Source organism: Micromonospora sp. NPDC048842, from assembly GCF_040649935.1.
GTDB lineage: Bacteria > Actinomycetota > Actinomycetes > Mycobacteriales > Micromonosporaceae > Micromonospora > Micromonospora hortensis.
On record NZ_JBEZGK010000009.1, the window covers coordinates 57,672 to 170,519 of the forward strand.

At 70.7% G+C, this 112,848-nt stretch carries 105 protein-coding genes and 3 pseudogenes (2 of these 108 running past the window's edge); 61 read left to right on the top strand and 47 right to left on the bottom strand.

The window, feature by feature from the left end:
• Nucleotides 1-158, top strand: the 3' portion of a protein-coding gene (locus AB0C19_RS15100) for a phosphotyrosine protein phosphatase (protein WP_238687357.1). It extends 454 nt beyond the left edge of the window; only the last 158 of its 612 coding nucleotides appear in the window; the start codon falls outside the window, past its left edge; its stop codon occupies nucleotides 156-158.
• Between the two features lie 106 nt (nucleotides 159-264).
• Nucleotides 265-2,376: a transglycosylase domain-containing protein gene (locus AB0C19_RS15105; protein WP_357184855.1), complete on the top strand. Its 2,112-nt coding sequence runs from the start codon at nucleotides 265-267 to the stop codon at nucleotides 2,374-2,376.
• 193 nt (nucleotides 2,377-2,569) lie between these two features.
• On the opposite strand, the gene AB0C19_RS15110 is transcribed toward AB0C19_RS15105, so the two are convergent.
• Complete coding sequence (locus AB0C19_RS15110; RefSeq protein WP_357184858.1) at nucleotides 2,570-4,033, bottom strand: SDR family oxidoreductase; 1,464 nt, start codon at nucleotides 4,031-4,033, stop codon at nucleotides 2,570-2,572.
• A gap of 35 nt (nucleotides 4,034-4,068) precedes the next feature.
• On the opposite strand from AB0C19_RS15110, the gene glyA reads away from it, so the two are divergent.
• The 13 genes from glyA (at nucleotide 4,069) to AB0C19_RS15175 (ending at nucleotide 15,077) form a co-directional block, all read left to right on the top strand.
• Complete coding sequence (gene glyA / locus AB0C19_RS15115; RefSeq protein WP_196919496.1) at nucleotides 4,069-5,358, top strand: serine hydroxymethyltransferase; 1,290 nt, start codon at nucleotides 4,069-4,071, stop codon at nucleotides 5,356-5,358.
• Entirely contained in the window at nucleotides 5,351-5,776 is a 426-nt protein-coding gene (locus tag AB0C19_RS15120) for a hypothetical protein (RefSeq protein WP_238687354.1), read from the top strand. The genes glyA and AB0C19_RS15120 overlap by 8 nt, the downstream gene beginning before the upstream one ends.
• Before the next feature lie 181 nt (nucleotides 5,777-5,957).
• Entirely contained in the window at nucleotides 5,958-6,194 is a 237-nt protein-coding gene (locus tag AB0C19_RS15125; RefSeq protein WP_091405894.1) for an AtpZ/AtpI family protein, read from the top strand.
• A gap of 11 nt (nucleotides 6,195-6,205) precedes the next feature.
• On the top strand, nucleotides 6,206-7,003 hold the full coding sequence (gene atpB / locus AB0C19_RS15130; RefSeq protein WP_112584020.1) for a F0F1 ATP synthase subunit A: 798 nt from the start codon (nucleotides 6,206-6,208) through the stop codon (nucleotides 7,001-7,003).
• Between the two features lie 63 nt (nucleotides 7,004-7,066).
• Complete coding sequence (locus AB0C19_RS15135) at nucleotides 7,067-7,294, top strand: ATP synthase F0 subunit C (protein WP_074314047.1); 228 nt, start codon at nucleotides 7,067-7,069, stop codon at nucleotides 7,292-7,294.
• 32 nt (nucleotides 7,295-7,326) lie between these two features.
• The gene (locus AB0C19_RS15140) at nucleotides 7,327-7,866 is read left to right on the top strand and encodes a F0F1 ATP synthase subunit B (protein WP_112584053.1); all 540 of its coding nucleotides are present in this window, start codon (nucleotides 7,327-7,329) and stop codon (nucleotides 7,864-7,866) included.
• Nucleotides 7,866-8,687, top strand: a complete 822-nt coding sequence (locus AB0C19_RS15145) for a F0F1 ATP synthase subunit delta (RefSeq protein ID WP_238687353.1) — start codon at nucleotides 7,866-7,868, stop codon at nucleotides 8,685-8,687. The genes AB0C19_RS15140 and AB0C19_RS15145 overlap by 1 nt, the downstream gene beginning before the upstream one ends.
• A gap of 165 nt (nucleotides 8,688-8,852) precedes the next feature.
• Entirely contained in the window at nucleotides 8,853-10,505 is a 1,653-nt protein-coding gene (gene atpA, locus AB0C19_RS15150; protein WP_238677313.1) for a F0F1 ATP synthase subunit alpha, read from the top strand.
• A 4-nt stretch (nucleotides 10,506-10,509) separates the two neighbouring features.
• Complete coding sequence (locus tag AB0C19_RS15155) at nucleotides 10,510-11,439, top strand: F0F1 ATP synthase subunit gamma (protein WP_328652358.1); 930 nt, start codon at nucleotides 10,510-10,512, stop codon at nucleotides 11,437-11,439.
• Nucleotides 11,439-12,875, top strand: coding sequence for a F0F1 ATP synthase subunit beta (atpD, locus tag AB0C19_RS15160; protein WP_238677311.1), 1,437 nt, complete (start codon nucleotides 11,439-11,441; stop codon nucleotides 12,873-12,875). Before AB0C19_RS15155 ends, atpD begins: the two co-directional genes overlap by 1 nt.
• Before the next feature lie 221 nt (nucleotides 12,876-13,096).
• Nucleotides 13,097-14,239: an LCP family protein gene (locus AB0C19_RS15165; RefSeq protein ID WP_357184864.1), complete on the top strand. Its 1,143-nt coding sequence runs from the start codon at nucleotides 13,097-13,099 to the stop codon at nucleotides 14,237-14,239.
• An 88-nt stretch (nucleotides 14,240-14,327) separates the two neighbouring features.
• A complete protein-coding gene (locus AB0C19_RS15170) occupies nucleotides 14,328-14,609 on the top strand; it encodes a F0F1 ATP synthase subunit epsilon (RefSeq protein WP_030333186.1) in 282 nt (93 codons plus the stop codon).
• Nucleotides 14,610-14,621: 12 nt separating this feature from the next.
• Complete coding sequence (locus AB0C19_RS15175) at nucleotides 14,622-15,077, top strand: DUF2550 domain-containing protein (protein WP_357184867.1); 456 nt, start codon at nucleotides 14,622-14,624, stop codon at nucleotides 15,075-15,077.
• A gap of 317 nt (nucleotides 15,078-15,394) precedes the next feature.
• Here the strand turns inward: AB0C19_RS15175 and AB0C19_RS15180 are convergent, their stop codons facing one another.
• On the bottom strand, nucleotides 15,395-15,967 hold the full coding sequence (locus AB0C19_RS15180; RefSeq protein ID WP_091405871.1) for a cob(I)yrinic acid a,c-diamide adenosyltransferase: 573 nt from the start codon (nucleotides 15,965-15,967) through the stop codon (nucleotides 15,395-15,397).
• On the opposite strand from AB0C19_RS15180, the gene murA reads away from it, so the two are divergent.
• Nucleotides 15,966-17,408, top strand: coding sequence for a UDP-N-acetylglucosamine 1-carboxyvinyltransferase (gene murA, locus AB0C19_RS15185; protein ID WP_357184871.1), 1,443 nt, complete (start codon nucleotides 15,966-15,968; stop codon nucleotides 17,406-17,408). The two genes, AB0C19_RS15180 and murA, sit on opposite strands and share 2 nt — an antisense overlap.
• 95 nt (nucleotides 17,409-17,503) lie before the next feature.
• On the top strand, nucleotides 17,504-18,352 hold the full coding sequence (locus tag AB0C19_RS15190) for a 3-hydroxyacyl-CoA dehydrogenase family protein (protein WP_110561611.1): 849 nt from the start codon (nucleotides 17,504-17,506) through the stop codon (nucleotides 18,350-18,352).
• Nucleotides 18,353-18,396: 44 nt separating this feature from the next.
• On the opposite strand, the gene AB0C19_RS15195 is transcribed toward AB0C19_RS15190, so the two are convergent.
• Genes AB0C19_RS15195 through AB0C19_RS15205 form a run of 3 tightly spaced genes read right to left on the bottom strand, consistent with a single transcriptional unit; the run spans nucleotide 18,397 to nucleotide 20,951 of the window.
• Nucleotides 18,397-19,209, bottom strand: coding sequence for an alpha/beta hydrolase-fold protein (locus tag AB0C19_RS15195; RefSeq protein ID WP_266304556.1), 813 nt, complete (start codon nucleotides 19,207-19,209; stop codon nucleotides 18,397-18,399).
• Between the two features lie 48 nt (nucleotides 19,210-19,257).
• A complete protein-coding gene (locus AB0C19_RS15200; protein ID WP_091405863.1) occupies nucleotides 19,258-20,103 on the bottom strand; it encodes an ABC transporter permease in 846 nt (281 codons plus the stop codon).
• A complete protein-coding gene (locus tag AB0C19_RS15205) occupies nucleotides 20,100-20,951 on the bottom strand; it encodes an ABC transporter ATP-binding protein (RefSeq protein ID WP_357184877.1) in 852 nt (283 codons plus the stop codon). The genes AB0C19_RS15200 and AB0C19_RS15205 overlap by 4 nt, the downstream gene beginning before the upstream one ends.
• Nucleotides 20,952-21,102: 151 nt before the next feature.
• Between AB0C19_RS15205 and AB0C19_RS15210 the strand changes: the two genes are divergently transcribed.
• Nucleotides 21,103-23,109: a protein meaA gene (locus AB0C19_RS15210; protein WP_357184880.1), complete on the top strand. Its 2,007-nt coding sequence runs from the start codon at nucleotides 21,103-21,105 to the stop codon at nucleotides 23,107-23,109.
• 54 nt (nucleotides 23,110-23,163) lie between these two features.
• Here AB0C19_RS15210 and AB0C19_RS15215 read toward each other — a convergent pair whose 3' ends face one another.
• Together AB0C19_RS15215 and AB0C19_RS15220 are read right to left on the bottom strand one after the other, a co-directional pair.
• On the bottom strand, nucleotides 23,164-23,460 hold the full coding sequence (locus AB0C19_RS15215; protein WP_238677304.1) for a DUF1540 domain-containing protein: 297 nt from the start codon (nucleotides 23,458-23,460) through the stop codon (nucleotides 23,164-23,166).
• An 85-nt stretch (nucleotides 23,461-23,545) separates the two neighbouring features.
• Nucleotides 23,546-24,163 (bottom strand): DUF4126 domain-containing protein, encoded by a 618-nt coding sequence (locus AB0C19_RS15220; protein ID WP_124857624.1) that lies wholly within the window; start codon nucleotides 24,161-24,163, stop codon nucleotides 23,546-23,548.
• A 71-nt stretch (nucleotides 24,164-24,234) separates the two neighbouring features.
• On the opposite strand from AB0C19_RS15220, the gene nucS reads away from it, so the two are divergent.
• Nucleotides 24,235-24,894 carry an endonuclease NucS gene (nucS, locus tag AB0C19_RS15225; RefSeq protein ID WP_112584054.1) on the top strand — a complete coding sequence of 220 codons (660 nt, stop codon included), beginning with the start codon at nucleotides 24,235-24,237 and terminating at the stop codon, nucleotides 24,892-24,894.
• Between the two features lie 8 nt (nucleotides 24,895-24,902).
• Here the strand turns inward: nucS and AB0C19_RS15230 are convergent, their stop codons facing one another.
• Nucleotides 24,903-25,559 (bottom strand): methyltransferase domain-containing protein, encoded by a 657-nt coding sequence (locus AB0C19_RS15230; protein WP_357184885.1) that lies wholly within the window; start codon nucleotides 25,557-25,559, stop codon nucleotides 24,903-24,905.
• 80 nt (nucleotides 25,560-25,639) lie between these two features.
• Nucleotides 25,640-27,136: an aldehyde dehydrogenase family protein gene (locus tag AB0C19_RS15235; protein WP_357184888.1), complete on the bottom strand. Its 1,497-nt coding sequence runs from the start codon at nucleotides 27,134-27,136 to the stop codon at nucleotides 25,640-25,642.
• Nucleotides 27,137-27,444: 308 nt separating this feature from the next.
• Here AB0C19_RS15235 and AB0C19_RS15240 point away from each other — a divergent pair, with 308 nt between their 5' ends.
• From AB0C19_RS15240 to AB0C19_RS15270, 7 genes are all read left to right on the top strand, one after another.
• Nucleotides 27,445-27,810 carry an FHA domain-containing protein gene (locus AB0C19_RS15240; RefSeq protein ID WP_357185272.1) on the top strand — a complete coding sequence of 122 codons (366 nt, stop codon included), beginning with the start codon at nucleotides 27,445-27,447 and terminating at the stop codon, nucleotides 27,808-27,810.
• Between the two features lie 89 nt (nucleotides 27,811-27,899).
• A complete protein-coding gene (locus AB0C19_RS15245) occupies nucleotides 27,900-28,961 on the top strand; it encodes an alpha/beta hydrolase (protein WP_357184891.1) in 1,062 nt (353 codons plus the stop codon).
• Between the two features lie 127 nt (nucleotides 28,962-29,088).
• Nucleotides 29,089-30,879 carry a 3-hydroxybutyryl-CoA dehydrogenase gene (locus AB0C19_RS15250; protein WP_357184894.1) on the top strand — a complete coding sequence of 597 codons (1,791 nt, stop codon included), beginning with the start codon at nucleotides 29,089-29,091 and terminating at the stop codon, nucleotides 30,877-30,879.
• 41 nt (nucleotides 30,880-30,920) lie between these two features.
• On the top strand, nucleotides 30,921-31,415 hold the full coding sequence (locus AB0C19_RS15255; protein WP_357184897.1) for a SigE family RNA polymerase sigma factor: 495 nt from the start codon (nucleotides 30,921-30,923) through the stop codon (nucleotides 31,413-31,415).
• The gene (locus tag AB0C19_RS15260) at nucleotides 31,412-32,566 is read left to right on the top strand and encodes a hypothetical protein (protein WP_357184899.1); all 1,155 of its coding nucleotides are present in this window, start codon (nucleotides 31,412-31,414) and stop codon (nucleotides 32,564-32,566) included. Before AB0C19_RS15255 ends, AB0C19_RS15260 begins: the two co-directional genes overlap by 4 nt.
• Nucleotides 32,567-32,577: 11 nt before the next feature.
• A complete protein-coding gene (locus AB0C19_RS15265) occupies nucleotides 32,578-32,907 on the top strand; it encodes an ATP/GTP-binding protein (RefSeq protein ID WP_124821217.1) in 330 nt (109 codons plus the stop codon).
• Nucleotides 32,908-32,989: 82 nt separating this feature from the next.
• Entirely contained in the window at nucleotides 32,990-33,799 is an 810-nt protein-coding gene (locus AB0C19_RS15270; protein WP_330438868.1) for an alpha/beta hydrolase, read from the top strand.
• A gap of 43 nt (nucleotides 33,800-33,842) precedes the next feature.
• On the opposite strand, the gene AB0C19_RS15275 is transcribed toward AB0C19_RS15270, so the two are convergent.
• From AB0C19_RS15275 to AB0C19_RS15285, 3 genes are all read right to left on the bottom strand, one after another.
• A complete protein-coding gene (locus tag AB0C19_RS15275) occupies nucleotides 33,843-34,943 on the bottom strand; it encodes an AI-2E family transporter (protein WP_357184904.1) in 1,101 nt (366 codons plus the stop codon).
• Between the two features lie 144 nt (nucleotides 34,944-35,087).
• The gene (locus AB0C19_RS15280) at nucleotides 35,088-35,276 is read right to left on the bottom strand and encodes a DUF397 domain-containing protein (RefSeq protein ID WP_357184907.1); all 189 of its coding nucleotides are present in this window, start codon (nucleotides 35,274-35,276) and stop codon (nucleotides 35,088-35,090) included.
• Nucleotides 35,267-35,557, bottom strand: a complete 291-nt coding sequence (locus AB0C19_RS15285; RefSeq protein WP_357184910.1) for a Scr1 family TA system antitoxin-like transcriptional regulator — start codon at nucleotides 35,555-35,557, stop codon at nucleotides 35,267-35,269. The genes AB0C19_RS15280 and AB0C19_RS15285 overlap by 10 nt, the downstream gene beginning before the upstream one ends.
• Nucleotides 35,558-35,599: 42 nt before the next feature.
• Between AB0C19_RS15285 and AB0C19_RS15290 the strand changes: the two genes are divergently transcribed.
• Complete coding sequence (locus AB0C19_RS15290) at nucleotides 35,600-36,574, top strand: hypothetical protein (protein WP_357184913.1); 975 nt, start codon at nucleotides 35,600-35,602, stop codon at nucleotides 36,572-36,574.
• 73 nt (nucleotides 36,575-36,647) lie between these two features.
• Here the strand turns inward: AB0C19_RS15290 and AB0C19_RS15295 are convergent, their stop codons facing one another.
• The 4 genes from AB0C19_RS15295 to mce form a co-directional block, all read right to left on the bottom strand.
• The gene (locus AB0C19_RS15295; protein ID WP_357184916.1) at nucleotides 36,648-38,738 is read right to left on the bottom strand and encodes a hypothetical protein; all 2,091 of its coding nucleotides are present in this window, start codon (nucleotides 38,736-38,738) and stop codon (nucleotides 36,648-36,650) included.
• Nucleotides 38,739-38,915: 177 nt separating this feature from the next.
• Entirely contained in the window at nucleotides 38,916-40,181 is a 1,266-nt protein-coding gene (locus AB0C19_RS15300; RefSeq protein ID WP_091405818.1) for a DivIVA domain-containing protein, read from the bottom strand.
• A 358-nt stretch (nucleotides 40,182-40,539) separates the two neighbouring features.
• Nucleotides 40,540-41,895 (bottom strand): crotonyl-CoA carboxylase/reductase, encoded by a 1,356-nt coding sequence (gene ccrA / locus AB0C19_RS15305; RefSeq protein ID WP_238677326.1) that lies wholly within the window; start codon nucleotides 41,893-41,895, stop codon nucleotides 40,540-40,542.
• Between the two features lie 349 nt (nucleotides 41,896-42,244).
• On the bottom strand, nucleotides 42,245-42,721 hold the full coding sequence (gene mce, locus AB0C19_RS15310) for a methylmalonyl-CoA epimerase (RefSeq protein WP_112621592.1): 477 nt from the start codon (nucleotides 42,719-42,721) through the stop codon (nucleotides 42,245-42,247).
• Between the two features lie 62 nt (nucleotides 42,722-42,783).
• On the opposite strand from mce, the gene AB0C19_RS15315 reads away from it, so the two are divergent.
• From AB0C19_RS15315 to AB0C19_RS15345, 7 genes and pseudogenes are all read left to right on the top strand, one after another.
• Nucleotides 42,784-43,983, top strand: coding sequence for an acetyl-CoA C-acetyltransferase (locus AB0C19_RS15315; protein WP_328652378.1), 1,200 nt, complete (start codon nucleotides 42,784-42,786; stop codon nucleotides 43,981-43,983).
• Nucleotides 43,984-44,038: 55 nt separating this feature from the next.
• Nucleotides 44,039-45,040 carry a methylmalonyl Co-A mutase-associated GTPase MeaB gene (gene meaB, locus AB0C19_RS15320; protein ID WP_357184921.1) on the top strand — a complete coding sequence of 334 codons (1,002 nt, stop codon included), beginning with the start codon at nucleotides 44,039-44,041 and terminating at the stop codon, nucleotides 45,038-45,040.
• 215 nt (nucleotides 45,041-45,255) lie between these two features.
• Nucleotides 45,256-45,675, top strand: a complete 420-nt coding sequence (locus AB0C19_RS15325) for an Asp23/Gls24 family envelope stress response protein (protein WP_357184924.1) — start codon at nucleotides 45,256-45,258, stop codon at nucleotides 45,673-45,675.
• A gap of 58 nt (nucleotides 45,676-45,733) precedes the next feature.
• Complete coding sequence (locus AB0C19_RS15330; RefSeq protein WP_357184926.1) at nucleotides 45,734-46,147, top strand: Asp23/Gls24 family envelope stress response protein; 414 nt, start codon at nucleotides 45,734-45,736, stop codon at nucleotides 46,145-46,147.
• Nucleotides 46,148-46,359: 212 nt separating this feature from the next.
• Nucleotides 46,360-48,048, top strand: a complete 1,689-nt coding sequence (locus tag AB0C19_RS15335) for a methylmalonyl-CoA mutase family protein (protein ID WP_357184929.1) — start codon at nucleotides 46,360-46,362, stop codon at nucleotides 48,046-48,048.
• Nucleotides 48,049-48,230: 182 nt separating this feature from the next.
• Nucleotides 48,231-49,154 (top strand): tetratricopeptide repeat protein, encoded by a 924-nt coding sequence (locus AB0C19_RS15340; RefSeq protein ID WP_357184932.1) that lies wholly within the window; start codon nucleotides 48,231-48,233, stop codon nucleotides 49,152-49,154.
• A 69-nt stretch (nucleotides 49,155-49,223) separates the two neighbouring features.
• Nucleotides 49,224-50,189 (top strand): annotated as a pseudogene (locus tag AB0C19_RS15345) (arginase family protein); the annotation flags it as partial.
• Nucleotides 50,190-50,754: 565 nt separating this feature from the next.
• Here AB0C19_RS15345 and AB0C19_RS15350 read toward each other — a convergent pair.
• Complete coding sequence (locus AB0C19_RS15350) at nucleotides 50,755-52,719, bottom strand: penicillin-binding transpeptidase domain-containing protein (RefSeq protein ID WP_357184935.1); 1,965 nt, start codon at nucleotides 52,717-52,719, stop codon at nucleotides 50,755-50,757.
• Nucleotides 52,720-53,008: 289 nt separating this feature from the next.
• On the opposite strand from AB0C19_RS15350, the gene AB0C19_RS15355 reads away from it, so the two are divergent.
• Nucleotides 53,009-58,090 (top strand): NAD-glutamate dehydrogenase, encoded by a 5,082-nt coding sequence (locus AB0C19_RS15355; protein ID WP_357184938.1) that lies wholly within the window; start codon nucleotides 53,009-53,011, stop codon nucleotides 58,088-58,090.
• A gap of 74 nt (nucleotides 58,091-58,164) precedes the next feature.
• On the opposite strand, the gene AB0C19_RS15360 is transcribed toward AB0C19_RS15355, so the two are convergent.
• Both AB0C19_RS15360 and AB0C19_RS15365 read right to left on the bottom strand, forming a co-directional pair.
• Complete coding sequence (locus AB0C19_RS15360) at nucleotides 58,165-58,863, bottom strand: class F sortase (RefSeq protein WP_357184941.1); 699 nt, start codon at nucleotides 58,861-58,863, stop codon at nucleotides 58,165-58,167.
• 1 nt (nucleotide 58,864) lies between these two features.
• On the bottom strand, nucleotides 58,865-60,106 hold the full coding sequence (locus tag AB0C19_RS15365) for a hypothetical protein (RefSeq protein ID WP_357184944.1): 1,242 nt from the start codon (nucleotides 60,104-60,106) through the stop codon (nucleotides 58,865-58,867).
• A 602-nt stretch (nucleotides 60,107-60,708) separates the two neighbouring features.
• Here AB0C19_RS15365 and AB0C19_RS15370 point away from each other — a divergent pair.
• The gene (locus tag AB0C19_RS15370; protein WP_357184947.1) at nucleotides 60,709-62,493 is read left to right on the top strand and encodes a glycoside hydrolase family 6 protein; all 1,785 of its coding nucleotides are present in this window, start codon (nucleotides 60,709-60,711) and stop codon (nucleotides 62,491-62,493) included.
• A 111-nt stretch (nucleotides 62,494-62,604) separates the two neighbouring features.
• On the opposite strand, the gene AB0C19_RS15375 is transcribed toward AB0C19_RS15370, so the two are convergent.
• From AB0C19_RS15375 to AB0C19_RS15395, 5 genes and pseudogenes are all read right to left on the bottom strand, one after another.
• The gene (locus tag AB0C19_RS15375) at nucleotides 62,605-62,991 is read right to left on the bottom strand and encodes a hypothetical protein (RefSeq protein WP_091405768.1); all 387 of its coding nucleotides are present in this window, start codon (nucleotides 62,989-62,991) and stop codon (nucleotides 62,605-62,607) included.
• Between the two features lie 120 nt (nucleotides 62,992-63,111).
• Nucleotides 63,112-63,420, bottom strand: a complete 309-nt coding sequence (locus AB0C19_RS15380) for a hypothetical protein (protein WP_357184951.1) — start codon at nucleotides 63,418-63,420, stop codon at nucleotides 63,112-63,114.
• A 16-nt stretch (nucleotides 63,421-63,436) separates the two neighbouring features.
• On the bottom strand, nucleotides 63,437-65,095 hold the full coding sequence (locus AB0C19_RS15385; RefSeq protein WP_357184954.1) for a sodium:solute symporter family protein: 1,659 nt from the start codon (nucleotides 65,093-65,095) through the stop codon (nucleotides 63,437-63,439).
• A 775-nt stretch (nucleotides 65,096-65,870) separates the two neighbouring features.
• Nucleotides 65,871-66,059 (bottom strand): annotated as a pseudogene (locus tag AB0C19_RS15390) (hypothetical protein); the annotation flags it as partial.
• A 284-nt stretch (nucleotides 66,060-66,343) separates the two neighbouring features.
• The gene (locus AB0C19_RS15395) at nucleotides 66,344-66,937 is read right to left on the bottom strand and encodes a hypothetical protein (protein ID WP_357184957.1); all 594 of its coding nucleotides are present in this window, start codon (nucleotides 66,935-66,937) and stop codon (nucleotides 66,344-66,346) included.
• A gap of 287 nt (nucleotides 66,938-67,224) precedes the next feature.
• On the opposite strand from AB0C19_RS15395, the gene AB0C19_RS15400 reads away from it, so the two are divergent.
• The 7 genes from AB0C19_RS15400 (at nucleotide 67,225) to AB0C19_RS15430 (ending at nucleotide 75,731) form a co-directional block, all read left to right on the top strand.
• The gene (locus AB0C19_RS15400) at nucleotides 67,225-69,609 is read left to right on the top strand and encodes a nitrate- and nitrite sensing domain-containing protein (protein ID WP_357184959.1); all 2,385 of its coding nucleotides are present in this window, start codon (nucleotides 67,225-67,227) and stop codon (nucleotides 69,607-69,609) included.
• On the top strand, nucleotides 69,609-70,031 hold the full coding sequence (locus AB0C19_RS15405; RefSeq protein WP_112584065.1) for a roadblock/LC7 domain-containing protein: 423 nt from the start codon (nucleotides 69,609-69,611) through the stop codon (nucleotides 70,029-70,031). Before AB0C19_RS15400 ends, AB0C19_RS15405 begins: the two co-directional genes overlap by 1 nt.
• On the top strand, nucleotides 70,021-70,410 hold the full coding sequence (locus tag AB0C19_RS15410; protein WP_112584165.1) for a DUF742 domain-containing protein: 390 nt from the start codon (nucleotides 70,021-70,023) through the stop codon (nucleotides 70,408-70,410). Before AB0C19_RS15405 ends, AB0C19_RS15410 begins: the two co-directional genes overlap by 11 nt.
• Nucleotides 70,391-70,993, top strand: a complete 603-nt coding sequence (locus AB0C19_RS15415) for an ATP/GTP-binding protein (RefSeq protein ID WP_091405745.1) — start codon at nucleotides 70,391-70,393, stop codon at nucleotides 70,991-70,993. The genes AB0C19_RS15410 and AB0C19_RS15415 overlap by 20 nt, the downstream gene beginning before the upstream one ends.
• 87 nt (nucleotides 70,994-71,080) lie before the next feature.
• The gene (locus AB0C19_RS15420; RefSeq protein ID WP_357184964.1) at nucleotides 71,081-72,118 is read left to right on the top strand and encodes a lactonase family protein; all 1,038 of its coding nucleotides are present in this window, start codon (nucleotides 71,081-71,083) and stop codon (nucleotides 72,116-72,118) included.
• Nucleotides 72,119-72,275: 157 nt separating this feature from the next.
• Complete coding sequence (locus AB0C19_RS15425) at nucleotides 72,276-74,033, top strand: substrate-binding domain-containing protein (protein WP_357184968.1); 1,758 nt, start codon at nucleotides 72,276-72,278, stop codon at nucleotides 74,031-74,033.
• Between the two features lie 231 nt (nucleotides 74,034-74,264).
• The gene (locus AB0C19_RS15430) at nucleotides 74,265-75,731 is read left to right on the top strand and encodes a sugar transferase (protein WP_357185275.1); all 1,467 of its coding nucleotides are present in this window, start codon (nucleotides 74,265-74,267) and stop codon (nucleotides 75,729-75,731) included.
• A gap of 7 nt (nucleotides 75,732-75,738) precedes the next feature.
• Here AB0C19_RS15430 and AB0C19_RS15435 read toward each other — a convergent pair whose 3' ends face one another.
• Nucleotides 75,739-76,869, bottom strand: a complete 1,131-nt coding sequence (locus AB0C19_RS15435) for a PP2C family protein-serine/threonine phosphatase (RefSeq protein ID WP_357184971.1) — start codon at nucleotides 76,867-76,869, stop codon at nucleotides 75,739-75,741.
• Between the two features lie 97 nt (nucleotides 76,870-76,966).
• Here AB0C19_RS15435 and AB0C19_RS15440 point away from each other — a divergent pair, with 97 nt between their 5' ends.
• Nucleotides 76,967-77,593: a MarR family transcriptional regulator gene (locus AB0C19_RS15440; protein WP_357184974.1), complete on the top strand. Its 627-nt coding sequence runs from the start codon at nucleotides 76,967-76,969 to the stop codon at nucleotides 77,591-77,593.
• A gap of 28 nt (nucleotides 77,594-77,621) precedes the next feature.
• Here AB0C19_RS15440 and AB0C19_RS15445 read toward each other — a convergent pair whose 3' ends face one another.
• Together AB0C19_RS15445 and AB0C19_RS15450 are read right to left on the bottom strand one after the other, a co-directional pair.
• Nucleotides 77,622-79,226, bottom strand: coding sequence for a PP2C family protein-serine/threonine phosphatase (locus tag AB0C19_RS15445; protein ID WP_357184977.1), 1,605 nt, complete (start codon nucleotides 79,224-79,226; stop codon nucleotides 77,622-77,624).
• 127 nt (nucleotides 79,227-79,353) lie between these two features.
• On the bottom strand, nucleotides 79,354-80,592 hold the full coding sequence (locus AB0C19_RS15450; protein ID WP_357184980.1) for an ROK family transcriptional regulator: 1,239 nt from the start codon (nucleotides 80,590-80,592) through the stop codon (nucleotides 79,354-79,356).
• A 78-nt stretch (nucleotides 80,593-80,670) separates the two neighbouring features.
• Between AB0C19_RS15450 and xylA the strand changes: the two genes are divergently transcribed.
• The 3 genes from xylA to AB0C19_RS15465 all read left to right on the top strand — a co-directional run bounded on the left by xylA (nucleotide 80,671) and on the right by AB0C19_RS15465 (nucleotide 84,822).
• Nucleotides 80,671-81,858, top strand: a complete 1,188-nt coding sequence (gene xylA, locus AB0C19_RS15455) for a xylose isomerase (RefSeq protein WP_091405721.1) — start codon at nucleotides 80,671-80,673, stop codon at nucleotides 81,856-81,858.
• 9 nt (nucleotides 81,859-81,867) lie between these two features.
• Nucleotides 81,868-83,295, top strand: coding sequence for a xylulokinase (gene xylB / locus AB0C19_RS15460; RefSeq protein ID WP_357184984.1), 1,428 nt, complete (start codon nucleotides 81,868-81,870; stop codon nucleotides 83,293-83,295).
• Between the two features lie 93 nt (nucleotides 83,296-83,388).
• Complete coding sequence (locus AB0C19_RS15465; RefSeq protein WP_357184986.1) at nucleotides 83,389-84,822, top strand: MFS transporter; 1,434 nt, start codon at nucleotides 83,389-83,391, stop codon at nucleotides 84,820-84,822.
• 128 nt (nucleotides 84,823-84,950) lie between these two features.
• On the opposite strand, the gene AB0C19_RS15470 is transcribed toward AB0C19_RS15465, so the two are convergent.
• The 5 genes from AB0C19_RS15470 to AB0C19_RS15490 all read right to left on the bottom strand — a co-directional run bounded on the left by AB0C19_RS15470 (nucleotide 84,951) and on the right by AB0C19_RS15490 (nucleotide 91,204).
• A complete protein-coding gene (locus AB0C19_RS15470; protein ID WP_357185278.1) occupies nucleotides 84,951-86,624 on the bottom strand; it encodes a glycoside hydrolase family 13 protein in 1,674 nt (557 codons plus the stop codon).
• A gap of 30 nt (nucleotides 86,625-86,654) precedes the next feature.
• Entirely contained in the window at nucleotides 86,655-87,701 is a 1,047-nt protein-coding gene (locus AB0C19_RS15475) for a LacI family DNA-binding transcriptional regulator (RefSeq protein ID WP_357184989.1), read from the bottom strand.
• A gap of 68 nt (nucleotides 87,702-87,769) precedes the next feature.
• Nucleotides 87,770-88,738 (bottom strand): carbohydrate ABC transporter permease, encoded by a 969-nt coding sequence (locus AB0C19_RS15480; protein WP_357184993.1) that lies wholly within the window; start codon nucleotides 88,736-88,738, stop codon nucleotides 87,770-87,772.
• Between the two features lies 1 nt (nucleotide 88,739).
• Nucleotides 88,740-89,786: a sugar ABC transporter permease gene (locus AB0C19_RS15485; protein ID WP_357184996.1), complete on the bottom strand. Its 1,047-nt coding sequence runs from the start codon at nucleotides 89,784-89,786 to the stop codon at nucleotides 88,740-88,742.
• A 71-nt stretch (nucleotides 89,787-89,857) separates the two neighbouring features.
• Nucleotides 89,858-91,204 carry an ABC transporter substrate-binding protein gene (locus AB0C19_RS15490; protein WP_238684499.1) on the bottom strand — a complete coding sequence of 449 codons (1,347 nt, stop codon included), beginning with the start codon at nucleotides 91,202-91,204 and terminating at the stop codon, nucleotides 89,858-89,860.
• A 250-nt stretch (nucleotides 91,205-91,454) separates the two neighbouring features.
• On the opposite strand from AB0C19_RS15490, the gene AB0C19_RS15495 reads away from it, so the two are divergent.
• A complete protein-coding gene (locus tag AB0C19_RS15495) occupies nucleotides 91,455-92,228 on the top strand; it encodes a peptidoglycan DD-metalloendopeptidase family protein (RefSeq protein ID WP_357185000.1) in 774 nt (257 codons plus the stop codon).
• Nucleotides 92,229-92,273: 45 nt separating this feature from the next.
• On the opposite strand, the gene AB0C19_RS15500 is transcribed toward AB0C19_RS15495, so the two are convergent.
• From AB0C19_RS15500 to AB0C19_RS15520, 5 genes and pseudogenes are all read right to left on the bottom strand, one after another.
• Entirely contained in the window at nucleotides 92,274-92,768 is a 495-nt protein-coding gene (locus tag AB0C19_RS15500; RefSeq protein WP_357185003.1) for a TspO/MBR family protein, read from the bottom strand.
• Between the two features lie 172 nt (nucleotides 92,769-92,940).
• On the bottom strand, nucleotides 92,941-93,084 hold the full coding sequence (locus AB0C19_RS15505; RefSeq protein ID WP_007464364.1) for a GPGG-motif small membrane protein: 144 nt from the start codon (nucleotides 93,082-93,084) through the stop codon (nucleotides 92,941-92,943).
• Nucleotides 93,075-93,851 carry a metallophosphoesterase gene (locus tag AB0C19_RS15510; protein WP_357185006.1) on the bottom strand — a complete coding sequence of 259 codons (777 nt, stop codon included), beginning with the start codon at nucleotides 93,849-93,851 and terminating at the stop codon, nucleotides 93,075-93,077. The genes AB0C19_RS15505 and AB0C19_RS15510 overlap by 10 nt, the downstream gene beginning before the upstream one ends.
• A gap of 10 nt (nucleotides 93,852-93,861) precedes the next feature.
• Nucleotides 93,862-94,137: a hypothetical protein gene (locus AB0C19_RS15515; protein WP_357185009.1), complete on the bottom strand. Its 276-nt coding sequence runs from the start codon at nucleotides 94,135-94,137 to the stop codon at nucleotides 93,862-93,864.
• Nucleotides 94,134-94,721 (bottom strand): annotated as a pseudogene (locus AB0C19_RS15520) (nucleotidyltransferase); the annotation flags it as partial. The gene AB0C19_RS15515 and the pseudogene AB0C19_RS15520, both read right to left, overlap by 4 nt.
• A 179-nt stretch (nucleotides 94,722-94,900) precedes the next feature.
• On the opposite strand from AB0C19_RS15520, the gene AB0C19_RS15525 reads away from it, so the two are divergent.
• Nucleotides 94,901-95,572: a thymidylate kinase gene (locus AB0C19_RS15525; RefSeq protein ID WP_357185281.1), complete on the top strand. Its 672-nt coding sequence runs from the start codon at nucleotides 94,901-94,903 to the stop codon at nucleotides 95,570-95,572.
• Here the strand turns inward: AB0C19_RS15525 and AB0C19_RS15530 are convergent.
• Entirely contained in the window at nucleotides 95,557-96,249 is a 693-nt protein-coding gene (locus AB0C19_RS15530) for an SDR family NAD(P)-dependent oxidoreductase (RefSeq protein WP_357185012.1), read from the bottom strand. The two genes, AB0C19_RS15525 and AB0C19_RS15530, sit on opposite strands and share 16 nt — an antisense overlap.
• 160 nt (nucleotides 96,250-96,409) lie before the next feature.
• On the opposite strand from AB0C19_RS15530, the gene AB0C19_RS15535 reads away from it, so the two are divergent.
• The 4 genes from AB0C19_RS15535 (at nucleotide 96,410) to AB0C19_RS15550 (ending at nucleotide 100,722) form a co-directional block, all read left to right on the top strand.
• Nucleotides 96,410-97,426 carry an NAD-dependent epimerase/dehydratase family protein gene (locus tag AB0C19_RS15535; protein ID WP_357185015.1) on the top strand — a complete coding sequence of 339 codons (1,017 nt, stop codon included), beginning with the start codon at nucleotides 96,410-96,412 and terminating at the stop codon, nucleotides 97,424-97,426.
• 76 nt (nucleotides 97,427-97,502) lie between these two features.
• Nucleotides 97,503-98,417, top strand: coding sequence for a MurR/RpiR family transcriptional regulator (locus AB0C19_RS15540; protein WP_357185019.1), 915 nt, complete (start codon nucleotides 97,503-97,505; stop codon nucleotides 98,415-98,417).
• Nucleotides 98,414-99,355 carry an N-acetylmuramic acid 6-phosphate etherase gene (gene murQ, locus AB0C19_RS15545; protein WP_210784546.1) on the top strand — a complete coding sequence of 314 codons (942 nt, stop codon included), beginning with the start codon at nucleotides 98,414-98,416 and terminating at the stop codon, nucleotides 99,353-99,355. Before AB0C19_RS15540 ends, murQ begins: the two co-directional genes overlap by 4 nt.
• A 377-nt stretch (nucleotides 99,356-99,732) precedes the next feature.
• A complete protein-coding gene (locus tag AB0C19_RS15550) occupies nucleotides 99,733-100,722 on the top strand; it encodes a sigma-70 family RNA polymerase sigma factor (protein ID WP_091405669.1) in 990 nt (329 codons plus the stop codon).
• Nucleotides 100,723-100,794: 72 nt separating this feature from the next.
• Here the strand turns inward: AB0C19_RS15550 and AB0C19_RS15555 are convergent, their stop codons facing one another.
• Nucleotides 100,795-101,772, bottom strand: a complete 978-nt coding sequence (locus AB0C19_RS15555) for an NlpC/P60 family protein (protein ID WP_357185023.1) — start codon at nucleotides 101,770-101,772, stop codon at nucleotides 100,795-100,797.
• Between the two features lie 498 nt (nucleotides 101,773-102,270).
• Between AB0C19_RS15555 and AB0C19_RS15560 the strand changes: the two genes are divergently transcribed.
• Nucleotides 102,271-102,792: a DUF6232 family protein gene (locus tag AB0C19_RS15560; protein ID WP_357185025.1), complete on the top strand. Its 522-nt coding sequence runs from the start codon at nucleotides 102,271-102,273 to the stop codon at nucleotides 102,790-102,792.
• A gap of 51 nt (nucleotides 102,793-102,843) precedes the next feature.
• On the opposite strand, the gene AB0C19_RS15565 is transcribed toward AB0C19_RS15560, so the two are convergent.
• Together AB0C19_RS15565 and AB0C19_RS15570 are read right to left on the bottom strand one after the other, a co-directional pair.
• Complete coding sequence (locus tag AB0C19_RS15565) at nucleotides 102,844-103,173, bottom strand: DUF3817 domain-containing protein (RefSeq protein WP_357185028.1); 330 nt, start codon at nucleotides 103,171-103,173, stop codon at nucleotides 102,844-102,846.
• Between the two features lie 25 nt (nucleotides 103,174-103,198).
• Complete coding sequence (locus AB0C19_RS15570; RefSeq protein ID WP_357185030.1) at nucleotides 103,199-103,621, bottom strand: hypothetical protein; 423 nt, start codon at nucleotides 103,619-103,621, stop codon at nucleotides 103,199-103,201.
• A gap of 134 nt (nucleotides 103,622-103,755) precedes the next feature.
• Between AB0C19_RS15570 and AB0C19_RS15575 the strand changes: the two genes are divergently transcribed.
• Genes AB0C19_RS15575 through AB0C19_RS15585 form a run of 3 tightly spaced genes read left to right on the top strand, consistent with a single transcriptional unit; the run spans nucleotide 103,756 to nucleotide 105,028 of the window.
• Complete coding sequence (locus AB0C19_RS15575) at nucleotides 103,756-104,094, top strand: DUF6158 family protein (protein WP_357185035.1); 339 nt, start codon at nucleotides 103,756-103,758, stop codon at nucleotides 104,092-104,094.
• Nucleotides 104,094-104,432 carry an SRPBCC family protein gene (locus AB0C19_RS15580; RefSeq protein WP_357185038.1) on the top strand — a complete coding sequence of 113 codons (339 nt, stop codon included), beginning with the start codon at nucleotides 104,094-104,096 and terminating at the stop codon, nucleotides 104,430-104,432. Before AB0C19_RS15575 ends, AB0C19_RS15580 begins: the two co-directional genes overlap by 1 nt.
• 53 nt (nucleotides 104,433-104,485) lie before the next feature.
• Nucleotides 104,486-105,028 (top strand): DUF1360 domain-containing protein, encoded by a 543-nt coding sequence (locus AB0C19_RS15585; RefSeq protein ID WP_124858679.1) that lies wholly within the window; start codon nucleotides 104,486-104,488, stop codon nucleotides 105,026-105,028.
• 56 nt (nucleotides 105,029-105,084) lie between these two features.
• On the opposite strand, the gene AB0C19_RS15590 is transcribed toward AB0C19_RS15585, so the two are convergent.
• From AB0C19_RS15590 to AB0C19_RS15610, 5 genes are all read right to left on the bottom strand, one after another.
• Nucleotides 105,085-105,279 (bottom strand): hypothetical protein, encoded by a 195-nt coding sequence (locus AB0C19_RS15590; protein WP_091405645.1) that lies wholly within the window; start codon nucleotides 105,277-105,279, stop codon nucleotides 105,085-105,087.
• A 49-nt stretch (nucleotides 105,280-105,328) separates the two neighbouring features.
• Nucleotides 105,329-105,553, bottom strand: coding sequence for a hypothetical protein (locus AB0C19_RS15595; RefSeq protein WP_357185042.1), 225 nt, complete (start codon nucleotides 105,551-105,553; stop codon nucleotides 105,329-105,331).
• A 61-nt stretch (nucleotides 105,554-105,614) separates the two neighbouring features.
• Nucleotides 105,615-106,298, bottom strand: a complete 684-nt coding sequence (locus tag AB0C19_RS15600; RefSeq protein WP_357185045.1) for an SDR family NAD(P)-dependent oxidoreductase — start codon at nucleotides 106,296-106,298, stop codon at nucleotides 105,615-105,617.
• 101 nt (nucleotides 106,299-106,399) lie between these two features.
• A complete protein-coding gene (locus tag AB0C19_RS15605) occupies nucleotides 106,400-107,251 on the bottom strand; it encodes a helix-turn-helix transcriptional regulator (RefSeq protein WP_357185284.1) in 852 nt (283 codons plus the stop codon).
• Nucleotides 107,252-107,542: 291 nt separating this feature from the next.
• Entirely contained in the window at nucleotides 107,543-108,637 is a 1,095-nt protein-coding gene (locus AB0C19_RS15610) for a 3-deoxy-7-phosphoheptulonate synthase (RefSeq protein WP_357185048.1), read from the bottom strand.
• Between the two features lie 273 nt (nucleotides 108,638-108,910).
• Between AB0C19_RS15610 and AB0C19_RS15615 the strand changes: the two genes are divergently transcribed.
• The gene (locus tag AB0C19_RS15615; protein WP_357185051.1) at nucleotides 108,911-109,129 is read left to right on the top strand and encodes a hypothetical protein; all 219 of its coding nucleotides are present in this window, start codon (nucleotides 108,911-108,913) and stop codon (nucleotides 109,127-109,129) included.
• Here the strand turns inward: AB0C19_RS15615 and AB0C19_RS15620 are convergent.
• Nucleotides 109,096-109,845 carry a phosphodiesterase gene (locus AB0C19_RS15620; protein WP_357185054.1) on the bottom strand — a complete coding sequence of 250 codons (750 nt, stop codon included), beginning with the start codon at nucleotides 109,843-109,845 and terminating at the stop codon, nucleotides 109,096-109,098. The two genes, AB0C19_RS15615 and AB0C19_RS15620, sit on opposite strands and share 34 nt — an antisense overlap.
• Nucleotides 109,846-109,948: 103 nt before the next feature.
• Between AB0C19_RS15620 and AB0C19_RS15625 the strand changes: the two genes are divergently transcribed.
• The 3 genes from AB0C19_RS15625 to AB0C19_RS15635 form a co-directional block, all read left to right on the top strand.
• Nucleotides 109,949-111,238 carry a pitrilysin family protein gene (locus AB0C19_RS15625; protein ID WP_357185057.1) on the top strand — a complete coding sequence of 430 codons (1,290 nt, stop codon included), beginning with the start codon at nucleotides 109,949-109,951 and terminating at the stop codon, nucleotides 111,236-111,238.
• Nucleotides 111,235-112,572: a pitrilysin family protein gene (locus AB0C19_RS15630; protein ID WP_357185060.1), complete on the top strand. Its 1,338-nt coding sequence runs from the start codon at nucleotides 111,235-111,237 to the stop codon at nucleotides 112,570-112,572. The genes AB0C19_RS15625 and AB0C19_RS15630 overlap by 4 nt, the downstream gene beginning before the upstream one ends.
• Nucleotides 112,573-112,732: 160 nt before the next feature.
• On the top strand, nucleotides 112,733-112,848 hold the start of the coding sequence (locus AB0C19_RS15635; protein ID WP_196919411.1) for an aspartate-semialdehyde dehydrogenase. 910 nt of this gene lie beyond the right edge of the window; the window shows 116 of its 1,026 coding nt (coding positions 1-116); the start codon lies at nucleotides 112,733-112,735; its stop codon lies off the right edge, out of view.

Sequence of the window (112,848 nt, forward strand, 5' to 3'; positions counted from 1 at the left end):
CCCTGGTGGCGGCGGCTCACGACGCGCGGCTGGGCGCCTCGGCGCTGACCACCGATGATCTGGACGACCCGTGGGGTCGTGGCGACCAGTGCTTCAGCCGGGTCGCCGACGAGATCGAGGAGACGGTCCACCCGCTGGCCGGCGCGCTGCTGCCCTGAGCGTGGTGCGAGTTTCCTCCGGGTTTGGGGAAAACCCAGGGCTAAAGGGGCGTTCCGGGTCATTCTGAACGGGTCCTAGCGTGACCGGCTCCTGCGGGGAGAGCTGATGATCCGGGCCCAACTCGACAAACTGCTGACCGTGGTGATCGCTGGAGTGCTGGCCGGGTTGGTGCTGGCCGCCGCGGCCCTACCCGCGGCCCTGGTCTTCGGGATCGGCTTCAGCGCCCTGTCGACGCCGTACTCGGAGCTGCCGAACACACTCCGGACGCCACCCACCGCGCAGCGCTCCAACCTCTACGCCAACGACGGCACGACAGTGATCACCTCCTTCTACCAGGAGGACCGGGTGGACGTGCCGCTGCACGAGGTGGCTCCGGTCATGCGCCGGGCGATCGTGGCCGCCGAGGACGTCCGGTTCTACCAGCACAGCGGTGTCGACCTGCGGGGCGTGGTGCGCGCGTTCACAGTCAACAAGCGCGACGGCCGGACCCGGCAGGGCGCCTCCACGCTGACCATGCAGTACGTCCGCAACGTGCTCAGCAACGACCCCCGGCTGACCGAGGCGCAGCGGGACGCCGCCACCGAACTCACCACCGTCCGCAAGCTCCAGGAGATGCGGTACGCGCTCGCGTTGGAGCGGGAACTCGACAAGGAGGAGATCCTGACCCGTTACCTCAACATCGCCTACTTCGGCGCCGGGGCGTACGGCATCGCGGCGGCCAGCAAGCGGTACTTCTCCCGCTCCCCGGCCGAGCTGACCCTGGCCCAGGCGGCACTGCTCGCCGGTCTCGTGCGTTCGCCCGACAGCGACGATCCGATAAACGGCGACGCCGACAGCGCTGTGGCCCGGCGGTCGTACGTGTTGGAACGGCTGGTGGAGTCGGGGCAGGTGCCGGCGGACGCGGCGGCCGCCGCGCGGGCCGAGCCGCTGCAACTGCGCACCAGCGAGACCCCGAACGACTGCACGGGCGTGCCCGACGCGCACAACGACTGGGGCTTCTTCTGCGACTGGTTCACCCGCTGGTGGAGCAGCCAGTCCGCGTTCGGTGCGACAGCGGACGAGCGACAGCGCGCGCTGCGCCGGGGCGGCTTCTCCATCGTGTCGTCGCTGGACCCGGGGGTGCAGCGGGCCACCACCGAGCAGGTGCTGAGGATCTATCCGACGACCAGGGCCGAGGCGGTGCCCACCGCGGTGGTGCAACCGGGCACCGGGCGGGTGCTGGCGATGTCGGTGAACCGCGCCTACAGCGTGGCGGACAACCCGGTCGGGCAGAAGAACCGCCCGAACACCGTCAACCAGTTGATCGCCGGCGGCGGCGCGATCGAGGGATACCAGGGCGGCTCGACGTTCAAGCTCTTCACCCTGCTCGCCGCGTTGGAGTCCGGCCTGCCGCTGTCGACCGACTTCGTGGCGCCGACCCAGTTGCTCACCCGCTTCCCGGTGACCGGGGGAGCGAGCTGCGACGGACGGTGGTGCCCGGCGAACGCCAGCCCATCGTCGATGGACGGCCCCCGCACCATGTGGAGCGCGTTCGGTCGCTCGGTGAACACGTACTTCGCCTGGCTCACCGAGAAGGTCGGCGCCGACCGGGTGGTGGAAATGGCCGAGCGGCTCGGCATCGTGCTGCGGGCCGAGTCCGACGCCAAGCTGGCCCGCTACGGCGCGAAAGACTGGGGTCCGTTCACGCTGGGCGTGGCCGCGACCACCCCGTTGGACCTGGCCAGCGCCTACGCCACTGTGGCCGCCGAGGGGACCTGGTGCGCGCCGCTGCCGGTGGTCTCGATCACCGACTCGGGCGGCCGACCAGTCGACGCCGCCAAGCCGGACTGCCGACAGGTGCTCGACGCCGACGTGGCGCGGGCGGCCACCGACGCGGCCCGCTGCCCGGTCGGCGACCAGTCGATGTACGGGCGCTGCGACGGCGCCACAGCACCCGGGTTGCGGGCGAAGCTCGGCCGCCCCGTGGCGGGCAAGACCGGCAGTTCGGAACGGTACGAGACGGAGACGGTGGTGGCGTTCACGCCGCAGCTCGCTGTCGCCTCGATGGCCGCGAACCCGGACGATCCCCGGGACGCGGTCGGTCAGGCGGTGCAGGCCCAGATGGTGAACGCGGTCGGCGAGGTGCTCGCGTTCGCCCTGCGCGACCAACCGGTCCGCGACTTCGTCCCGCCGAGCGAACGAACCGCCTTCCAAACCCAACCCCAAGCCGGCAACTAACCCCACCCCACCCCGCCCCACCCCACCCCGCCCCACCCCACCCATCCCGCCGATCTTGCACTTTCTGTCGTGACAAAAGGTGCCGATACCCATAAATCGGCAACACAAAGTGCAAGATCGCGGGGTGCGGGGTGCGGGGTGCGGGGTGCGGGGTGCGGGGTGTGGGGTGTGGGGTGTGGGGTGTGGGGTGTGGTTAGGGGGTTTGTTCGGCGTTGCGGGCTATGTTGCGGGCCATTCCGCCGAAGACCACAGCGTGGAACGGGGCCACCGACTTCCAGTAGGCGTGCCCCGGCAGGCCGCGCGGCAGGAAGACGGCGCGTTGCTGGTAGCGGCTACGGCCGTCGTCGGCCGGCAGTACCCGCATCTCCAGCCAGGCCCGGCCGGGCAGCCGCATCTCGGCGCGCAGTCGCAGCAGCTCGCCCGGGACGATCTCCTCGACCCGCCAGAAGTCCAGCGCCTCGCCGACCTGGAGGCGGTGCGGGTCGCGTCGACCCCGGCGCAGTCCGACCCCGCCGACCAGCCGGTCCAGCCAGCCTCGGATCGACCAGGCGAGGGGGAACGAGTACCAGCCGTGTTCGCCACCGACGCCCTCGACGACCCGCCAGAGCGCCGCTGGTGGGGCGTCCACCGCCCGCTCCCGCACGTCGGTGTAGGCGGTGCCACCGGACCACACCGGGTCGGTGGGCAGTGGCTCGGCGGGCGCGTCCGGGCCGCTCGCTGTGGACCAGCGGGTCTCCACCTGGGCGTCGCGCACCTTGGCCAGCGCCAGCGCCACGGCCTCGTCGAAGCCGGTCAGCCCGCCGGGCGGGTCCGGGATGTAGCGGGCGATGTCGTGTTCGTGGGCTACCGCCTCGTGGATCAGGCTCTCCACCAGCGGGCGGGCGATCTTGTTCGGCACCGGGGTGATCAGCCCGACCCAGTGCGAGGAGAGCGACGGCGTGAGTGGGCGGACCGGCACGATGATCCGCTGGCGCAGCCCGGCCACCCGGGCGTAGCGCTGCATCATCTCGCGAAAGGTCAGCACGTCCGGCCCGCCGACGTCGAAGCCCCTGTTGACGTCGGCCGGCAGGTCGGCGCAGCCGGACAGGTAGTGCAGCACGTCGCGGACCGCGATCGGTTGGATCCGGTTGCGGACCCAGCGCGGCGTGATCATGGCGGGTAGCCGCTCGGTCAGGTAACGCAGCATCTCGAACGACGCCGAGCCGGACCCGATGATCACCGCGGCGCGGAGCACCGCCGTGGGCACCCCGCTGCCGAGCAGGATCCGGCCCACCTCGGCGCGGGACCGCAGGTGCGGAGATGGCACCTCCGCGTCGGAAGCCGGCTCCGGGCCGCCCAGGTAGACGATCCGCCGTACGCCGGCCGCCTGCGCCGCCGCCGCGAAGTTGGTCGCCGCCGTCCGGTCGGCCGCCTCGAAGTCGGACCGGCCCAAGGAGTGCACCAGGAAGTACGCGACGTCCACGTCGGCGAACGCGGCGGCCAGCGTCTCCGGTCGACTCAGGTCTCCTTCGACGATGTCGGCCGCCGAGGCCCAGGGCACGTCGCGCAGCCGCACCGCCTTGCGGGCGAGGCAGCGCACGGTGTGTCCGTCGGCGAGCAGCAGCGGTGTCAGCCGCCCGCCGATGTAGCCGGTAGCGCCGGTGACGAGGCATCTCACGGGTTCCAGTGTGCGGCCCCCTAGACTCGTTCGCTGTGGAGACCGAGACGAGCACCTTCTGGGGGCCGGATTTCGCGCAGCTCAGGGCCACCGACCCGGAGATCGCCGGGGTGGTCCTCGGCGAGTTGGACCGGTTGCGCGGCGGCCTGCAGCTCATCGCCAGCGAGAACCTGACCTCGCCGGCGGTGCTGGCCGCGCTCGGCTCGACGCTGACCAACAAGTACGCCGAGGGTTACCCGGGTCGGCGCTACTACGGCGGCTGCGCCGAGGTGGACCGGGCAGAGGAGATCGGCATCGCCCGGGCCAAGGAGCTCTTCGGGGCCGAGCACGCCAACCTCCAGCCGCACTCCGGGGCGAGCGCCAACCTCGCCGCGTACGCCGCGCTGGTGCAGCCGGGGGACACGGTGCTGGCGATGGACCTGCCGCACGGCGGGCACCTCACCCACGGCAGCCGGGTGAACTTCTCCGGCAAGTGGTTCCACCCGGTCGGCTACCCGGTGCGGCCGGACACCGAGCAGATCGACTACGACGAGGTACGGGACCTGGCGCGCGCGCACCGACCCAAGCTGATCATCTGTGGCGCCACCGCGTACCCGCGCCTGATCGACTTCGCGCGGTTCCGGGAGATCGCCGACGAGGTCGGCGCGTACCTGATGGTGGACGCGGCGCACTTCATCGGCCTGGTCGCCGGCCGGGCGATCCCGTCCCCGGTGCCGTACGCCGATGTCGTCTGCGCCACCACCCACAAGGTGCTGCGCGGGCCGCGCGGCGGCATGATCCTGTGCCGCGAGTCGCTGGCCCAGCGGATCGACAAGGCGGTCTTCCCGTTCACCCAGGGCGGCCCGCTGATGCACGCGGTAGCGGCGAAGGCGGTCGCGCTGCGCGAGGCCGCCCAGCCGGAGTTCCAGACGTACGCCCGGCAGGTGGTCAGCAACGCCCAGGCGCTCGCCGCCGGGCTGGCCGACGAGGGGATGCGCCCGGTGTCCGGTGGCACCGACACCCACCTCGCCCTGATCGACCTGCGGGAGCTGGGGGTGACCGGCGCCGAGGCCGAGCGCCGCTGCGACGCCGCGTCGATCACCCTGAACAAGAACGCCATCCCGTACGACCCGCAGCCGCCGATGGTGGCCTCCGGCATCCGGGTGGGCACACCGAGCGTCACCACGCAGGGGATGCGCGAGGGGGAGCTGCGCCAGGTGGCGACCCTGATCGCCCGCGCGGTGCGCACCGATCCCGGCGCTCCGGGCGGGGCCGACGAGTTGACCCGCCTCGGTGCCGAGGTGTCCGAGCTGGTCGCGGCGTTCCCGGCGTACCCCCGTGGCTGAGCCCGGGGTGGTCGAGCCGGACACCGACCGGCGGTGGCGGTTGCGGCACCTGCCGGTGCTGTTGGCCGCGTCGGCGGCGCTCGCCGCGGTCGCCGCGGTGGTCGGTGGGGTGACCGGCGGCGTCACGGGCGCGCTCGGCGCGGCGGCCGGCGTGGGCGTCACGGTGCTCAGCTACACCCTCACCACAGTGGTGCTGGCCCGGGCCGACCAGGTCAACCCGCAGTTGCTGCTGCCGCTCGGCCTGGGCCTGTACGTGTTGAAGTTCAGCCTGCTGGGCGTGGTGCTGGTGGCGGTGGCGTCGACCGGTTGGCCCGGATTGATCCCTCTTTGCCTTGGCATCGTCGCCGGGGTGGCAGTGTGGACAGCGGTGCACCTCTGGTGGCTGACCACGGTGCACGCTCGCCGACCGCGCGGCTGACCTGGCGGTCGTCCCAACCAGCGGACGCGCCGGAATGTGTCGGCCTCCGGTCATTTTCCGACGGGCGGAAGGGGAGTAGCGTGCCCACAGACGACGGCGCCCACGAGAAGCCCACACAACGACGGTTGTGCGGGGGGTGAGGCACAGCCTCGTCTTCCCGGCTGATATCGTTCGCCCCGTCATGGCTGGTGACCAAACCCCCCGTCCCGCCGGTGAACCGGACGATTATCCGTCCGGCGCCGGTCAGGGTTGGACCGCGCTCAGCTACCTCATCGGAGGAATGCTCGTGTGGGGTTTCATCGGCTGGCTGGTCGACCAGTGGCTCGATACCGGTGGCGTCGCCACCGGCATCGGCGTCGTGCTCGGCGTGACCGGGGGGATCATCCTCGTCGTCCGTCGGCTCGGCACGCCTACTTAGGAAGGGACACGGTGTTCGGACAGGCGAACGTTCTGGCAGCGGGCCAGGCGGCATTCCCACCCAGTGTGGACGACTTCTACCTGCCCGCGATCGTGCCCTGGGGTGTGGAGAACGCCCCGTGGTTCACCAAGTTCACGCTGATGATCTGGGTCGCGGTCGGCTTTCTGATCATCTTCTTCCTGGCGACCTATCGGAACCCGAAGTTGGTGCCGACCAAGAAGCAGTGGTTCGCCGAGTCGATCTACGGCTTCGTCCGGAACAACATCTCGGTCGACATGATCGGTCACCAGGGCGTGCGGTTCGCTCCCTACTTCACGACGCTGTTCTGCTTCGTGTTGGTGACGAACGCGTTCGCGATCATTCCGCTCTTCCAGATCTCGCCGAACTCGCACATCGCCTTCCCGGCGATCCTCGCGGTGATCAGCTACGTGCTGTTCAACTACATCGGCATCCGGCACCACGGCTTCGGCAAATACTTCAAGCACGCCCTGATCCCGCCGGCACCGTGGTACATCCTGCCGCTGCTGATCCCGATCGAGGCGTTCTCGACCTTCATCATCCGGCCGTTCTCGCTGGCCGTCCGTCTCTTCGCGAACATGTTCGCCGGCCACATGCTCCTGCTGGTCTTCACGCTCGGCGGCTTCGCGATGCTCAACGCCAACGCCTGGCTGGCGCCGATCTCGGTGGTCTCCTGGGTGATGACAGTGGCGCTGACCCTTCTCGAAGCGCTGGTCATCGTCCTGCAGGCCTACGTCTTCACCGTGCTGAGCGCCAGCTACATCCAGGGCGCGCTCGCCGAAGAGCACTGATCCACGCACCAACCGTTGTCGTCCCGCGTGAGAGTCACGCGTGATAACCAGGAGGAACCACTAATGGATTACGTCGCCGCGGTAGAGGGCAGCACCGCCGCCATCGGCTACGGCCTCGCGGCCATCGGCCCGGGCATCGGCGTTGGCCTGGTCTTCGCCGCCTACATCCAGTCGACCGCCCGGCAGCCCGAGTCGTCGCGCATGACCCTGCCGTACGTCTGGATCGGCTTCGCCGTCATCGAGGCGCTCGCGCTGTTCGGCATCGCCTTCGGCTTCATCTGGGCCGGCTGATTCCGCCCCTTCCGACCGGGAGGTCACCCATGTTGTTCCTCCTCGCCGCCGAGGGTGGTGAGTCAGACCACAACCCGATCATTCCGATCTGGCAAGAGATCGTGGTCGGCACGGTCGCCTTCGCCGTGCTCTGCTTCGTCCTGATGAAGTTCGTCTTCCCGCGCATGGAGCAGACGTTCCAGGCTCGGGTCGACGCCATCGAGGGCGGCATCAAGCGCGCCGAGGCCGCCCAGGCCGAGGCGAACCAGCTGCTCGAGCAGTACCGTGCCCAGCTCGCTGAGGCCCGGACCGACGCCGCCAAGATCCGTGACGACGCGCGGGCCGACGCCGAGGGCATCCGCCAGGACATCCTCGCCAAGGCGCGGGAAGAGTCCGACCGGGTCATCCAGGCGGGCAAGGACGCGCTCGCCGCCGAGCGGGCCACCATCGTGCGCGAGCTGCGCGCGGAGGTCGGCACGATCGCGGTGGACCTGGCCAGCAAGATCGTTGGCGAGTCGCTGGCCGACGAGGCGCGGCGTAAGGGCACCGTCGACCGGTTCCTGAGCGGTCTCGAGAGCACGGGGGCCCGCTGATGCAGGCCGCCAGCCGGGAGTCGTACAAGGTCGCGGCCGAGCGCCTCGACGCGTACGTCCGCGGCGCGGAGCCGTCAGCGGTGGCCTCCACCGCCGACGCCATCCTCTCCGTGGCGACCCTGCTGCGGCGTGAGCCGCGGCTGCGCCGGGCGCTCTCCGAGCCGTCCCGGTCCGGCGAGGATCGCGGCGCTCTGCTCGGCGACATGCTCGGCGGGCGGATCGGCGCGGACGCGCTCGACCTGCTCGTGTCGCTGGTCGCCGGCCGGTGGTCGGCACCCTCGGAGCTGCTCGACGGCACCGAGCGGCTGGGCGTGGAAGCGCTGCTGGCCAGCGCCGACAAGGCCGGCGAGCTGGGCGAGGTCGAGGACGAGCTGTTCCGCTTCGGTCAGGTAGTGGCCGGTCAGTCGGCGCTGAGCAACACGCTCGCCGACCCGGTCGCCCCGGTCGAGCAGCGGGCCACCCTGGCCCGCGAGCTGCTCGCCGACAAGGCCCGTCCGGTCACCGTCCGCCTCGTCGAGGTCGCACTCGGCGGGTACGGGGGGCGCTCCTTCACCGGCGCGCTCACCCGGCTGGTGGAACTCGCCGCCGAGCGACGCGACCGGCAGGTGGCGTACGTGACCGTCGCGGCCCCGTTGAGTGACGAGGACGAGCGCCGGCTGGGTGCGAGCCTCAGCGCGATATACGGTCGAGAGGTCTCCGTCAAGCAGACGGTGGACCCCCACGTCCTGGGTGGCGTGAGCGTGCGGGTCGGCTCCGACCTGTACGACGGCACCATCCTGCGCCGCCTCAACGAGACCCGCAACGCGCTCGCGAAGCGCTGAGCGGCTCCGCCGCCCAGCAATGTGGTGGCTTCGCCGCCCCGGCGCTGAGCGGCTCCGCCGCCCAGCATCGGGGTGACTGGATCGCTCAGTGCCCGGAATGACAGACGCCATTCGGACCGGTCGGTACTAGGTATCCCGGGCCCCTGAATTTTAAGGAAGCAGAGGATGGCCGAGCTGACCATCTCGACGGAGGAGATCCGCGGCGCCCTGGAGCGCTACGTCTCTTCCTACTCGTCCGACGTCTCCCGCGAGGAGGTCGGCACCGTCGCCGACACCGGCGACGGTATCGCCCACGTCGAGGGCCTGCCCTCGACCATGACCAACGAGCTCCTGGAGTTCGAGGACGGCACGCTCGGCGTGGCGTTGAACCTCGACGTCCGGGAGATCGGCGTCGTCGTTCTCGGTGACTCCGCCAAGCTGGAGGAAGGGCAGCGCGTCAAGCGCACCGAGCGGGTTCTCTCCGTTCCGGTCGGCGACGCCTTCCTCGGCCGCGTGGTCAACGCGCTCGGTGAGCCGATCGACGCGCTCGGCGACATCGCCAACGAAGGCTTCCGCGAGCTGGAGCTGCAGGCTCCGAACGTGATGTCCCGGCAGTCCGTCGACGAGCCGCTGCAGACCGGCATCAAGGCCATCGACGCGATGACCCCGATCGGTCGGGGCCAGCGGCAGCTCATCATCGGTGACCGGAAGACCGGTAAGACCACTGTCGCCCTGGACGCCATCCTCAACCAGCGGGACAACTGGCGCACCGGCGACCCGAAGAAGCAGGTTCGCTGCATCTACGTCGCCATCGGCCAGAAGGCCTCCACGATCGCCTCCATCAAGGGGCAGCTCGAGGAGGCGGGCGCGATGGAGTACACCACCATCGTCGCCTCGCCGGCGTCCGACCCGGCTGGCTTCAAGTACCTCGCCCCGTACACCGGCTCGTCCATCGGGCAGCACTGGATGTACGGCGGCAAGCACGTCCTGATCGTCTTCGACGACCTGAGCAAGCAGGCCGAGGCGTACCGCGCCGTGTCGCTGCTGCTGCGTCGCCCGCCGGGCCGTGAGGCGTACCCGGGTGACGTCTTCTACCTGCACTCCCGCCTGCTGGAGCGCTGCGCGAAGCTCTCCGACGAGCTGGGTGGCGGCTCGATGACCGGTCTGCCGATCATCGAGACGAAGGCCAACGACATCTCGGCCTTCATCCCGACCAACGTCATCTCGATCACCGACGGTCAGATCTTCCTGGAGACCGACCTGTTCAACCAGGGCGTCCGTCCGGCGATCAACGTCGGTACCTCGGTCTCCCGGGTCGGTGGCGCCGCGCAGGTGAAGCCGATGAAGAAGGTCGCCGGTTCACTGCGGCTCAACCTGGCCCAGTACCGCGAGCTGGAGGCGTTCGCCGCCTTCGCCTCCGACCTGGACCGGGCCTCCCGTGCCCAGCTGGACCGCGGTTCGCGCCTGGTCGAGCTGCTCAAGCAGCCGAACTACTCGCCGTTCCCGGTGCAGGAGCAGGTCGTCTCGGTCTGGGCCGGCACCGAGGGCAAGCTGGACGACATCCCGGTGGGTGAGGTCCGGCGCTTCGAGTCGGAGTTCCTGCAGTACCTGCGGCACAAGCATGAGGGTGTGCTGGCCGGCATCGCCGACAACCAGTGGAACGATGACATCATCGGCTCGCTGGACAGCGCGATCGCCGAGTTCAAGCAGGTCTTCCTCAACAAGGAGGACGAGCGCAAGGTCAACGACGCGCCGGCCGCTCCGCTCGAGGGTGACGAGAACCGCGAGACGGTGACCCGCTTCCGCGACGGCGCGACCGACCGCCCGGCCGAGAGCTGATCCCGTGGCGGCCCAGGTACGCGTTCTTCGTCAACGGATCCGCTCGGCGAAGTCGATGAAGAAGATCACCAAGGCGATGGAGCTCGTGGCGACGAGCCGGATCGCCAAGGCTCAGGCCCGGGTGCAGGCGTCCCTGCCGTACGCCCAGGCCATCACCGGTGTGCTCACGGCGCTGGCGTCCAACGCGCGGATCGACCACCCGCTGCTCACGCCGCGTGAGCGGGTGCGGCGGGCCGGCGTCCTGTTGGTCACCAGCGACCGTGGCCTGGCCGGCGGTTACAGCTCCAACGCGATCAGGATGGCAGAGTCGCTGATCGCGCGGCTCAAGGCAGACGGCAAGGAGCCGGTGCTCTACGTCATCGGGCGTAAGGGTGTCGGGTTCTACCGGTTCCGCGAGCGGCCGATCGAGGCGAACTGGACCGGCTTCAGCGAGCAGCCGTCGTTCGAGGACGCCCGTACCGTTGGTGAGACGCTGATCAAGGCGTTCACCGCCGGTGCGGACGACGTCGACGGCGGTGCCGGAGCGGACGGGGTGCTCGGCGTCGACGAGTTGCACATCGTCTACACCGAGTTCCACTCGCTCATGACGCAGAGCCCGGTCACCAAGGTCATCGGTCCGATGCAGGTGGAGGACCGGCCGCGCTCCGAGGGGTTGCTGCCGGCGTACGAGTTCGAGCCGGAGGCGGAGGCGCTGCTCGACGCGCTCCTGCCGAGGTACATCAACACGCGGATCTACGCGGCGTTGATCGAGTCGGCGGCGAGTGAGTCGGCGGCACGGCGGCGGGCGATGAAGAGCGCCACCGACAACGCCGAAGAGATGATCGAGAAGTACACGCGCGAGATGAACTCGGCTCGCCAGGCCGGGATCACCCAGGAGATCAGCGAGATCGTCGGCGGCGCCAACGCGCTGGCCGCGTCGGGAAGTGAAGTGTGATGACTGCACCAGTAGAGACCAAGACGGCCACGGGTCGCGTGGTCCGGGTCATCGGCCCGGTCGTCGACGCCGAGTTCCCGCGCGACGCCATGCCGGCCCTGTTCAACGCCTTGAACGTGAAGGTGAACCTGTCCGGCGGTGAGAAGACGCTGACCCTGGAGGTTGCCCAGCACCTGGGTGACAACCTGGTCCGTGCCATCTCGATGCAGCCGACCGACGGCCTGGTCCGTGGCGCCGAGGTGCGCGACCGCGGCGAGCCGATCACGGTGCCGGTGGGCGACGCGGTCAAGGGCAAGGTGTTCAACGCGATCGGCGAGGTGCTCAACCTCAAAGAGGGCGAGACGTTCGAGGCCGACGACCGGTGGGGCATCCACCGCAAGGCCCCGGCCTTCGCGGACCTCGAGCCGAAGACCGAGATGCTGGAGACCGGCATCAAGGTCATCGACCTGCTCGCCCCGTACGTCAAGGGCGGCAAGATCGGCCTGTTCGGCGGCGCGGGTGTGGGCAAGACGGTGCTCATCCAGGAGATGATCACCCGGGTCGCCCGCAACTTCGGTGGTACCTCGGTCTTCGCCGGCGTGGGTGAGCGCACCCGTGAGGGCAACGACCTCATCGCCGAGATGACCGAGTCCGGCGTCATCGACAAGACCGCGCTGGTCTACGGCCAGATGGACGAGCCGCCGGGCACCCGGCTGCGGGTGGCGCTCTCCGCGCTGACCATGGCCGAGTACTTCCGGGACGTGAAGAAGCAGGAGGTGCTGCTCTTCATCGACAACATCTTCCGCTTCACGCAGGCCGGTTCGGAGGTGTCCACCCTGCTCGGTCGTATGCCGAGCGCCGTGGGTTACCAGCCGACCCTGGCCGACGAGATGGGCGAGCTCCAGGAGCGGATCACCTCCGTCCGGGGCCAGGCCATCACCTCCATGCAGGCGATCTACGTGCCGGCGGACGACTACACCGACCCCGCCCCGGCCACCACGTTCGCCCACCTGGACGCGACCACCAACCTGGAGCGGTCGATCTCCGACAAGGGCATCTACCCGGCCGTGGACCCGCTGGCGTCCTCGTCCCGGATCCTCGCCCCGGAGTTCGTCGGCAACGAGCACTTCCAGGTTGCCACCGAGGTGAAGCGGATCCTGCAGCGCTACCGCGACCTGCAGGACATCATCGCCATCCTCGGTATCGAGGAGCTCTCCGAGGAAGACAAGATCACCGTGGCTCGCGCCCGGCGGATCGAGCGCTTCCTCTCGCAGAACACCTACGCGGCGGAGCAGTTCACCGGCGTGCCGGGTTCGACGGTCCCGATCAAGGAGACCATCGAGGCGTTCCGCAAGATCAGCGAGGGTGAGTACGACCACTTCCCCGAGCAGGCGTTCTTCATGTGCGGCGGTCTCGAGGACCTGGAGCGCAAGGCTGAGGAGCTGATGAAGGGCTGACCAGCCCCATCGATCCGTAGCAAAAAGACTGCCCCGGCAATGCCGGGGCAGTCTTTTGTTCATGTTCGCGTCTTACCATCGTCGCGGTCCGTTACTCGTGGTCGTCACTCCCGCGGCTCCCGAGCTACGGTTCGTTCCGCGCTCACCTGAACGAGCGTTGATCTTTGCAACCTTTCGACGACGTGCGCCCGTCTTCCTCGTCGTGGGCGTAACGAACGGAGATGCTCGTGGGTAAGGCCGGCAAGAGTGGCCGCAAGCCGTCCATCTGGCGAGGTGTGCCGCGGTGGGCCAGGATCTGCACTGTGTTCGGCACCGTGCTGACAGTGCTCAGCGGCGCCGTGCTGGTCGGCACCGAGGTTCTCATGGCCCGCTACGAGGGGTCCGTCGGCAAGGCCGACCTCTTCGGCGACCAAGCGGCGGGCGCCCAGGCGAAGAAGAGCGACATCAAGGGTCCGCTCAACATCCTGCTCGTCGGCATCGACCCGCGTACGCCGACGGCCGCGCCGCTGGCCGACTCGATCATGGTGCTGCACGTGCCGGCCTCGATGGACCGGGCTTACCTGTTCTCGCTGCCTCGTGACCTCTACGTGCGGATCCCGGCGTTCAAGAAGGCCGACTTCCCGGGCGAGACCACGAAGATCAACGCCGCGATGTCGTTCGGCAGCAAGGTGCCGGGGGCCAACCCCGACGCGGCACGGGGCTTCGAGTTGCTGGCCAGCACAGTGCAGAACGTCACCGGCATCAAGCGCTTCGACGCTGGCGCGATCATCAACTTCACCGGTTTCCAGAAGATCGTCGACGCCATGGGCGGTGTCGACATGTACATCGAGCGGGACGTGAAGTCCGAGCACAAGCAGCCGGACGGCAAGCCGCGGCCGGGCAACACCCGTGGTGAGGGCTACGTCGGCCCGCAGGCGATCTACAAGAAGGGCAACCGGCACCTGAGTGGGTGGCAGGCGCTGGACTACGTCCGGCAGCGCTACCCGAAGAACGGCGTTCCGGATTCCGACTACGGCCGGCAGCGCCACCAGCAGCAGTTCGTCAAGGCCATGGTCGGCCAGGCGTTCAGCGCCGACGTGGTGTCCAACCCGATCAAGCTGGACAAGGTGCTCCGCGCCGCCGGTCAGTCGTTGATCTTCAACGGCCGGGGCAACAGCGTCGTCGACTTCGGGCTCGCCCTGAAGGACATCCGCCCGAACACCATCGAGATGATCAAGCTGCCCGGTGGCGGGGTCTTCGAGGGCCAGAAGTACCTGGGCGAGCAGTTCCAGAACGGTGTTCCGGACTTCTTCACCGCCCTGCACAACGAGCAACTCGACCCGTTCCTGCTGGAGCACCCGGAATTCGTCAACAAGGCCAAGTAGTCAGGTCGGCGTTGTCCCCACCCGCGTTGGGCGCGCCGCGTCGTCAGGCTAGACTTTCGGCAATCCGTAGCCGCAGCAAGGAGACAGCGTGGCACAGCAGCTTCACGTCGAGCTCGTCGCCGTCGAGGAGAAGGTCTGGTCCGGTGACGCCGAGATGGTCGTCGCCCGGACGACCGAAGGCGAGCTCGGTGTCCTGCCGGGGCACGCGCCGCTACTCGGCCAACTCGCCGAGCCCGGCCAGGTACGCATCAAGCTCGCCGGCGGCGAGCAGGTCGCCTACGAGGTGGCCGGCGGCTTCCTCTCGGTGAGCGCCGACGGTGTCACCGTGCTGGCCGAGAGCGCAACCCCGGTCTCCGCGCAGAGCCGCTGAGCCACACCGGGGATGGAGATCGTCGAAGGATTCGGAATCGGCGTTGTCGTCATCCTCGGCGCGCTTCTGATCCTCTTCGTCCGGCGAGCTCTCGTCACCCGCAGCGGTGGCATCATCCGGCTCAGCGTCCGGGTCTCCACCATGCTCGACGGCCGCGGCTGGTCACCCGGCTTCGGCCGGTTCGCCGGTGACGAGCTGCGCTGGTACCGGATGTTCAGCTTCGCGATCCGGCCCAAGCGGGTGCTCTCCCGCAAGGGGCTGTCCGTGGAGCGCCGCCGGTTGCCCGAAGGTCAGGAACGGTTCTCCATGCCGGCCGACTGGGTGATCCTCCGCTGTACCAGTCACCACGCACCGGTGGAGATCGCCATGGCGCGATCGACAGTCACCGGTTTTCTCTCCTGGCTTGAGGCCGCCCCTCCGGGGGCGGTCTCGCCGCGTATGGCCTCCCAGGATTGGCCGGCTGCCTGAGGCTCGCTCTTGGTTGCTCTTCTGGGTTTCCGGGGGAGCCCGCCCGGCTCCGGGCGGTCAGGCTTGATCCCTGCGCCGGGCGGGCTCCCCCGGAAACCCTTCGTTGCCGCTGTGCGTCGATCCGGCGGGCTTTGATCACCTGCCGTTACCGGTGTAGCTGAGTCCCGCCTCCCTCGGTGTGCGCTGCGCGCCGGGCTGCGCGGCTTGCGCGTCGGTCGAGGTGTTGGTCGGCCTGGCTTGAGTAGTCGGCCTTGGCTACGCGTGGTGGCGGGCAGAGTGGGAACCCAGACCTCGACGTGGTGCGGAGCGCCCGACGTTCAGCGCTTGCCGCCCGGCACCCATAGCACATCTCCTGCCGGATTTGCCGTTCTTGACAGGATAAAGAGCAGATCGGAGAGCCGGTTGAGATACTTTGCCGGGAGCGTGCTGGTTCGTTCCGGATCGTGGCTGACCAGCGCCCACGCTGCCCGTTCGGCACGCCGGGCGACGGTCCGCGCCACGTGCAGCAGCGCCGCACCTGCGGTGCCGCCGGGGAGGATGAAGGAGTCGAGCTTGCTCAGGCGTGCGTTGTACTCGTCGCACCAGCCCTCCAGGCGCTCGACGTACTCCTCGGTGACCCGCAGCGGCGGGTACTTCGGCTCCGGCTCGACCGGGGTGGACAGGTCGGCGCCGACGTCGAACAGGTCGTTCTGCACCGACCCCAGCACGCCGCGAAGCTCCTCGTCGAGGTTTCCCAGTGCGAGCGCGACGCCGATCGCCGCGTTGCACTCGTCGACATCCGCGTACGCGGCGATCCGTGGATCGGTCTTCGGCACCTGCTCGTTGTTGCTCAGCCTGGTCATGCCGGCGTCGCCGGCCTTGGTGTAGATGCGCGTGAGGTGGACGGCCATGACGCACAGCCTACGGATTCCCGACCTGACGATCCCGGCCCGGCCGGACAGCACCGCCGGTTGGCCGGTGGTGGTGGGCCCCGGCGACGCCGGCGATGCGGCGGTCAACGATGTCGACGTCATCCGGGTCCGCGGTGACGCCCGACTGGCCGGCACCGTGCACGTGGTCGGTGCGAAGAACTCGGCGTTGAAACTGATGGCCGCCGCGCTGCTCGCGCCGGGCCGCAGTGTGATCACCAACGTCCCCCGGATCACCGACATCGCGATCATGGGGGAGGTGCTGCGCCGGCTGGGCTGCGACGTCCAGTTCGACGCGGACGACCCGGTCGACCCGATGGTCGTCCGTGGTGGAGTGGCCCGGTCCCGGTCGGTGACGATCGACGTACCCGAGCAGCCGGGCGCGGAGGCCGACTACGACCTGGTCCGACGGCTGCGCGCGTCGATCTGCGTGCTCGGCCCGTTGCTGGCCCGCCGGGGGTACGTGCGGGTGGCCCACCCCGGCGGCGACGCGATCGGGTCGCGGGGGTTGGACATGCACATCTCCGGGCTGACCCGGATGGGCGCGGAGATCTCCGGTGAGCACGGTTTCGTCATCGCCTCCGCCCCGCACGGGCTGCGTGGCGCGGACATCGTGCTGGATTTCCCCAGCGTCGGCGCGACCGAGAACCTGGTGATGGCGGCGGTGCTGGCCCAGGGCACCACGATGATCGACAACGCGGCCCGGGAGCCGGAGATCGTCGACATCTGCACGATGCTCAACCAGATGGGTGCGCGCATCGTCGGCGCGGGCACGTCGACGTTGCGCATCACCGGTGTGCCCGGTCTGCGTCCGGTGCGCCATGCCACGGTGGGGGACCGGATCGTCGCCGGCACCTGGGCGTTCGGCGCGGCGATGACCCGCGGCGACGTGACGGTGACCGGGCTGGACCCGGCCTTCCTGGAGGTCGCCCTGGACAAGGTCGTGGCGGCGGGCGGGCTGGTGGAGACCCGGGGAGACGGCTTCCGCGTACGGATGGACGAGCGGCCCCGGGCGGTGGACGTGGTGACGCTGCCGTACCCCGGCTTCGCCACCGACCTGCTGCCGATGGCGATCGGGCTGGCGGCCGTCAGCGACGGTGCCTCCCTGATCACCGAGAACATCTTCGACGGCCGGTTCATGTTCGCCAACGAGATGATGCGGCTCGGCGCGGACATCAAGACCGACGGGCATCACGCGGTGGTCCGGGGTCGGGAGCGGCTCTCCGGTGCCCCGGTGCGGGCCACCGACATCCGGGCCGGCGCAGGGTTGATCATCGCCGGACTCTGCGCGGAGGGGGTCACCGAGGTCTCCCACGTGCACCACGTCGACCGGGGCTACCCGGACTTCGTGGCCGACCTGCGTGCGCTCGGGGTGGCGGTCGAGCGGGGCACCACGCCGGAGGAGCCGGCACTGGAGATCTGAGGCCCCCACGACCCGGCCCGACCGCCACTTAGCCATCGTTCAGGCTCGCCGACTAGGGTGCAGGCAGGCACTCAATCGCAGCGAGGGAGAAGCAGATGGCGGGTCGACTCGCGGTCGTCGGAGCCGGGTTGATGGGTTCCGGCATCGCCCAGGTGGCGGCGCAGGCGGGCTGGCAGGTGACGCTGCGCGACCTGGACGACGCGGCCACCACCCGGGGTCTGGGCGGCATTCGGAAGTCACTGGAGAAGTTCGCCGAGAAGGGCAAGATCGAGGCGTCCGAGGTCGAGGCGACGCTGGCCCGGATCACCCCGACCACCGACCTGGAGGCGGCGGCGGACGCGGACATCGTGGTCGAGGCGGTCTTCGAGCGCCTGGAGATCAAGCACGAGGTGTTCCGCGCCCTGGACAAGATCTGCAAGTCGGACGCGGTGCTCGCCACCAACACCTCGGCCATCCCGGTCACCCAGATCGCCGCGGTGACCGAGCGGCCCGAGGCGGTGGTCGGCACCCACTTCTTCTCCCCGGTGCCGATGATGCAACTCTGCGAGCTGGTACGCGGTTACAAGACCAGCGACGCCACGCTGGACACCGCGCGGGCCTTCGCCGAGGAGATCGGTAAGACGGTCGTCGTGGTCAACCGGGACATCGCCGGCTTCGTCACCACCCGGTTGATCTCCGCCCTGGTGATGGAGGCGGTCAAGCTGGTGGAGTCCGGGGTGGTGTCCGCGGAGGACCTGGACACCGCCTGCCGGCTGGGCTTCGGGCACGCGATGGGCCCGCTGGCCACCACCGACCTGACCGGCGTGGACGTGCTGCTGCACGCCTCGAAGAACATCTACACCGACACCGCCGACGAGAAGTTCTTCCCGCCGGAGCTGCTCCAGCGGATGGTCACCGCCGGTGACCTGGGCCGCAAGACCGGCAAGGGCTTCTACACCTACTGAGACCGGCAGCCGCGGGGGCCCGTTCGCGGGCCCCCCGGTTCAGCTCAACTCGGGCCGGGCGGCGCGGCCAGCGCTCCCGCGACGAAGTCGAGGGCAGCGGGTATGACCGAGCCCCAGTAGCGGAAGTCGTGCCCGCCGTCGGCGTACTCGGCTCGGGCGGCCGGCTCGGGAAGGGCCCGCTCCAGCGCCTGCACGTCGGCGAGGAGGTCGTCCTGGCGACCGCACCAGAGGCCCAGCGGAGTGCCGCGTAGCCGGTCGACACCGGCGAAGACGGCATCACCTGGCGCGACGGCGGGGGAGAAGGCCGCCACCGCCCGGAGTGACCCCGGCCAGGTGGCGGCGAGCAACAGCGAGCCGAAGCCCCCCATGGACCATCCCCAGGCCGCCAGCCGGGTGGCGTCGAAGCCCCGCTCGGCGCACCAGGCCGGCACCTCCTCACGCACCATCCGCTGCGGGTCGTCCCGGCCGGCGGGGCGCCAGGAGAGGCGGTCGCCGGTCGCTCCGGCGAGCACGAACGGCGGCGCACCCCGACGTACCGCGTCGGTCAGGAAGCGCCCCAGGCCGAGCCCGGGGAAGTCCCGTGCGGTGGTGGACGCGCCGTGCAGCACCAGGCAGACCGGCAACCCCTGACCGTCGCCGTGCCCGTCCGGGACGGCGGTGTAGAAGTCGACCGAGCGGTCACGTGCGGCGGACTGGCGGCTGACCAGTCGCTCGTCGCCGGCCGGCGCGTCCGGGGGAACGGGTCGCGTCGGCGACGGCCGGATCAGGTCGCGGGCCGTCCAGCCGACCCCGACCGCCAGCGCCGTCGCCCCTGCCCCCGCGAGCAGGAGCCCGCGCCGGGTCGGTCGAGCGGCCATCGTCAGAGTCTGGCAGCCCCACGGCGGATCGGGGGCCCCGGAAGGGCGTCAGCCGTCGCGCTTGGTCGTCCAGCGGAAGGTGGTCAGGCAGAGCACCACACCGATCACGCACCACAGGGCCAGCACCACCGCCACCCGGCCCAGCTCGAACGAGCCGCCCGGCTCCTGGGCGCCGAAGCTCTCCGGCAGGAACACCGACCGCAGCCCCTGGCACATCCACTTGAGCGGGAACACCGCCGCCACCTGCTGCATCCAGGTGGGCAGGTCGGTGAAGACGAAGAACACCCCGGAGATGAACTGGAGCACCAGAGCCACCGGGGTGACCACCGCGGAGCCGCTGCGGGCGGTGCGGGCCAGCGACGAGATCGCGATGCCGCACAGGGTGCACGCGGTCACCCCGAGCACGGCGACCCAGCCGAAGGTGAACCACTTCGCGGCGGTGCCCGGCAGGTCGAGGTCGAACAGCGCCACCGCGACGGCCAGCAGCAGGACCGTCTCGGCGATCCCGATCGCCACCACCATGATCACTTTGCCGGCGAACCAGACCCACTTCGGCATCGGCGTGCCCCGGTAGCGCTTGAGCACGCCCCGGTCCCGCTCGATCGGGATCCAGATGCCGAGGTTCTGGAAGCTCACAGTCATCAGGCCGGTCGCGATCATGCCGGTGATGAAGTACTGGGTGAACTTGACCCCGCCGCCGATCGTGCCGTCGAAGATCGACGCGAAGATCAGGATCATGATGATGGGGAAGCCCATCGTGAAGACCACCGACTCCCGGCTGCGCAGGAACTGGGTGATCTCCAGTCGTCCCTGGCGCAGGGCGAGCGCGCCGGCACCCGGCCGTCGGCCGCGAGTCGCGGTGACCGGCGTCGCCGGCTTCGTCGTGGTCGTCATCGCGCGTGTCCGATCATGGTGAGGTAGACGTCCTCCAGGGTCGGCCGGGTCACCGTGAGCCCGGGGACCTCGCCGCCGTAGCGCGCGGCGAGGTCGGCCACGAAGGCCGTCGGCGTCGCGCTCTGCGCGCTGTCCACCGTGCCTTCCGGGGTACGCCAGGAGACCGTCGCGAGGGCCTCCTGCCGATTGCCCAGCCGGTTGGGGGCGGCGACCTCGACCAACCGGCCGCCGGCGATCACGCCGACCCGGTCGGCGAGGGCCTCGGCCTCGTCCAGGTAGTGGGTGGTGAGCACGATCGTGGTGCCGGCCGCGGCGAGGTCGCGGATCAGCTCCCAGAACTCGCGGCGGGCCTCCGGGTCGAAACCGGTGGTCGGCTCGTCGAGGAAGAGCAGCTCGGGACGGCCGATGATGCCCAGGGCCACGTCCAGGCGGCGCTTCTGCCCGCCGGAGAGGGTGTGCGTCCGGGCCTTCGCCTTGTCGGCCAGCCCGACCCGCTCGATCACCTTCTCCGGGTCGTCCGCGTCGGGGTAGAAGCCGGAGAAGTGCCGGATCACCTCGGCCACTGTCAGCTCGTCGAACTCGCCGGTGCCCTGAAGCACGATGCCGACCCGGGAGCGCCAGTCGGCATCCGGGTGGGCAGGGTCGACGCCGAGGACGGTGACCTCGCCCGCGTCCCGGCGGCGGTAACCCTCCAGGATCTCCACCGTTGTGGTCTTGCCGGCGCCGTTCGGGCCGAGCAACGCGAACACCTCGCCGCGGTGGACGTCCAGATCCACGCCCGCCACCGCCACGTTGTCGCCGTACGCCTTGCGCAGCCCTCGGACGGAGATGGCCAGCTCGTCATCCATGCCGTCCAGTGTGCGTCCTGGCCTGGGTCGGGTGGTGCCCGGGGTGTGGCGGTCCACGCCACTGCGGGCGCTTGCCACCCGGACGTCCCCGACATGGACCTGTGTGGTTTTCCACAGCTCCTTTTACTGAACGGTAACTTAGACTCCGGCCATGGATGAGACGGCATTCCCGGGGCGACTGCCCGAGCGGGACCGCCCGTGGGTGATGCGCACCTACGCCGGCCACTCGTCGGCCGCGGCCACCAACGCCCTCTTCCGCCGCAACCTGGCGAAGGGGCAGACCGGCCTGTCGGTCGCCTTCGACCTGCCCACCCAGACCGGGTACGACCCGGACCACGAACTCGCCGCCGGCGAGGTCGGGCGGGTCGGCGTGCCGGTGGCCCACCTCGGCGACATGCGGGCGCTCTTCGACGGTCTCCCGCTCGCCGACACGAACACCTCGATGACCATCAACGCCCCGGCGATGTGGCTGCTCGCCCTGTACGGAACCGTCGGGCTGGAGCAGGGCGCCGACCTCACCCGCTGCGCCGGCACCACCCAGAACGACATCATCAAGGAGTACCTGTCCCGGGGTACCTACATCTTTCCGCCGGCGGCGTCGCTGCGGCTCACCGCCGACATGGTGGCGTACACGCTGCGCGAGATGCCCCGGTGGAACCCTGTCAACATCTGCTCGTACCACCTCCAGGAAGCCGGCGCCACGCCCGTGCAGGAGGTCGGCTTCGCGCTGGCCACAGCGGTCGCCGTGCTCGACGCGGTCCGGGACTCCGGCCAGGTGCCGGCCGAGCGGATGGGCGACGTGGTCCAGCGGATCTCGTTCTTCGTCAACGCCGGGGTGCGCTTCGTCGAGGAGATCGCCAAGATGCGCGCGTTCGGCGTGCTCTGGGACGAGATCACCCGGGACCGGTACGGGGTCACCGACACCAGACAACGGCGGTTCCGCTACGGCGTGCAGGTCAACTCGCTCGGCCTCACCGAGGCGCAGCCGGAGAACAACATCCAGCGCATCGTGCTGGAGATGCTCGGCGTGACGATGTCCCGCGACGCCCGGGCCCGCGCTGTCCAACTGCCCGCCTGGAACGAGGCGCTCGGCCTACCCCGACCGTGGGACCAGCAGTGGTCGCTGCGGATGCAGCAGGTCCTGGCGTACGAATCGGATCTGCTCGAATATCCCGACCTCTTCGCCGGCTCGCACGTGATGACCGCGCTGGTCGACGAGGTCGTCACCGGGGCGCGGGTCGAGCTGGACAAGGTGCTGGAGCTGGGCGGCGTCGTCGCCGCCGTGGAGACCGGCTACCTCAAGAGCGCGCTTGTCGCGTCGCTGGCCGAGCGCCGTCGGCGGATGGAGTCCGGTGCCGACGTGGTGGTCGGGGTCAACCGGTACACCGAGACCGAACCCTCCCCGCTGACCGCCGCCGGCGCGGACGCCGTCGAACAGGTCGATCCGGCGGTCGAGGCGGCCGCCGTGGACGGCGTACGCCGGTGGCGGGCCGACCGGGACGCGGCCGTCGTCGACGCGGCGCTGGCCCGGCTGCGCGCGGACGCCGCGACCACCACCAACCTGATGCCGGCCACAGTGGAGTGCGTGCGGGCCGGGGTGACCACCGGCGAGTGGGCCGGCGCGCTGCGCCAGGTCTTCGGCGAGTACCGGGCGCCGACCGGCCTGGCCGGTGCCACCGGCGGCGGTGGGGAGCCGGGCCTGCTGGCGGTCCGCGAGCGGGTCACCGCCACAGCCCGGGAGCTGGGTAGCGGCCGGCTGCGGCTGCTGGTCGGCAAACCCGGCCTGGACGGGCACTCCAACGGCGCGGAGCAGATCGCGGTACGTGCCCGCGATGCCGGCTTCGAGGTCGTCTACCAGGGCATCCGGTTGACCGCGGGGCAGATCGTCGCCGCCGCCGTCGAGGAGGACGTCGACCTGGTCGGGCTCTCCGTGCTCTCCGGGTCGCACCTGGCCGCCGTGCCCGCTGTGCTCGACGGGCTGCGCGCCGCCGGCCGGGCGGACCTGCCGGTGGTGGTGGGCGGCATCATCCCGGCCAGTGACGCGGACACCCTGCGGGCGGCCGGTGTCGCCCGGGTCTTCACCCCGAAGGACTTCGCCCTCACCGGCATCATCGACGACCTGGTGACGGTCATCCGTCACGCCAACGACCTGCCCTGATCGAGAGCTGTCCCGGCAGGTCGTCGGCCGGCGTGGGTCGCCGACCGGCGTGGGTCAGCGGCCGGCGTAGGTCATGCAGTCGGCCATGTCGTTGTCCGGGCCGACCCTGATCGACGCCGCGTGGCACTCCAGCTGCTCGTTGTGCCGGCAGTCGGCGCGCTGGCAGGCGCCCACCTGCGCGATCATGCTCTCCACGCCGCCCCGGACGGGCGACTCGACGAACGTGTGGCAGTGGGCGTGATCCATGCTGCCGATGGTGATCGCGAAGGCGTGGCAGTCACCCGACTGGTTGTACGCGCACGCGGCGACCACACATTCCTGGACTCGGGGCATCTCCAACGCTGCGGTCATGCCGACCTCCTCTAGGCTCTTGCCCCGATCCTAGGCTTTTGTCGGACCGTGGAGCCCCGGTATCGCGGGCCGCCGATCCGCCGCGTCAGACGCGGAAGCCGGCGGCGCGGGCGGCCTCTCGTTCGCGGCGTCGTTCGGATCGCCGACGGAAAAACCAGAAGGTGAAGAACGCCAGGCCGACCAGTGCGACGAGCACCAGCACCGGCAGGATGATCGCCACCAGGGAGACCACCACGCTGGTGGCGTCCTCGGCGGTGCTGGCGACCGGGGCGCCGATCCCGGCGGTGGTCGCGTTGATGACCGGGCGGGCCGCGGACTTGAGTAGGTGCACGCCCAACGCCAGCAGTACGCCGGTGACGACAGGCACCCACTGGTGGGACGAGAAGAAGCTCCCCGGGTCGCTGACCGTCACCGTCTCCGACGAGGAGCCGGCGCCGAAGGCAAGGCCACCGGCGGTGGGTCGGACAACCGTCTGCACCACGTCGTTGATGTGGTCGACCACTGGCACCTTGTCCGCCACCATCTCCACGGCGAGCAGCACGGCCATGATGGCGATGACCCAGCCGTTGCCGAGCCAGGTCCAGCCGCTGGGCAGGTCGATCAGGTCGGTGTAACGGCCGAGTAGACCGAGGATGAGCAGGGGTATGTAGGCGTTCAGCCCCGCCGAGGCGGCGAGACCGGTGCCGGTGAGGACTTCGAACACGGTCTCAGCATCGCATCGACGCGCCAGTGCCGCTCGCTGGCGACCGGTGGGTGCTCGGCTACCCTCGTCGGGTGCGGTTGGTCATTGCGAAGTGCTCGGTGGACTATGTCGGACGGCTCTCGGCTCACCTGCCGCTGGCCACCCGGTTGTTGATGGTGAAGGCGGACGGGTCGGTGTCTATTCACGCCGACGACCGGGCGTACAAGCCGTTGAACTGGATGAGCCCGCCGTGTCGGTTGGAGGAGGCCCCCGGTGTGTGGCGGGTCGTCAACAAGGCTGGCGAGGAGTTGCGGATCACCCTGGAGGAGATCTTCCAGGACACCTCGTACGAGTTGGGTGTGGATCCGGGCCTGCGCAAGGACGGGGTGGAGGCGCACCTCCAGGAGTTGCTGGCCGCCAACCCGGGTGCCTTGGGTGAGGGGTTCACGCTGGTCCGCCGCGAGTACATGACGGCGATCGGCCCGGTCGACCTGCTGTGCCGAGATGCCAACTCGGGCTCCGTCGCCGTCGAGGTCAAGCGGCGTGGCGACATCGACGGCGTGGAGCAGTTGACCCGTTATCTCGAGCTGATGAACCGTGACCCGCTGCTCAGCCCGGTCGTCGGGGTCTTCGCCGCCCAGGAGATCAAGCCGCAGGCGCGGGTGCTCGCCACCGACCGGGGCATCCGGTGTGTGGTAGTGGACTACGACAAGCTGCGCGGCATCGTGAAGGACGAGCTGACTCTCTTCTGACCGGCGCACTACCCGGTGCGCACCGCGATCAGTGACTTCGGCAGACCGAACACCCGCTCCACCAGCATCGTCGAGTCGGGGAAGTAGTGACGCATCTGCGAGCGGTCCAACAGCTCGGTCCAGAGCACCTGGTGGATGGCGGCTTCGTGGCTGCGGGTCGGTTTGTGGCCCAACGGCCAACGTTGGGCGAACGCGGTGCGCAGTCGTACCGGCAGGAACTGCATGCCGGGCGCGATCCAGTGCGGCTCGATGGGGAAGTAGCGGTAGGGCGTCTGCACCCAGTGCCGGTCGGCCAGTGAGCGGGCGGCGGCGGCGAAGCGAATCCGGCGTTCGTGCCCGCCCACATGCTCCAGCACGGAGTTCGAGAAGACCAGGTCGAAGCTGCCCTTGGTGAGGTGCGCGGGCAGGTCGCAGGCGTCTGCCTGCTCGACGTGGGCCCATTCCGGGACGATGGCGGGCGGCTGCTCCAGGTTGACGACTGTCACCCGGGCCGGTCGGACGGTGGAGCGGTGCCAGGTGCCGAGCCGACCGCCGAGGTCGACCACGTGCATGTCGCCGATGTCGGGAAAGGTGCGCGCCAGCCAGTCCGAGCGGTGCCGACGCCGTCGGGCGCTCCACGACTGGTCACTGTCGACAAGGCGGTAGCGCAATCGATTGGGGCCCATTTAACGCAATGTACCGCCGTGACCACGGCGTATAAACATGTGGATACACCGATCCTTGTTGATGATCGGCTATCCGACACTTACCTCCCGTACATGACCTTGATGGCCTTGACGAGTCGGGCCACGTCGGCGGGGGTGCGCTCGAAGGTCATCGACGGCAGCAGTGAGCGGGCTCGACGTCGGGTGATCGCCTTGGATCGACCGAACTCACGCAGGCCGTCCTCCCCGTGGATCCGCCCGAAGCCGGAGTCGCCGACACCGCCGAACGGCAGTGTCGACATGCCGGCGAAGGTCAGCGTGGAGTTGATCGACGCCATCCCGGAGCGCAGCCGCCGGGCGATGGCCACCGCCCGCCGCCGGCCGAAGACCGAGCCCCCGAGGCCGTACGAGAGGGCGTTGGCGCGGGTGACGGCCTCGTCGGCGTCGCGGACCCGGCTGATGGTCAGCGTGGGGCCGAAGGTCTCCTCGCGGACGGCGGCCGACTCCTCCGGTACGTCCACCAGCACCGTGGGGTGGACGTACGGCGGTTGCACGGCGCTCGGGCCGCCGAGCACGGCGCGCCCGCCGGACGTGATCGCGGCGTCGATGTGCCGGCGGATCACGTCGATCTGCTTGGGCATGGTGATCGGGCCGATGTCGGTGCCCTCCGGCCCGACAGTCAGTCGACCGGCGCGGGTCACCACCTTGTCGACGAAGGCGTCGAAGACGGCGTCGACCGCGTAGACCCGCTCGATGCCGATGCAGGTCTGGCCGGCGTTGGTCATGCCACCCCAGACACACGCCTCGGCGGCCGCGTCCAGGTCGGCGTCGCTGTCCACGATCATGGCGTCCTTGCCGCCGCCCTCGATGAGCACCGGGGTCAGCGTCTCGGCGCAGGCGGCCATCACCTTCCGGGCGGTGGCGGTGGAGCCGGTGAAGGCCAGCTTGTTGACGCCGGAGCGGCACAGCGCCGCGCCCACGTCGCCCAGCCCGTGCACGGCGGTGAAGACCGGCTGCTCGGGCACCACCTCGGCGAAGCTGTCCACCAGCCACTGGCCGACGGCGGGCGTGTACTCGCTCGGCTTGAGCACCACGGCGTTGCCGGCGGCCAGGGCGTACGCGGCGGAGCCGATCGGCGTGAAGACCGGATAGTTCCACGGCCCGATCACGCCGACCACCCCGTACGGCTGGTATTCGAGGTGCCCGGAGAACTCGGCCAGGATGAGCCGGGACCGCACCCGGCGTGGACCGAGCACGCGGCCGGCGTTGCGGGCGGCCCAGTCGATGTGCTCGATCGCGGTGACGATCTCGACGATCGCGTCGGCGACCGGCTTCCCGCCCTCGACGTGCACCAACTCGGCCAACTGCTCGATGCGCTTGGCGAGCAGGGCGCGCCACCGCAGCATCCGCTGGCGGCGGCCGGTGAAGCCGAGACCCGCCCACCATTCGCCGGCGGCGCGAGCGCTGTCGACGGCCTGCCGCACGTCGGCGTCGGTGGCGACCGGGAGGCGACCGGCCTCGGCGCCGGTCGCCGGGCTGGTGGAGACCAACTGGCCCGCGTCGATGACCGGAACGCCCGGGATATGCACTGCCGTCATGGCGGAAGTCTAGACCCGAGGATTACTCACCGGTAGGGTCCCCGATTCGAGACCGGGGGAGCGGCGTCGCACCAACCTGGCCGATCGTTGATCAGTGCAGGTCAGGGCGTTGGTGACGGATGCGGCCCGCCCGAATCGTCGAACGGCAGATGGCCGGGAGGTGACGAGAGGCTGACCGGCCGGTCGGTATTGACGACTACCGTCTGATGGCAAGCTGACGCGCGGAGTGACGGTGCGGGGTGGAGGGCTGACTGTCCATGGAGGAACATCCGGAACTGATGCCGCTGTTGACGGTCGCGGGTGGACCGATGCGCGGCGCGAGCTTTCGTATGCGAGCCGAGATACAGGTGATCGGCCGAGCGCCGAGCGGTCAGGTGGTCATCAACGACCCACACCTGAGCCGTCGCCACGCCGAGGTGTGGTTGGCGCCGGAGGGCCCGTCCCTGCGGGACCTGGGCTCCACCAACGGCACCTGGCTCAACGACCGGCGGATCACCGAGGTGGAACGACTCTCCGACGGTGACGTGATCCGGCTGGGCCGTACCGAACTGCGCCTGTTCGACCCCGGGGTGGCGCTCACCGACCCGGTGGGGCTCAGCTTCGGCCCGTCCCGGCGCGACGTCCGACCGACGCTGCCGCTGCCGCTGGCCGCGCCACCGGGCTCGCGTCGCTGATCGCCTGGCGGCCTGCCACACCGGATGGCTCCGTTGGGTGGCGCTCCGACACCTGGACCGGCGGGGGCGCCCGTGGCACCATGCCGCGGATGGAGACCGAGCAGCGGACCGTGACGGCGAACGGCAACACTCAGGCGGTACGGGTGGCCGGCCCGCCGGACGGCACACCGGTGCTGCTGATCCACGGCAACTGCTCGTCCGCGCTGTTCTGGGAGCCGCTGGTCCGCCGCCTGCCATCGACGCTGCGGGTGGTCGCCCCCGACCTGCGGGGGTACGGCGACTCCGCGACCGCCCCGGTGGACGCCACCCGGGGTCTGCGGGACTTCGCCGACGACGTGGCCGCACTGCTGGACGACCCGACGCTCTTCGCCGCCGACGCGCGACCGGTGGTGGTCGGGCACTCCCTCGGCGGAGGGGTGGCGATGCGCCTGCTGGTCGACCATCCGCACCGGGTGGGGGCGTTGCTGCTCGCCGCGCCGGTCTCCCCGTACGGCTTCGGCGGCACCCGCGACCTGACCGGCACGCCGACCACAGCCGACTTCGCCGGCACCGGCGCCGGCACGGCGAACCCGGACTTCGTCGCCCGCCTCGCGGCCGGTGACCGGAGCACTGACGCGCCGGCCAGCCCGCGCGCCGTGCTGCGAGCCACCTACGTGGCCGATCCCGCCTCGCTGGGCACTGACGAGGAACTGCTACTGGACACAGTGCTCTCCACAGCCACCGGTGACGACAACTACCCGGGCACGGCGGTGCCGTCGGAGAACTGGCCGGGCACCGCGCCGGGGGAGCGCGGGGTGCTCAACGCGTTGGCGCCGACCTGGTTCCGGCTCGCCGACGAGCTGGTGGCCGTCGCCGAGAAACCGCCGGTCACCTGGGTACGCGGAGACGTCGACGTCATCGTCTCGGACACCTCGCTGTTCGACCTGGCGTACCTGGGTTCGCTGGATCTCGTGCCCGGCTGGCCCGGCGCGGACGCCTGCCCACCGCAGCCGATGGTCGGCCAGACCCGGGCGGTGCTCGACCGGTACGCGGCGGCCGGCGGCGCATACCACGAGGTGGTGCTGCCGGGTTGCGGGCACAGTCCGCACCTGGAGCGCCCGGCGGAGTTCGTCGCGGAGTTGTTGGCTCTGACCAGCGTGGCGGCCGGGTAGCGGGTGCCGCTGAGCCGTGGGTGAAATATGCCACGGCGTCTCGACAACTCACCGTCACGTGGCAGACTCGCGCGCATAACCTTAGCGGCCGTTCAGTGGCCGTGCGGAGTCTCTGGGGAGGCCGGTCGTGGCGCGCGAGTTCAGCACCGTTGGTGTGGTGGGGCTGGGCACCATGGGTGCCGGCATCGTCGAGGTCTTCGCCCGCAACGGCATCGACGTGGTGGCAGTGGAAATCTCCGCGCCGGCGCTGGAGCGCGGCCGGGCCACACTGAAGGGCTCCACCGACCGGGCGGTCGCCAAGGGCAAGCTCGCCGAGGCGGACCGCGACGCCCTGCACGAGCGGGTGCACTTCGCGGTCGGGCTGGACGCGCTGCACTCCGTCGACCTGGTGATCGAGGCGGTGCCCGAGCACCTGGACCTCAAGCAGCGGATCTTCGCGGAGCTGGACCGGGTCTGCCGACCGGAGACGATCCTCGCCACCAACACCTCGTCGTTGAGCGTCACCGAGATCTCGGTCGCCACCAGCCGACCCAACCAGGTGATCGGCATCCACTTCTTCAACCCGGCCCCGGTGATGAAGCTGGTCGAGGTGGTTCGCACTGTCGTCACCGCCCCCGAGGTGGTCGCCGACGTGGAGGCGCTCTGCGCCCGGCTCGGCAAGGTCGACGTCACCATCAACGACCGGGCCGGCTTCATCGCCAACGCGCTGCTCTTCGGCTACCTCAACCACGCGGTCGCCATGTTCGAGTCGCACTACGCGACCCGGGAGGACATCGACGCCGCCATGAAGCTCGGCTGCGGCCTGCCGATGGGCCCGCTGGCGTTGATGGACCTCATCGGCCTGGACACCGCGTACGAGATCCTGGACACCATGTACCGGCGCGGCGGGCGGGACCGCCGCCACGCCCCGGTGCCGCTGCTCAAGCAGATGGTGACGGCAGGGCTGCTCGGCCGGAAGTCGGGCCGGGGCTTCTACACCTACGAGCGGCCCGGCTCCCCGGTTGTCGTACCGGATGAGGCGACGCCGCTGGCCACTGACGCCGCGCTCGCCGACGGCGCACGCGCCATCGCGAAGGTCGGCGTGGTCGGCTCCGGAACGATGGCCACCGGGATCATCGAGGTCTTCGCGAAGGCCGGCTACGAGGTCGTCTCGGTGACCCGTGGCATGGAGAAGTCCGCGAAGGTCTGCGAGGCGGTGAAGACCTCGCTGAACAAGGGCGTGGTGCGCGGCAAGCTCGCCGAGGCCGACCGGGACGCCGCCCTGGGCCGGATCAGCTGGTCCGCCACACTCGACCATCTCGCCGACGTCGACCTGGTGGTCGAGGCGGTCGTCGAGGAGTTGAGCGTCAAGAAGGCCCTCTTCGCCAGCCTCGACGAAATCTGCAAGCCGGGTGTGGTGCTTGCCACCACCACCTCGTCGCTGCCGGTGATCGAGGTGGCGATGGCCACCCAGCGACCGGCCGACGTGGTGGGGCTGCACTTCTTCAACCCGGCGCCGGTCATGCCGCTGGTCGAGGTCGTCCGCACCATCCGCACCTCGCCGGAGGCCACCGCCACCGCCCGCGCCGTCTGCGCCGCTCTCGGCAAGACCGGCGTGGTCTGCGGCGACCGGTCCGGCTTCATCGTCAACGCGTTGCTCTTCCCGTACCTGAACGACGCGGTGAAGATGCTGGAGGCCAGCTACTCGACGGCCGACGACATCGACCACGCCATGAAGTTGGGCTGCGGCTACCCGATGGGCCCGTTCGAGCTGCTCGACGTGGTCGGGTTGGACGTCTCCCTGGCCATCCAGCGCGAGCTGTACCTGGAACTGCGTGAGCCGGGCTTCGCGCCCGCGCCGCTGCTGGAGCACCTGGTCACCGCCGGCTACCTGGGCCGCAAGACCCGCCGCGGCTTCCGCGACCACTCGCACCGCTGACCGGTGTCAACAGGGGGCGCCGGTGACGGCGTCTGAGTGGTGTGACCTTCGAGGAATACGTCAGCAGTCGCGGGCCGGCGCTCGTCCGGCTGGCCCGGCTGCTGACCGGTGACGAGCACCGGGCCGAGGACCTCACCCAGGACGTGTTGGCGCGCGCCTACGTGCACTGGCGGAAGATCGCCCGTGCCGACCACCCGGACGTCTACGTACGCCGGATGATGGTCAACGCCAACACCTCCTGGTGGCGCCGCCGATCCAGCAGGGAGTTGGCCACTGCCGAGTTCGCCGACCGGCCGGGGCGCGGCGACCTGGGCGGCGATGCGGCCGACCGGGACGAGGTGTGGCGGCTGATCCTCGGCCTGCCCGACCGGCAGCGCGCGGTGCTCGTGCTGCGCTACTACGAGGACCTCGACGACCTGACCATCGCCCAGATTCTCGGCTGTTCCCCGGTCACCGTCCGCACCCATGCGATGCGGGCGCTCAGCCAGCTGCGGGAGCGCCACGGCGTTCCCACGACGAACGGGAGCCGGCCGTGACCGACCTCGACGAGCGGATCGCACGGGCACTCCGGGAGCAGGCCGACGGGCCGGTGGACACCGACAGCCTGCTGACGGCGGCGGTGAACGGGGGACGGGCCCGTCGGCGGCGGCGACGTGCCGTCATCGGGGCAGCGCTCGGCGTCGCGGTGCTGCTCGGGGCGGGTGTGGCACTGCGTACGCCGTCAGCCGCGCCGCCGCAGCCAGCCGTCACGCCCAGCCCGGTAGTGGTCACGCCGCCCCGGGCACCGGGGGTTCCGGGGGCAGCGGAGCGCCCCGCCCTGATCGGCACGGACCCACGGTTGCTGCACTTCGGGGTCGATCCGGCAGCGGCGATGCCGGTCGCCTGGCGCTCCGCGGGCCAGGTCGAGAGCATGCGACTGGATCTGGGTGGCGGCGTTCAGGCGATGGTGATCGTTGCCGCTGACCCACTGTTGGCCGAGACCGGCGACCCGAGCCAGGTTCGTGACGTCGGCCCCGACAGAGCGGGCGCCGGCACCAGCGACAGGGATCCTGCCTCGCCCGGCCGGGGCGTCGACGCCGCGTCGAGGTACAACGGGGTGGTACGTCAGCTCGACAGGGTCACGAAGGGCTGGGTGCTGCGCTGGCAGCCCGTCCCGGGCCTGTACGTCCGGGTCGCGGCTCTCGGGGAGACCAGCGCCGAGGTCTCCCGGGCGGCGGCGGCGCTCCGGTTCGACGAAGCCCGCCGCTGTGTCGCGCCGGTTCGATTGACCGCCTTGCCCCCGGGTGCCCGGATCAGCGCGTGCGAGGTGGCGGTGCGGCAACTGTTCTGGCCCCGCATCGTGAATGTGGCGGGGACCACGACGCCGACGCAGATGCCCGTTGCGGCTTCGAACGACACCGAAGCGGCGTTGACAGTCGCTCTCCAGGGTGCTGCCACATTGCCGGTGCGGCTCACCTACTCACCCCGCCCATCCTCGCCCGACCGGGCCAAGGCCAACCGCAGGATCGCCGGCAGGCCAGTGTTCGACATGGGCGACTTCTGGCACGTGCTCGGCATCCCGAACACCCTGCTGTCCATGGGGCACGAGAACCGCTGGGAGCGGTCGCCCACGGACGCGGAGGTCAGCACGGTTATCGGCGGGCTCCGGGTCGCCGACGACCGTGGCGAGCCGGCCAGCTGGGAGTGACCGTAACCTTGGTGACTGTGAGCCCCCGTCGCAACCGCCCTCGCCGGGACGAGAACGCCAACCTGGACGCCGACCGGGTCCGGCAGGGCGTCGCCTCGGTGCAGCAGTGGACCGACGGTGCCTGGCAGGTACGCGGCATCGGCGCTGGCGCGTCGGTCAAGACGTACCGCTGCCCCGGTTGTAACCAGGAGATCCCACCTGGGGTGGCCCACCTGGTCGCCTGGCCGGCGGACGGCCTGGGCGACCTGACCGACCGGCGGCACTGGCACAGCGGCTGCTGGCGGGCCCGGGAGCGGCGCGGCCCGGCGGTGCAGCGTGGCCGGGGCTCCCCGCGCTACTGAGCGACCGGGCCCGGTAGCGACCTGGGTCACCCTGTTCGTGCCTGGGCGGGCGGCGGCGGCGACTTCGCGACAGACTTGGGCGGTGAGCACAGCGATCCGCGCGTCGTCGATCCTGCCCGGCCGCCGGGAGGACATCGAGCTGCACACCGCCGACGGTCTGCGGCTGGTCGGTGAGCTGGCCCTGCCGGCCGACCGGCCGCCGGTGGCCACCCTGGTCTGCCTGCACCCGCTGCCGACCCACGGCGGAATGATGGACAGCCACGTGTTCCGCAAGGCGGCCTGGCGGCTGCCCGCGCTGGCCGACCTGGCGGTGCTGCGGTTCAACACCCGGGGCACCAGCAGCGTGCGGGGCACCAGCGAGGGAGCCTTCGACGGCGCGGTGGGCGAGCGGTACGACGTGGCCGCCGCCATCGAGTACGCGGAGTTCGCCGAACTGCCCAACATCTGGCTCGTCGGCTGGTCGTTCGGCACCGACCTGGCCCTGAAGTACGGCTGCGACCCGACGATCGCCGGGGCGATCCTGCTCTCCCCGCCGCTGCGCTTCTCCGCCCCCGAGGACTTGGCCACCTGGGCCAACTCGGGCCGGCCGTTGGTGGCGCTGGTGCCGGAGTTCGACGACTACCTACGCCCCACCGAGGCGCGGGAGCGGTTCGCCGCGGTGCCCCAGGCCGAGGTGGTCGGGGTGCCGGGTGCCAAGCACCTGTGGGTGGGCGACGCGGAGACGGTGCTCGACGAGATCGTCCGACGGGTCAACCCGGCCGTCGAGGTCCCGCTGCCGACGACCTGGGACGGCCCGATGGAGGCCGGTGACGTCAGCGCGTACGCCGACCGGACGGTGGCCGCCTTCGCCGACACCCCCGTCCCCGGCCCGGCTGCCACCAAGGCGGACTGACCCGCCCGTCCGCGGCCCGGCCGCCGGTCGGGCGGGCCGACGCTCAGCGGCGCTCCTGGCGGGGCAGCACCACCTCGCGCAGGATCAGTTGCAACGCGGCCACAGTGGGGATGGCGATCAGCGCGCCCACCACACCCAGCAGCGCCACCCCGAGCAGCGCGGCCAGCAGGGCTGCCACCTCGTTGACCTCCACCGAACGCCGCATCACCTTCGGGTAGATGAGGTAGTTCTCCACCTGCTGGTAGATCAGGAAGAAGACCGCGCAGGCGATGCCGGTGGGCAGGTCGGCGGCGAAACCGACCAGGCTCACGATCACCGCGCCCAGGGTGGCGCCGATCTGCGGGATCAGGTCGGTCACCGCGACCACCACTGCCAGCGCGAACGGGTACGGCAGGTCGACGATCAACGCGAAGACGAAGGTGGTCGCGCCGGCCAGCACCGCGATGCTCAGCGCGCCGACCATGTACGAGCCCACCTTGGCCAGGATCTCGTCGCCGATCAGCTGCACCCGCTGCCGCCGCGACCGGGGCACCAACGAGTAGCCCAGCGAACGCAGCTTGTCGAAGTACGCCAGGAAGTAGATGGTCAGCACCAGCACGGTCAGCGTCCGGAACACCGTGCCGAAGATCAGTTGTGCGCCGCCCAGCACCCCGCCGAGCGCCCGTCCGACCGTCTCCGCGTTGGCCGCGCCCTGCACCCGCTCCACCACGTCGTACCGCTCGACCAGGTCATTGACCGTCGGGTTGCGGCGCAACTCGTCGAGCAGGCTCGGGATCTGGTCGATGAACTGCCCCGACTGGGTGACGATCGGCGGGACCAACGCCACCACGCCGCCGCAGAGCAGCAGCACCACAGTCAGGGCGACCCCTGCCACCGCCAAGCCGTGCGGTACACCCCAGCGGCCCAGTCGGACCACCGCCGGGTTGAGGCCGACCGCGAGGAAGAGCGCGATCACCACCAGCACGAGGATGCCGCCGGCATTGCGAATCCCCAGATAGAGGGTGTACGCCAGCAGCACGCCCAGCGCACCGGTGAAGCCGATCAGGAAGCTGCTGCGGCGCAGTGGCCGCCCCGGTGTGCCGAACTTCCCGGACGGGACCGCCGGCGGCTCGTCCGGGTCGACCCCCGGGACGGGGACCGGCACCGGGGGTGGCGTCTCCGCTGGCTGTGGGGTTACCGCTGGCTGTGGGGTTTCCCCTGGCTGTGGGGTTTCCCCTGGCGGGGGACTGGGGGTCACGTCCGGCTCGTCGCCGGACGGCTTGTGCTGTGGCACCAGGGACCTCCCGGCTCAGGCCGTCGGATGACGGGCGACGGCCACGAACGCCCGCCACGCGGCGGGCGCGAACACCAGCACCGGGCCAGCCGGGTCCTTGCTGTCCCGCACCCCCACGACCCCGGGCAGATCGTCCGCCACCTCGACACACTCTCCGTTGCCGCTACGGCTGGACGTGCGCCAGAGCGCGCCGGTCAGGTCCATGAGGTCACAACTTCCTTCATCAGCGCGATCGACTGGCGGCGAGACAACGCAGCGTTTCTGATCATCTCCCAGCGCGCCAGCAGCGTAGCCACCTCATGGTCGCCATCGACCACGAGACAGTCAATCTGATGCTCCATGTGCCCCACCCAACCACCGTCGGCGCCTCGGGCCAGATTGAACGGTCCGGAAAGGCCGACGTGCAGTCCGATGTCGGCCGGAACGCTGCCGCATCCGTGCAGATCTTGGACAGTTTCCGTTAGGCCGTGACGGAAACTGTCCAAGATCTGGTGGTGGGGCGACGCTCAAGGGCGAAAGCTGTCCGGATGCTGCCCGCCGACGACGCCGACGCACTCGACTGGCTCGCCTTCGAGCAGGCGGGCGTGCTGACGACCGCGCAGGTCGCCGGGTTGCTCAGCGAGGGGCGGGTGCGGGGCCGGATTCGCTCCGGTCGGTGGCGGTCGGTCTGCCGCGGGATCCTGCTGGCCGGCAACGGTCGGCTCACCCGCGACCAACAACTCTGGGTGGCGGTGCTGGCGGCCGGGCCGGGGGCGGTGCTCGCCGGGGTGTCCGCCGCTGCCGAAGCCGGGGTACGAGGACTGCGACGCGAGCCGCTGCACGTGCTGGTGCCGGCAGCCCGTCGTGCCGCGCGGGCCACCCTGCGTCGACTTCCGATCGACATGCCCGCGGTCCTGGTCCACCGCACGACGGTCCTCCCCGAGGCCCATCTCCAACGTGCCCGCCCACCGCGTACCACCACGGCGCGCGCCCTGGTGGACGCGGCGGGCTGGGCGGCCGGTGTGGACGAGGCGCAGTCGGTGCTGGCCGCCGGTTGCCAGCAACGCAGGGTGCTGCCCGAGGAGTTGCAGGCGGTGCTCGACGTTCTCCCTCGGGCTCCCCGTCGACGGCTGATCGGGCAGACCGTCGGCGACATCGCGGGCGGCGCGCAGGCGCTCTCGGAGATCGACTTCCTGCGGCTGTGCCGCAGGCACCGGCTGCCCGCCCCGGACCTGCAGGAACACCGGGTCGACGCGGCCGGCCGGAACCGCTGGCTGGACGCGTACTGGCGGGAGTGGCGGGTGCAGGTGGAGATCGATGGCGCGCACCACATGGACGCCAAGCAGTGGGCGGCCGACATGCGTCGGCAGAACGACGTCTGGACCAGCGGCGACCGGATTCTGCGCTTTCCGGCCTGGCTGGTCCGCGCCCGCCCGGACGAGGTCGCCGACACCGTCCGCCGCGCCCTCATCGCGGCCGGCTGGACCCCCACCGCGCCCGTACGCCACTCGACGCAGAAATGAATCTTGGACACTTTCCGTCAGCCGCTGACGGAAAGTGTCCAAGATTTCGAAGCTTCGACGGGCGGGGTGCCCGTCACTCCTTCTCGATGGTGACCTTGCTGGGCTTGGCGCTGCGCTCGTCGGTGGTCGGCTTGGTGGGTCGCTTGCCGTTCTCACCGGTGCTAGTGATCTTGGTGGGCTTGGCGCCCCGGCCGCCCTCGCCCGGAACGGCGGCCACTGTCGGCTCCCCGTCCACCCCGGCGCTCGCCAACCCACCGTCCACTGTGGTCATCGGCTCGGCCACCGGCCGCGTCGTGGACTGCCCGGACTCGTCCGCACCGGCGTTCACCGGCTGCCTGGTGTCGGCGGGCTCAGTCTTCAGCCCGGTGCCCGTACCCGACCCGGAGGCCGCGCCGGCGGCAACGCTCACGCCGTCGTCGCCACCACCGGGCACGCCCTCGCTCGCGCTGGCGTCGCCGGCCGGCGCGGTCGGGCCGTCGATCGGACCGGCGACACTCTGCAACCGCAGCTCGGACATCTGACGCTGGAACTCGTCGGACTCCTGCCGCGCCTTCCAGGTCTCCTGCCGCAGATCCGCCAACTGCTGCTGGGCCTGGGCGATCTCCAACATCACCTGGGCCAACTGCTGACGGCCCGCCGCCGACTCCTGCTGGGTCGCCGCCAGGTGCTGCTGGGTTGTGGCCAGGTGCTGCTGCGTGGTGGCCGCGTACTCCTCGAACTGCCGCCGGGACGCCGCGACATGCTCGTCGGCCTTGCGGCGCTTGTCGCTGGCCTCGGCCTCGGCCTGGCTCAGCAGCTCGGCGGCCTCCGCCTCGGAACGCTGGCGCAGCCCCGCCGCATCCTGCTCGGCCGCCTGACGGACGCCGGCCGCGCCCTGCTCGATCTCGTTCTTGCGAGCCGTGTACTCGGTCTCCAGCTCGTTCTTCCGAGTGGAGTATTCGGTTTCCAGCTCGTCCCGACGGGTGGTGAACCCGCTCTCCAGCTCCTGCTGACGGCTGGCGAGCCCGGCCTCCAACTCCTGCTGGCGCGCCGCGTGTTGCTTGTCCAACTCGTCGCGGCGCTTGGCGAACTCCTGCTCGGCCGCGGACCGCCGCTGCGCCAACTCCCGGTCGGCCGCCTCCCGACGGGAGTTGACCTCCTGCTCCACACCGGCCCGCCACGCGCCCAGCTCCTGCTGGGTCTGCGCCCGGGTGTGCTGCACGTACGCCTCGGTCTCGGTGCGCATGCGCTGCACGTACGCCTCGGTCTCGGCCCGGCTGCGCTTCGCCGACTCGGTGGCCTGCGTCGTCAGCCGCTCGGCCTCCTGCTGCGCCTTGGCGCGGGTGGCCCGACCGGCCATCGACGCGTCGTCGATGATCTGCTTGGCCTCCTGCTGCGCCTTGGCATGGGTGGCCCGCCCGGCTTCGGTCGCGGTGTCGGTGAGCCGCTTGGCCTCCTGGAGTGCCTTGGCATGCACCTCCTTGGCGGCATCGCGCAGATCGCTGGCCTCCTGCCGGGCGTTGGCCAGCGTCTCGCGGGCCGTCTCGCGCAGCTTGGTGGCCTCCTGCTGGGCCCGGGTGTGGATCTCCTTGGCGGAATCCCGCAGCTGGGTGGCCTCCTGCTGGGCCTTCGCCAGAGCGTCCTGTGCGGCCTTGCGCAACTGCGCCGACTCGTCCTTGGCCGACCGCAGGGCCGCGTCCGCCTCGGCCCGCTGTGCGGCGCTGTGCCGCTCCTCCTCCGCACGTCGGGCGGCGAGGGCGATCTCGAAGTCCTTCAGAGCCCGCGCGGCCTGCTCGCGGGCCTCCTCGATGATGTGCTCGGCCGCGGCACGACGGGCCTCGATCTCCCCGTTCGCGTCGCCGAGGATCTGCTCCGCCTGCTCCTCGGCGAGAGTGAGGATCGACTCGACCCGCGGGCCGAGGTGCCGGAAGGACGCCCGGTCGACCACGTTCATCTGCTTGCGCACCTGGGTCAGGTCGCGCTGGAGAACCTCGACCTGGCCGGCGAGCTTGTGGATCTGTGTATACGCCTGTTCCCGTTCGGAGGCGAGGGTCGCGATCTCGTGCTCAGCACGTGCGACATAACGGTCGACCTGTTTCTTCTCGTACCCCCGCAGAGCGGACTCGAAGCTGGGCTCCGTCGTCACGTCCCCGCCGAGAGCGAACAGTTCCTCGCCGTGCGACATGCCCCCATCCTCACACGCAACGGGCCCTGCTGGGGCGATACGGACGGGCCTTGTGGGAGCTACTTCACTCCGTTGCGGTCAACGAATACCAGGGGTTAGGAAACGCATACGGCGCGAGGTGGCACCGGTTACCCGGTGTCACCTCGCGCCGTCGATGCCCCTACCTGACGCCTCGCGTCAGCCGGCGGTCTCCGCGGGCACCCGCTCCTGACCACCATCGGTCTTCTTTGCTGCTTCCGGCTTGGCAGCCGGAGCGGCCTGCGCCGGCATTCCCGGGACGATGCCGGCGAGGCCGGAGAGCATCTGACCCAGCTGCGACGTGACAGCGTCCTTCTGTCGGGTGAGGTCCTCGACCTCGCGGCGGGCGGCCTGCGTGGTCAGCTCCGCCTCGGTGCGAGCCTCGGTGAGCAGGCGCTGCGACTCGGCCTTCGCCTCGTTGAGGGTCTTCTCCGAGTGGGCCTTGGCCTTGTCGACCGTCTCGGCGGCGTTGCGCTCCGACTCGACCCGCCGCGCCTCGGCGCGCTGCTCGATCTCCTTGGCCCGCTCCTGCGCGGCCCGCGCACGCTGCTCGGCCTCGCTGACCATCTTCTGCGTCTGCGCGACCTGGGCGGCGTGCCGCTCGGACTCCTCGCGCTCGGCCTTCTCCCGCCGCTCGGCCAGCTGGAGCTCCAGGGCCTGCAGGTCCTTGTCGCGCTTGTCCCGCGCGTCGGTGAGCAGCTTGGTCGCCTCGGCGCGCTTCTCCTCAGCCTCGCGGGCGGCCTTCGCCCGCTGCTGGGTGATCTCCCGCTCGGCGGTGGCCCGCAGGGTGGCGACCTCCCGCTCGACTGTCGACTTCAGCTCGGCCACCTCGTGCGCGGTGACCGTACGTAGCTGCTTGGTCTCCCGGTCGGCGTCGGCGCGCAGCGTGTCGGCCTCGCGGCGAGCCTGCACCCGGACCTCGGCGGCTTCGCGCTCGGCGGCCGTACGCAGGTTGCCCGCCTCGCGCTCGGCGCTCGCCTTCATGGCGGCGGCCTCGGCGCGGGCCTTGTCGGTGATCTCGCGAGCCTCGAGGCGGGCGGCGGAGAGGATGCCCTCCGACTCGCGCTTGGCCTCGTTGCGGTGGTCGTTGGCCTGCTCCTCGGCGAGCCGGAGGATCTGCTCGACGCGCGTGCCCAGCCCGGAGAGGGTGGGCCGGCTGTTCTCTTCGAGCTGCTTGTTCGTGTCGGTGAGCTTCTGCTCCAGCGCACTCATGCGCTGCTCGGCCTGGCGGAGCCGACGCTGGGCGTCGTTCATCCGCTGCTCGGCCTCGGCACGGGCCTGCTCGGACTGGGTCAGCGCGGCGGTCATCCGGCCGAGGAAGTCGTCGACCTGATGGGTGTTGTATCCGCGCAGGCCAACGGTGAAATCTGGCTGCGAGTTCGCGTTATCGAAGAACGCGAGAGGGGAGGACTGCTGCTGGGGCATTGGGACATACTGGCAGACGCCCCAGGGTGCTTCGCAAGAGCGGTGCGAAGCTTTCGTGCCCTCTTTACATGGTCAACTCCCGCGATCGGCGAGGTTGGACCAATCGGCGATCTTGGCAGGTCCTGGCGGGTCGGACGCCACGCAGCGTGACGCGGAAAAGGGCCCCGGGGTTACCCCGAGGCCCTTTGTTCGATCCGGGTGGCTTATCCGCTAATGGGGGCGGAAGAACAATGAGCGATCAGCGCAATGGTCATCCAGCGTTCCACCGTCCGGCCGGGACCCGCCTCGGCGCTCCGGATGCCGGTCGACGACCCCGGGCCGGCGGTGCCGGTCAGTCACCCCGGGCCGGCGGTGCCGGTCAGTGACCCCGGAACCGGTTGATCGCGTCCTCGTGCCGGGCCCGCAACTCCCCGTCACGTACGCCCAGTCCGTCGGTGGGCGCGAGGCAGCGCACGCCGACCTTGCCCTGGTGGGCGTTGCGGTGCACCTCGTACGCGGCCTGGCCGGTCTGCTCCAGCGGGTAGGTGCGGGACACCGTCGGGTGCACCTTGCCGAGCGCGACCAGGCGGTTGGCCTGCCACGCCTCGTGGTAGTTGGCGAAGTGGCTGCCCACGATCCGCTTGAGGTGCATCCACAGGTAGCGGTTGTCGTACTGGTGCAGGAAGCCGCTCGTGGAGGCGCAGGTGACGATGGTCCCACCGCGCCGGGCCACGTAGACGCTGGCGCCGAACGTCTCCCGGCCCGGGTGCTCGAACACGATGTCCGGGTCCTCGCCGCTGGTCAGCTCGCGAATCCGTTCGCCGAAGCGCCGCCACTCGTCCGGGTCCTGGGTCTCCTCGTCCTTCCAGAAGCGGAAGCCCTCCGCGGCCCGGTCGATGACCAGCTCCGCGCCCATCCGGCGGCACAGTTCGGCCTTCTCCGGCGAGGACACCACGCAGACCGGAATCGCGCCGCCGTTGAGTGCCATCTGGGTGGCGTACCCACCGAGGCCGCCGGAGGCGCCCCAGATCAGCACGACGTCGCCCTGCTTCATGTTGGCGCCGTGGTGCGAGACGAGCTGCCGGTACGCGGTGGAGTTGACCAGCCCGGGACTGGCCGCCTCCTCCCAGCTCAGGTGCCGTGGCTTGGGCATCAGCTGGTTGGCCTTGACCACCGCCAGCTCGGCCAGCCCGCCGAAGTTGGTCTCGAAGCCCCAGATCCGCTGTTGCGGGTCGAGCATCGTGTCGTCGTGCCCGGCCGCGTCCTCCAACTCGACGGAGAGGCAGTGCGCGACAACCTCGTCGCCGGGGGCCCAGCGGGTCACCCCGGGGCCGGTGCGCAGCACCACGCCGGCCGCGTCCGAGCCGACCACGTGGTACGGCAGGTCGTGCCGGCGGGTCAGCTCGGAGACCCGGCCGTAGCGCTCCAGGAACTTGAAGGTGGGCAGCGGCTCGAAGATGCTGGTCCACACCGTGTTGTAGTTGATCGCGCTGGCCATCACCGCGATCAGCGCCTCGCCCGGCGCCAGCTCCGGCGTCGGCACCTCCTGCACGTGCAGGGCCTTGCGTGGGTCCTTGTCCCGGGTGGCCATGCCGTCGAACATCCGGGCTTCCTCGGCGCGGACCACCACGCCCCGGTAGCTCTCCGGTACGGGCAGCCCGGCGAGGCCGGCGAGTTCGCGGTCCGGATCGTTCGATTCCTCCGCCGCCATGATCGCTTCGAGGATGTCCTGCACGGTGACCTCCGGTTCATCCGCACCCGCACGGGCCCGGGTGCTGCCATCGTCGGCGCCGGTGGGGCACGACCGCCATGTCGGCATTCGACACATCCGGCACCGGTCGCGCTCCTGTGGGGCCGGACGTTACTGAACGGTAGCTAGGCCGGGAAGTCCTCTGTGAAAAACTGCATCCGCCGATGCGTGAAGGTGTCCAACCAGCCCGCCAACCGCGCACTGACGTGCGCGCACCAGGGCCCCGACGGCCACCACCCCCTGGTTGATCAAGAGCTTTCGGTCACCTGCGGGGCGCGGGATGACGCAAACCTCGTGATCAACCAGGGGGTGGATGGGCGGGGCAGGGGTGGGGTCAGTGGGGGGTGGGGGCGGGTTGGACCAGTTCGACGAGGACGCCACCGGCGTCCTTGGGGTGGACGAAGTTGATCCGGCTGTCCGCGGTGCCACGCCTCGGAGCGTCGTAGAGAAGGCGCATGCCGCGCTCGCGTAGCGCCGCGCAGGCCGCGTCGATGTCCACCACCGTGTACGCGACCTGCTGCACGCCCGGCCCGTTGCGGTCCAGGAACTTCGCGATCGTCGACTCCGGGGTGAGCGGGGCGAGCAACTGCACGCAGCCACCCTCGGTGGTCGGCCCGACGGCCAGCATCGCTTCCCGGACGCCCTGCTCGGTGTTGGTCTCCACGTGAACGCAGCGCATCCCGAACGTCCGCTGGTAGAAGTCGATCGCGGCGTCCAGGTCGGCCACGGCGATCCCGACGTGGTCAATCTTGCGAAGTCCGATGTCTGTGACGTAGTCCGCACCGGGCTCGACGGGGGAGTTCTCTGCCATGGCGCTAGTCTGGCCGAACAATCGTTAAGGCGTACAGCTCGGCACCCCCTTCGGAGGCAGGCATGGCTTCGGTGATCGTCAGCGGCGCGCGGACCCCGATGGGCCGGCTGCTGGGCAACCTCAAGGACCTCCCGGCCACGAAGCTCGGCGGAATCGCCATCAAGGCGGCGCTGGAGCGTGCCGGCGTCAGCCCGGACCAGGTCCAGTACGTGATCATGGGCCAGGTGTTGCAGGCCGGCACCGGTCAGATCCCGGCTCGGCAGGCGGCGGTCGAGGCCGGCGTGCCGATGTCGGTGCCGGCGCTGACCATCAACAAGGTCTGCCTCTCCGGCCTGGACGCGATCGCCCTGGCCGACCAGCTGATCCGCGCCGGCGAGTTCGACATCGTGGTCGCCGGCGGCATGGAGTCGATGACCAACGCCCCGCACCTGCTGATGGGCCAGCGCACCGGCTACAAGTACGGCGACGTGGTGGTCAAGGACCACATGGCACACGACGGGCTCAGCGACGCCTGGGACTGCTGCTCGATGGGCGAGTCGACCGAGCGGCTCGGTGCCAAGCACGGCATCTCCCGCGAGGAGCAGGACGCCTTCGCCGCCGCCAGCCACCAGCGGGCTGCCGCCGCGCAGAAGAACGGCCACTTCGCCGACGAGATCGCCCCGGTGGTCATCCCGCAGCGCAAGGGTGACCCGCTGGTGATCACCGAGGACGAGGGCATCCGTCCGGACACCACAGTCGAGTCACTGGCCAAGCTGCGCCCCGCCTTCGCCAAGGACGGCACCATCACCGCCGGCAGCTCGTCGCCGATCTCCGACGGCGCCGCCGCGGTGCTCGTGATGAGCAAGGCCAAGGCGAAGGAGCTGGGGCTGACCTGGCTGGCCGAGATCGGTGCGCACGGCAACGTGGCGGGCCCGGACAACTCCCTGCACTCGCAGCCGTCCAACGCGATCAACCACGCCCTGAAGAAGGGTGGCCTGAGCGTCGCGGACCTGGACCTCATCGAGATCAACGAGGCGTTCGCGCAGGTCGGCGTCCAGTCCACCCGGGACCTCGGGATCAGCCCGGAGAAGGTCAACGTAAACGGCGGCGCGATCGCGCTGGGGCACCCGATCGGCATGTCCGGCGCGCGTCTCGTCCTCACCCTCGCCCTGGAGCTGAAGCGGCGCGGCGGTGGCACCGGTGCGGCCGCGCTGTGTGGCGGCGGCGGCCAGGGCGACGCGCTGATCATCCACGTGCCGGGCAAGGCCGAGACCAGCCAGTGAGCGCGAGGAGTGAGCCGGTCTTGCGAGCCCCGCGGTCGCGAACGGGGATGGCGCAGTGAGCGAGACTGAGCACGTCCCGGCAGCGGGCACCACGTCGGTGCGCCGCAGCCGGGACGTACCGCTGCTTGTCGAGCGGGCCCGCACCGGCGACCCCCGGGCGGTGGCTCGCCTGATCACGTTGGTGGAGAACGGTGACGCGCTGTTGCCGGAGATCGCCGCGGCGCTGGCGCCGTACGCCGGGCAGGCCCAGGTGGTCGGGCTGACCGGTTCACCCGGGGTGGGTAAGTCGACCACCACGAACGAGCTGGTCCGCGCGCTGCGGGCGCGCGGGCACCGGGTGGGTGTGCTGGCTGTCGACCCGTCCAGCCCGTTCACCGGCGGAGCGATCCTCGGTGACCGGGTGCGGATGCAGGACCACGCCACCGATCCGGGCGTCTACATCCGGTCGATGTCCAGCCGGGGCCACCTCGGCGGGCTGGCCGCGGCGACGCCGCAGGCGGTCCGGGTGCTGGAGGGCGCCGGCTGTGACGTGGTGCTGGTGGAGACGGTCGGCGTCGGGCAGGCCGAGGTGGAGGTCGCCTCGCTCGCCGACACGACGCTGGTGCTGCTCGCACCCGGGATGGGCGACGCGATCCAGGCGGTCAAGGCCGGCATCCTGGAGATCGCTGACGTGTTCGTGGTCAACAAGGCGGACCGGGACGGCGTCGACGCCACAGTCCGTGACATCCAGGGCATGATCGCGCTCGGTGAGCGCGGGCCGGGGCAGTGGCGGCCCCAGGTGGTCCGGTCGGTCGCCGCGCGGGGCGAGGGCATCGACGACATCGCCGCCGCCATCGACAAGCACCGGGGCTGGCTGGTCGAGCACGGCGAGCTGCGCCGCCGCCAGGAGGCGCGGGCCGCCGCCGAGATCGAGGCGATCGCGCTCGGTACCCTCCGCTCCCGGATCGGCTCACTGCGCGACGGTACGGAGTTGGCCACGCTCGCCACCAAGGTTGCCGAGGGCGCTACCGATCCATACACGGCGGCGGACGAGTTGCTCGCCCAGCTCGCGCGCTGACCCGGCGACCCGCCGGCCGGCGTGTCCACCTGGACGAACCCGATCGGCACTGTCCGGTGCGGACCGACGCCGTCGCTCGTGCGCGCCGCACGCCCACAAGCGAAGGTCGCTCTGGTTTTAGTAGGCTCGCCGCGCGTGGCCGCAAGCGGGGCTTCCGCGAAGCGGGCTGACGAGCGGGTCGGTCCACAGTGCACGGGACCAGGGGAGATGTGATCATGACGGACGCGGTGGAGAACGCCGGCGCAGTGCAGCCCGCCACGGGCGCGGCCCGGGGTGTCACGTCGGTTTCCGACGAGGTCGTGGAGAAGATCGCCGGTGCGGCCGCTCGTGCCGTGCCCGGTGTCGCCGACCTCGGCGGCGATATCTCCCGTTTCTTCAACAGCGTGCTGGACAAGATCGGCCTGGACGAGGTGGGCGACGCTCGGCGGGGCGTGTCGGCCGACGTGAAGGGCAGCTCGGCCGTCATCAACGTGGTCCTGGTGATCGACGCCGGGCACGTCGTGGCCGATGTGACCGAGGCGGTGCGGGCCGCGGTGATCGAAGCGGTGGAGAAGTACGGCCTGACTGTCACCCAGGTCAACGTCACTGTGGACGACATCGAGCTGAACCAGCCGGGCGCGGCAGCCGGAGCCTGAGACGTAGCTGCCCAACAGCCTGACGGTTGACTCGGTGGTGTGAGGAGCAGGAGCGACTGTGGACCTGGAAGCAACGCAGGAGCTGAGCAGGGCGTCGGTGCCGGCCGGCGGGACGACGCAGGTCGCCGACGAGGTGATCGAGAAGATCGCCGTCGCGGCGGCCCGCGCGGTGCCCGGTGTGGCCGACTTGGGTGGAGACGTCGCCCGGTTCTTCAACGCGGTTCTCGACCGGGTCGGGCTGGACCAGGTGGGTGACGCCCGTCGGGGTTGTTCGGCCCACGTGACCGGGGACGCGGCCGTGGTCAACCTGGTGTTGGTGATCGAGGCCGGTCGACAGGTGGCAGAGGTCAGCGGTCAGGTGCGCGCTCGAGTGACCGAGGCGGTCGAGGCGTTCGGAATGCGGGTCGATGAGGTCAACATCCGGGTCGACGACCTGGCGATCAGCGAAACCCCCACCGTGCCCCCCGCCTGACCGGTGCGTTGCGCGATCTGACCCAGTTCCCCCGTCGATCATGCAGTCGTGGTGGCCATTTTGGCCCCGGTTGCGGGATTTGTGCACCACCACAACTCCATGATCGATGCGGGCGCTCGCCGTTACTCGTCGGTACGGGCTGACTTAGCGATCGTTCAGGTAGGGGCCTTACACTCGACGTGCAGTCGAGGACCCGAGGAGGAGCCCTGCTCATGGACGCCGACGAGATCGACGCCGGACGGGCGCGCTGGCAGGCCCGGTACGACGCCGCGCGCAAGCGGGACGCGGACTTCACCACGCTCTCCGGGATGCCGGTGGAGCCGGTGTACGGGCCACCGGAGGGCGCCACCTATCCGGGCTTCGAAAGGATTGGTTGGCCGGGCGAGTACCCGTACACCCGGGGTTTGTATCCGACCGGCTACCGGGGTCGGACCTGGACGATCCGGCAGTTCGCCGGCTTCGGCAACGCCCAGCAGACCAACGAGCGCTACAAGATGATCCTCGGCGCCGGCGGCGGCGGGCTCTCGGTTGCGTTCGACATGCCGACGCTGATGGGTCGCGACTCGGACGACCCGCAGGCGCTCGGCGAGGTCGGCCACTGCGGCGTTGCCATCGACACCGCCACCGACATGCAGGCGCTCTTCGACGGCATCGACCTGGCCGGCGTGACCACCTCGATGACCATCTCCGGTCCGGCCGTGCCGGTGTTCTGCATGTACCTGGTCGCCGCCGAGCGGCAGGGCGCCGACCTGTCCAAGCTGGACGGCACCCTGCAGACCGACATCTTCAAGGAGTACATCGCGCAGAAGGAGTGGCTCTTCGACCCGGAGCCGCACCTGCGCCTGATCGGCGACCTGATGGAGTACTGCGCCCGGGAGATCCCGCGCTACAAGCCGCTGTCGGTCTCCGGCTACCACATTCGTGAGGCCGGCTCGACCGCTGCGCAGGAGCTGGCGTACACCCTGGCGGACGGCTTCGGCTACGTCGAGCTGGGTCTCTCGCGTGGGCTCGACGTGAACGTCTTCGCGCCGGGGCTGAGCTTCTTCTTCGACTCGCACCTCGACTTCTTCGAGGAGATCGCCAAGTTCCGTGCCGCCCGCCGGATCTGGGCCCGCTGGCTGCGTGACGTCTACGGCGCGACCAGCGAGAAGGCCCTGTGGCTGCGGTTCCACACGCAGACCGCCGGTGTGTCGCTGACAGCGCAGCAGCCGGTAAACAACGTCGTACGCACCGCCGTCGAGGCTCTCGCGGCGGTGCTCGGCGGCACGAACTCACTGCACACCAACGCACTGGACGAGACCCTGGCGCTGCCCACCGACGAGTCGGCCGAGATCGCCCTGCGTACCCAGCAGGTGTTGATGGAGGAGACCGGTGTGGTCAACGTGGCCGACCCGCTCGGCGGCTCCTGGTACGTGGAGGCGTTGACCGACAAGATCGAGGCCGAGGCGGAGGAGATCTTCGCCCGGATCCGGCAGCTCGGCGGGGACGGGCCACACCAGATCGGCCCGATGACCTCGGGCATCCTGCGCGGCATCGAGGACGGCTGGTTCACCGGGCACATCGCCGAGTCGGCCTTCGTCTACCAGCAGGCCCTCGAGAAGGGCGACAAGAAGATCGTCGGGGTCAACTGCCACACCGGCACTGTCGCCAAGGAGCTGGAGATCCTGCGCATCTCACACGAGGTGGAGCTGGAGCAGCGTCGGGTGCTCGCCGAGCGCAAGACCGCGCGGGACGAGTCGGCCGTCCGCGCGGCGGTGACCCGGATGATCGAGGCGAGCCGCACCGACGAGAACATGATCCCCGCCATGCTCGACGCGGTCCGCGCCGAGGCGACCCTGGGCGAGATCTGCGACGCCCTGCGGGCCGAGTGGGGCACCTACCGCGAACCAGCCCGCTTCTAACCCTGCCCCCAACCCCCCCACCCCGTCGATCTTGCAGTTTCGGTGCTGGCATAAGGCATAAATGTGGCGTACCGGCGACAGAATGTGCAAGATCGCGGGGGGTGGGGGCGGGGCGTGAGAGTTGCAACGTCGGGGTTGCGGGTGAGCTGAGATCGGGGGCTCACGTGCGAGACTAGGTAACCATGAGCGACCCACGGATCACCTCGTCGATCTTCACCCGCGGCGCGGTCGACCTCAGCACGCTGCGTGGCCCCGCACCAGCAAGTACCCGCCCCGGCACGCCCCCGCAGGGCGGCCCGTCCAACGGCGCCCCCGGCGCGCCCACCGCCGGCGGTGACACCGCCATCGTGGACGTCACCGAGGCGACAATTCAGTCCGACGTGCTCGAACGCTCGATGGCCACGCCCGTCGTCGTGTTCTTCGGTGCGGCCGGCTTCCCGGAGAGCGACGAGTTCGCCCCGGTCCTGGAGCGGCTGAACGCCGAGGGCGGCGGCACCTGGGTGCTGGCCCGGGTCGACGTGCAGGAAAATCCCCGAATCGCCCAGATGTTCCGCGTGCAGGGCATCCCCATGGTCTACGCGGTCGTCGGCGGCCAGCCGGTCGACGCCTTCTCCGGAGTGGTTCCCGAGGCTCAGCTGCGGCAGTGGATCCAGGCCGTGCTCAAGGCCGGTGGCGTGAGCGTCGCCGAGCCGGAGGACCCCCGGCTCGACGAGGCGGACGACGCGCTGATGAGCGGCGACCTGGACGCCGCCGAACAGGCGTACCGGAAGATCCTCGCCGACGCCCCGGCGGACGCCGCGGCCACGGCGGGGCTGGCCCAGGTCGGGGTGGCCCGCCGGGTGGCCGGCGCCGACCCGTCCACCGCGCTGGCCGCCGCCGAGAGCGCCCCCGACGACGTCGCCGCCCAGCTGTTGGCCGCCGACATCGAGGTGCTCAGCGGCCTGGCCGAGCAGGCGTACGCGCGGCTTGTCGGTCTGGTCCGGCGCACCGCCGGTGAGGACCGTGAGACGGTCCGCCAGCACCTCGTCTCGCTCTTCTCCATTGCCGGCCCGGACGATCCGGCGGTCGCCTCGGCGCGTCGGGCCCTGGCCAGCGCCCTGTTCTGAGTTCGTAGCACGCCAGCGCGGGCCGGCGTTCCGGCCGGCCCGCCCGACCACCGAGGACGGGAGCTCACGATGCGCCGGATCGCCGTCCTCGACGCGCCGACAAATCTCGGTCTACGGCCGCCGACGTCAACGTCGGTCCCGGGTTGCGCCAAGGCGCCCGGGGCGCTGCGCGACCACGACCTGCTGGCCCGGCTCCGCGCCCGCGACGCCGGCTGCGTCACCCCCGCCCGGTACGACCCGGGCGACTGGCGACCCGGCGACGGGGTGTGCCACGCCCGGGAGATCGCCGACTACTCGTTGGCCCTCGCCGAACGCATCGGCTCGATCATCGACCGGGGCGAGTTCCCGGTGGTGCTCGGCGGCGACTGCTCAGTGCTCCTCGGCTCGGCCCTGGCCATGCACCGCCTCGGCGAGGCCGTCGGAGGGCGGATCGGGCTGGTCTTCGTCGACGGGCACTCCGACTTCCGGCACCCCGGCAACGCCTCCTACGTCGGCGCTGCCGCCGGTGAGGACCTGGCCCTGGTCACCGGTCGAGGGCAGGCCGACCTGGCCGCGCTGGAGGGCCGCCGGCCCTACTTCCGCGACATCGACGTGGTGGTGCTCGGCATCCGTGCCCAGGACGAGTACCGGCTCGACCTTCAGGCCGCCGGGATCACCACCCGACCGGTGCCGGCCCTGCGCGCCGAGGGCGCCGCCCGGACGGCCCAGTGGGCGCACGAGCAACTCGCCGACTGCGCGGGCTACTGGGTGCACATCGACGTGGACGTGCTCGACCCGGCGGTGATGCCCGCCGTGGACGCCCCCGACCCGGGTGGAATCGCCTTCGCCGAGCTGGAGATCCTGCTCGCCGGCCTGGTCGACACCCCGCACTGCCTCGGCGTGGAGCTGACCGTCTTCGACCCCGACTACGACCCGGACGGCTCGTACGCGGCCGAGATCGTCAACACAGTGGTCGCCGGTCTGGCACCGGTGACCGCCCCGGAAGCGGTGCCGCCCCGACTGCTGTCGGCCCGGCCCACGCCCTCCCCGCGACGCGGCAACGGCCGGGCCGCGACCGCCACCGAGCGTCCCGACCGTGCCGAGCGTCCCGACCGTGCCGAGCGGCTCGACCGTGCCGAGCGGCTCGACCGTGCCGAGCGGCTCGACGGGCTTGCCGGGCTTGACGGGCTCGACCGCGCTGAGCGGGTTGCGCGGCTTGAATTCCCGGCTGGCATCGAACCCGCTGACAATGACCCCGCCGACGTCGGGCCTGCCGGGCTCGGGTCTGCCGATGTCGGGTCTGCCGGCGTCGGTGTCCCCGGCGTGGGTTCGTCAGTGAGCGCGGGGCCGTACGACGTCCCGGCCGAGGGGGAGTCACCCGGCATGGGCGGACGGGTCCACTCCGAGCCGTCGGGCATCGCGGCCAGTGTCGCGCCCCTTGTCGAGCGCGAACCGGTCGGCCCGCCGGCGTCGGCCGGCCCAGGTCTCCTCCGACGCACCGCCCCGTCGACGCAGAACCCGCCCGAAAGGCGCGAAGCCGACAGCGCCTGACCAGGCCCTCGGCCCCGGCGTCGGGCGTTGGCCCCGGGGGAGTGGCCGGACACCGGGGCCCCGGATGGGGTCAGGGGGTTGGGAGGGCGCGGAGGAAGCGCTCGGCCATCGGGACTGCCGAGGCGGTGCTGGCCCCGCCCTTCTCCACGAACACGGCGAACGCCACGTCGCCCCGCCAGCCGACGAACCAGGCGTGGGTGTGCGCCGGGTTGTCGTCGTACTCGGCGGTGCCGGTCTTGCCGTACACCTCACCCGGCACATCCTTGAGCGCGCTGCCGGTGCCGGCGGTGACCACCTCGCGCATCATCGTGCGCAGCGCCGCGACGGACTCCGGCTTGAGCTGCTCGCCTGCCTGTGCCGGCTTGGCCGGCGCCGGGTCGAGCAGCAGCTTCGGCTGCTCGAAGCGGCCGCGGGCGACGGCGGCGGTGGCGCCGGCCATGGCGAGCGGGCTGACCAGCGTGGTGCCCTGCCCGAACGACGCGGCGGCCTGCTCGGCCAGGCTGCCGCCCGTCGAGACCTTGCCGGTGAAGGCGTCCATGCCGAGGTCCCACTGACCCTCCAGGCCCAGCGAGCGACCGGCGGCGGCCAGCCCGTCGCCGCCGAGCTTCGGGGCCAGCGCGGCGAACGCCGTGTTGCAGGACTTGGCGAAGTCGGTGCGGAACGGCACCGAGCCGAGCTCGAAGTTGTCCGAGTTCTTGAAGGACCGGCCGTCCACGGTGAAGGTCTTCTTGCAGTCCACCGGCCCGTCCAGCGTGACCGCGCCCCGGTCCAGCAGGCCCAGCGTGCTGACCATCTTGAAGGTGGAGCCCGGAGGCACCTGGGCGTCGAAGGCCAGATTCTGCCCGGCCGGACCGGGGCCGTTCGCGGCGGCGAGCACGGCGCCGTCGCTGATCCGGACCGCCACCAGGGCGGACCGGCGCGACTCGGCGCGCAGTGCCCCGTCGGCCGCGTTCTGCACGGCGACGTCCAGCGTGGTCTTCAGCGCCTGCCCGGGCTGCGGCTCCCGGCGGAACAGTTCGGCGCCGGTGGGTTCGAGTTTGCCGCCCTCGGCCGGACGCTCGACCACCACTGTCAGCCCGGGGCCGCCGCGCAGTCGTTCGTCGTAGCGGCCCTGTAGCCCGCCGTGCCCGACCAGATCACCGACGACGTACCGGTCGGGGTGTGCGGCGAGGTCGTCGGCCTGCGCCGGGTCGACAGAGCCGAGCAGGGCACGGGCGAACTCGCGGGTGGGCGCCAGGTCGATCTTGTCGGAGACGAACTTGGTGCCGGGCAGGTCGTAGATCCGGGGCTTGATCTGCCGGTACGCCTCCTCGCGGAGCGACACCACCTCGACGAATGCGCCCGGCTCGGCCTTTGCCACCCGGTCGGGCAGGTCGGCCAGGTCGACGCCGGGGACCAGCGCCGGGCGAATGGCCTTGAACGCCGCGTCGAGGTCCTTGACGAGCTTCTTGAGGTCGGTGACCCCGTTGGGCTGCACACCCACCCGGACCACCGGGCGCGGGGTCACCAGCGGCTTTCCGGCGTTGTCCAACACCGCGGCGCGGGCACCGGGGTCGCGCCGCAGCGCCAACCGGTCGCCCTTGGTGAGCTGCTCGTGCACCACAGTCGGCTCCCAGATCACCTGCCACTGGTCGTCGTCGCCGTGGGCGAGCCGCACCTCCCGGTCGTACGCCCAGCGGGCCTGACCGGGCAGGGCCCACTCCACCTGGACTGTCGTGGTGGCGATGTCCTTCGTGATCTTCGGCTCGCCGCGACGCGTCAACTTGGGTGGGGTGGCCGCGAGCTCACCGGAGAGGTCCTTGATCTCGCGCGCCACGTCGGCCGACGGCAGTTTCGAGCCGAGCGGGTCGATCAGACCGACCGCCTGGAGGTCACCGCTACGCCAGCCCGCCAGGAAGGCGTCGACGGTGCGCTGCGGCCCGTCGTCACCGGAACAACCGACCAGGACACCCGCCGCGAGCAGCGCCGTGGTGACGGCGGCGGCGAGCCGGCGGGCGGGGTTCGGCCGGTGGGGCCGAGGGTACGACAAGGGCATGAAGCTGGTCCTTCCGATCTCGGACTGCCCTCGCACGGTAGTACGGGAACGCCGTCCCCAACGTCCCCCCGGCGCTCGGCCGCGCCCAAAGACGGGCCGCGCCCGTGTGATGAACATCGCGTGGCGGGGTATCCCGCAGCCGGCCAACCTCGGACCCGCAACGGGTGAAAGGACAAAGTCCCGATCCGGACGTCTGGCCAGTGGTCCGCCGACGAAGGCGCACAACGGCAGGGCCTAGGCTGGGCGGCAGAGTGACCCACAACGCGGTGGGTCGAGGGGAGTGGCACCGATGGACCGGCGTCCGGCGATCAAACCGGAACCCGACCTCCGGCAGGATGACTCCGGCCGGGACGATGACAGCTTCGATTCGGCGACCGACGGGGACGGCTACGGCCGACTCGACACGGGAGTCACCGGGCTGACCGGGTCGAGCATCGACACCATCTACGATCTGGGTCTGCCAGCCGAGGCGCTGGCCGACGACGTGGAGGACGCCGAGCTCGACGAACCAGTCCCCAACGCGGAGCGCCTGGTGGCCCAGGCCGTCGCGCTCGCCGGGGACGACCACGACGCGGCGACACTTGTCGGCCGTTTCTGGCGGTTCGCCCCGGACGAGGAGCTGGTCGGCTTCACGGCGGAAGAGATGCTCGACGCGGCCCGGGCGCACCGGGATCTCGCCCAACAGCGGGTGCCGGGCGAGTTGAAGCTGCGGATCCACGAACCGCACGCCGACCAGCACCACACGGTCGTCGAGATCGTCACCGACGACATGCCGTTCCTGGTCGACTCGGTGACGGCGCTGCTCAACTCGTACCACCTCGACGTGCATCTGCTGGTGCACCCGCTGGTGGTGGTGCGGCGGGAGCCGCTGGGCCGGCTCACCGAGGTCTCCGCGGATGTGGAACCGGATGACGCGATCGCCGGCGACATCATCGAGAGCTGGATGCGGATCGAGATCGACCCGGTCCGGGACGCTGCCGAACGGGACCGGTTGCGCCGCGAGTTGCAGCGGGTGCTCACCGACGTGCGGGAGGCGGTGGAGGACTGGCCGAAGATGCGTCAGCGTGCCCTCGCGCTCGCCGACGAGCTGGCGTCCGCCCGTACCTCCGACAACCGCCCACCGGTGCCGGAAAAGGACATCACCGACTCGGTGGAGCTGCTGCGGTGGCTCGCCCAGGACCACTTCACCTTCCTCGGTTACCGCGAGTACCGGTTGGTGGACGCGGACGGCGGCGACGCCGCCGACCCGGTCGACGGCAAGGCGTTGGAGGCGGTGCTCGGCACCGGCCTGGGCATCCTGCGCTCCGATTCGCCGGATGCGCGGTCGCTGTCCTCGATGACGCCCGAGGCGCACGAGAAGGTGCTGGAGAAGCGCCTTTTGATCATCACCAAGGCCAACTCCCGGGCGACGGTGCACCGCTCGGCGTACCTGGACTACATCGGCTTCAAGATCTTCAACTCCGCCGGTGACGTGATCGGTGAGCGGCGCTTCCTGGGCCTGTTCTCGACGGCCGCCTACCGGACCAGCGTTCGCGAGCTGCCGGTGGTACGCCGCAAGGTGGCCGAGGTGCTGGACCGCTCCGGCCTGAGCCAGCGCAGCCACTCGGGCAAGGATCTGATCCAGATCCTGGAGACCTACCCGCGCGACGAGCTGTTCCAGATCAAGACCGACGACCTGTACCACGCGGTGGTCGGCGTGCTGCGGATGGCCGGCCGGCGGCAGCTCCGGGTGTTCCTGCGCCGGGACGCGTACGGGCGGTTCATCTCCTGCCTGATCTACCTGCCCCGGGACCGGTTCACCACTCAGAACCGGCTGCGCATGCAGGACATCCTGCTGCGTGAGCTGAACGGTGTCGGGGTGGACTACACCACCCGGGTCACCGAGTCGATGCTGGCTCGGGTGCACTTCATCGTTCGTACCGACCCGACGCGGCCACCCGGCGACATCGATGCCGACCTGCTCGCCGAGGAGTTGGCCGACGCGACCCGGCTCTGGGACGACGACTACCGGTTGGTGCTGGAGCGCAAGCTCGGCGACGAGCAGGCCAAGCACCTGTTCACCCGGTACGCCGACGCGTTCCCGGAGGGCTACAAGGACGGGCACACGCCGTACGAGGCGATGAAGGACCTGGCGAAGCTGGAGCTGCTCGAGGAGCCCGGCCAGCTGGAGATGCACCTGTTCCGCAAGCAGCTCGCGCCCCGACCGGGCACCCGGGTGCCAGGCGCGGACCTCGCCGAGGCCATGGACGTCCGGTTCAAGGTCTACCGGTACGGCGAGCCGATGATGCTCTCCGCAGTGCTGCCGGTGCTGCACTCGCTCGGCGTACGGGTGGTCGACGAGCACCCGTACGAGGTGGACCGCATCGACGGTCGGGTCTACCTGTACGACTTCGGCCTCATGCTGCCCGAGGGGCATCACGAGCTGGCCGAGGTGCGTCCGCACGTGGAGAACGCCTTCGCGGCCGCCTGGCGCGGCGAGGCCGAGGTGGACCGGTTCAACGAGCTGGTACTGCGCGGCGGGCTGACCTGGCGGCAGGTGGTGGTGCTTCGGGCGTACGCGAAGTACCTGCGGCAGGCCGGCACTGTCTTCTCGCAGGACTACATGGAGCAGACCTTCATCGCGTACCCGAAGCTCGCCGCGTTGCTGGTGGAGCTCTTCGAGACCCGGTTCGCGCCGGGCGAGTCGAGCACCGAGCAGCGGCAGCAGCGCAGCGGTGAGCTGGTGGAGACGATCCGGGGCGCGCTGGACGACGTGGCGAGCCTCGACCAGGACCGGATCCTGCGCTCGTACCTGACGCTGATCGAGGCGACCCTGCGGACCAGCTTCTACCAGAAGCGCGCCGACGGGCGGCCGAAGGCGTACGTGGCGTTCAAGCTCGACCCGCAGGCCATTCCGGACCTGCCCGCGCCGCGACCGAAGTTCGAGATCTTCGTCTACTCGCCGCGCTTCGAGGGTGTGCACCTGCGGTTCGGGCCGGTGGCCCGGGGCGGGTTGCGCTGGTCCGACCGTCGGGAGGACTTCCGTACCGAGGTGCTGGGCCTGGTCAAGGCGCAGATGGTGAAGAACACGGTGATCGTGCCGGTCGGCGCCAAGGGCGGCTTCGTGTTGAAGCAGAAGCCTGGCGACCGGGACGAGGCGGTCGCCTGCTACCAGGAGTTCGTCGGCGCGATGCTGGACGTCACCGACAACATCGTCAGCGGGCAGATCGTGCCGCCCGAGGACGTTGTCCGGCACGACGGCGACGATCCGTACCTGGTGGTGGCGGCCGACAAGGGCACCGCGACGTTCTCCGACGTCGCCAACGAGATCTCGAAGGCCCACAACTTCTGGATGGGCGACGCGTTCGCGTCCGGCGGATCCGCCGGTTACGACCACAAGAAGATGGGCATCACCGCCCGGGGCGCCTGGGAGTCGGTCAAGCGGCACTTCCGTGAGCTGGGACTGGACACCCAGACCCAGGACTTCACAGTGGTCGGCGTCGGCGACATGTCCGGCGACGTGTTCGGCAACGGAATGCTGCTCTCCGAGCACATCCGGCTGGTGGCCGCCTTCGACCACCGGCACATCTTCCTCGACCCGGAGCCGGACGCCGCCACCTCGTACACGGAGCGTCGACGGCTGTTCGACCTGCCCCGTTCCTCCTGGGAGGACTACAACCCGGAGCTGATCTCGGCAGGTGGCGGCATCTTCCCGCGTACCGCGAAGTCCATCCCGATCACGCCGCAGGTCCGGGCGGCGATCGGCCTGGACGACGACGTCACGCAGTTGTCGCCACAGGATCTGATGAAGGCGATCGTCACCGCCCCGGTGGACCTTTTCTGGAACGGCGGCATCGGCACCTACGTCAAGGCCTCCACCCAGACCAACGCCGAGGTGGGTGACAAGTCCAACGACGCGATCCGGGTGGACGGGCGGAACCTGCGCTGCCGGGTGGCGGGCGAGGGCGGCAACCTGGGCTGGACCCAGCTCGGCCGGATCGAGTACGCGCTGACCGGTGGCCGGATCTACACGGACTTCATCGACAACGCGGCAGGGGTGGACACCTCCGACCACGAGGTGAACATCAAGATCCTGCTCAACACGGCGGTGGCCGACGGTGAGCTGACAATGGCCGACCGGGACGAGCTGCTGGCCGGGATGACCAACGAGGTCGCGGAGCTGGTGCTGCGGGACAACTACGACCAGGCTCGGGCGATCAACAACGCCCAGGCCCAGGCCGCCTCGCTGCTCCCGGTGCACCGTCGGATGATCAACGAGCTGGAGCGTTCGGGCGGGTTGGACCGCGCGTTGGAGGCGCTGCCGCCGGACGAGGAGTTGGCGGTCCGCAGCGAGTCCGGGCTGACCGCGCCGGAGTTCGCCGTGCTGCTCGCGTACGTGAAGATCGTCCTGGAGCGGGAGATCCTCACCGAGGGGTTGGCCGACGAGGAGTGGACCACCGACGTCCTGGTGAACTACTTCCCGACGCCGATGCGCGAGCGGTTCGCCGACCGGATGGGCCGGCACCGGCTGCGCCGGGACATCGTCACCACAGTGCTGGTCAACGAGGCGATCAACCGGGGTGGCATCTCGTTCATCTTCCGGGTGGTCGAGGAGACGGCGGCCAGCGCGGCCGACGTGATCCGGGCGTACGTGGTGGTCAGCGAGGTGTTCGGCCTGCGCGACCTGTGGGACGCGGTCGAGGCGCTGGACAACAAGGTGGCGCCCGAGCTGCAGACCAGCGTCTACCTGGACACTCGTCGGCTGCTCGACCGGGCCGTGCGGTGGCTGGTCTCCAACCGGCGTTCGCCGATCGACGTGCCGGCCGAGATCGCCCGGCTGCGCGACGGGGTCACCCGGTTGCTGCCGGGGCTGGAGGAGCTGTTCTACGGCAACGAGCGTCAGGGCATCGCCGCGCACATGGATTCGATGACCGAGCGTGGGCTGCCCCGCGAGCTGGCGGAGCGGGCAACCCGGCTGATGTACAGCTTCGGTCTGATGGACGTGGTGGAGACCGCGAACGCCAGTGGGCGGGACGTCAGCGAGGTGGCCTCGGTCTACTTCGTGCTGTCGGACCTGTTCCGGGTGGACTCGCTGCTGTCGAAGATCTCCCTGCTGCCGCGGGAGGACCGCTGGCAGACGTTGGCCCGGATGGCGCTGCGGTACGACCTGTACGCAGCGCTGGCCGCGCTCACCGCGGAGGTACTCGACTCCACCCCGGGCGACCTGCCACCGCACGAGCGGGTGCAGCAGTGGGAGCAGTCGAACGCCACATCCATCCACCGGGCCCGACGGGCGATGGGTGAGTTCGACGAGTCGCGGGCGGATCTCGCCGCCCTGTCGGTGCTGCTGCGTCAGATCCGCACCCTGGTGCGGACCTCCGCGGCCGCCTGAGTCAGGTACGCCGGACGCGGTCCGGCCGGTCGGGGTGACCCGACCGGCCGGACCGCGTTTCGTTTCGCCGCCGGTCAGGCCGCCAAAGTGGCGAAGACGACGATGTTGTCCGGGTAGCTCTTCGCGGCCTGGTCGAACTGACCGCCGCAGGTGACCACCCGCAGGCTGGGCCGGTCACTCGGTCCGTAGACCAACTCGGTGGGGAAGGCCGTCTTCGGGTACGACTTCACCGAGTCGACAGTGAAGGTGGCCGGCACTCCGTCGGAGCGGCGCACGGTGACGGTGTCGCCGGGGGTGAGAGCGCCGAGGTCGAAGAAGACGGCCGGGCCGAGCACCGCCGAGTCCACGTGCCCGACGATGACCGCGTTACCCGTCTCGCCCGGGCTCGCACCGGGTTCGTACCACCCGGCCTGGTCGGCCTTGTCCAGCGGTGGGACCTGAACGGTGCCGTCCGGGTTGGTGCCCAACGACATGATCGTCGCGTCGACACCGATCCGGGGGATCTCGATGCTGGTCGGTGCCGATCGGGCCAACCCGGCCGCGGCCTGACCGACTGGCTGCCCGTCGACCGGCGCGGCATCGTCGGCGGTGTTCGTCGGCGCGGTGGCCTCGGGGCCGGCCTGGGCCAGCGGCTGCGGCGGTCGGGGAGTGGGCGTTGTCTTCAGTGAGGCGCCGATCATTCCGGCGCCGATCATGGCCAGGGTGACGACGACGGCCGTGCCGGCGGCACGCCACGGTCTCCCGTGGCGGCCGCCGGCCGGTGTCGCCGTCACGTCAGACGAGCGAACCATCGGTCCGCCGACGACGCATCAGCACGATCCCGCCCAGCGCGGCAGCGCCGAGCAGGCCCGCCCCGCCGGTGGCCAGGCCCCGGTCGGTACCGGTGCTGACGCCACCGTCACCACCGTCGACACCGCCGTGCGGCAGCACGACGAGCTCGCCCTCGCCGCAGGAGCCCTTGAGCTCGTAGCGACCCGGCTTGGCGTCCTTGTCGACCTTGGCTTCGCCGTAGTAGACGAACTCGCGCTCCTTGTCCCAGTCACGCTCGTCCGAGCCGCGCTCGTCCTCGCCGTAACCGCCGCGCTCGTCCGAGCCGTACTCGGAGCCGTGCTCGTCCTTGTTCTCCCAGCCCTTGTCGGAGCCGTTGTCCGAGCCGTAGTCCGAGCCGTGCTCGTCCTTGTTCTCCCAGCCCTTGTCCGAGCCGTACTCGGAGCCGTGCTCGTCCTTGTTCTCCCAGCCCTTGTCGGAGCCGTTGTCCGAGCCGTAGTCCGAGCCGTGCTCGTCCTTGGACTCCCAGCCCTTGTCCGAGCCGTACTCGGAGCCGTGCTCGTCCTTGTTCTCCCAGCCCTTGTCCGAGCCGTACTCGGAGCCGTGCTCGTCCTTGGACTCCCAGTCCTTCTTGTCTTCGTCCTTGGAGTCCCAGTCCTTCTTGTCACGGCCCTCTTCGGCGTCCTGGCCGTGCTCCTCGCCCTTCCAGTCCTTGCTGCCCTCGTCGCCGTAGGCGTCGGCGGCAGCGCCGCCACCCTGGCCACCCTTGCCGTTCTCGTCCTTGTGCTCGTCCTTGCCCTTGTCGTCCTTGCCGTGTTCGTCCTTGCCGTTCTCGTCCTTGCCTTCGTGGTCCTTGCCCTTGTCGTCCTTGCCGTGCTCGTCCTTGCCGTGCTCGTCCTTGCCTTCGTGGTCCTTGCCCTTGTCGCCCTTGCCGTGCTCGTCCTTGCCCTTGTCGTGGTCGGAGGAGTTCTCCTCCTCGCGCCACTCGCGGTCCTCGCCCCGGTCTTCATGCGCCGGCTTGAGCTTGACCTTGCCGGTGACCTTGGACCACACGTACGCGTGCTCCTGCCGATCCGGGCAGATCTCGAGGAGCTTGACCTCGTCGCCAGCCTTGACGACGTGCGGCTTGGCGTAGACCTTGCCGTCGTCGTGGCCGTCGGCGAACGCGATCCCCGGTGCGAACACCAGGAGCGACGCGCCGCCGAGCGCGGCGCCCGCAACGACCTTCCCGAGCATCTTCTTAGCCATGACCTGCGTCACTCCATCCCTGTTGTCCTGAGCTCGGCGACAACCGAGCTAAGACCGACGTTAGACCGTTTCATGACTTATGAAGTGAAAGATTCGCGTTTTACCTTTGCTCCAAGTAAGAGGCGAAGGGGTGGTACGCGGCTTTCGCTGCGCTGAGCGCCGTGTCAGGCGTCCCGGGGCCCTGTGGATGTGCCACGGCGTTCCGCACTCCCCGTGCAGGGCCTGCCCCGGTCATCCGGTAGCGGCGGGTCCGGGCGGCGCGTGCCGGTGGGGCGCGCTCGGAGGTATCGTCCGAATCGGCTCCGGCAACACATCGAGCCATTGCCATGGAAGCGCTCCCATGCAAGAATCGGCGAACGCGGTTCAGAGAGCCACACCGTGCAGGCAGGGGGAGTCGAGGGCACCCGGTTTCACCGGGCGACGCACCCGCCGCCGATCGACCGGCCGACGCATCGGCCGGGCAAACACCACCACCATCGCCCGTCCGGGTCGGGCGCCCCCCAAAGAATCCCGTGGTGCCGACGGCCGTCCGTGCAGGACGCCCATCGGGCCGTCCCGCCGGGCCGTACGTGGGCCCGGTCTCGCCCAAGGAGATCAGTGGCATGAATGTGTGGAGAAGGCTAACCGGCCCACGCCGGGCCCTCGCGCTCGCCGGCGCGGGTGCCCTGGTCGCCGGTGGGCTCGTAACGATTCCGGTTACCGCGGCGCAGGCCGCGACGCAGTGCGACATCGCGTACACGAGCAACGACTGGCCCGGCGGTTTCACAGCGAGCGTCACCATCAAGAACGTCGGCGACCCGCTGAACGGCTGGACGCTGGGCTGGACCTTCGCCAACTCCAGCCAGCGGGTGCAGCAGGGCTGGTCGGCCACGTTCACCCAGTCCGGCAGCCAGGTCACCGCCCGGAGCCTGTCCTACAACGGCACCCTGGCCACCGGCGCCTCGACGAGCATCGGCTTCAACGGCGCGTGGAGCGGCAGCAACCCGAAGCCGACCTCGTTCACCCTGAACGGCGTGGTCTGCAACGGTGGCACGACGCCGCCGACCGACCCGCCCACTGACCCGCCGACCGACCCGCCGACCGACCCGCCGACGGATCCGCCGACCGATCCGCCCACCAACCCGCCGGGCACCAAGGTCGACAACCCGTACGTCGGGGTGCGCGGCTACGTGAACCCGGAGTGGAAGGCCAAGGCGGACGCCGAGACCGGCGGAAGCCGCGTCTCCAACAACCCCACCGCCGTCTGGCTGGACCGGATCGCCGCGATCAACGGCACGCCGGACAGCAGCTCCAACGGCGCCTTCGGCGTGAAGGAGCACCTGGACGAGGCGCTGCGCCAAGGTGCCGGCTACATCCAGTTCGTGATCTACAACCTGCCCGGCCGGGACTGCTCGGCGCTCGCCTCCAACGGTGAGCTGGGCCCGGACGAGCTGCCGAAGTACAAGGCCCAGTACATCGACCCGATCGCCGCCATCCAGGGTCAGTCGAAGTACAGCAGCCTGCGGATCATCAACATCATCGAGATCGACTCGCTGCCGAACCTGGTCACCAACACGTCCGATCAGGCCGGCGGCACTGTCATGTGCGACACGGTCAAGGCCAACGGCGCCTACGTCAACGGTGTCGGCTACGCCCTCGCCAAGCTGGGCGCGATCGGCAACGTCTACAACTACATCGACGCCGGCCACCACGGCTGGCTCGGCTGGGACTCCAACTTCGTCCCGACCTCCAACATCCTGAAGACCGCAGCGGTGGCCTCCGGCAGCACTGTCAACAACGTGCACGGGTTCATCACCAACACCGCGAACTACTCGGCGCTGCAGGAGCCGTACTTCAAGGTCACCGACAACGTGAACGGCCAGACGGTGCGGCAGTCCAAGTGGGTCGACTGGAACTTCTACGTCGACGAGCTGTCGTTCGCCCAGGCGTTCCGCAACCAGCTGGTCTCGGTCGGCTTCAACTCCAACATCGGCATGCTTATCGACACCTCCCGTAACGGCTGGGGCGGCTCCGCCCGGCCCACCGGTCCGGGCGCGACGACGAGCGTCGACACGTACGTGAACGGCGGCCGCATCGACCGTCGGGCCCACCTCGGCAACTGGTGCAACCAGGCTGGTGCCGGTCTCGGTGAGCGGCCCCGGGCCACGCCGGCGACGGGCATCGACGCCTACGTCTGGGTGAAGCCGCCGGGTGAGTCGGACGGCTCCAGCAAGGAGATCCCGAACAACGAGGGCAAGGGCTTCGACCGGATGTGCGACCCGACGTACGGCGGTAACGCCCGCAACGGCAACAACCCGTCCGGGGCACTCGGCGACGCGCCGATCTCCGGTGCGTGGTTCTCCGCCCAGTTCCAGGAGCTCATGCGCAACGCCTACCCGGCGCTCTGATCGGGTAGCTCACGCACCAACCCGCTGCCAGTGGTTGGTGAGGCACTGTTGGCAGCAGGTTCCCCCCGGGTCCCCGGCTCGACCGTCACAGGTCGGGCCGGGGACCCCCCCTTACGGCACTGTGCGTTCGATCGCCGCCCGCCCCTGCTCGGCCAGGTCACGGCGGGCCTTCTCCAGGTTCTCCGGTGTCAGGTCCTGCCCGCGGGCCATCACCAGGTCCTCCGGCTCCCAGGGCTGCTCGCCCCCGGTACGGATGTTGTCCCCGCCAGCGCCGGTGCCCGTCCCGGTCGCCCCGGTGCCGGCGGCGTACGGGTCGCCGATCAGCTCGTCGGTGTCCGGCGCGAGGTCGTCCGGTCGGCTGCGGGGTTCGGCGAAGCCCGGCGTGTCCCGGTCCGGGCCACCCCCGGTCCGCAACTGCGGCACGGTGGCGTCATCGTCCACCGCCGAGGCCACCTCGGGGCTGTCCTCCAGCGGCGGTTGGCGATCGCGATCGGTCATGGTGCTGCCTCCTGTGTCCGACACGGTGCCTGATTTCCCCCACGTACCCCTTCGTGCCGCGCTCATGCCGCACGGCCCGGCGGTCGGGCCGGGCCGTGCTCGATCCGTGCGTTCAGGCGCTCAGGCGTCCGGCTGCTGCTCGTTCGGGGCCGGCGCTTCGGCTGGGCGCCACCACTGCCAGAGCAGCATGAGCAGACCGAACGCGAGCATCGCCAGCCCGGCCCACAGGTTGATCCGTACGCCCTCGGCCTTGTCGATCTCGGCCCGGCTGTCGAAGATGCCGATCAGCGTCACGATGACCCCGTACGCGACGAAGAGGCCACCGATCACCCGGCGGATGTCGAACAGCCGGGCCGCGGCGGAACGCCGCTGCTCCGCCTGCGCCTCGTCGATCAGCGGGTCCTGTGCCGGCTGGCCATCGTTGCTCATCTGCCGACCCCTTTCCTTAGAAGACCGGGATGTAGAAGAGGGCGGCCAGCGCGACCGCGATCAGACCCAGCAGCACCGGGGAGCGGTACCAGGCGGCGTCCCCGGCGAGCACGTCGCCCTTCAGGTCGACGCCGCCCATGCCGTACACCAACCCGCGCAGCTCCTCGTCCCGCTTGGGTGCGGTGAGCGGAGTGACGATCGCGGCGACCACCACCGCCGTGACGAACGCCAGACCGGCACCCCAGAAGCTCTCCTCCAGGTCGGAGTTGAAATCGATCACACCGCCCTTGTAGAGCAGGTAGAGGCTCAGCGACACCAGGGTGCCCAGCAGCAGCGACCAGAAGCCGGCCAGCGCGCTCATCCGCTTCCAGAACATGCCGATGATGAACGTGGCGAACAGTGGCGCGTTGAAGACGGAGAAGAGCGCCTGGATGTAGTTCATGATGTTGCTGAACCCGGCCGCGATGAACGCGGTGCCGATCCCGATCACCACGGCGGCGACAGTCGCCCACCGTCCGACCCGCAGGTAGTACTCGTCCGACCGGTCGCGGCGGATGTACGCCTGCCAGATGTCGTAGGTGAAGACGGTGTTGAAGCCGCTCACGTTGGCCGCCATACCGGCCATGAACGAGGCGAGCAGGCCGGTGACCGCCACCCCGAGCACGCCGTTGGGGAGCAGGTCGCGCATCAGCAGCGGGATGGCGTTGTTGTACTGGAGGTCGCCGCTCTCCGCGCCGAGGCCCTTCACGGTGACCAGCGCCACCAGGCCGGGGATGACAGTGACCAGGGGGATGAACAGCTTCGGGTACGCGGCGATGATCGGCGTACGCCGTGCGGCGCTCATGTTCTTCGCCGAGAGGGCCCGCTGCACCTCGGCGAAGTTCGTCGTCCAGTAGCCGAACGACAGCACGAAGCCGAGGCCGAAGACGATGCCGATCCAGTGCGCGCCCAGCGGGTTGGCGGTGCTGCCGGTGTCCTGCCACGCGTGCAGGCCGGCCTCGCCGAGTTTGGTGTCGCCGACCGCGTCCATCAGGCCGTTCCACCCGCCGACCTTCACCAGGCCGATCACGGTGACCGGGATGAGGCCGGCCAGGATGACGAAGAACTGGAGCACCTCGTTGTAGATCGCCCCGGACAGGCCGCCGATGGTGATGTACGCCAGCACGATCGCCGCGCCGACCACGATCGCCGTCCAGAGCGGCCAGCCGAGCAGCGCCTGCATGACGAGGGCCAGCGCGTACAGGTTCACGCCGGCGATCAGCACCTGGGCGACGGCGAAGCTGATCGCGTTGAGCAGGTGGGTGGGGCGGTTGAACCGCAGCCGCAGGTACTCCGGCACGCTGCGGACCTTGGAGCCGTAGTAGAAGGGCATCATCACGATGCCCAGGAAGACCATCGCCGGGACCGCGCCGATCCAGTAGTAGTGGACCGTCATGACGCCGTACTGGGCCCCGTTGGCGGCCATTCCGATGATCTCCAACGCCCCCAGGTTCGCTGAGACGAAGGCGAGACCGGTCACCCAGGCCGGCAGGGAGCGGCCGGAGAGGAAGAAGTCGACGCTGGTCCGGATGGCCCGGCGCGCGGCGAAGCCGACCCCGAGGACGGTGACGAAGTACAGCGCCAGGATCAGGTAATCCAGGCCGTTCATGTTGAGCCGAAGACCGTCGCCGTCCATCCCGTCACCCCTCGTCCCGACGTCCGCGCTGGTTGGTCCGCGCGCGCCGTATTACCCCGTCCGCGCGGTTTCACTCCCAGAGGTGGAGACCGGCGTGTTCGGGCCCTGTCGGGCGGTCTGGCGGGCTCGGCGACGGTCGGCACGCAAGAGGGCGCCCCGGCCGTTGCGGCCGGGGCGCCAATGTTGGGGGGTGGACTCAGCGACCGAGTACGCGGTCCAGGAAGTCCCGGTAGTTGCGGACCGCCATCCGCAGTTGCTCGGTGTCGGCCGAGCCGGCGTCCTGCCACCCGCCCAGCGTGCTCTTCTGAGCGGCCAGCGCCGAGGAGAGGGCCTGGATGGCCTCCTCCACCAGTGACTGCGCCTCACCGGCAGCCCCCTGCGGGTCGTCGACGAAACGCAGCTGCACGTCCCGCCAGCGGTCCCGGAAGCCCTGCGCGGTGTCCGTGTCGAGGAGCGTGGCTGGTTCGGCCGCGACTGTCGACCCGGCGGATCGGGAGGTTCCGGCGGACTCCAGCGTGGGGCTGGTGTCGTCGCCGGGGACCGGTTCGCCGTCCGCGTCGGGGTCGACCATCTCCGGTGTCGCGCTGCCGTAGCCGGCCGCACCCGCCGCGGCGGCATCCCGGTCTCCGGTCAGATCGCCGCGCCGCTCGGGGTCGCCCTCAGTGCTCCCCGGCGGGACGACGGTCCGCGCGGACGTGTCCGCGTCGGCGCGGTCGTCCAGGTCGGTGCGGTCGACGTCCGCGCTGTCGTCGACGTCCGCGTCGCGGCGGTGCAGCTCGGCGGTCGGGTCGGCGCGCAGACCCTCCCGCTCACCATCCTCGGCGCCGTCGCCCGGCTGGGCGGTCCGCTCGGCCCTCGGGTCCGGCTGATCCTGCGGGTGCGGGCTGGCCAGCGCGGAGGCGGCCACCGCGTCGGCCACAGTGGTGGCGCCGAACGTCGTCGGCAGCGGCCCCGGCTCGTGGAAACCACCCTCGTCGGTGGTCCGGTCGTCGCGCCGGTGACGCGGGTCGGAGTCGTCGGTCAGCTCGTCGTCGGCCCTGTCGTACGCGGCGTTCCGGTCGGTGTCGTCGGCCCGCTCGTGGGCGGCGGTCTGGTCGTCGAAGGTGCCCCGGTCGTCGAGGGCGTCCTCCGGGACGTCGGAGCGGTCGGCCCGGTCGCCGGCCGGGGGTACCGGCACGGGCGCGGACCGGACGGCCTCCGGGTGGTCGTTGCTCACCTGCTGCTCTTCCTGGCGCATGGGTGGCCTCCTCAGCGGCTCGTGGCGTCGTGGTCCGGGTGGTGGCGCTGTTCGGGCGTGTGGTGGCCGACCGGCTCCTCGCCCAGCAGGTCGGCGAAGAGTGCGCGGTAGTGCACGACCGCCTGCCGCAGCTCCTCGGTGTTGGCCTCGCCTCGGGAATTGCGCAGGTGGATCTCGTGCGCGTCCCGGTAGTTGGTCAGGGTGCGGGCGTGCTCGACGGAGAGGTGGGCGATCTGGTCGGAGAAGTCACCGGTCGGGTAGCCCTGCTCCTCGATGAGCCGGGTGACCAGTTCGTCTGCGTCACCCACGGTCTCGCCGGGGGAGTCGATGAAGCGGACCTGGAGTTCCTCCCAGGCGGCGGCGTACCGGGCCCGGGACTCCGGGGTGAGTGGGGTGAGCGTGAGCTCGGCATGCCGGCGTTCCCGGTCGCGCAGTTCGCGCTCCGCGGCGGACCGGCTGTCCTGTTCCGCCACCACCCGGTCGTACTCCGATCCGAACCGGTTGCGCAGGGCCCGGCGGTTGTTGAGCGAGCGGGCGGCCACGGCCAGCACCGCGACGATCACCAGCACGACGAGCACGATGACGACTATCTGCGTGGGCGACATGGGCTCCTCCTTCGTCATCTGCTATTCCCTCCGCGCAGTGATCGCCAATCCCGATCCGAGGCACTTTCCTGACGAGGGGCGCAACTACTCACCGGCCGAAACCTGATTCGTCCCAGAAGAGGCGCTTGGGCGGTAGCGACACGGGCGGTAGTGAAACAGCCTCCGATTACGTATCCTGCCCAAGGCGCCCGCGCCGGTGCCCGGCGACGCGGCCGGGCGCGCAGCCGGCAGGCGCGGTGCTCGGCGGCGCCGACACCCCTCCTGCCACCCTGTACGGGCGAGGTCTGATGAAAACCCGCGACTGGCCGATCCGCTCGAAGCTGACCGCGTTGGTCGTCGCGCCGGTGACCGCGCTCCTGGCACTGTGGATCTTCGCGACCACGCTGACCTTCGGTCCCGCCCTGAACCTGCTCTCCGCCCGCACCCTGTTGTACGACCTGGGTCGCCCCGGCGAGACAGTGGTCACCGAGCTGCAACGGGAACGTCGACTCTCGGTGGTGCAGCTCGCCGGTAACTCCGAGCTGCCCGCACTCGCCGACCAGCGCGGGCGCACCGATCGGGCGATCGCCGAACTGCGCCGCCGGGTGGACGGGGAGCCGCTGCGCGACGCCGCGGACGACCTGTTGGAAACCCGGGTCGACCAGCTGGTCAACGCCCTGGCGGCGCTACCCGACGGGCGGAAGTTCATCGACCAGCGCAAGGTGGACCGCGCCGGCGCGATCGGTCTGTACAGCGGCATGGTCTCCGCGGCCTTCCAGGCGTTCGCGGGCATGGCTACCCTGACCGACCCGGACATCAACCGGCAGGCCCTGGCGCTCACCGCGCTGGGTCGCTCCCGGGAACTGCTCGGCCAGAGCGACGCGTTGCTGGCCGGCGCGCTGACCGCCGGACGGTTCGCCGAGGGGGAACACACCCAGCTCGTACAGGCCATCGGCAACCAACGGTGGCTCACCGAGAGCGCCGTGGCTGACCTGCCCGAGAGCAGCCGGGTCGCGTACCAACTGTTGACCGAGAGCGAGGCGTTCACCCGGCTGCGCAGCATGCAGGACGCGCTGGTCGTGCCCAACCGGTCCGGGCGGCCGACGGTCGACGCCGCGTCCTGGCAGGCCAGCCAGGACGCGGTGCAGCAGCAGTTGCGGGACTTCGAACTGTCCGAGGCCGACGCTCTGGCCGACCGTTCGGTGCCGATGGCCGTCCGCATCCTGGTACGGCTGGCCGCCGCCGGCGTACTCGGGCTCGTCGCAGTTGTCGTCTCGGTGCTTGTGGCGCTGCGGGTCGGCCGCACCCTGGTCCGCCGGCTCAGCGGCGTCCGCACCGCCGCGCTGGAGCTGGCCGAGCACCGGCTGCCCGACGTGGTGGCCCGGCTGCGCCGTGGCGAGCAGGTCGACGTCGCCCGGGAGGCGCCGCCGCTGGAGTACGGCCACGACGAGATCGGCGAGGTCGGGCGCGCCTTCACCGAGGTGCAGCGCACTGCCGTCCAGGCCGCTGTGGACGAGGTCACGTTGCGTCGCGGGCTCAACGAGGTCTTCCTCAACATCGCCCGACGGAGCCAGAGCCTGGTGCACCGGCAGCTGCACCTGCTGGACCGGATGGAGCGGCGTAGCGAGGACCCGGACGAGTTGGCCGAGCTGTTCCAGGTCGACCACCTGGCCACCCGGCTGCGCCGGCACGCCGAGGATCTGGTCATCCTCGCCGGCTCCGCGCCCGGCCGGGGTTGGCGCAACCCGGTCGCGATGGTCGACCTGATCCGCGGCGCGATCTCCGAGGTCGAGGCGTACGAGCGGGTGGACGTCAAGGCCGTGCAACCGGCCGGCGTGCTGGGGCGCGCGGTCGGCGACATCATCCACCTGCTCGCCGAGCTGGTCGAGAACGCCACCGCCTTCTCCCCACCGGACACCCGGGTCACCGTCACCGGGGCGCAGGTGGCCAGCGGGTACGCCCTGGAGATCACCGATCAGGGTCTGGGCATGTCCGACACGGCACTGGAGACCGCGAACACCCGACTGGCCAGCTCGCCCGAGTTCGACCCGGCGCAGAGCGCCCGACTCGGCCTGTTCGTGGTGGCCCGGCTGGCGGCCCGGCACGGCGTACGGGTGGGGTTGCGCCCATCCGGCGAGGGTGGCGTGACCGCCGTGGTGCTGGTCCCCGGCGACCTGGTCACCACCGAGCCGCCGGCCGGCCCCGACCCCGCCACGCTCGGTACCGCCTCGGCCGACCCGAGCCGGCGGCTGGCTCGGACGGCGCGCCGGGGCACCGTGAGTCGCCCCCGCACCCGCCCGCCGACGGCCCCGTCCGCCAGCACGGCCCCGCCCGCCCCACCCACCGGAGCGCCGACCTCGGCCATCCCGCCTGCCAACGGGCACGACGAGGGGTCGGCGGCCTCCGACGCGCCGGACGACGAGTTGGATGGCCTGCCCCGCCGGGTGCGCCGTCGCACCCCCGCCGCCCAGCCCCGGTCGACAGTCACCGACACGCCGTCGCCCCGCTCGCCGGAGGAGGTCCGCCAGGTGATGGCGGCGCTCCAGGCCGGCACGGCGCGCGGACGTGCCACCGCCACGACCCCGACGGCGCCGACCGGCCCGACCGCGCCGACCGGCCCGACGGTCCAGGCAGCCCGCACCGACCCGCCGACGACCCCCGAACCCCCGACCGTGACTGAGAGGGACGCCTAGTGCGGCATTCGACGAAGCAGAGCGCCGGCCTGGACTGGTTGCTCGACGAACTGGTGCAACGGGTACCGGCCGCCCGCGAGGCGGTGGTGCTCTCCGCCGACGGCCTGCTGCTCGGCTGCTCGGCCGAGCTGGAGCGCTCCGACGCCGAGCACCTCTGTGCGCTGGCCGCCGGCTTCTCCAGCCTCGCCCGAGGCGCCAGCCGGCACGTGGACGGCGGCCCGGTCCGGCAGACCGTCGTGGAGATGGAGGCGGCGTACCTCTTCGTCACCGCCGCCGGGCAGGGTGCCTGCCTGGCAGTGGTGAGCGACGCCGACGCGGACATCGGGCTGGTCGCGTACGAGATGGCGATGCTGGTGATCCGGGTGGGGGAGAGCCTCGCCGCGCCGGCCCGATCGGCAGCGGGTGCCGGAGATGCGGACTGAGCCGCCCGGGCCGCAGCACGAGTGGCTGGACGGTGAAGCCGGCCCGGTGATGCGCCCGTACACGCTCACCGGAGGCCGAGTACGCTCCGCCGTCGACGATTTCAACCTGGTCGCGTTCGTGTTGGCCGGTTCGGACGTCGACGCGACGAGTCATTCGCATCTGCTGCCGGAGCATCGACGGCTGGTCACGCTGGCCCACCGGCCGGTGTCGGTGGCCGAACTGGCAGCCGAGCTGGACCTCGCGGTCGGCGTGGTCCGGGTACTGCTCGGTGATCTTCTCGCCGAGGGCCTGGTCGCGGTGCACGAGCCGCCGGCCGCCGGCATCCTTCCCGACGACGACATCCTCAAGGCGGTGGTCAGTGGACTCCGTGCGCTATGACCAGGTGGGCACCAGCACCACGATCCCGCTGGCATTGAAGATCCTCATCGCGGGGGGCTTCGGGGCTGGCAAGACGACCTTGGTGAGCGCCCTGAGCGAGGTCCGTCCGTTGCAGACCGAGGAGGTGCTCACCGGTGCCGGGATCGGCACCGACGACATCTCCGGCGTGGAGGGCAAGTCCACCACCACTGTGGCGATGGACTTCGGCCGGATCACCATCAACGACGACCTTCAGGTCTACCTGTTCGGCACGCCGGGCCAGGACCGGTTCTGGTTCCTCTGGGACGAGCTGGCCTTCGGCGCGCTCGGCGCGGTGGTACTCGCCGACACCCGCCGGTTGGCCGACTGCTTCCCCTCCATCGACTACTTCGAGCAGCGGGGAATCCCGTTCGTGGTCGGCGTGAACTGCTTCGACGACTCCCGCCGGTTCAACCTGGAGACCGTACGCCGAGCGCTCGACCTGGACCCGGACGTGCCGATGGTGCTCTGCGACGCCCGGGACCGGCAGTCCGGAAAGATGGTGTTGATCTCTCTGGTGGAGCACGTGGCCCGACAGCGCGGCGAGCCGGTGCCGGCGGCCTGAGATCAGGGCCGGAAAGCTGGTTAACGGACGGGCAACGCGGGCAGCCTCTGGTTGGATCAACGAAGGATGCCGGCGGAGGAGTTGGGCGTGAGCGGTCAGGGTGAGGTCGTCCACATCGGGGGTTACACGGCGCAGAGCGGCGGGCGGGGCAGCGGCATCGTCGCCGCTCGGCGCGACCCGAGGACCGGGGCGCTGACCCCGCTCGGCACTGTGGCGGTCACCCCGTCCCCTTCCTTCCTGGTGCGGCACCCCACCCTGCCGGTGCTCTACGCGGTCAACGAGCTGACCGACGGCGAGATCAGTGCCTGGCAGGTCGGGGCGGACGGCGCGCTGGACCCGCTCGGCAGTCGGTCGACCGGCGGCGCCGAGCCCTGCCACCTGGCGGTGCTGCCCGGCGGGGGTCACCTGCTGGCGGCCAACTACGGCAGCGGCAGCATCGCGGTCTTCCCGCTCGACCCGCAGGGCGTGCCCGGCGAGCGCACCGACCTGGTGGTGCACGAGGGGCACGGCCCCGACCCGGAGCGCCAGGACCACGCCCACGCCCACATGGTCTCGCCCGGGTCGGGCCAGGGGCCGATCTTCGGCGTGGATCTCGGCACCGACTCGGTCTACCGGTACGACCTGGACGAGGCGACCGGACGACTGGTGCCGCGGGCGCCCCGGATGCGTACGAAGCCCGGCACCGGCCCCCGGCACCTGGCCCGGCACCCCGACGGACGGCGCTGCTACCTCGTCGGTGAGCTGGACGCCTCGGTCACCGCCTACGACCTGACCGACGACGGCGCGTTGCACCAGCGCGGGCGGGTAGAGGCGAGCGAGCGCGCCGGTCACGTCCAGCCGTCGGAGGTCACTGTCGCCCCGGACGGCCGGTTCCTCTACGTCGCCAACCGTGGGGTGGGGACCGTCGCGGTCTTCACGCTGGCCGGGGAGCTGCCCGAGCTGGTGGCCGAAGTGGACACCGACGGGGAGTGGCCCCGGCACTTCGCCCTCATCGGGGAGCACCTCTACGTCGCCGACGAACGGGCGGACATGGTGCGGGTGTTCCGGCGCGACGCCGACAACGGTGTCCTGAAGGCGGTCGGCGAGCCGGTGGCGGTGCCGAGCCCGACGTGCGTGCTGCCCTGAACGATGGTTTAGAGACGTGAGAGCGGCACTCGTTTGGCAACGCCGCGAGGCTGCCCCGTCACTCTGTGTCGCAAAATAGTGGTCAACTGTTTCTCCTCCGTAACTTTAGTCCGAACGGATGTGGCAGAGACGGCACCTAGTACGCAAGATGGTCACCGTGTCAGCAGGCCGCCATCGCATGCGTTCGAAACTCCATCTAGCCGCCGCCGCCGCAACGGCGGGGGTGCTCGTCGTGACGACGGGCGCGTGGTTCGGCTACCAGGAGTTGATCCAGCCCAGCTGCTCGGGGGAGATCCGACTGGCCGTGGCGGTCGCGTCCGAACTCGCGCCAGCGGTGGACGCCGCCGCATCCCAGTGGGTCAAGGATGGCGCCGCGGTGGGCCCGACCTGCATCCGCGTCGACGTGTCCGCGTCCGACCCGGTCGACGTGGCGGCCGTGGTGGCGGCCAAGCACGGCGCTGTGCTGGCCGGCGTGGGGCAGGCCAGTGGCACCGCCGTCAGCCCGGACGTCTGGGTGCCCGACTCCTCGACCTGGCTGCTGCGGTTGAAGAAGGACGCGACAGCGTTCGCTCCGACCAACGGCCAGTCCATCGCGCGCAGCCCGATCGTCGTCGCGATGCCCGAGCCGATCGCCACCCGGCTGGGCTGGCCGGACAAGAAGTTCAACTGGACCGACCTGCTCAAGCAGGTCAACAACACCAGCGCGCCGCTGCGGACCGGGATCGTCGAGCCGACCCGCGACGCGGCGGGCCTGTCCGGTCTGCTCTCGCTGACCGCCGCCGCGAACGGCGCCGGCGGCGACGCCCAGCGCAACACCGTCGGCGCGCTCCGCGCACTGGCCACCGGGCGGTCCTCGCTCCGCAACGACCTGCTGGCCCGTTTCCCCACTGCCAACGACTCGACGTCCATCGCCAGCGGTCTCGGTGCGGCGGCCCTGTCCGAAGAAGACGTGATCGCGTACAACAGCAAGAAGCCGCCGGTGCCGCTCGCCGCGCTCTACATGGAGCCGGCACCGATGCCGCTGGACTACCCGTACGCGGTGCTGCCCGGCATCGAGCCGAGCAAGGCGTCGGCGGCCAAGGTGCTGTTCGAGCTGCTCACCAGCCCGACCTTCCGTAACCGGCTCGCCGCGCAGTCGCTGCGCGCGCCGGACGGCAACTGGGGCGAGGGTTTCAAGGCGCCGCAGGGTGCCCCGAGCCCGTCCGGCGGCGCGCCGACCGCACCGGCGAACGGCGGCACTGCGGCGGGTGGCCTCGACCCGGCCGCCATCCAGCGGGTCGTCTCCAGCTGGTCGATCGCCACCCAGTCCGGTCGGATGCTTGCCGTCATCGACGTCTCCGGCTCGATGAAGGACCCGGTGCCCAGCGCCAACAACCGCAGCCGGGAGGAGGTCACCGTGGACGCGGCCCGTCGCGGCCTCGGCCTCTTCGACGACTCCTGGTCGATCGGCCTGTGGACCTTCTCCACCCAGCTGGTCGGCAACCGGGACTACCGGGAGTTGGTCCCCATCGGGCCGCTCTCCGGCCAGCGGGCCCAGTTGGAGGGCGCGCTCGCCACCGTCAAGCCCTCCAGCGGCGACACCGGCCTCTACGACACCATGCTGGCCGCGTACCAGGCGGTGCAGGAGAACTGGCAGCCCGGCCGGGTCAACTCGATCGTGCTGTTCACCGACGGCAAGAACGAGGACAACAACGGCCTCAACCAGCAGCAGCTGCTCAGCAAGCTCAAGCAGATCGCCGACCCGGAGCGGCCGGTCCAGGTCATCATGATCGGTATCGGCGAGGGCGTCAGCAAGGCAGAGCTGGAGTCGATCACCAAGGTGACCGGTGGCGACGTCTTCGTCACCAAGGACCCGAGTGAGATCGGCAGCATCTTCCTCAGCGCCATCGCACGGCGTCCGCCAGCGCCGCGCTGATCCGACGCTCAGACGTCCAGGGGCCTGCCGTACCGTCGATTCGGTGTGGCAGGCCCCTTTTCGGCCACCAGGTTGTTGAAGAAAAGTGACGGCAATACGTCGGAAGCAATCGGCAGTCATAGTTGTCAAGGCAGGATGTCGACTGTTCCGGCATAGTCGGTCCGCCTCCGGTCCGACCCGTCGGCCGGGGCCATCCTGTACAGAGTGGGAGGGCCGGTGAGCGTGGCGACACTGTTGACCCCCGCCACGTCGGCGGAGCCGGGCGGTAGACGCGCCGGGTTGGTGGCGCGCGCCGACGAACGGTCCTACGTCCGGGTCCTGGTGGTGCTGGACACCACCATCCTCATCATCGCGCTGCTGATCGGCTACGTCGCTCGTTTCGGTGACGACGAGCCGACCGGCTCGGAGATCCCGTACGTGCTGGTCGCCCCCGGGTTGGTGCTGGCCTGGCTGATCTCACTCAAGGCGCTCGGCTGCTACGACGACCGGGTGATCGGCTACGGGGCGGACGAGTATCGGCGGGTCAGCTCCGCCAGCCTGCGCCTGGCCGGGGCGATCGCCATCATCGGCTACATCGCCGACGTCGGCGTCTCCCGGGGCTTCCTGGGAATCTCCTTCGCGGTGGGCACCATCGGGCTGGAGGTGGCGCGGTTCGCCGCCCGCAAGCGACTGCACCGGGCCCGCTCGGTGGGCGCCGGCTGGTCCCGCAAGGTGCTGGTGGTCGGCGACACCGCCCACGTGTTGGAGTTGGTCCACACGCTTCGCCGTGAGCCGTACGCCGGCTACCAGGTGGTGGGCGCCTGCATTCCGGACGCGCTGCTCGCGCCGGTGGCGCAGCGGCTGGGCGACGTGCCGGTGGTGGGGTCGTTCCGGGGTATCCCGGAGGCGGCCACCGCGATCGGCGCGGACACTGTCGCGGTGACCGCGTCCGGTGAACTGACAGCGACCCGGCTGCGCCGCCTCGGCTGGCAGTTGGAGGGGACCGGCATCGACCTGGTCGTGGCACCCGCGCTGACCGACGTCGCCGGCCCGCGCATCCACACCCGCCCGGTCGCCGGCCTGCCCCTGATCCACGTCGAGGCACCCGAGTTCCGCGGGGTTCGCAAGCTGGTGAAGGGTCTCGTCGACCGGTCCGTCTCGTCGCTGGCGCTGGCGGTGCTGCTGCCGCTGATCGCGTTCATCGCACTGGCCATCAAACTGGACAGCCGAGGCCCGGTGCTGTTCCGACAGGTCCGGGTCGGCCGGGGCGGGCAGGAGTTCGGCGTGTTCAAGTTCCGCACCATGGTCGTGAACGCGGACGCGCTGCTCGCCGAGTTGACAGCGCGCAACGAGACCGACGGCCTGATGTTCAAGATGCGCCACGACCCCCGGGTGACCCGCGTCGGCCGGCTACTACGCAAATGGTCACTGGACGAGCTGCCGCAGCTGGTCAATGTGCTGCTGGGGCAGATGAGCCTGGTCGGTCCCCGCCCGCCGCTGCCCTCGGAGGTGGCCCGCTACGACGGTGACGTGGCCCGACGGCTGCTGGTCAAGCCCGGCATGACCGGCCTGTGGCAGGTCAGTGGCCGCTCCGACCTGAGCTGGGAGGACGGCATCCGACTCGACCTCTACTACGTGGAGAACTGGTCCCTCGCCGCCGACCTCACCATCCTCTGGAAGACCTTCGGCGCGGTGCTGAACGGCCGAGGCGCGTACTGAGCACCGCTCACGCCTGCGGGCCGGTCCAGTCCAGGCAGACGACCACCGCGTCGTCGACCAGGTCACCGGCCACGAACGCCCGCAGATCACCGATCAGCGACCGGACGGCGTCCAGGGGTGCCATCGGCCCGGTCCGCCGGAGAAACCGGTCCAGTGCCGTCTCGCCGTAGCGCACGTGCTGACCGGTGGCCTCCACCACCCCGTCGCTGACCACGAAGACCCGGTCGCCGCGTTGCAGCGGGAACTTCTGCTCGTGGTAGTCGGTCGCCTCGAACATGCCCAGCGGGAACTGCGCCTCCAGGGGCTGCTCGGTGACGTCCCCGTCGCGGAGCAGGACCAGCCGGGGCGACCCGGCGTCCACCACTGTCATCATCCCGGAGCGCAGGTCCAGCTCCATCAGCAAGGCGGAGAGGTGCTGCTCGCCCCGGTACAGGTCGTAAATGGCCTGATCGGCGAGGGCGGCCTGGTCGGCCAGGCTCAGCCCGGCCCGACGCGCGTTGCGCAGCGCGTGGGTGGCCAGCGAGGTGAGCAGGGAGGCGGCCACCCCCTCACCGGTGCCGTTGATGGTGGACAACCAGACCCGTTCCCCGTCGTCGGACCAGTCGAAGCTGTCGCCGCGCACCGCGTACGCCGGCTCCAACTGCCCGGCCAGGCTGAACGAGGGTCGGATCCGGCTGCGGCCGGGGAGCAGGTCCCACTGCATCTCGGCGGCCAGGGTGAGGCGTTGGGTGCGCCGGGCCGCCAGATAGACGTCGGTGCCGGCGGAGACCGCCGCCACCTCGTGGGCGAGCGCGGTGGCGATCTCGGCCAGCGCGGCGACGACGTCCTGGTCGTCCGCAACGGGTGACAGGCGCAGCACCCCTCGACGCTCGCCACGCATGGTGACCGGGAACCAGGCGGTGCCGTCGGTCAGTATCGGCGACTGGTGGTCGAAGGCGCGCCAGGCCGGGTGCCCGGGGCTGGTGATCGACTCGTCGTCGCCGAGTGGCAGCAGCTCCGCGATCCGGTAGTCGACCTGGTAGAGCTCGACGTCGGTGATCCCGTACGACTGGGCGAGCACGTTCCCGATACCGCCGACGAGCCGGTCGGCTGGTGTCTCGTTTAGGGCACGTCGTGCCCGATTGACCGGTTCGCTCATCGTCAGTCCTTCACTGAAAGCTCGACCACCAGGAGGTTCGGAGTACTCTCGGGCCACCATGGCCGAACTGAACCGTCCGACGGACCCTGAGACGAGTATGGCTGCCGCGCTGGACGCTGCGGCCGCTGCCCTGCTGGGCATCTGGGAGTCTGCCCGGGAGGGGACCGCCAACCGCGTCTCCGGTGCCCAGTTGCGGGCGGTGATGGTGGTGGAACAGTACGACGGGATCAACCTGCGCCGGCTCGCCACCCGACTCGACATGCTGCTCAGCTCCGCCAGCCGTCTCTGCGACCGGCTGGTCGCGGCCGGCATGCTGGAACGCGAGCCGGGCCGCTTCGACCGGCGGGAGATCTCACTGCACCTCACCCCGGAGGCCCGCCGGCTGGTCGCCGAGCTGCGGGCCGACCGCCAGGGCCAACTCGCCGCAGTGCTGGCCGGGATGAGCGGGGAGGGCCGCGACGCGCTGCTGCGCGGGATGCGGGAGTTCGACGAGACCGCCCGCCGCCAGCAGGCGCAGCACGCGCCGGCGTCGGACGAGTCGACGGGCCAGGGGGACTGGCCGGACGACCCGGACCGGCCCGGTGGGCGGCCGGAGGACTGGTCGGGCGATTCGGGTCGGCAGACCCGAGCGGGGTGGACGGGTTCGTCGGGTGGTCCGGAACGATCGGTCGGCACCACCAGGGAGTGGCCGGCCGGCGGCCCGCCGGTGGCGCGTACCGCCTGATCGAGCCGGCCGGACGCTTGCCCGTCGGTCAAGTCGAGGCGCCCACGGCCAGCATCGCTATGTCGTCGTGGGCCTGCCCGCCCAGCCAGTCGTCGACGGCGCTGAGCACCCGGTCGATCAGCACCGCCGGCGGTTGCCCGGCCGCCGCCGCGAGCGCGGCCCGCAGCCGGGCCTCGCCGAACATCGCCGCGTCGCGCGGGCCGCGCGCCTCGGTCACCCCATCGGTGTACGCGAGCAGCAGATCGCCCGGATCGAGGTGCACCCGGGTCTCGGCGAACCGTGCGGCCGTCAGCGCCCCCACCGGCATGCCACCGACCGGGACCGGGGTGACAGTGCCGTCAGCGGTGACCAGCAGTGGCGCCGGGTGACCCCCGCCGGCGATGCGGAGGTCCAGCCCGGCCGGCCCCCGGTCCAGGGAACCGAGCAACAGGGTGGTGAACTGGTTGCGCCGTGCCGCGTCCGGCGCGTCGAACAGCGCCTGGTTGAGCAGGCGGATCAGCTCCAGCGGGCGTTGCTCGACGAGCCGCAGCGTCTGCAACGACTGGCGGACCCGGCCGGTCAGCACCGCCGCGCCCACGCCCTTGCCGCACACGTCGCCGAGCGCGAACAGGGCGCCGCGCGAATGCGGAAACACCTCGTAGAAGTCACCGCCGATGCGCAGGGTGTCGCCCGCCGCCCGGTAGCCACCGGCCAGGCTCACGCCGGGCACGACGGGCAGCTCGGGCGGGAGCAGGCTGGTTTGCAGCACCCGGGCCAGGTGGGCCTGCTCGCCGTGCAGGTCGGCGGTGGCCAGCGCGGCACCCGCGCGGGCGGCGAACTCCCGGGCCAGCTCCACGTCGCGCCTGTCGAAGCCGGCCCGCCCGAACCGACGGATGAGCAGCAGCGCACCGGCCGACCCGCTGGCACTGAGAAGCGGGCTGACCAGCACCGTGCCCGGGGGGCCGAACTCGGGCGGCAGCAGGTCGGCCACGTCGGTGAGCGGGACGTCCGGCCAGGGGCCCGGCTCGGCCCGGTCGCCGGCCAGCGCTTCGGCCAGCCCGGGAACGGAGCTGGTCAGCGCGGGGCCGGCCAGCCCGGTGACCGGGGCGGGCTCGCTGTCGGCGTACCGGATCCATCGGGGGTGCGGCTCGGCCGGCGCGGCCGGTCGGGGCAGTGCCACTGCGACGTCGGCCAGGTAGGGAACGGCGAGCGTCGTGGTGGCCAGGAGGACCTGGTCCCGGTGCAGGGCCAGCGCCAGCCGACTGCCGGCCTGGGCGAGGAACGCGGTGCGGGACCGTTCGGCGAGCAGGGCGTCGGCGCGGGCGTGCTCCTCGGTGACGTCGCGGACGTACCACGCCCACCGGGAGCCGGCGAGTTGCCGTCGGACGCCGCGCAGTCGCCGGCCGTGGTGGTCGGCGTCGAAGCGATCAGCGCCGTTGGCGACCGCCCGGGCCAGGGCTGCCACCGAGCAACCGGCCAGCTCGGTGCCGGCGTCGATCTCCGGGATCAACTCGGCCGCCATGGCGTTGACCAGGGTGACCCGACCGGTCCCGTCCGTTGTCAGCACGGCCTCGGCGAGCCCGTCGAGCAGCTCCCGGGCCAACCGTTCGTCGGCTGGCAACGGGGTGCCGCCGGGTTGCTGGGTAGTGGTCAACGCCGGACGCCGGCTCGCGTCTGACGACGTGTGCGCATGCTGTTTCTCGACTCCTCACCGGGGATCGTTGCCTGAGAGCAAGGGTACCGATTCTCCCCCGACAGCGGCGCACGGCGCGGGGTGGCGATCAGCCGGCGCGGGCCAGCCAGCCGGCGGGCTGGGCGACGATCCGGCGGGCCACCGAGCCGGCGGCGCCGACAGCGGCGGCCTCCGCGCCGAGCGTCGACGGGCGGACAGTGACCGGCGACCAGGCCGCGGTGAGCACCCGGGCACCGATCTCGGCGAGGACCGGGGGGCACAGCCAGGGCGCGAGCGCCGCGTACCCGCCACCGAGCACCACGGTGTCCAGGTCGAGAAGATTGACGACGCTGGCCACCGCGACGCCGAGCGCCGTTCCGGCGTCGTGCAGCGCCCGCAGCGCGTCGGCGTCGCCGGCCTCGGCCAACTCGGCCAACCGGGCCGTCGCGGTGTCTGCGGGAAGCTCCGCCCGGGCCAGCCCGGCGGCGGCCACTATCGCCTCCTGGCCGGCGTACTGCTCCAGGCAGCCCTGCCCGCCGCAGCGGCACGGACGACCCTCGGGGTGCACCGGAAGGTGCCCGATCTCGCCGCTCCACCCGCGTACGCCGCGAAACAGCGCGCCGTCCAGCACGATGCCGGCGCCGATGCCCACCTCTCCGGAGATGTGCAGGAAGCTGGACGGGCCGGGTGGCTGAGAGTGCAGCTCACCGAGCGCCGCGAGGTTGGCCTCGTTGTCCACCACCAGTGCGGGGATGCCGGGCACCTGCTCGATCAGCGGAGGGTGCTCGGCGAGCAGCGCGGGCACCGGCACGTCACGCCAGCCGAGGTTCGGCGCGAGCCGGACCAGCCCGGCGTCGTCCACCAGGCCGGGCACCGCGAGCGCGGCCCCGACCAGTGTGAGGCCGTGCCCGGCAGCGTCCTCGCGGGCTGCGACGGCCATCTCGACAAGGCGGGCCAGGGCGTCGGCGGGGGCCACCGGGCGCAGGTCGGCCCGGTGCACAGTGCGGTGCCGGACCTGGCCGGCGAGGTCCACCACGCAGACCGCCAGGTAGTCCACGTTGACCTCCAGGCCGAGCCCGGCCGGCCCCTGATCGGCCAGGACCAGTCCGCGCGCCGGGCGGCCGGCGCCCGAGCGGGGTGCGGGGTCGGACTCACTGACCAGCCGGCCGGCGAGCAGGTCCTCGACCACAGCGGACACTGTGGCTCTGGTCAGGCCGGTAGCTGTCGCCAGGTCGGCCCGGGAGGGAGGTCGGTCGGCCGTGGCGATCCGGCCGAGGACCAGGGCGAGGTTGAGCTCGCGCAGGCTGCCCTGACGGACTGCGCCGGCCGGGGCGTGGGTGAGGCTCACCCCTTGACAGTGCCATAGGGTGGGCAAATAATTCAATCGCTGAACAAATAGCGGACAACACCACCCCGGAGGTCGCTCATGGCACCCCGTCCCACCCCCGCCGACAAGTTCTCCTTCGGGCTCTGGACCGTGGGCTGGCAGGCCCGCGACCCGTTCGGTGACGCCACCCGTCCCGAGCTCGACGCGGTCGAGGCAGTGCACCGGCTCGCCGAGCTGGGCGCGTACGGCATCACCTTCCACGACGACGACCTGATCCCGTTCGGCGTCGACGCGGCCACCCGGGACCAGCACATCGCCCGGTTCCGCAAGGCCCTCGACGAGACCGGCCTGGTGGTGCCGATGGTCACCACCAACCTCTTCACCCACCCGATCTTCAAGGACGGCGGCTTCACCAGCAACGACCGCGACGTCCGCCGGTACGCGCTGCGCAAGGTGCTGCGTCAGGTCGACCTGGCCGCCGAGCTGGGCGCCAGCACCTTCGTCATGTGGGGTGGCCGCGAGGGCTCCGAGTACGACCTCGCGAAGGACGTCCGCGCCGCCCTGGACCGCTACCGCGAGGCGGTGGACCTGCTCACCCAGTACTCCATCGACAAGGGCTACAACCTGCGGTTCGCCCTGGAGCCCAAGCCCAACGAGCCGCGCGGCGACATCCTGCTGCCGACCATCGGGCACGCGCTCGGCTTCATCTCCCAGCTGGCCCACCCGGAGCTGGTCGGCCTCAACCCGGAGGTCGGCCACGAGCAGATGGCCGGGCTCAACTACGCCCACGGCATCGCCCAGGCGCTCTGGCAGGGCAAGCTGTTCCACCTGGACCTCAACGGCCAGCGCGGCATCAAGTACGACCAGGACCTGGTCTTCGGCCACGGTGACCTGATGAACGCGTTCGCCCTGGTGGACCTCCTGGAGAACGGCGGCCCCAACGGCGGGCCGGCCTACGACGGCCCCCGACACTTCGACTACAAGCCGTCCCGCACCGAGGACATGGAGGGGGTGTGGGCCTCCGCGGCGGCCAACATGAGCACCTACCTGCTGCTCAAGGAGCGGGCAGCGGCGTTCCGCGCCGACCCCGAGGTGGTCGAGGCGCTCGCCGCCAGCAAGGTCGGCGAGCTGAGCACCCCGACGCTCGGCGACGGCGAGGGCTACGAGGAGCTCCTGGCCGACCGGTCCGCGTTCGAGGACGTCGACGTGGACGCTGTGGCCGCCCGGGGCTTCGCCTTCGTCCGGCTCAACCAGCTCGCCGTCGAGCACCTGCTCGGCGCCCGCTGAGGCCCCGCCATGCCGTTGGTCGCAGGTGTTGACTCGTCCACCCAGTCCTGCAAGGTGGTGATCCGGGACGCGGAGACCGGCGCCCTGCTCCGGCAGGGCCGGGCACCGCACCCGGACGGCACGGAGGTCGACCCGGAAGCCTGGTGGCAGGCGCTACGTAGCGCCGCCGACCAGGCCGGCGGGTTGGCCGACGTGGCGGCGATCTCCGTCGCCGGCCAGCAGCACGGCATGGTGTGTCTCGACGAGGACGGCCGGGTGGTCCGCCCGGCGCTGCTGTGGAACGACACCCGATCCGCCGACGCCGCCGCCGACCTCATCGAGGAGGCTGGCGGCGGCTCGGCCGGGAGTCGGTTCTGGGCCGAGGCCACCGGTAGCGTTCCGGTGGCCAGCTTCACCCTCACCAAGCTGCGCTGGCTGGCCACGCACGAACCGGAGCGGGCAGCCCAGGTGGCAGCCGTCTGCCTGCCGCACGACTGGCTGACCTGGCGGCTGGCCGGCGCACCGGGGCTGGAGGCGCTGCGTACCGACCGGGGTGATGCCAGCGGCACGAGCTACTGGTCGCCGGCCACCGGGCAATACCGACTGGACCTGCTGGAGCGGGGCTTCGGCCGGCGGTTGGTGCTGCCCGAGGTGCTCGGTCCGGCGGATTCGGCGGGAAAGCTGTCCGACGTACTGGGTGGGCCGGGTGGCGCCCTGCTCGGCGCGGGCACCGGGGACAACGCCGCCGCCGCGCTCGGTGTCGGCGCCGGGCCCGGTGACGTGATCGTCTCGATCGGCACCTCCGGCACCGTGTTCAGCGTCGCCGACGTGCCCGCCGCTGACGAGAGCGGTGCGGTGGCGGGCTTCGCCGACGCGTCCGGTCGCTTCCTGCCGCTGGTCGCCACGCTCAACGCGGCCCGGGTGCTGGACGCCGCCGCCGCGATGCTCGGGGTCAACCTGGACGAGCTGGCCGAGCTGGCGCTCTCCGCGCCAGCCGGGGCGGACGGACTGGTAATGGTGCCCTACCTGGAGGGTGAGCGGACGCCGAACCGACCGCTCGCCACCGGTGCGGTGCACGGCCTGACCCTGCGTACGTCGACCCCCGCGCACCTGGCGCGGGCCGCCGTGGAGGGCATGCTCTGCGCGCTCGCCGACGGGCTGGACGCGTTGACCGCGCAGGGTGCCACCGCCACCCGGGTCATCCTGGTCGGCGGCGGGGCCCGGTCGGCCGCGGTGCGGCAGATCGCCCCGCAGGTCTTCGGCTGCCCGGTCGTCGTTCCGCCGGCAGGGGAGTACGTCGCCGACGGTGCCGCCCGCCAGGCCGCCTGGGTCGCTCTGGGCGGCGACGCGCCGCCCGTCTGGGCGGTCGAGGGCACCGAGGAGTACGCGGCGGCTGCCGTCCCCGCCGTGCGCGACCAGTACGCCGCTGCGCGCGGGTTGGTGCTCGACCGGCGCTGACCGTCGGGATCGACGCGGGTGGGTGCCGGCCGACGGTGACCGGCACCCACCCGCGTGACGACCTCCTCCACGCGGTCTGGTTGGCTGCCGGTCATGACGGTGACCAGTGGCGGGCCCGGCCTGCGCCCGCACGGTCGGGGCGGTGGGCCGGCGCACCGGTTGTACAGCGTCGTGGTGTTCGTGCTGCTCGCCTCGCTGGACAACGTGGCGATTGGGCTGGTCCCCCCGCTGTACGGCCCGATCTCCGACGCGTTCGACGTGTCCGGTCGGCTGCTCGGCGTGGTCACAGCGGTCAGCTTCCTGGTCAGCGCGGTCGCGGCGGTCGGCTGGGCGTACGTCGGCGACCACACCAACCGCAAACCGTTGCTCATGGTGGGCACACTGCTCTGGGCGGCGGGCACCGGCGGTAGCGCGCTCGCCGGCGGCTACCTGACGTTCCTGGCCGCGCAGCTGGTCGCGGCGGTCGGCCTCGGCGCGGTCGGTTCGGTGGGCTTCTCCGTGGTCACCGATCTGATCTCACCGACCCGGCGCGGGCTGGTGATGAGCTTCTGGGGGCTCTCCCAGGGGGTCGGCACCCTCGCGGGCACCCTCGTCGGCGGGCTGCTCGGGGCCGCTGACTGGCGGCGGCCGTTCCTGCTGTTGACTGGCGTCGGCCTGGTCGCCACGGTGGCCTACCTGTTCACGTACGACGTCCGGCGTGGCCAGAGCGAGCCGGAACTGGCCGGCAGGTTGGATGCCGGCGCCGAGTACGACTACCGGATCAGCCGCGCCGACCTGCCGCGCATCCTGGCCCGGCGGACCAACCGGTGGCTGATCCTGCAGGGTCTGACCGCGCAGGCCGCGTTCGGCTCGTTGGTCTGGCTGCCGGTGCTCTTCGCCGAACGGGCCGAGGCCCAGGGCTACTCCACGTCGACAGCTGTTGTGGTGGGCAGCGTCTTCGCCACCCTGTTCCAGCTCGGTGGGGTGCTGTCCATCGTGGGCGGTCTGGTCGGTGACGCCGTGCAACGGCGTACCCCGCGTGGGCGGGCACTCGTCGCCTCGATCGGCATCCTCGCCGCACTGCCGTTCTACCTGGTGTTGTTCTTCGTACCGGTGACCATCGACGTGCCGGACGGCGCGAGCGGCGGCGCGGTGGTGGGTGCGGTACTGGCCAGTGTGTTCACCGAGCCGTCGGTCGGGCTGAGCCTGCTCACCGCCATCGTGGCGCTCGCGTTGACCTCGGCCAACTCGCCGAACTGGTTCGCGTTGATCGCCGACGTCAACCCACCGGAGCACAGGGGCACTGTCTACAGCCTGGGCAACCTGGTCAACGGGGTTGGTCGCGCGGCCGGCAACGGGCTGGTCGGGGTGGCCTTCCAGGCGCTGCGAGTGGCATTCCCGCCACCGCTGAACTTCGCCGTCGGGCTGGCCGCGTTCCAGCTCTTCTTCATCCCGACCGGTGTCATGTACTGGCTCGCCTCGCGAACCTCACCGGCGGACATCGACAACGTGCACGATCTGCTACACACCCGAGCCGATCGCCTCTGACCCGGCCGCTCGACGACGACCCTGATCCGCGCAACATCAGGGAAAGTGTTGCCTCGGGCGAGCGTGAGGGGCCAACATCCCCGATGTTGCGCGGATCTTGGCCCCTCACGCCTCCGTGCTGGGCTAGGTCAGCCTCGCAGCCAGACGGTGACGTCGGCCGGGACCGCGCCGTCGTTGTCCAGGGGCGCGCTGGCGGCGAGCACCTCGGCGCCGGCCGGCACCGGCACCGGGGCGGCACCGAAGTTGGTCAGCACTGTCAGCTCACCGTTGCGGAAGCTCAGCACCTCGTCACCGGAGGACAACCACTCCAGGGTGCCGCGACCCAGCCCGTGGGCACGGCGCAACCGCAGCGCCGTGCGGTACAGCTCGTACGTCGAACCGGGCACGTCGCGCTGGCGGTCCAGCGCGTACTCCGCCCAGAGCGCGGGCTGCGGCAACCAGCTCGCGTCGGTCGGCCCAAAGCCGTACGACGGGGCGTCGGCCTCCCACGGGATCGGCACCCGGCAGCCGTCCCGGCCGCGCTGGGTGTGCCCGCTGCGAGCCCAGGTCGGGTCCTGCCGGGCCTCGTCGGGCAGCGTGGTGTGCTCGGGCAGCCCCAGCTCCTCACCCTGGTAGAGGTACGCCGAGCCGGGCAGCGCCAGCATCAGCACTGTGGCCGCCCGGGCGCGGCGCAGACCGAGTGCGGCGTCCGGCTGCGGGTCGCCGATGCCGATGCCGTTGGGGCGTACGGTGCCGATCGGCAGGCCGAGCCGGGAGGCGTGCCGCACCACGTCGTGGTTGGACAGCACCCAGGTGGTCGGCGCGCCGACCGAATCGGTCGCCTCCAACGAACGGGTGATCACGGCGTACTGGGCCGGTGCGCTCCACGCGGCGAGCAGGTACTCGAAGTTGAACGCCTGGTGCATCTCGTCCGGGCGGACGTAGCGGGCCAGCCGCTCGGCTGGTTCCACCCAGGCTTCGGCGACCAGCACCCGCTCGCCGGGGTAGCTGTCCAGCACCTGCCGCCACTGCCGGTAGATCTCGTGCACGCCGTCCTGGTCCCACATCGGTGGGCGGGGCTTGTCGATCTCGTTGCCGGAGAGGATCTCCTGCGGCTCCTGCCAGTCGGCCAGGTCGGCCTGCTTGATGAGGCCGTGCGCCACGTCGACCCGGAAGCCGTCGACGCCGCGGTCCAGCCAGAAGCGCAGCACGTCCAGGAACTCCGCGTGCACCTCCGGGTTGTCCCAGTTGAGGTCCGGCTGCCCGGTGTCGAACAGGTGCAGGTACCACTGGCCGGGCTGCCCGTCGGCGTCGACGGTCCGGGTCCAGGCCGGACCACCGAAGACGCTCTGCCAGTCGTTCGGCGGCTGGTCGCCGCCCGGACCGCTGCCGTCGCGGAAGATGTACCGCGACCGTTCCGGGCTGCCGGGCGCGGCCGGCAGCGCGGCCTGGAACCAGCGATGCGCCGAGGAGGTGTGGTTCGGAACCAGGTCGACGATCACCCGCAGGTTGCGGGCCCGGGCCTCGGCGATCAGCTTGTCCGCGTCGGCGAGGGTGCCGAACAGCGGGTCGATGTCGCGGTAGTCGGCCACGTCGTAGCCGGCGTCGGCCTGCGGCGAGGGGTAGAAGGGGGAGAGCCACACCGCGTCCACGCCCAGCTCGACCAGGTGGTCGAGGCGGGCGGTGATGCCGGGCAGGTCACCGATTCCGTCCCCGTCCGAGTCGGCGAACGAGCGGGGGTAGATCTGGTAGATGGCGGCCTCGGTCCACCAGCCGGTGGCCGGTCGACCGGAGGGGGTCTGCTGCGTCGGGTCGGTGTTCAGGGTCGTCTCCCGTGTTGCTGTGTGTGGATTTCAGTGTGCCCGGGGCGGTGCGGTCGAGTCCCGGACCACCAACCGAGTGGGCAGGACCACCGGAGTGTCGCAATCGGCACCCCGTTGACTGACGATGGGGCCGGGCGGTCGGGCCCCGAGCGGGTCGAGCAGCATCTGGGCGGCCAGCCGACCCTGCTCGGCGGCGGGCTGGGCGACGGTGCTGAGCCCGAGCACACCGGCCAGGTCGTGGTCGTCGATGCCGACCACGCTGACGTCCTGCGGAACCCGCAGTCCGACGTCGCGCAGGGCGGTCATCGCGCCCATCGCCATCTCGTCGCAGGCGGCGACGATAGCTGTCGGTGGCTCGCCGCGGGCCAGCAGCTCGGCGGTGGCCCGGTTGCCGCCGTCGATGGTGAAGGTGGACTCGATGTCCAGGGTGGGGTCGGGTCGCAGGCCGGCGGAGCGCAGCGCCGCCTGGTAACCCCGGCGTCGGTCGAGGTGGGTGGTGAAGGCCAACTCGTCGTCCGGGTCACCGGAGATGTGGGCGATCCGGTGGTGGCCGAGGTCGATCAGATGCTTGGTCGCGACTCGCGCGGCCGCCACGTCGTCGATCCGTACGCACGGCCAGTTGGGCACCCTGCTGCCCGAGCTGATGGTGACGCCGGGCAGTTCCAGCGTGGCCAGCGCGGTCAGGTCGGCCGGACGCAGCGGTGTGGCGACCAGCATCATGGCGTCCACCCGCTTGTGCAGGTTGGCAGTCCGCAGGACCCGCTGGCGGACCTGCTCCCGGCCGCCCAGGTTGTAGAGCAGCAGGTCGTAGCCGGACTGGTGGAGGTACTCCTCGACCGCCTCGACGACGGTGCTGAAGAACCAGCGGGTGATCCGGGGGACAACCACTGCGACAGTGCCGGTCCGGCCGCCGGCGAGCCGGGATGCGCTCGGCGAGACCTCGTAGTCCAGTTGCTCGGCGGCGGCGAGTACCCGGCGCCGAGTGGCGGCCGAAACCGTCGGTAGTCCGCGCAGCGCCCGCGAGACGGTGGCCGTGGACACTCCGGCCAGCCGGGCCACATCATCGATCCTCGTCACGGTTTCCCCCGCTCGGTGCCCGGAGCGTCCGCCGCCGCCCGAGGGGCCAGGCGGCGGCGGACGCGCGGTCAGCCCTTGACGCTGCCGGCGAGCAGACCTCGCACGAAGAAGCGCTGCAGGGACAGGAACACGATGAGCGGTATGACGATGCTGACGAACGCACCGGCCGTCAGGCGCTGCCACTCGTTGCCTCGGGTGCCGGCCATCTCGGCGAGCCGGACGGTGAGCGGAGCGGTCTCGTCGCTGCCGCCCGCGAAGATCAACGCGACCAGCAGGTCGTTCCAGACCCAGAGGAACTGGAAGATGCCGAACGCCGCCAGCGCCGGGGTGATCAGCGGCAGCACGATGGTGCGGAAGATCTTCGGGTGGGTGGCCCCGTCGACCCGGGCCGCCTCCATCAGGTCCCCCGGCAGTTGCGAGATGAAGTTGTGCAGCAGGAAGACGGCGAACGGAAGCGCGAAGCAGGTGTGGGCGAACCACACCTGGGCGAACTTCTGCTCGTCGACCAGGTCCCAGGCCGGCATCAGCGTGACGCCGCCGAGGGTGACCCCGGTGGAGAAGAACCTCAGCAGCGGCACCAGGGCCATCTGCAACGGCACGATCTGCAACGCGAAGATCGCGATGTAGACCCAGTCCCGGCCGCGGAAGTTGATCCACGCGAGCGCGTACGCGGCGAGGCACGCGAAGGCGAGCGGGAAGAGCACCGACGGGATGGTGATCGCCAGCGAGTTGATGAACGAGCCGGCGAGCTGCCCGGAGGACGCCGAACGCCCGAACAGGACCTGCTCGTAGTTCTCGAAGGTGAACTGCGGGTTGGTGAAGGCCGTCCACCAGCCGGTGGTCTTGATCTCGTCCTCCGGGCGGAGGGAGGAGACGAGCAGGCCGAAGGTCGGGATGGTCCAGACCACCGCGATGACGATCGAGACGAGCGTCGCGGTGCGGCTGTTCAGCCGCTTGCGGACCCGCCCGGCCGCGCTGGTCGGGGTGCCGTCGGTCTTCTGGGTGCCGGCGGCGACGGTGGGCGTTGCGGTGGTCATCTCAGCCCTCCCGCTGTTGACGGAGGTTACGGATCTGGTAGATCACGACCGGGATGACCAGGATGAAGAGGAAGACCGCGAGCGCGGAACCCCGCCCGTTCTCGCTGTACCGGAACGCCTGGTTGTACATCTCGTTGGCGATCACGCTGGTGTCGTAGTTGCCGTTCGTCGAGGTTCGGACGATGTCGAAGACCTTGAGCGTGGCGATCGTGAGGGTCACCATCACGACGATCAGCGCCGGTCGGATGCTCGGCATGGTGATCTGCCAGAACATCTGCCACGGGCTGACCCCGTCGAGCCGGGCGGCTTCGACGATGTCACCGGGGATCGCCTTGATCGCGGCGGATAGCACCACCATGGCGAAGCCGGCCTGGATCCAGACCATGATGACGATCAGCAGCAGCGTGTTGAGCGGCGATTCGAGCAGCCACTGCTTGGGCTCACCGCCCAGGCTGACCACGATCTGGTTGAGCAGACCGATCTGGTCGCCCTCACCTCGGTAGGCGTAGACGAACTTCCAGATGATGCTGGCGCCGACGAAGGAGATGGCCATCGGCAGGAAGATCAGTGACTTGGCCACGGCCTCGAACCGGGCCTTGTCCACCAGTACGGCGTAGATCAGGCCGAATCCGGTCGCGACCAGCGGGACCAGGAGCACCCAGATCAGGGTGTTGATCAGGACCCGGACGATCGCGTCGTCGGAGAACATCCAGCCGAAGTTTTCCAACCCCACCCATTCGGTGCTGGTCCTGTTCATCAGGGAGAGCAGCAGGGTGCGGATGGCCGGCACGACCAGACCGATGGTGAGCAGCAACAGCGTCGGCAGCAGGAAGAAGAGCGCGAAGATCCCCTCCCGCTGCTTGATCCGACGGGGAAGTGGAGCACCACTCGTCGAGGCGGCGACGAGCTGCGCCTCCCGTCGCCGGGCGAACCAGGCCGGTACCACGTCGAGCAGCAGTAGGAGACCACCCACCACCAGCACGAAGGCAACCAGCCCGTACATCAGCATGAGGAGCTTCGGCTGCTGATCGGCGAAGTCGAACTCCATCAACCCTCCCTTCCGGGTCCACCTCGGCCGGTGGCCCGGCCCGCGTCAGCGGACCGGGCCACCGTCGGGGATCACTTAGGCCAGCTGCTCTCGATGCCCTGGAGCACCGGGGCGGTCGCCTTGCCGTTCAGCCACTCGACCATGCCCTTCCAGAACGTTCCCGCGCCGACGCCGGCCGGCATCAGGTCGGATCCGTCGAAGCGGAAGGTGCCCGTCTTGTCCTGGAGGATCTGGACGGAGAGCTTGTCGATCGGGCTGGCGACGTTGGCGATGTCCAGCTTGTTGTTCGCCGTGACCCAGTTGCCGAGCTTCGCGCGGCTGTTCACGTACTCCGCCGAGACGAGGTAGGTCTGCACGGCCTGGACCTCGGGACGGTCGGCGTAGCCGACGACGAACTCGCCCGCGCCCAGAACCGGCTTGCCCTTGGACGGGTCGATGGCCGGGAAGTAGAAGGCGAACGCGTCGCCGTCCTCGGCCACCTTGGTGCCCTCGGGGAACTGGTTGGCGTAGAACGACGCCTGTCGGTGCATCGCGCACTTGCCGGTGGTCACCGGCAGGCCCGCCTCCTGGAAGGCGGTGGTGGTGATGCTCTTGACGCCGCCGAAGCCGCCGTTCATGTACTTGTCGTTCTTGAGGATGCTGCCGGCGCGGTCGACCGCGTCGACGATCTTCGGGTCGTTGAACGGGATGGCGTGGGTGGTCCACTGGTCGTAGACCTCGGGACCCTGCGTACGCAGGACCACGTCCTCGATCCAGTCGGTGGCCGGCCAGCCGGTGGCGTCACCGGACTCGACGCCCGCGCACCACGGCTTCGTGCCGCTGGCGGCGATCTTGTCGCTCAGGGCGATGAGCTGGTCCCAGGTGGTCGGAACCTCCCAGCCCTTCTCCTTGAACGTCTTCGGCGAGTACCAGACGAAGGACTTCACGTTGGCGCCGAGCGGCACGCCGTAGAGCGTCCCGTTCACGGTGCCGTACTTCAGCCAGTCGGCCGGCATGTTCTGCTCGGCGAGGGCCTTGGTGTCGGCACCGAGGGACTTCAGCTTGCCGGCGTCCGCGAAACGCTTCACCAGGCCCGGCTGCGGCACGAAGGCGATGTCGGGGGCGTTGCCACCGTCGACCCGGACGGGGAGCTGCGCCTCGAACTCGCCGCTGCCCTCGTAGTCGATCTCGATGCCGGTGCACTCGGTGAACTGCGACCACGACCGCTCCAGCAGGTCGGCCTCGGCGTCACGGATGGACGCGTAGATGGAGACCTTCTTGCCGTCGTGGCCCTGGTACTTGTCGTATGCGGCGCACTCCGCGGAGCCCGCTTTGCTGCTCTTCTTGTCGTCGCCGGTACCGCAGGCGGTGGCGCTGAGCGCCAGCCCGATTACACCGGCGATCACGAAGGCCTGGCGTGGTCTGGTAAAGACCGCCATGCCGTCCTCCTTCCTAGCCGGCGCGGTCGTGCTGGTGACCCGTCGCCGGTCCGATTGGGCGTGCACACATGTAAGCGCTTGCATCCGGCCCGGTCCACCCCCTGTCAGACACGAGCGAGTAACAATCCGGAAACCTGCGGGCTGCCTGGTGGGCACGCTCCCGGGACAAGCTGGGGACTCTTTCGAAGATTGACGATATCTGTCAGGCTGAGCACACCGGATCGAAGGTTTTCGACATAGGAGGAGCTGTATGCGAAAGCGGTGGATCAGCCTGCTGGTGACGGGTCTCTTCGTCGGGGGAGCGCTGGTGCCGGCGACCCCGGCCCTGGCCGCGCCGACCTTCAAGGTGCCGTTCCCGTGCGGCCAGTCCTGGTCCGGGCAGACCCGGTCGGACCACAGCCCGGCGTACGCCGTCGACTTCAACCGCACCGACGATCTCGGCGACCCGGTGGTCGCCAGCGCCCCGGGCACTGTCGACCGGGTGACCGACCTCGGCGGCACCAGCTACGGCAAGTACGTCCGGATCAACCACGGCGGCGGTTACAGCACCTACTACGCCCACCTCAACGGCTTCAACGTCTCGGTCGGGCAGACGGTCGGGTACGGCAAGGTGCTCGGCTGGGTCGGCAGCACCGGCGGATCGACAGGCCCCCACCTGCACTACGAGCAGCGCCTCAACGGTGCCGACATCCAGGTCCGCTTCAACGGCACCCTCGCGCTGTACTGGGGCACCAAGAGCTACACCAGTAACAACGGGTGCTCCTCGGGCAGCGGCAACGGCACCGTCGACACCAGCGGCACGCCGCTGACCGTCCGCTCCGGCCCCGGCACCGGGTACGCCTCGGTGGGCACCGTCGCCGACGGCACCCGGGTGACCATCGCCTGCCAGACCAGCGGCACCAGTGTCACCGGCACGTACGGCACCAGCTCGATCTGGGACCGGATCGGTTCCGGCCGCTACATCGCCGACGCGTACGTGTACACCGGCTCCGACGGCTACATCCCCGGCGTGCCCCGCTGCTGATCCGGCCACGGTCCCCGGCGGCCACCGCCGCCGGGGACCGGTCGGTCAGTTGTTCAGCTGCCAGATCGACAGGTTCAGCGCGGCGGCGAAGGTGACCCAGGCCCAGTACGGCAGCATCAGCGCCGCCGCCACCCGGGACACCCGGGCGAACAGCACCACTGTGAGCCCGATCGCCAGCCACATCAGCACGATCTCGGCGAACGCCAGCCCGTACTGCCCCGCGCCGAAGAACAGCGGGGTCCAGATCGCGTTGAGCACCAGTTGGGCGGTCCACGCCCAGAGGGCGGGGGAGAAGCCGACCCGCCGCCACACCAGCCAGCCGGCCACCGCGATCAGCGCGTAGAGCAGCGACCAGACCGGGCCGAAGAGCCACGAGGGCGGGGCCCAGCCGGGCTGCCGCAGGTTCGCGTACTCCTCGGTGGTGCCCTGCACGCCCAGCCCGCCAATCGCGGCCGCCACGAAGACCGCCGCCGCGAAACCGGCGAGGGCCCACCACGCTCGCCGCCCGGAGGTCACCGGCGCGTCCTGAGATATCTCCATGGTCGAGATATTTCCTCTCGAGGTCTGCTCAAACCGCCGAGCGGGAGGACGGTTCACGGGGCCGGCCGGCCACGAAAAAGCGCCGGGATCGCCACGGCCGGTGCTTCTGTCGGGAGGACGAAGCGTCGGTCGCGGCGACCCCGGCGGGTCCCGGAGTTAAGGCGTATGAGCGTTAATTGAAGATGCTGACACCACCCGGGCCGACCAACAGCCCGACGACGATGAGGACGATGCCCCACAGGATCTGCCGGCGGAACAGCGCGAGGATGCCGGCGACCACGAGTACGACTGCGAGAATCCAGAGAATCAGCTCCATGACCTCTGACTACCCGACTGGCCGATCGGGGAAACCTGGTCGGTGTCGAGTTGATCGCCAACGTGAAAGACGCTGTACGCCTGCTTGATCACCGGGTGCGCGACGTTGCGGACGCGTACCCCGCCGGGGGTCGTGCCGCGCTCGGTGCCGGCGTGCGCGTGCCCGTGCACGGCCAGCGCCGTGGGTGCCGAGTCGATCGCCTGCCCCAACTGGTACGACCCCAGGAAGGGGTAGATCTCCAACGGCTCGCCGACCAGCGTGTCCGGCACCGGCGAGTAGTGGGTGAGTGCTACCAGCATGTCGCAGTCCAGTGAGCGCAGCGCCGCACCGAGACGGTCCGCGCTGTCGGTGGTGGTCCGTACGAAGGACTTCATCTCCGGCTCGCCGAAGTCACTGGCGCACCGACCGGCGAACCCGCCGCCGAAGCCCTTGACGCCGGCGATGCCGAGCCGGCCACCCGCGCAGTCCAGCACGACGCCGTTGCCCTCCAGCACTGTGATGCCCGCGTCCTCCAGCACCTTGACCACCTGTGGCACCTGGTCACACTGGTGGTCGTGGTTGCCCAGCACTGTCACCACCGGTACGGCCAACCCGCCGAACTCCTCCGCCACGCAGCGCGCCTCGGCCTCGGTGCCGTGCCGGGTCAGGTCCCCGGCCAGCAACAGCACATCGGCGCACTCCGGCAGCTCCTCCAGCGCCGGTCGGAACCGGCCGACCACGTCCTCGTCCAGATGCACGTCGCCCACAGCGGCAATCCGGATCACCATGGAACCTCCCTCAGGGCAGTTGCTCGATCTCCGTGGGCGCTTCGACGCGGATCACCCCGATGTCGTTGGTGATCGGCACGTCCGGGAAGCGCTCCGACACCCGACGCAGGATCTCCTCCCGCCGGTGCGGACTCTCCACCTCGCCGTGGAGCACGAGGGAGCGTTCCCGTCGAACCACTGTGATCCCCTGTTCGGCGACGGCGGGGTCCTCGACGAGCAACCGTTGGATCTCCGCCTCGACGTACTCGTCCGGTGGCCCGGCGCCGATGTCGCGATGGTGGGTCACGATGTCCCCTCTCCTGGCTGGGTGCCGGCGGCCGGCACCACCTCCAGCCGGTCCAGCAGCACCAGGAACGCCTCGGCGTACGGCGAGTGCTGCGTCTCCTTGCGTACCCGTTCCCAGTCGATCTGCTCCCGCAACGAGCGGGCCAGTGGCAGACCGCGGGCGAAGTCGCAGTAGTGCTGGGAGAAGCTGAGCAGTTTGTGCACCATCAGCTGGCTCGCTGACAGCACCGGCATGCGAATCGCGTCCACCGGTCGGATGACGGTGTCGGCGAACGTCTCCTCGGTGACCGGCGTCTCGATCGGCCGGTGGATCAGGTCCACCATCCGGCCGTCGTCGAAGACCTTCACCAGCCAGTCCTCCGGTGGACGCTCGGCGACGAAGCCGGCGGCCACCAGGGCTTCCAGTGCCGCTTCCACGTCGGCCTCCCGGATCAGGAAGTCGACGTCGTGATCGCTGGAGTGGCCTCCGTGGGCGTAGACCGCGAAGCTGCCGCCCAGGGCGAACGGAATCTCGGACTGCTTGAGCACGGCGGCGACCTTCTTGAGGGTGTGCACCAGACTCTCGTCTCCGCGCTCAGCCATCTGGTTCCTCCGTCGTCGTGTTGGTGGACCGGCGGTTGGATTTCAAACTCCGGTACCCGGCATTCCGGTCGTCCACACCTGCTGGTGTCTCGGTCGGGCGTCAACAGGGATGAAGCACCACAAACCTCGCGGACCAGGTGCGTGGGTCGGATAACCTGTGGAGAGTGGCCAGATCATCGGGGATGCGACGACGCAAGGCCCGATTGCGCACCGTCGCCCTGATCGGGATCGACGGTTCGGGCAAGACCACACAGGCACACCGGCTGGCCGACGCGCTGACCGCCGCCGGACGCCCCGCCACCTACCGCCGCAACGCCAGTGGCCGCCGCTGGCTCGGCCGGCTCGCCCAACGCCTCGGCCGGCCGGACGCGCAACGGCTCGTCGGTCGCGACGGCGTGCTGGCCGTGGAGTCGGTGCTGCGCTGGCTGGCCATCGCCATCGCCCTGATCAGCTGTCTGCTCACCGGCCGGACGGCGGTGATGGACCGCTACTCGGCCTGCCAGTACGCGAGCATCCGGGCCCACGGCGGGCAGCGCTGGGAGCGGCTCGCCCGGGCCGGCTACCGGCTGTTCCCGACGCCGCAGGTGACCTTCCTGCTCGCCGTCGACCCGGCGGAGGCGTACCGGCGCATCGAGGAACGCGGCACCGACCACGAGACGATGGGGTGGCTGACCGCAGCCGACACCGCCTACCGGGCACTGCCCGAGTACCCCAGCTTCGTGCTGGTGGACGCGGGCCGCCCGGCCGAGGAGGTGACCGAGCAGATCCAGGCGCACCTGGAGACCTGGCTACCGCCGTCCGCCTCGGGTGGAGAGGACGTCGGCCCGGTGGTGGTGGCTCAGGCCCGCCCGTAGACCGGCACTGTGGCACCACTGGTCGGGGCGGAATCGGCCGACGCGAGGAATCGGATCACCGGCGCGATCTCGGCCGGGGTCACCCAGCGGGAATGGTCGGCGTCGGGCTGGGCGGCCCGGTTCGCCGGGGTGTCGATGACGCTGGGCAGCACTGTGTTGCAGCGCACGTTCTGCGACCGGTACTCCACAGCGACTGCGTTGGCGAAGGCCAGCACCGCCGCCTTGGCCGTCGAGTAGCCGGCCGCGCCGCGGAAGGGGGTGACCGCCGCGCGGGCCGAGACGCAGACCACCGAGCCGCCGCCGGACGACACCAGGTGCGGAAGCGCGGCCTGGGTGACCAGGTAGGTCGGCCGCAGGTTGACGGTGATCATCCGCTCGAACTCCTCGACCGGGGTCTCGTGCACCAACCCGCCGCTGGCGTACCCCCCGACGAGGTTGACCACCGCGCGCAGCGGCGCCGCCCGTTCGCCGGACGCGGCCTCGACCGCCTGCGCCGCGCCCGCCGGCTCGCCCAGGTCCGCGACTACCCGGACCAGTCCGGCCGCCGCCGGCCCCGACCCGGGCCGGGCTTTCCGCTCCGGTACGACCACCCGCCAGCCCGCCTCGACGAACGCGGTGACGACCGCCCCGCCAAGCCCCCCGAACCCCCCGGTAACCAGAACGCTGCCCTGTCCCATACGCCCCACGCTAGTGCCCCCACGCCTCCTTCGGGCCCCTCCGTCGATCATGAAGTTGTTGGCGTGACACGCCGATCCGAGTGGTGACAACTTCATGATCGCGGTCTGCCGTGGGCAGATTGGTGGGGTCGTTCGAGCCTTGAGGGCGCAGGATCGGCGGATGCGGATCCTCATTCTCGGTGGCACCAAGTTCCTCGGCCGGGCGACGGCCCGGCTCGCCCTTGAGCAGGGTCACGAGGTGACCTGCGCGGCCCGGGGTGTGTCCGGCGCCGTGCCGGACGGGGTGCGCTTCGTGGTGGCCGACCGCGATGATCCCGACTCGCTCGTTCCGCTCGCCGCCGCGGGCTTCGACGTCGTGGTCGACGTGACCCGCCAGATCAGCCACGCCCGGCACGCGCTGGCCGCGCTCGCCGACCACGTCGGCCACTGGTCGTTCGTGTCGACGATCTCGGTGTACGCGGACGACACCACCCCGGGCCAGACCGCTGCGGACGCGCCGATCCTGGCTCCGGCCCCGCCGGACGTGGACGGGCCGATCGGCCCGGACCACCGCTGGTACGGCGAGTGCAAGGTGAGCATCGAGGAGTTGGTCCGGGAGCGGGTGGGCGTGGACCGTTCGTTCATCTGCCGGGCGGGCCTGATCGTCGGTGCGGAGGATCCGAGCGACCGTTTCCCGTACTGGGTGCGGCGGCTGTCGGCCGGTGGCGAGGTGCTGGCCCCCGGGCACCCGACTGATCGGGTGCAGTTCGTGGACGTCGCCGATCTGGCCCGTTGGTTGCTGCACGCCGCCGGCACCCGCCTCGGCGGCACGTACGACGGCACCGGTCCGACGATGTCCCGAGCCGAGATGTTGGCCGGGGTGGCCGCCGGGCTGGGCATCGCCGATCCGACCTTCACCTGGGTTGACCAGGATTTCCTGCTGTCCCAGGACGTGCGCGAGTGGTCGGGGGAGCGGGCGCTGCCGCTCTGGGTGCGGCTGCCGGAGACCGCCGGCCTGATGGACCGGGACGTCCGACCTGCCCTGGAGGCGGGTCTGACGGTCCGTCCTCTGGTCGACACCGTTCGGGCGACCGCGTCCTGGATGGCCGCACACCCGGCGGCCGTCCGGCATGGTGGACTGGACCCGGCGGATGAGGCGGCGATCCTGGGGAAGTGGCAGGCTGTGCGGGACCGGTGATCCCGGCGATCGAAGTTTCCCCCCACCTCGGACAGTCATAGTTGACGCTCACGCTTGGTGAAAGTAAGTTTCACCCGTGGCGAAGAGTCCGAAGATTTCTGCGAGTCACGAGCCCGGTGGGCTGATCGTCCACATCAGCGGGCTGTTGCCATCGCTGTCGCCCGCCGAGCAGCGGGTCGCCCGGCTGGTCGTTTCCGACCCGGCGGCCGCCGCCCGGCGGACAATCACCGACCTCGCCACCGCGGCCGAGACATCCGAGGCGACAGTCATCCGGTTCTGCCGTTCGGTCGGCATGGACGGTTACCCCCAGCTGCGCATCCGCCTCGCCGCCGAGGCCGCCCGCCGGATCGAGCCGCCAGACGCCCGAGTGGTGGGCGGTGACATCCCGCCCGGTGCCGACCTCGCCCAGATCATCGCCACCATCGCGTTCAACGACGCCCGTGCCGTCGAGGAGACCGCCGAGCAACTCGACCCCGCCGTCTGCGAGCAGGTGGTCGAGGCGATCAGTGGTGCCGCTCGGATCGACATCTACGGCGCCGGCGCCAGCGGGTTCGTCGCCTCGGACTTCCAACAGAAGCTGCACCGCATCGGCCGGATCGCCTTCTACTTCCCGGACGTGCACACCGCGCTGACCTCGGCCGCCCTCCTGGGCCGGGGCGACGTGGCGATCGGCATCTCGCACACCGGCACCACCTCCGACGTGATCGAGGTGCTGGAGCAGGCCCGTACCCGCGGTGCCGCGACAGTGGCGCTGACCAACTTCCCGCGCTCGCCGATCACCGACGTGGCGGACTTCGTGTTGACCACGGCGGCCCGGGAGACCACCTACCGCTCCGGCGCGACGGCCAGCCGGTTGGCCCAGCTCACAGTGGTCGACTGCCTCTTCGTCGGGGTGGCCGCCCGCAACCGGGCCCGAGCCCGCAAGGCCCTGGAGGCGACCGCCGAGGCGGTCCAGTCGCACCGGGTGGGTGCCAACCGGAGGCGGGGATGACGGCCGGTGCGGAGATGCCCGCACGGCCCGCTCGCCCCACGGTCCGGGTGGGTGCCCCCACCGAACGGCGTAACCCGCTCAGCGTCGACCTCGACCTGATGTCGACCCGGGACGTGCTCACCGTGATCAACGAGGCCGACCGGCGGGTGCCCGCGGCGGTCGCCGCGGTGCTCGACGAGATCGCCACCACCGTCGACCTGGCGGTCGCGGCGCTACGCGGCGGTCACCGGGTGCACTACTTCGGGGCCGGCACCTCCGGCCGACTGGGCGTGCTCGACGCGGCCGAACTGGCCCCCACCTTCAACTCGCCCCGACACTGGTTCTGCGCGCACCTCGCGGGAGGCCCGGACGCCATGTGGCGGGCCGTCGAGGACGCCGAGGACGACGACCGGGGCGGCGCTGTCGAAGCGGCCAGTTGTGTACGGGCCGGGGACCTGGTGGTTGGTCTGGCGGCCAGCGGACGCACCCCGTACGTCCTCGGGGCGCTTGCCGCGGCCCGCGCCAAGGGCGCCTCGACGGTGCTGCTCTGCGCCAATCCGGAGGCGGAGGCCGCCCGGTCGGTCGACGTGTTCATCGGGGTGGACACCGGACCCGAGGTGGTCACCGGGTCGACCCGGATGAAGGCGGGCACAGCGCAGAAATTGGTGCTCAACACGTTCTCGACCGCCGTCATGGTGCGCCTGGGTCGGGTCTACTCGAACCTCATGATCGATATGGTGGCCACCAACGCGAAACTCCGTGGTCGAATGATCTCGATTCTGGTCGAGGCCACCGGTTGCTCGGAGGAGCTCTCCCGGCAGGCTCTCACCGAGGCCGACGGGGACCTGAAGACGGCGCTCGTTGCCCTCGTCTCGGGCGCCGAGATCGACGCCGCCCGGGCCGCGCTGGCCCGCTCGGCCGACCAGGTGCGCGGCGCTCTCGCCCTGCTCGCCTCCTAGCGCCACTCGCGCCGGGAAGCGAACGCGCCCTCGGATTGTTCATCTGGCCGGGGGGTAATAACACCCCCGTGAATGAACCGACCGGTCCACGGGTGCGTATCTGGCAGTGACCAGGATCGCATCGCGGTGGTGACCCGGGTCGCTGTGCCCCCACGGCGGGCGGTGTTGCCATGGTGCGGTAACCCGTACGTGGTGCCCAGTGGCGAGCCACCCGATGGGGTGCTGACAGCAAACATGGACCGTGCTCTCAGCTACTACTCAGGCATTCGTGACACTTTCGACTCACGACGAGGAATCCCCGACACGTCTCATCTGTTGTGTAGGTGTCAGCACCGATCGGCACAGCAGAAGTTACCAGGGGCTGACAGGTGTGGGGAATGGCAAGGAACCGGGCAACCGGCGCGAGCGAGGGGACCGTGGGCAACGTGGACAAGAACATCGGCATGCGAACCGACGAGGTTGCCGAGGAGCGCGACCTGGTCGGCGTCTACCTGCACGAGATCTCCCGGACGCCACTGCTGGACGCCGCCAAGGAGGTCGATCTCTCCAAGGCGATCGAGGCCGGCCTCTACGCCGAGCACCTGCTCGGTGAGGAAGCCGTTCCCGCCGGTGTCGACCGGGCCGACCTGGAGTGGCTGGTCGTCGAGGGCGAGCGGGCGAAGGACCTCTTCATTCGCGCCAACCTCCGACTGGTCGTGTCGATCGCCCGGCGCTACGTGCGCTCGGGGATGCCCATGCTGGACCTGATCCAGGAGGGCAACACCGGCCTCGTCCGGGCGGTCGAGAAGTTCGACTACGAGCGCGGCTACAAGTTCTCCACCTACGCCACCTGGTGGATCCGCCAGGCGATCAGCCGGGCGATCGCCCAGCAGGAGCGCACCGTCCGTCTGCCTGTGCACCTGGTGGAGGACGTCAACCGGATGCGCAACGTGGCCCGGCAGTTGACCCGTGAGTTGGGCAGCGACCCGGAGCCGGAGCAGATCGCCAACGCCCTCGGCGTCACCGTCGAGCGGGTGAACGAGCTGCGCCGCTGGTCGCAGGACACCGTTTCGCTGGACACCCCGGTGGGCGACGACGGCGACACGAACCTCGGTGACCTGGTCGCCGACAGTGACGCGCCATCGCCGGAGGACATCGTCCTCAGCGGCCTGGAGCGGCAGCGCATCGAGGGGCTGCTCAATCACCTCGACGACCGGTCCGCCGGCATCATGCGGGCCCGCTACGGGCTGGAGGACGGCCGGGAGCACTCGCTCACCGAGGTCGCGTCCCGGTTCTCGCTGTCCCGCGAGCGGATCCGGCAGCTGGAGATCCAGGCCCTCGGCCGGCTCCGCGAGCTGGCTCGGGCGGAGGGGCTGCAAGCAGCCTGAGCTGGTAGTAATAACGGCGAACGGCCGGCGTCCGATAGGGGGACGCCGGCCGTTCGCCGTTTCCGATAGTGGTTAGCGCACCCGGCCGTAACCCTGGATGGACATCATGTTCATGCCACGCTTGAGCACGTTGCGACCGGCGCTGGGCGCGTCGATCACCTGACCGTCGCCCACGTAGAGGGCGACGTGCCCGAGCCCGCTGTAGAAGACCAGGTCGCCGGGGCGTAGCTCGCCCCGCCCGATGTGGGCGACAGCGCCCCACTGCATCCTGGTGTTGTGCGGCAGGGACTTCCCGGCCGCCCGCCAGGCCGCCGAGGTCAGGCCGGAACAGTCGTAGCCGTTCGGCCCGTCGGCAGCCCAGACGTACGGCTTGCCGATCGCGCCGAACGCGTAACGCACCGCTGTGCCGGCGGCACCGGACACGGCGGGCACGTTCTTGGCCTCGGTCGTCGCCGCCTTGGGCTCGGGTCGCTCGGTGGCGGCCCCGTACGCCTGCCGGCGCAGCTCGTACAGCTTGGCCAGGTCCTGCTCGATCTGCTTCTTACCCGCGGCGAGCTGACGAGCCTGTGCGGCCTGCCGGGTCAAGGTCGCGCCCAGTCGGGCCTTCTCGTCGAGCAGCCGCTGCTGGTCGGCCGTGAAGCCGGAGATGCGCTCCTGCCGCTGGCGGGTCAACTGCTCGATCGCGCCGAGCCGGTCCAGCAGTGCGGCCGAGCCGCCCGGGCGCAGCAGAGCGTCCGCGGTGCGCAGGCCGCCACTCTTGTACGCGGTGGACGCGAGCTCCGCCACGTCGGCCCGGCTCTGCTCAACCTGCTGTTCGAGCGGGCCGATGCGGGTCTGTAATCGGGCCACGGCGGCCTCGTTTGTCTTGATCTCCTCACGCAACTTGTTGTACGACTCGACGACCCGCTCCAACTCGGCCGAGGACGTCTCGATCCGGCGGGTCAGGTCGGCGGGGGACGGCTCGGCCTGGGCCACCGCCGTCGGGGCGATAAGCGCGGCCGACATGCCGACCAGCGCCACGGTGCGCAGCAGATTTCTCAGGGATGACAAGAGCGAAAGGCCCCTCTCCCACGGCCGCCGGAGCTGCTGACGCCCTCGACGACACCGGCCGGGGCCATCCGGGCGGACGGCACTGGGCCGGACCGGCTCGCCCAACCTAACCCGGGACGGATGTCGCTCGCAGTTGAAGCAGTGGCGAAAGTTGGGTGAGTTGCGGGTCGGGCTACTGGGCTGGGTGGCGCCATGGTGGCTGATGACGCCTGCCAACGAGGGAACATCGCCCTTTTAGCGACCTACTGACGGATATGCGACCTTCGTCGTTCCGGGCGTATGCCGCCAGATTCCTGGTCGCCATAACCGATAAAAGATGAAATGGATGCTGTTTCGCGGCGATGTCACCCGGTCGTGGCGAGCTGTCGAGACCCGGTAAATGCCCAGGTCGACTGGCGGCGGCCCAACACAATGAAGTCCGAGCCGGGAATCCCGTCGACAGGCAGCGATGAATCGCCGACGGATCCACTCGGCCAACCGTCCCCTTCGGGAGGAACCGTGAATCGTGAAGGCGCAAAGACGCGACCGCCGCGAACGGTGCCGGGTGCCCGGTCGACCCTGCTGTACGCGCGGCCCGGCATCATCGTGACCGTCGACCGGTTCACCGTCGGTCGGAACAGTTACCGGGTCGCCGACCTGACCCATCTGCGTACCACCCGGGGTCCGCACGACCGGATCGCCGTCCGGGCCGTGGTCATCACCGCCAGCATGCTCGGCGGTGTGGGGGTGCTTCTCGGCTTCACCGGCGGTCTGCACCGCCTCACCGCCGGGGCGTACCTGATCCTCGGCGCGGTGCTCCTGCTCCCGGCCGCTCTCGCCCTGGTCGGCGATCGCTGGCGCCCACCGCCGCACGAACTGTGGGGGTGGTACCAGGGCTCGGAGGTGCTGCTGTTCAGCGCCGAGGACGAACGGCAGTTCGGCCAGGTCACCCGGTCGCTGCTGCGGGCCCGGGAGGTCAACCGCTACGGCAGTTGGGTCGACCCGCTCGCCTCCGCGGACCCGTGGCGGCCCAACCGATGACCCGACGGCGGTGGGCCGGAGCCGGGTTGGCCCACCGGCCGTTCAGCAAGCTCAGCGGGCGACCGGCTCCGGAGCCCGTGCCTCCTGCGGTGCCGCCACCCAGGCGCTGACCCGCCGTTCGGCGTAGAACGAGACGAACGGCACCGTGCCGGCCAGCATCACCAGCAGCATCCGCTTCAGCGGCCAGTCGGCTCGGCGGCTCAGGTCGAACGCGGCCACCAGGTAGATCATGTAGAGGAAGCCGTGCGCCGGCCCGATGGTCTCCACGACGACCGGGTTGTCGAACGCGTACTTCAGCGGCATGCCGATCACGACTAGCAGGATCAGCACCACGCCCACGATCCAGGCGATCACGCGGTACCGGGTAAGGGCAGCGCCCACCTTCGTCCGTCCTTCCGAGCCCGGCTCAGCCGGGATAGTCACCGGGCCGGGCGCCCGGATTGGCGTTCAACCATGACAGGTAGTGGTTGTAGGCGGCCAGGTCGGTGTCCTCGACGACATCGCCGGTGGCCGGCACCCGGGACACCCGCACCGGGCGGCGTACCGCTGGTCGGGATCCGGTGGTGACCGCCGGGGCGGGCTCGACGGCCGGATCAGCGGGCGGCGCGTCGGCCTCCGCCGCCCTGCGGCGGGCCAGCTTCACCTCACGCCACCAGACGTAGACCACGAAGCCGGCGAAGATCGGCCACTCGACCGCGTACCCCCAGCTCAGGCTGTTGCCGGCGGTGGCCCGGCTGATCTGCCACCAGCCCAACCCGAGGAAGCCCACGACCAGCACGACCATGGCCACGTGGCGTGCGATCCACGCCGGGGTCCAGAGCCGCCTCATGACATTGAGGGTACCGGGGGCGCTTCCGGTCTCCGACACCGTGTCGTAGTCGTCGCCTCCCCGGCTTGGTTTGGCATCACCACGCCTGGGCAATCGTCTAGACGCCAGCCCACACGAGATCAAGGGGGGCGATCATGACCGGATCGGTACGTGAGGACGGCTTCGCGTCCAGCGGCAGTGCGGATATGAGCCCGGAGCAGCGGGTGCCCGAGTGGGGCGGCGATCAGCTCGCCGACCCGGCCGGCGCTCCAGGCCTCGACGGCGACCTGCTCGGCATCGACCCGACGGAGCTGACCGACGAGGACCTGATCCGCGAGATGCACAGCCTGCACCGGACCCGCCTGGACACCCTGCGGCACGCGGCGGACTCCGCACTCGCGAACCACCTGCGGCGCACGGCAGAGCTGGAGACCGAGTACCTGGCCCGCCACCCGGGTCGCGAGGTCGATCCCAGCCGCCTGCGGGGCGCGTGATGTCGGCGCGCGCCGTGCGCGGCATGTCCGCGCCACCCGAGGTGGTCTTCAGCACGGCCACCGACCCCGACCGTGCCTCGGCCTGGCTGCCGGAGCCGCTGCGCGGCGACGGCAGCCCCGCCGCGGAGATCAGCGGCGAGGAGCTTCGCGCCCGCTGGGGCGACGGCGACGCCGACGACTGGTCCGCCGAGATCCGGGTGGAGCCGGCCGATTCCGGCGGCGCCCGGATCCAGCTCGACCTGGCCGACGGGTCCGGCGGGCCCGGTCCGGACCAGTTGGCCGACGAGGCGCTCACCAACCTGGCACGCGAGGTCGCCGACAACCTCCAGGCCGGCTGAGCCGGCCGCGCGGGACGCCGTTCCCGCACCACCACCACAGTTGAGGAGATCGGGTGAGCGACACTGGCCTGCGACAGAAGGCGGCCCGGCTGCGCCGGGCGTACGCGCCGCACGAGCACCGGCCGCTCGGCGGCTACCTGGTGGCGATGGGCGCCTACGCCGGGGTGACAGGGGCTCTCGCCGGCCTGGTCAAGGCGACCGGCCGCCCGGTGCCGGAGCGTCCCGCGCCGTCCGACGTGGTGCTGCTCTCCATCGCCACGCACAAGCTGAGCCGGTTGCTGTCCAAGGACGCGGTGACCAGCCCGTTGCGGGCGCCGTTCACCCGCTACGACCGTCCGATCGGCAGCGGCGAGGTGATGGAGCAGGTGCGTGACTCGGGCAGCCCCACCCGGCACGCCATCGGCGAGCTGCTGAGCTGCCCGTTCTGCTTGGCGGTCTGGGTGGCCACCGGGTTGACCGGTGGCCTGGTGCTCGCGCCCCGGCTCACCCGCCTGGTGGCCACCGCGCTGACGGCGGTCGCCGCGTCCGACTTCCTCCAGATGGCGTACGCGACGGCTCAGCAGGCCGCCGAGGGTGGGCATCAGGACGACGACTGACGAGCAGGACGCGAGAAGGGGGGCCGGTAGACACCGGCCCCCCTTTCTCGTACGCCTCAACGTTGCATGCCGGACCAACCGTGTGGCGACTCCGGCTCCCGTTCGTCCTCGTCCGCCCCGGTGATGATGTCCCGATCCACCGCCGTGCGGTCGTGCTCGTTGGCGAAGTCCGGCTCGGGCGTGGTGTCCCTGCCCTTCGGGGGCTGACCCAGCGCCGGCACCTTCTCGTCGTGGTCCTCGTGGTGCGTCATGTCGGTGTCCCTCCTGCGGTCATTCACGCGATGGTGCCGCCCAGGTCGCTCAGCCGACGGAACCGCCCAGCAGGTCGCTGGCCTCGTCCACCGCGTACTCGCCCTCGGGAAGCGCGTCGATGCGGGCGAGCAGGTCCGGCGGAATCTCGGCGGCCACCGCCCGGCGATAGATCTCCGCCTGTGTGACCCGCTCCTGCGCCCGGAAAATGTCGTCGAGCAGGTCGTCGAGGGCCTGGGTATCCGGCTCACCGGCCACTGATGCGTCGTCGGTCACATCGATCAGCTACCCGGGGCGGAATCGGTCAAACGTCACGCCGATGGCCGACGTACGGGACTCACCAGGGCAGTTCCCCTGCTTCGTCCTGGAAGGTCCCTGTCGGCCCGGTCGGCTCCAGGGTCGCCAGGCGTACGACCTGTCGGGCGCTCTCCTCTACCGGTCGCCCGATGCCGAAGGCGGCGGTCATGTCGGTGGCGGTGGGGCCCGGTTCGAGGGCGTTGAACTTGATGCCCGGCTGTGACTTGGCGTACTGCACGGTCAACATGGTGGCCGCGGACTTGGACGCCGAGTACAACGCGAGCGACATGCCGAACTCAGGCCGCTCAGGGTTGTTCACCGCCCAGAACGATCCGGCGCTGCTGGAGATGGTGACGACTGTGGGATTCGACGACTTGCGAAGCAGGGGCAGCGCCGCCTCGGTGACGCGCACGATTCCCACCGCGTTGGTGTCGAAGGATCGCAGCGCGGCAGGGCCGTCGAGCTCGGTCTCCAGAATGCCCGCGTTGTGCACCAGGACGTCGAGTCGGCCCTCGGCCGAGTCGACAGTCGCCAGTGCGGTGCGCACTGACGCGTCGTCGGTGACGTCGAGCTGGACGAATCGCGCTCCGAGCGCCGCGGCGGCCTGCTCGCCCCGCTCGACATTCCGCGCGCCGATGTAGACCTCGTGCCCCAACTCCAGAAGCTGTCTGGCGGTCTCGAAGCCAATGCCCTTGTTGGCTCCGGTGATCAGTGTGACGGTCATGTCCCGAACGCTAACCACGGCAGTTCGGCGTACCCGGAGCCCTCTTGGGACCGGGGTCTGACAGGACCCCCTCTGATCGCTGGGACTGCCATCGGCACGTCTCAGATGTTCACGGGCTGGACTGCTTGTGGTTCGCGGACGGCAGGTAGGCCGGCGGCGGCAAGGAGGGTCAGCTTCTCCGCGTCACTGGACCCGGTGTCGGGATGAAAGACGACGAGCATCAGGCCATCCGCTCCGGCGATGCCCAGCCGTTCCCGATTGAGGGTCAGCTCCCCGACCTGCGGGTGATTGAGCCGAATCGGCGTTCCGCGCTGTCCGCGTACGTCATGTCGTGCCCAGAGCTGGCGAAATCGGACGCTCGCCAACGAGAGTTCTCCAGTGAGTTCGATGAAGCGTGGGTCGTCTATGTCGGTGCCCACTGCCTGTCGCAGGTTCGCGACGAAGCACTCCGTGATGTTCTCCCAATCCGGGTGCAGTGCCTGCTCGGCGGGATTCAGGAACAGATCCCTGAGCTGATTTCCCCCTTCGGCAAGGCTTGGGGATAGGGCTCTGGCGAGGCTGTTCGAGGCCAAGATGTCGAAATACCGTCCCTCGATGAAGGCGGGTTGGACGAGGGAGCCCAGGAGTTTGAGCGCACCGGCCGGAACGGTTTCCTTACGCTGTCGACGTCGGCGCTGTCGGGGAGTGTCAGCGACCAGCTTCAGCAGGTAGGCCAGGTGCTCGTCGTCGAGTTGGAGTACGCGTGCGATGGACTCGAGCACCTGCACGGACGGGTTTCGGTCGCGGCCCCGCTCCAAGCGCAGGTAGTAGTCAGCGCTGACGCCGGCAAGCATGGCGACCTCCTCGCGGCGCAGGCCCGGCACACGTCGCACACCCCCGTCGGGGATGCCGGCCTGCTGGGGTGTCACCAGCGCCCGTCGAGCACTCAGAAAAGCGCCAAGGTCGTTCGACATCTCGCTCACAAAATCAATCGTATGACCGGGACAGACGGTTGACGGGGGCCCTGTCGCACCCCCGGCTTGCGCCCCGGCCCACGTACAGACAGCGCCGCCCCCGGCCTTGTGGGCCGGGGGCGGCGCTGGTGTCGGTGTGCAGGTCGCCTCTCGGCGAGTGGCACTACGCGGCTCCAGCCGGACGGTATTCCGCGAAGGCTATTTAGGTGAGGCCCGGGGACACTGGACACACCGACACCCCTGTCAACGAGCCGGCCCCCGCTCGTGTTCCGTGGGTAGTGGTGTCGGCGGTCACACAGTCGTCGACAGGGTGGCCCGGCGGGCCCGCACGGCCGAGGCGAGGTGGTCGAGCACCTCGGCGGTGTCGTCCCAGCCCAGGCAGGCGTCGGTGACCGACCGGCCGTACTCCAGCTCCCGGGTCGGGTCGAGCTCCTGCCGGCCGGGCAGCAGGAAGGACTCCAGCATCACGCCGGTGATCCCACGCTGGCCGGCGGCCAGTTGGGCGGCCACGTCCGCGGCGACCAGCGGCTGGTTGCGGTGGTCCTTGCCGCTGTTGGCGTGACTGGCGTCGATCACCAGCCGCTCCGGCAGGTCGGCGGCGCGGAGCAGGTCGAGTGCCCCGGCGACCGACTCGGCGTCGTAGTTGGGCCGGCCGCCCCCACCGCGCAACACCAGGTGCCCGTCGGTGTTGCCCCGGGTGTGCATGATCGCCGGGGTGCCGGAGAAGTCGATGCCGGGGAAGACGTGCGGCACCCCGGCGGCGCGGATCGCGTCCACTGCCGTGCCGATGCTGCCGTCCGGGCGGTTCTTCATGCCGATCGGCATGGACAGGCCGGAGGCGAGCTGGCGGTGCACCTGGCTCTCCACGGTGCGGGCACCGATCGCGCCCCAGGCCACCGTGTCCGCGATGTACTGCGGGGTGATCGGGTCGAGGAACTCGCAACCCACCGGCAGGCCGAGGCGGAGCACGTCGAGCAGCAGCGCACGGGCCAGCCGCAGGCCGGTGTTGACGTCCCCGCTGCCGTCCAGGCCGGGATCGTTGATCAGGCCCTTCCAACCGACAGTCGAGCGTGGCTTCTCGAAGTAGACCCGCATGACGATCAGCAGGTCGTCGGCGAGCCGGTCGGCTGCCGTCCGAAGACGCTGCGCGTAGTCCAGGGCGGCGGCCGGGTCATGCACCGAGCAGGGACCGACCACCACCAGCAGGCGGTCGTCCTCGCGGTCCAGCACGCGACCGACAGCGCGGCGGCCGGTCAACACGGCCGACGCGAGCGGGGCGTCCAGGGGCAACTCGTGGTGCAGCAGGGCGGGCGTGGTCAGCGGCACGACACGGTCGATCCGCTGATCGCTGACCCGATCGGTCTCCGGGGTCGTCACGGTGGGCATCCTTCCGCCGACCGTGCCCGGGGCCGGTGCCCGGGACGAGCCGGCTGCTCGTACGCAAAAGGGCAGGAACGACAGCTCCTGCCCAGCCGGCTCGGTCCGTGGTGACGTCAGTTCATGGTGAAGTCACCGGCGTGCGAGCCGGCTGCCTAAACCATCGATAGGAACGCGTCACCGGGCCAGCGTACCCGACCGGACGCGGTCACCCGTCCTGTCGTCCCAAGATGCGGGGCGAAGATCGCGTGCCGGGGGCGCGGTCGGGGTAACAGGGGTGCCATGACACACGAGCAGAGCGATCAGGACCGGGTGGAGTCCCGCGCGCACCACCTCCTGCCCGAGGAGAAGGCGGTGGGCAGTGACGACCCGGAGGCGCAGGCGGAGGCCATCCTCGCCGAGTCGGACATCCGCGAGGGGGACCAGAACGCCGCCCCGGACACGGTGCTGGAACGTCGTACCTCGGATCAGACAGTGGTGGCGGTCGAACCGCCGGACTGAGCGGTCGCCCCACGGGCCCGGCGCGACCCCCGGTAGGTCTGGTCTCGTAGCCAGGCCAGCGGACCTGCCACCCGCAGTTCGGGTGGCAGGTTGCGCACCGGGTCGAACGCGAGCGCCGCGTCCTCCTCCGCGCTGAGCTGGGCACCGAGACTGACCTGCCCGACCAGCCGCCACGGCCCCACCGCCGACGCGACAGCGAGCACCAGGCGCGGGGTGTCCGTCCGGGTCGCGGCGGCCGCCGTGGCCAGGCTGCGACCGAGGTCGGCCGAGTCGGGATCGGCCAGCGCGGCCAGCCAGAGGCGGCGCCGACCCGCGCGATAGCACGTGATCGTGCTGTACGTGCCTGTGAAGCGGCGTCGGGGCAGCGGCAGGTTCCGCAGCACCGGGGCCGCGCCGCTGGAGCTGACCAGCAGGTCGAAAGGCCGGCCGTCGTCGCGGTGCAGGCGCAGCGCGAGGCCCAGGACGTCGGGCCAACTGCCGGGCGTGGGCGTCCCCTTGGAGAGCCGGACGGTGGTCCGGTACCCACCGGGGTGGTCCAGCAGAGCGACCCCGGTGGGCGGTCCGGGCGTACCCCAGATCACCGTCTCGCCGACGAACGAGCGACCGGCCGGATGCAGTAGCCGGCCGCGGCGCAGCCGGCCGAGTGCGGTGCTGAGGCGTTCGACGGCGGTGGCGGACCGGCCGGCGGACCGGGACGGAGGCGGGGTGGCGGTCATTGCTTCCCGGTACCCCGCGCGGCGGCTCCGATGCCGCCCGGGTCGGCTCGCCGACCGACGGCACGTCACCTTTCCGCCCCCGAGATCGGATAGCGTCGGGGGCATGCCCGACAGCGGTTACCCCTGGCCCATTCAGACGTCCCGACTGGACAACGGCCTGCGCGTGGTGGTGAGTGAGGATCGCACCGCACCCGCCGTGGCCGTCAACCTCTGGTACGACGTCGGCTCCCGGCACGAGCCGGCTGGGCAGACCGGTTTCGCCCACCTCTTCGAGCACCTGATGTTCGAGGGCTCGGTGAACGTGGCGAAGACCGAGCACATGAAGCTGATTCAGGGCTCCGGTGGCTCGCTCAACGCCACCACCAACCCGGACCGGACCAACTATTTCGAGACGGTCCCGGCCGAGCACCTGGAGCTGGCGCTCTGGTTGGAGGCCGACCGGATGGGCGGCCTGGTCCCCGCCCTCACCCAGGAGACGCTGGACAACCAGCGGGACGTGGTGAAGAACGAGCGCCGGCAGCGCTACGAGAACGTGCCGTACGGCGACGCCTGGCTGCGGTTGCTGCCGTTGCTCTACCCGCCGGGGCACCCCTACCACCACGCGACGATCGGCTCGATGGCCGACCTGAACGCCGCCGACCTGGCCACCTTCCAGGCGTTCCACCAGACCTACTACGCGCCGAACAACGCGGTGCTCACAGTGGTCGGCGACGCCACCGCCTCCGACGTGTTCGCGCTCGCCGACAAGTACTTCGGCGCGTTGCCCGCCCGCGACGACATCCCGCCGGCACCGGAAGGCCGCAACGTGCCCGCCACCGGGCAGACGGCCGTCGAGTCGGTGAGCGCCGACGTGCCGGCGCCACGGGTCTACATCGCCCACCGCAGCTACCCGTTCGGCAGCCCGGGATACAACGTGATCACCGTGCTCGCCACAATCCTGGGCAGCGGCCGGGGCAGCCGGCTCTACCAGCGCCTCGCCGACGGCGAGCGGATCGCGCAACCGGACCTGGTCGGGGCGTACGGGGTGGACCTCGCACACGCCCCGGCACCGCTGATCGCCACCGCCACCGCCCGCCCCGGAGTGAGCGCCGAGCGGCTGGCCGAAGGGCTGGCCGAGGTCGTCGACGAGCTGGCCACAGTGCCGGTCACCGCCGCCGAGCTGGATCGGGCCAAGGCGTTGCTCAGCACCGGGTGGTGGCGCCAGCTGTCCACAGTCGACGGCCGCGCGGACCTGCTCGGCCGCTACACCACGCAGTTCGGCGACCCGGCCCGCATCGCCGAGCAGTTGCCGGCCCTGCTCGCGGTCACCGCCGAGCAGGTCGCCGAGGCCGCCGCCGACGTGCTCGCCACCGACCGGGTGACCCTGACCTACCTGCCCGAGGAGACCTCATGACGCTGATCGCCGACCGTCCCGGCCCGGGCGCCGCCCGCCCGTACCGGTTCCCGCCGGTGGTCCGCCGCGCCGTGGCCGGTGGTCAGGTAGTCGCCGCGCACCTGCCGGGGCAGAACCTCGCAGTGGCCCTGCTGCTGCTCGACGTGGGCGCGGGCCAGGAGCCGGTCGGCAAGGAGGGTCTGTCCGGCGTACTGGCCAAGGCGCTGGAGGAGGGGACCGCGCAGCGGGACGCCGCCGCGTACGCGCTCGCCGTCGAAGGGCTCGGCACCGCTCTGTCGACCGGTCTGGACTGGGACTCGTTCCAGGCCAGCGTGGTGATCCCGGTGGACCGGCTGAGCGCCGCAGTGGAACTGCTCGCCGAGGCGGTCCGGACGCCCAGGCTCGACCCCGTCGACGTCCGCCGGGTCCGCGACGACGAGGCGACCGCGCTCCGGATGGACTGGGCCAACCCCGGCCCGCGCGCCGATGCCGCGCTGCGCGCTGATCTGTTCGGCGCGCAGAACCGCTGGGGACGGCCGATGCACGGCGACCCGGAGTCTGTCGCCGGGTTGGACGTGGAGGACGTCACGGTTTTCCACTCGGAGTGGTTCCTGCGCCCCGGCACCCTGATCGTCGCCGGTGACCTGGACCGGATCGACCTGGACGCGCTGGCCGCGGCGGCGTTCGCCGGCACCGGTGGTGGCCCCACCGAGCGGGGCGGTCCGATCGAGGTGCCGCTGCACAGCGGTCGGCGGATCATTGTGGTGGACCGGCCCGGCTCGGTGCAGTCCACGCTGCGGCTGGGCCACCCGTCACCACACCGGGCGCACCCCGATTACGTGCCGATGACGCTCGCCGGCACTGTGCTCGGCGGGGCGTTCACCTCCCGACTCAACCACCTGCTGCGGGAGGTGCACGGCTACACCTACGGCATCCGGGGCGACTTCGCCGCGTCGCGGCGGTTCGGTCGGTTCGCTGTCAGTTCCGGCGTGCAGACGGCTGTCACCGCGCCGGCTCTGGTCGAGGCGGTGGGCGAGATCACCCGTACTCAGGCCACCGGGGTGACCGAGGACGAGCTGGAGGTGGCCCGTTCCTGGCGGGCCGGGCAGCTCTCGGTCGAGTTGCAGAGCCCTCGGGCGATCGCGTCCGCGCTGACCACCCTGGTGGTGCACGACCTGCCGGACGACTACCACGCGCGGTTGCGTGAGTCGCTGCTCTCCGCCGACGTGGACCAGGTCTCCGCGGCGGCAGCCACCCACCTGCACCCGGAGGCTCTCACCCTGGTCATCGAGGGCGACGCCGCAGTGATCCGCGACGACCTGGAGGCCACAGCCCTAGGAGACCTCCTCCCCTGATCCCACCGACATCGCCGTTGATCAAGAGGTTTGCGTCATCTGGAGCACGGTTGTTGACGCAAATCTCTTGATCGACAGCTGTAGGGCGGGGTGTGAGGTGGGACCCGGGGGGTGGGAAAGGGCTCCCGGTTTCGGGGGTGGGGTCGGTAGCCTCGCGGGCATGAGGATCGGCATTGTGGGGGCCACCGGCCAGGTCGGTGGCGTGATGCGGCAGGTGCTGGCGGAGCGGGAGTTCCCAGCGGAGCAGGTGCGGTTGTTCGCCTCGGCGCGGTCCGC

Bases quoted from the DNA above. Each gene is read 5' to 3' on its own strand.
- AB0C19_RS15105 (WP_357184855.1), top strand. From the start codon at position 265: ATGATCCGGGCCCAACTCGACAAACTGCTGACCGTGGTGATCGCTGGA.
- AB0C19_RS15125 (WP_091405894.1), top strand. From the start codon at position 5,958: ATGGCTGGTGACCAAACCCCCCGTCCCGCCGGTGAACCGGACGATTAT.
- AB0C19_RS15135 (WP_074314047.1), top strand. From the start codon at position 7,067: ATGGATTACGTCGCCGCGGTAGAGGGCAGCACCGCCGCCATCGGCTAC.
- AB0C19_RS15145 (WP_238687353.1), top strand. From the start codon at position 7,866: ATGCAGGCCGCCAGCCGGGAGTCGTACAAGGTCGCGGCCGAGCGCCTC.
- atpA (WP_238677313.1), top strand. From the start codon at position 8,853: ATGGCCGAGCTGACCATCTCGACGGAGGAGATCCGCGGCGCCCTGGAG.
- atpD (WP_238677311.1), top strand. From the start codon at position 11,439: ATGACTGCACCAGTAGAGACCAAGACGGCCACGGGTCGCGTGGTCCGG.
- AB0C19_RS15165 (WP_357184864.1), top strand. From the start codon at position 13,097: ATGCTCGTGGGTAAGGCCGGCAAGAGTGGCCGCAAGCCGTCCATCTGG.
- AB0C19_RS15175 (WP_357184867.1), top strand. From the start codon at position 14,622: ATGGAGATCGTCGAAGGATTCGGAATCGGCGTTGTCGTCATCCTCGGC.
- murA (WP_357184871.1), top strand. From the start codon at position 15,966: ATGACGCACAGCCTACGGATTCCCGACCTGACGATCCCGGCCCGGCCG.
- AB0C19_RS15180 (WP_091405871.1), bottom strand. From the start codon at position 15,967: ATGGCCGTCCACCTCACGCGCATCTACACCAAGGCCGGCGACGCCGGC.
- AB0C19_RS15190 (WP_110561611.1), top strand. From the start codon at position 17,504: ATGGCGGGTCGACTCGCGGTCGTCGGAGCCGGGTTGATGGGTTCCGGC.
- AB0C19_RS15195 (WP_266304556.1), bottom strand. From the start codon at position 19,209: ATGGCCGCTCGACCGACCCGGCGCGGGCTCCTGCTCGCGGGGGCAGGG.
- AB0C19_RS15200 (WP_091405863.1), bottom strand. From the start codon at position 20,103: ATGACGACCACGACGAAGCCGGCGACGCCGGTCACCGCGACTCGCGGC.
- AB0C19_RS15205 (WP_357184877.1), bottom strand. From the start codon at position 20,951: ATGGATGACGAGCTGGCCATCTCCGTCCGAGGGCTGCGCAAGGCGTAC.
- AB0C19_RS15210 (WP_357184880.1), top strand. From the start codon at position 21,103: ATGGATGAGACGGCATTCCCGGGGCGACTGCCCGAGCGGGACCGCCCG.
- AB0C19_RS15215 (WP_238677304.1), bottom strand. From the start codon at position 23,460: ATGACCGCAGCGTTGGAGATGCCCCGAGTCCAGGAATGTGTGGTCGCC.
- AB0C19_RS15230 (WP_357184885.1), bottom strand. From the start codon at position 25,559: ATGGGCCCCAATCGATTGCGCTACCGCCTTGTCGACAGTGACCAGTCG.
- AB0C19_RS15235 (WP_357184888.1), bottom strand. From the start codon at position 27,136: ATGACGGCAGTGCATATCCCGGGCGTTCCGGTCATCGACGCGGGCCAG.
- AB0C19_RS15240 (WP_357185272.1), top strand. From the start codon at position 27,445: ATGCGCGGCGCGAGCTTTCGTATGCGAGCCGAGATACAGGTGATCGGC.
- AB0C19_RS15245 (WP_357184891.1), top strand. From the start codon at position 27,900: ATGGAGACCGAGCAGCGGACCGTGACGGCGAACGGCAACACTCAGGCG.
- AB0C19_RS15280 (WP_357184907.1), bottom strand. From the start codon at position 35,276: ATGGACCTGACCGGCGCGCTCTGGCGCACGTCCAGCCGTAGCGGCAAC.
- AB0C19_RS15290 (WP_357184913.1), top strand. From the start codon at position 35,600: ATGCTGCCCGCCGACGACGCCGACGCACTCGACTGGCTCGCCTTCGAG.
- AB0C19_RS15295 (WP_357184916.1), bottom strand. From the start codon at position 38,738: ATGTCGCACGGCGAGGAACTGTTCGCTCTCGGCGGGGACGTGACGACG.
- AB0C19_RS15300 (WP_091405818.1), bottom strand. From the start codon at position 40,181: ATGCCCCAGCAGCAGTCCTCCCCTCTCGCGTTCTTCGATAACGCGAAC.
- mce (WP_112621592.1), bottom strand. From the start codon at position 42,721: ATGGCAGAGAACTCCCCCGTCGAGCCCGGTGCGGACTACGTCACAGAC.
- AB0C19_RS15315 (WP_328652378.1), top strand. From the start codon at position 42,784: ATGGCTTCGGTGATCGTCAGCGGCGCGCGGACCCCGATGGGCCGGCTG.
- AB0C19_RS15325 (WP_357184924.1), top strand. From the start codon at position 45,256: ATGACGGACGCGGTGGAGAACGCCGGCGCAGTGCAGCCCGCCACGGGC.
- AB0C19_RS15335 (WP_357184929.1), top strand. From the start codon at position 46,360: ATGGACGCCGACGAGATCGACGCCGGACGGGCGCGCTGGCAGGCCCGG.
- AB0C19_RS15340 (WP_357184932.1), top strand. From the start codon at position 48,231: ATGAGCGACCCACGGATCACCTCGTCGATCTTCACCCGCGGCGCGGTC.
- AB0C19_RS15350 (WP_357184935.1), bottom strand. From the start codon at position 52,719: ATGCCCTTGTCGTACCCTCGGCCCCACCGGCCGAACCCCGCCCGCCGG.
- AB0C19_RS15355 (WP_357184938.1), top strand. From the start codon at position 53,009: ATGGACCGGCGTCCGGCGATCAAACCGGAACCCGACCTCCGGCAGGAT.
- AB0C19_RS15365 (WP_357184944.1), bottom strand. From the start codon at position 60,106: ATGGCTAAGAAGATGCTCGGGAAGGTCGTTGCGGGCGCCGCGCTCGGC.
- AB0C19_RS15370 (WP_357184947.1), top strand. From the start codon at position 60,709: ATGAATGTGTGGAGAAGGCTAACCGGCCCACGCCGGGCCCTCGCGCTC.
- AB0C19_RS15375 (WP_091405768.1), bottom strand. From the start codon at position 62,991: ATGACCGATCGCGATCGCCAACCGCCGCTGGAGGACAGCCCCGAGGTG.
- AB0C19_RS15380 (WP_357184951.1), bottom strand. From the start codon at position 63,420: ATGAGCAACGATGGCCAGCCGGCACAGGACCCGCTGATCGACGAGGCG.
- AB0C19_RS15385 (WP_357184954.1), bottom strand. From the start codon at position 65,095: ATGGACGGCGACGGTCTTCGGCTCAACATGAACGGCCTGGATTACCTG.
- AB0C19_RS15395 (WP_357184957.1), bottom strand. From the start codon at position 66,937: ATGTCGCCCACGCAGATAGTCGTCATCGTGCTCGTCGTGCTGGTGATC.
- AB0C19_RS15400 (WP_357184959.1), top strand. From the start codon at position 67,225: ATGAAAACCCGCGACTGGCCGATCCGCTCGAAGCTGACCGCGTTGGTC.
- AB0C19_RS15410 (WP_112584165.1), top strand. From the start codon at position 70,021: ATGCGGACTGAGCCGCCCGGGCCGCAGCACGAGTGGCTGGACGGTGAA.
- AB0C19_RS15435 (WP_357184971.1), bottom strand. From the start codon at position 76,869: ATGAGCGAACCGGTCAATCGGGCACGACGTGCCCTAAACGAGACACCA.
- AB0C19_RS15440 (WP_357184974.1), top strand. From the start codon at position 76,967: ATGGCTGCCGCGCTGGACGCTGCGGCCGCTGCCCTGCTGGGCATCTGG.
- xylA (WP_091405721.1), top strand. From the start codon at position 80,671: ATGGCACCCCGTCCCACCCCCGCCGACAAGTTCTCCTTCGGGCTCTGG.
- xylB (WP_357184984.1), top strand. From the start codon at position 81,868: ATGCCGTTGGTCGCAGGTGTTGACTCGTCCACCCAGTCCTGCAAGGTG.
- AB0C19_RS15465 (WP_357184986.1), top strand. From the start codon at position 83,389: ATGACGGTGACCAGTGGCGGGCCCGGCCTGCGCCCGCACGGTCGGGGC.
- AB0C19_RS15480 (WP_357184993.1), bottom strand. From the start codon at position 88,738: ATGACCACCGCAACGCCCACCGTCGCCGCCGGCACCCAGAAGACCGAC.
- AB0C19_RS15485 (WP_357184996.1), bottom strand. From the start codon at position 89,786: ATGGAGTTCGACTTCGCCGATCAGCAGCCGAAGCTCCTCATGCTGATG.
- AB0C19_RS15490 (WP_238684499.1), bottom strand. From the start codon at position 91,204: ATGGCGGTCTTTACCAGACCACGCCAGGCCTTCGTGATCGCCGGTGTA.
- AB0C19_RS15495 (WP_357185000.1), top strand. From the start codon at position 91,455: ATGCGAAAGCGGTGGATCAGCCTGCTGGTGACGGGTCTCTTCGTCGGG.
- AB0C19_RS15500 (WP_357185003.1), bottom strand. From the start codon at position 92,768: ATGGAGATATCTCAGGACGCGCCGGTGACCTCCGGGCGGCGAGCGTGG.
- AB0C19_RS15505 (WP_007464364.1), bottom strand. From the start codon at position 93,084: ATGGAGCTGATTCTCTGGATTCTCGCAGTCGTACTCGTGGTCGCCGGC.
- AB0C19_RS15510 (WP_357185006.1), bottom strand. From the start codon at position 93,851: ATGGTGATCCGGATTGCCGCTGTGGGCGACGTGCATCTGGACGAGGAC.
- AB0C19_RS15525 (WP_357185281.1), top strand. From the start codon at position 94,901: ATGCGACGACGCAAGGCCCGATTGCGCACCGTCGCCCTGATCGGGATC.
- AB0C19_RS15530 (WP_357185012.1), bottom strand. From the start codon at position 96,249: ATGGGACAGGGCAGCGTTCTGGTTACCGGGGGGTTCGGGGGGCTTGGC.
- AB0C19_RS15535 (WP_357185015.1), top strand. From the start codon at position 96,410: ATGCGGATCCTCATTCTCGGTGGCACCAAGTTCCTCGGCCGGGCGACG.
- murQ (WP_210784546.1), top strand. From the start codon at position 98,414: ATGACGGCCGGTGCGGAGATGCCCGCACGGCCCGCTCGCCCCACGGTC.
- AB0C19_RS15550 (WP_091405669.1), top strand. From the start codon at position 99,733: ATGGCAAGGAACCGGGCAACCGGCGCGAGCGAGGGGACCGTGGGCAAC.
- AB0C19_RS15570 (WP_357185030.1), bottom strand. From the start codon at position 103,621: ATGAGGCGGCTCTGGACCCCGGCGTGGATCGCACGCCACGTGGCCATG.
- AB0C19_RS15575 (WP_357185035.1), top strand. From the start codon at position 103,756: ATGACCGGATCGGTACGTGAGGACGGCTTCGCGTCCAGCGGCAGTGCG.
- AB0C19_RS15580 (WP_357185038.1), top strand. From the start codon at position 104,094: ATGTCGGCGCGCGCCGTGCGCGGCATGTCCGCGCCACCCGAGGTGGTC.
- AB0C19_RS15590 (WP_091405645.1), bottom strand. From the start codon at position 105,279: ATGACGCACCACGAGGACCACGACGAGAAGGTGCCGGCGCTGGGTCAG.
- AB0C19_RS15600 (WP_357185045.1), bottom strand. From the start codon at position 106,298: ATGACCGTCACACTGATCACCGGAGCCAACAAGGGCATTGGCTTCGAG.
- AB0C19_RS15605 (WP_357185284.1), bottom strand. From the start codon at position 107,251: ATGTCGAACGACCTTGGCGCTTTTCTGAGTGCTCGACGGGCGCTGGTG.
- AB0C19_RS15610 (WP_357185048.1), bottom strand. From the start codon at position 108,637: ATGCCCACCGTGACGACCCCGGAGACCGATCGGGTCAGCGATCAGCGG.
- AB0C19_RS15615 (WP_357185051.1), top strand. From the start codon at position 108,911: ATGACACACGAGCAGAGCGATCAGGACCGGGTGGAGTCCCGCGCGCAC.
- AB0C19_RS15620 (WP_357185054.1), bottom strand. From the start codon at position 109,845: ATGACCGCCACCCCGCCTCCGTCCCGGTCCGCCGGCCGGTCCGCCACC.
- AB0C19_RS15625 (WP_357185057.1), top strand. From the start codon at position 109,949: ATGCCCGACAGCGGTTACCCCTGGCCCATTCAGACGTCCCGACTGGAC.
- AB0C19_RS15630 (WP_357185060.1), top strand. From the start codon at position 111,235: ATGACGCTGATCGCCGACCGTCCCGGCCCGGGCGCCGCCCGCCCGTAC.